Origin of the sequence: Microbispora siamensis, from assembly GCF_016863095.1 — a bacterium.
In the GTDB taxonomy this organism is placed as follows: domain Bacteria; phylum Actinomycetota; class Actinomycetes; order Streptosporangiales; family Streptosporangiaceae; genus Microbispora; species Microbispora siamensis.
Map to the genome: position 1 here is coordinate 1 of NZ_BOOF01000047.1, position 90,034 is coordinate 90,034.

84 protein-coding genes are annotated in these 90,034 nt (G+C 71.0%); 43 read left to right on the top strand and 41 right to left on the bottom strand.

All coding sequences use genetic code 11. The annotated features are described in order from the left end of the window. Positions 1-131 precede the first annotated feature (131 nt). Entirely contained in the window at positions 132-989 is an 858-nt protein-coding gene (locus Msi02_RS33395) for a phosphotransferase family protein (protein ID WP_204051868.1), read from the top strand. A gap of 9 nt (positions 990-998) precedes the next feature. On the opposite strand, the gene Msi02_RS33400 is transcribed toward Msi02_RS33395, so the two are convergent. The 5 genes from Msi02_RS33400 to pstS are packed head-to-tail and all read right to left on the bottom strand — an operon-like array spanning position 999 to position 5,495. Further along, complete coding sequence (locus Msi02_RS33400; protein WP_239108952.1) at positions 999-1,703, bottom strand: response regulator transcription factor; 705 nt, start codon at positions 1,701-1,703, stop codon at positions 999-1,001. A 36-nt stretch (positions 1,704-1,739) separates the two neighbouring features. Further along, entirely contained in the window at positions 1,740-2,516 is a 777-nt protein-coding gene (pstB, locus tag Msi02_RS33405) for a phosphate ABC transporter ATP-binding protein PstB (protein ID WP_079316264.1), read from the bottom strand. A gap of 3 nt (positions 2,517-2,519) precedes the next feature. Next, positions 2,520-3,404, bottom strand: coding sequence for a phosphate ABC transporter permease PstA (gene pstA, locus Msi02_RS33410; protein ID WP_204051869.1), 885 nt, complete (start codon positions 3,402-3,404; stop codon positions 2,520-2,522). Further along, positions 3,401-4,381 carry a phosphate ABC transporter permease subunit PstC gene (pstC, locus tag Msi02_RS33415; RefSeq protein ID WP_079316266.1) on the bottom strand — a complete coding sequence of 327 codons (981 nt, stop codon included), beginning with the start codon at positions 4,379-4,381 and terminating at the stop codon, positions 3,401-3,403. The genes pstA and pstC overlap by 4 nt, the downstream gene beginning before the upstream one ends. A 4-nt stretch (positions 4,382-4,385) precedes the next feature. After that, entirely contained in the window at positions 4,386-5,495 is a 1,110-nt protein-coding gene (pstS, locus tag Msi02_RS33420) for a phosphate ABC transporter substrate-binding protein PstS (RefSeq protein WP_079316267.1), read from the bottom strand. A 163-nt stretch (positions 5,496-5,658) separates the two neighbouring features. On the opposite strand from pstS, the gene Msi02_RS33425 reads away from it, so the two are divergent. Together Msi02_RS33425 and Msi02_RS33430 are read left to right on the top strand one after the other, a co-directional pair. After that, positions 5,659-6,117, top strand: coding sequence for a low molecular weight protein-tyrosine-phosphatase (locus Msi02_RS33425; protein ID WP_079316268.1), 459 nt, complete (start codon positions 5,659-5,661; stop codon positions 6,115-6,117). After that, positions 6,104-6,910, top strand: coding sequence for a fructosamine kinase family protein (locus Msi02_RS33430; RefSeq protein WP_204051870.1), 807 nt, complete (start codon positions 6,104-6,106; stop codon positions 6,908-6,910). Before Msi02_RS33425 ends, Msi02_RS33430 begins: the two co-directional genes overlap by 14 nt. Positions 6,911-6,913: 3 nt before the next feature. On the opposite strand, the gene hisN is transcribed toward Msi02_RS33430, so the two are convergent. After that, a complete protein-coding gene (hisN, locus tag Msi02_RS33435; protein WP_204051871.1) occupies positions 6,914-7,699 on the bottom strand; it encodes a histidinol-phosphatase in 786 nt (261 codons plus the stop codon). An 81-nt stretch (positions 7,700-7,780) separates the two neighbouring features. On the opposite strand from hisN, the gene Msi02_RS33440 reads away from it, so the two are divergent. Then, the gene (locus tag Msi02_RS33440) at positions 7,781-8,224 is read left to right on the top strand and encodes a DUF4442 domain-containing protein (RefSeq protein ID WP_079316271.1); all 444 of its coding nucleotides are present in this window, start codon (positions 7,781-7,783) and stop codon (positions 8,222-8,224) included. Positions 8,225-8,228: 4 nt separating this feature from the next. Here the strand turns inward: Msi02_RS33440 and Msi02_RS33445 are convergent, their stop codons facing one another. Continuing rightward, entirely contained in the window at positions 8,229-9,566 is a 1,338-nt protein-coding gene (locus tag Msi02_RS33445; RefSeq protein ID WP_204051872.1) for an aminotransferase-like domain-containing protein, read from the bottom strand. Positions 9,567-9,716: 150 nt separating this feature from the next. Here Msi02_RS33445 and Msi02_RS33450 point away from each other — a divergent pair, with 150 nt between their 5' ends. Next, a complete protein-coding gene (locus Msi02_RS33450) occupies positions 9,717-10,355 on the top strand; it encodes a LysE family translocator (protein WP_204051873.1) in 639 nt (212 codons plus the stop codon). 26 nt (positions 10,356-10,381) lie between these two features. Here Msi02_RS33450 and rsgA read toward each other — a convergent pair whose 3' ends face one another. Next, a complete protein-coding gene (rsgA, locus tag Msi02_RS33455) occupies positions 10,382-11,410 on the bottom strand; it encodes a ribosome small subunit-dependent GTPase A (protein WP_204051922.1) in 1,029 nt (342 codons plus the stop codon). 40 nt (positions 11,411-11,450) lie between these two features. Then, positions 11,451-12,800, bottom strand: a complete 1,350-nt coding sequence (gene aroA / locus Msi02_RS33460) for a 3-phosphoshikimate 1-carboxyvinyltransferase (RefSeq protein ID WP_204051874.1) — start codon at positions 12,798-12,800, stop codon at positions 11,451-11,453. 80 nt (positions 12,801-12,880) lie between these two features. Here aroA and Msi02_RS33465 point away from each other — a divergent pair, with 80 nt between their 5' ends. Both Msi02_RS33465 and Msi02_RS33470 read left to right on the top strand, forming a co-directional pair. Continuing rightward, the gene (locus Msi02_RS33465; RefSeq protein WP_204051875.1) at positions 12,881-13,642 is read left to right on the top strand and encodes an SOS response-associated peptidase; all 762 of its coding nucleotides are present in this window, start codon (positions 12,881-12,883) and stop codon (positions 13,640-13,642) included. A 142-nt stretch (positions 13,643-13,784) separates the two neighbouring features. Continuing rightward, positions 13,785-14,117, top strand: coding sequence for a TraR/DksA family transcriptional regulator (locus Msi02_RS33470; RefSeq protein WP_142651244.1), 333 nt, complete (start codon positions 13,785-13,787; stop codon positions 14,115-14,117). A gap of 56 nt (positions 14,118-14,173) precedes the next feature. On the opposite strand, the gene Msi02_RS33475 is transcribed toward Msi02_RS33470, so the two are convergent. Then, on the bottom strand, positions 14,174-14,914 hold the full coding sequence (locus Msi02_RS33475; protein WP_079316277.1) for a class I SAM-dependent methyltransferase: 741 nt from the start codon (positions 14,912-14,914) through the stop codon (positions 14,174-14,176). Between the two features lie 250 nt (positions 14,915-15,164). On the opposite strand from Msi02_RS33475, the gene Msi02_RS33480 reads away from it, so the two are divergent. From Msi02_RS33480 to Msi02_RS33515, 8 genes are all read left to right on the top strand, one after another. Further along, on the top strand, positions 15,165-15,806 hold the full coding sequence (locus Msi02_RS33480; RefSeq protein WP_079316278.1) for a sigma-70 family RNA polymerase sigma factor: 642 nt from the start codon (positions 15,165-15,167) through the stop codon (positions 15,804-15,806). Further along, positions 15,803-16,069 (top strand): mycothiol system anti-sigma-R factor, encoded by a 267-nt coding sequence (gene rsrA, locus Msi02_RS33485; protein ID WP_079316279.1) that lies wholly within the window; start codon positions 15,803-15,805, stop codon positions 16,067-16,069. Before Msi02_RS33480 ends, rsrA begins: the two co-directional genes overlap by 4 nt. An 85-nt stretch (positions 16,070-16,154) precedes the next feature. Beyond that, on the top strand, positions 16,155-17,072 hold the full coding sequence (locus tag Msi02_RS33490; RefSeq protein ID WP_204051876.1) for an NAD-dependent epimerase/dehydratase family protein: 918 nt from the start codon (positions 16,155-16,157) through the stop codon (positions 17,070-17,072). A gap of 44 nt (positions 17,073-17,116) precedes the next feature. Next, positions 17,117-18,034, top strand: a complete 918-nt coding sequence (locus Msi02_RS33495; RefSeq protein ID WP_204051877.1) for a hypothetical protein — start codon at positions 17,117-17,119, stop codon at positions 18,032-18,034. Between the two features lie 310 nt (positions 18,035-18,344). Further along, the gene (locus Msi02_RS33500; protein ID WP_204051878.1) at positions 18,345-19,700 is read left to right on the top strand and encodes an HD-GYP domain-containing protein; all 1,356 of its coding nucleotides are present in this window, start codon (positions 18,345-18,347) and stop codon (positions 19,698-19,700) included. Next, the gene (locus Msi02_RS33505; protein ID WP_239108954.1) at positions 19,697-20,986 is read left to right on the top strand and encodes an HD-GYP domain-containing protein; all 1,290 of its coding nucleotides are present in this window, start codon (positions 19,697-19,699) and stop codon (positions 20,984-20,986) included. The genes Msi02_RS33500 and Msi02_RS33505 overlap by 4 nt, the downstream gene beginning before the upstream one ends. Before the next feature lie 133 nt (positions 20,987-21,119). Further along, positions 21,120-22,454, top strand: a complete 1,335-nt coding sequence (locus tag Msi02_RS33510) for an acetyl-CoA carboxylase biotin carboxylase subunit (RefSeq protein ID WP_079316281.1) — start codon at positions 21,120-21,122, stop codon at positions 22,452-22,454. A 30-nt stretch (positions 22,455-22,484) separates the two neighbouring features. Continuing rightward, positions 22,485-22,697, top strand: a complete 213-nt coding sequence (locus Msi02_RS33515) for a biotin/lipoyl-binding carrier protein (protein WP_143737451.1) — start codon at positions 22,485-22,487, stop codon at positions 22,695-22,697. Positions 22,698-22,718: 21 nt separating this feature from the next. Here Msi02_RS33515 and Msi02_RS33520 read toward each other — a convergent pair whose 3' ends face one another. Beyond that, positions 22,719-23,096: a thioesterase family protein gene (locus tag Msi02_RS33520; protein WP_079316282.1), complete on the bottom strand. Its 378-nt coding sequence runs from the start codon at positions 23,094-23,096 to the stop codon at positions 22,719-22,721. Between the two features lie 31 nt (positions 23,097-23,127). On the opposite strand from Msi02_RS33520, the gene bsaP reads away from it, so the two are divergent. After that, positions 23,128-23,427, top strand: a complete 300-nt coding sequence (bsaP, locus tag Msi02_RS44840; protein ID WP_444543495.1) for a biotin synthase auxiliary protein BsaP — start codon at positions 23,128-23,130, stop codon at positions 23,425-23,427. Positions 23,428-23,585: 158 nt separating this feature from the next. Next, positions 23,586-25,328: a serine/threonine-protein kinase gene (locus Msi02_RS33525; RefSeq protein WP_239108955.1), complete on the top strand. Its 1,743-nt coding sequence runs from the start codon at positions 23,586-23,588 to the stop codon at positions 25,326-25,328. Between the two features lie 54 nt (positions 25,329-25,382). Here the strand turns inward: Msi02_RS33525 and Msi02_RS33530 are convergent, their stop codons facing one another. The 5 genes from Msi02_RS33530 to Msi02_RS33550 form a co-directional block, all read right to left on the bottom strand. Further along, positions 25,383-27,029: an acetolactate synthase gene (locus Msi02_RS33530; RefSeq protein WP_204051880.1), complete on the bottom strand. Its 1,647-nt coding sequence runs from the start codon at positions 27,027-27,029 to the stop codon at positions 25,383-25,385. Positions 27,030-27,187: 158 nt separating this feature from the next. After that, entirely contained in the window at positions 27,188-28,186 is a 999-nt protein-coding gene (gene bioB, locus Msi02_RS33535; protein WP_204051881.1) for a biotin synthase BioB, read from the bottom strand. A gap of 34 nt (positions 28,187-28,220) precedes the next feature. Next, positions 28,221-28,943 (bottom strand): dethiobiotin synthase, encoded by a 723-nt coding sequence (gene bioD / locus Msi02_RS33540; RefSeq protein ID WP_204051882.1) that lies wholly within the window; start codon positions 28,941-28,943, stop codon positions 28,221-28,223. Positions 28,944-29,160: 217 nt separating this feature from the next. After that, positions 29,161-29,889, bottom strand: a complete 729-nt coding sequence (locus Msi02_RS33545; protein WP_079316286.1) for a GntR family transcriptional regulator — start codon at positions 29,887-29,889, stop codon at positions 29,161-29,163. Beyond that, positions 29,886-31,073, bottom strand: a complete 1,188-nt coding sequence (locus tag Msi02_RS33550) for an 8-amino-7-oxononanoate synthase (RefSeq protein ID WP_204051883.1) — start codon at positions 31,071-31,073, stop codon at positions 29,886-29,888. Before Msi02_RS33550 ends, Msi02_RS33545 begins: the two co-directional genes overlap by 4 nt. A 68-nt stretch (positions 31,074-31,141) precedes the next feature. Here Msi02_RS33550 and Msi02_RS33555 point away from each other — a divergent pair, with 68 nt between their 5' ends. Beyond that, complete coding sequence (locus Msi02_RS33555; protein ID WP_204051884.1) at positions 31,142-32,605, top strand: sensor histidine kinase; 1,464 nt, start codon at positions 31,142-31,144, stop codon at positions 32,603-32,605. Positions 32,606-32,819: 214 nt separating this feature from the next. Here Msi02_RS33555 and Msi02_RS33560 read toward each other — a convergent pair whose 3' ends face one another. Both Msi02_RS33560 and Msi02_RS33565 read right to left on the bottom strand, forming a co-directional pair. After that, positions 32,820-33,074 (bottom strand): WhiB family transcriptional regulator, encoded by a 255-nt coding sequence (locus Msi02_RS33560; RefSeq protein ID WP_030511444.1) that lies wholly within the window; start codon positions 33,072-33,074, stop codon positions 32,820-32,822. Positions 33,075-33,361: 287 nt separating this feature from the next. Beyond that, positions 33,362-34,354, bottom strand: coding sequence for a diacylglycerol/lipid kinase family protein (locus tag Msi02_RS33565; protein ID WP_204051885.1), 993 nt, complete (start codon positions 34,352-34,354; stop codon positions 33,362-33,364). Between the two features lie 87 nt (positions 34,355-34,441). On the opposite strand from Msi02_RS33565, the gene Msi02_RS33570 reads away from it, so the two are divergent. Continuing rightward, a complete protein-coding gene (locus Msi02_RS33570; protein WP_239108957.1) occupies positions 34,442-34,843 on the top strand; it encodes a hypothetical protein in 402 nt (133 codons plus the stop codon). 130 nt (positions 34,844-34,973) lie between these two features. Here Msi02_RS33570 and Msi02_RS33575 read toward each other — a convergent pair whose 3' ends face one another. The 3 genes from Msi02_RS33575 to sodN form a co-directional block, all read right to left on the bottom strand. Next, positions 34,974-35,774 (bottom strand): RNA polymerase sigma factor SigF, encoded by an 801-nt coding sequence (locus Msi02_RS33575; protein WP_139580371.1) that lies wholly within the window; start codon positions 35,772-35,774, stop codon positions 34,974-34,976. Next, complete coding sequence (locus Msi02_RS33580) at positions 35,774-36,199, bottom strand: ATP-binding protein (RefSeq protein ID WP_079316287.1); 426 nt, start codon at positions 36,197-36,199, stop codon at positions 35,774-35,776. Before Msi02_RS33580 ends, Msi02_RS33575 begins: the two co-directional genes overlap by 1 nt. A gap of 213 nt (positions 36,200-36,412) precedes the next feature. After that, positions 36,413-36,814: a superoxide dismutase, Ni gene (gene sodN / locus Msi02_RS33585; protein ID WP_079316288.1), complete on the bottom strand. Its 402-nt coding sequence runs from the start codon at positions 36,812-36,814 to the stop codon at positions 36,413-36,415. Between the two features lie 84 nt (positions 36,815-36,898). On the opposite strand from sodN, the gene Msi02_RS33590 reads away from it, so the two are divergent. Next, entirely contained in the window at positions 36,899-37,213 is a 315-nt protein-coding gene (locus tag Msi02_RS33590; protein WP_239108958.1) for a S24 family peptidase, read from the top strand. 24 nt (positions 37,214-37,237) lie between these two features. Here the strand turns inward: Msi02_RS33590 and Msi02_RS33595 are convergent, their stop codons facing one another. Further along, a complete protein-coding gene (locus tag Msi02_RS33595; protein ID WP_079316289.1) occupies positions 37,238-37,765 on the bottom strand; it encodes a CGNR zinc finger domain-containing protein in 528 nt (175 codons plus the stop codon). 294 nt (positions 37,766-38,059) lie between these two features. Between Msi02_RS33595 and Msi02_RS33600 the strand changes: the two genes are divergently transcribed. Beyond that, the gene (locus tag Msi02_RS33600; protein WP_239108959.1) at positions 38,060-39,223 is read left to right on the top strand and encodes an NAD(P)-dependent malic enzyme; all 1,164 of its coding nucleotides are present in this window, start codon (positions 38,060-38,062) and stop codon (positions 39,221-39,223) included. Positions 39,224-39,481: 258 nt separating this feature from the next. After that, complete coding sequence (locus Msi02_RS33605) at positions 39,482-40,888, top strand: NsdA family TPR-like regulatory protein (protein ID WP_204051888.1); 1,407 nt, start codon at positions 39,482-39,484, stop codon at positions 40,886-40,888. A 22-nt stretch (positions 40,889-40,910) separates the two neighbouring features. Here the strand turns inward: Msi02_RS33605 and Msi02_RS33610 are convergent, their stop codons facing one another. From Msi02_RS33610 to Msi02_RS33625, 4 genes are all read right to left on the bottom strand, one after another. Then, entirely contained in the window at positions 40,911-42,023 is a 1,113-nt protein-coding gene (locus Msi02_RS33610) for a trypsin-like serine peptidase (RefSeq protein ID WP_239108961.1), read from the bottom strand. A 167-nt stretch (positions 42,024-42,190) separates the two neighbouring features. Beyond that, entirely contained in the window at positions 42,191-42,475 is a 285-nt protein-coding gene (locus Msi02_RS33615) for a hypothetical protein (protein WP_204051889.1), read from the bottom strand. A 65-nt stretch (positions 42,476-42,540) separates the two neighbouring features. Next, entirely contained in the window at positions 42,541-43,722 is a 1,182-nt protein-coding gene (locus tag Msi02_RS33620; RefSeq protein ID WP_204051890.1) for a trypsin-like serine peptidase, read from the bottom strand. Between the two features lie 287 nt (positions 43,723-44,009). Beyond that, positions 44,010-45,137 carry a trypsin-like serine peptidase gene (locus Msi02_RS33625; RefSeq protein WP_204051891.1) on the bottom strand — a complete coding sequence of 376 codons (1,128 nt, stop codon included), beginning with the start codon at positions 45,135-45,137 and terminating at the stop codon, positions 44,010-44,012. A gap of 211 nt (positions 45,138-45,348) precedes the next feature. On the opposite strand from Msi02_RS33625, the gene Msi02_RS33630 reads away from it, so the two are divergent. Then, positions 45,349-45,840: an SSI family serine proteinase inhibitor gene (locus Msi02_RS33630; RefSeq protein WP_204051892.1), complete on the top strand. Its 492-nt coding sequence runs from the start codon at positions 45,349-45,351 to the stop codon at positions 45,838-45,840. 137 nt (positions 45,841-45,977) lie between these two features. On the opposite strand, the gene Msi02_RS33635 is transcribed toward Msi02_RS33630, so the two are convergent. Then, a complete protein-coding gene (locus Msi02_RS33635) occupies positions 45,978-47,156 on the bottom strand; it encodes a trypsin-like serine peptidase (protein ID WP_204051893.1) in 1,179 nt (392 codons plus the stop codon). 347 nt (positions 47,157-47,503) lie between these two features. On the opposite strand from Msi02_RS33635, the gene Msi02_RS33640 reads away from it, so the two are divergent. Continuing rightward, positions 47,504-48,466 carry a zinc-binding dehydrogenase gene (locus Msi02_RS33640; RefSeq protein WP_204051894.1) on the top strand — a complete coding sequence of 321 codons (963 nt, stop codon included), beginning with the start codon at positions 47,504-47,506 and terminating at the stop codon, positions 48,464-48,466. 160 nt (positions 48,467-48,626) lie between these two features. Here Msi02_RS33640 and Msi02_RS33645 read toward each other — a convergent pair whose 3' ends face one another. The 6 genes from Msi02_RS33645 to Msi02_RS33670 all read right to left on the bottom strand — a co-directional run bounded on the left by Msi02_RS33645 (position 48,627) and on the right by Msi02_RS33670 (position 55,734). Continuing rightward, positions 48,627-49,367 carry a helix-turn-helix transcriptional regulator gene (locus tag Msi02_RS33645; RefSeq protein ID WP_204051895.1) on the bottom strand — a complete coding sequence of 247 codons (741 nt, stop codon included), beginning with the start codon at positions 49,365-49,367 and terminating at the stop codon, positions 48,627-48,629. Continuing rightward, positions 49,364-50,182 carry a DUF4097 family beta strand repeat-containing protein gene (locus Msi02_RS33650; RefSeq protein ID WP_204051896.1) on the bottom strand — a complete coding sequence of 273 codons (819 nt, stop codon included), beginning with the start codon at positions 50,180-50,182 and terminating at the stop codon, positions 49,364-49,366. Before Msi02_RS33650 ends, Msi02_RS33645 begins: the two co-directional genes overlap by 4 nt. 187 nt (positions 50,183-50,369) lie before the next feature. Continuing rightward, on the bottom strand, positions 50,370-50,543 hold the full coding sequence (locus Msi02_RS33655; RefSeq protein WP_167530605.1) for a DUF6104 family protein: 174 nt from the start codon (positions 50,541-50,543) through the stop codon (positions 50,370-50,372). 83 nt (positions 50,544-50,626) lie between these two features. Then, positions 50,627-54,310, bottom strand: coding sequence for a multifunctional oxoglutarate decarboxylase/oxoglutarate dehydrogenase thiamine pyrophosphate-binding subunit/dihydrolipoyllysine-residue succinyltransferase subunit (locus tag Msi02_RS33660; protein WP_204051897.1), 3,684 nt, complete (start codon positions 54,308-54,310; stop codon positions 50,627-50,629). A 196-nt stretch (positions 54,311-54,506) separates the two neighbouring features. Further along, entirely contained in the window at positions 54,507-55,148 is a 642-nt protein-coding gene (locus Msi02_RS33665; RefSeq protein WP_239108962.1) for a B3/B4 domain-containing protein, read from the bottom strand. 10 nt (positions 55,149-55,158) lie between these two features. Then, positions 55,159-55,734: a TetR/AcrR family transcriptional regulator gene (locus tag Msi02_RS33670; protein WP_079316302.1), complete on the bottom strand. Its 576-nt coding sequence runs from the start codon at positions 55,732-55,734 to the stop codon at positions 55,159-55,161. A gap of 71 nt (positions 55,735-55,805) precedes the next feature. Here Msi02_RS33670 and Msi02_RS33675 point away from each other — a divergent pair, with 71 nt between their 5' ends. Then, positions 55,806-56,564 carry an SDR family NAD(P)-dependent oxidoreductase gene (locus Msi02_RS33675; RefSeq protein ID WP_079316303.1) on the top strand — a complete coding sequence of 253 codons (759 nt, stop codon included), beginning with the start codon at positions 55,806-55,808 and terminating at the stop codon, positions 56,562-56,564. Positions 56,565-56,646: 82 nt separating this feature from the next. Here Msi02_RS33675 and Msi02_RS33680 read toward each other — a convergent pair whose 3' ends face one another. Then, positions 56,647-59,187, bottom strand: coding sequence for a glycoside hydrolase family 9 protein (locus Msi02_RS33680; RefSeq protein ID WP_239108963.1), 2,541 nt, complete (start codon positions 59,185-59,187; stop codon positions 56,647-56,649). A 199-nt stretch (positions 59,188-59,386) separates the two neighbouring features. On the opposite strand from Msi02_RS33680, the gene Msi02_RS33685 reads away from it, so the two are divergent. From Msi02_RS33685 to Msi02_RS33695, 3 genes are all read left to right on the top strand, one after another. Further along, the gene (locus tag Msi02_RS33685) at positions 59,387-59,968 is read left to right on the top strand and encodes a winged helix-turn-helix domain-containing protein (protein WP_204051900.1); all 582 of its coding nucleotides are present in this window, start codon (positions 59,387-59,389) and stop codon (positions 59,966-59,968) included. Between the two features lie 7 nt (positions 59,969-59,975). Then, entirely contained in the window at positions 59,976-61,295 is a 1,320-nt protein-coding gene (locus Msi02_RS33690; protein WP_204051901.1) for an MFS transporter, read from the top strand. A 61-nt stretch (positions 61,296-61,356) separates the two neighbouring features. Beyond that, on the top strand, positions 61,357-62,421 hold the full coding sequence (locus Msi02_RS33695) for an MBL fold metallo-hydrolase (protein WP_079316307.1): 1,065 nt from the start codon (positions 61,357-61,359) through the stop codon (positions 62,419-62,421). 55 nt (positions 62,422-62,476) lie between these two features. Here the strand turns inward: Msi02_RS33695 and Msi02_RS33700 are convergent, their stop codons facing one another. Continuing rightward, a complete protein-coding gene (locus Msi02_RS33700) occupies positions 62,477-64,000 on the bottom strand; it encodes an FAD-dependent oxidoreductase (RefSeq protein ID WP_204051902.1) in 1,524 nt (507 codons plus the stop codon). A gap of 375 nt (positions 64,001-64,375) precedes the next feature. On the opposite strand from Msi02_RS33700, the gene Msi02_RS33705 reads away from it, so the two are divergent. After that, on the top strand, positions 64,376-64,855 hold the full coding sequence (locus Msi02_RS33705; protein WP_239108964.1) for a MarR family winged helix-turn-helix transcriptional regulator: 480 nt from the start codon (positions 64,376-64,378) through the stop codon (positions 64,853-64,855). A gap of 9 nt (positions 64,856-64,864) precedes the next feature. On the opposite strand, the gene Msi02_RS33710 is transcribed toward Msi02_RS33705, so the two are convergent. The 4 genes from Msi02_RS33710 to Msi02_RS33725 are packed head-to-tail and all read right to left on the bottom strand — an operon-like array spanning position 64,865 to position 69,076. Next, the gene (locus Msi02_RS33710; RefSeq protein WP_204051903.1) at positions 64,865-65,695 is read right to left on the bottom strand and encodes an SDR family NAD(P)-dependent oxidoreductase; all 831 of its coding nucleotides are present in this window, start codon (positions 65,693-65,695) and stop codon (positions 64,865-64,867) included. Next, positions 65,692-66,534 (bottom strand): amidohydrolase family protein, encoded by an 843-nt coding sequence (locus Msi02_RS33715; protein ID WP_204051904.1) that lies wholly within the window; start codon positions 66,532-66,534, stop codon positions 65,692-65,694. Before Msi02_RS33715 ends, Msi02_RS33710 begins: the two co-directional genes overlap by 4 nt. Then, positions 66,531-67,718 (bottom strand): mandelate racemase/muconate lactonizing enzyme family protein, encoded by a 1,188-nt coding sequence (locus tag Msi02_RS33720; protein ID WP_079316310.1) that lies wholly within the window; start codon positions 67,716-67,718, stop codon positions 66,531-66,533. Before Msi02_RS33720 ends, Msi02_RS33715 begins: the two co-directional genes overlap by 4 nt. Then, positions 67,718-69,076 carry an aspartate aminotransferase family protein gene (locus Msi02_RS33725; RefSeq protein WP_204051905.1) on the bottom strand — a complete coding sequence of 453 codons (1,359 nt, stop codon included), beginning with the start codon at positions 69,074-69,076 and terminating at the stop codon, positions 67,718-67,720. Before Msi02_RS33725 ends, Msi02_RS33720 begins: the two co-directional genes overlap by 1 nt. A gap of 189 nt (positions 69,077-69,265) precedes the next feature. Between Msi02_RS33725 and Msi02_RS33730 the strand changes: the two genes are divergently transcribed. The 12 genes from Msi02_RS33730 to Msi02_RS33785 all read left to right on the top strand — a co-directional run bounded on the left by Msi02_RS33730 (position 69,266) and on the right by Msi02_RS33785 (position 83,811). After that, the gene (locus tag Msi02_RS33730) at positions 69,266-70,075 is read left to right on the top strand and encodes an IclR family transcriptional regulator (protein ID WP_204051906.1); all 810 of its coding nucleotides are present in this window, start codon (positions 69,266-69,268) and stop codon (positions 70,073-70,075) included. A 218-nt stretch (positions 70,076-70,293) separates the two neighbouring features. Further along, on the top strand, positions 70,294-72,435 hold the full coding sequence (locus tag Msi02_RS33735) for a putative phage tail protein (protein WP_204051907.1): 2,142 nt from the start codon (positions 70,294-70,296) through the stop codon (positions 72,433-72,435). A gap of 11 nt (positions 72,436-72,446) precedes the next feature. Next, a complete protein-coding gene (locus tag Msi02_RS33740; protein WP_204051908.1) occupies positions 72,447-74,567 on the top strand; it encodes a putative phage tail protein in 2,121 nt (706 codons plus the stop codon). A gap of 35 nt (positions 74,568-74,602) precedes the next feature. Continuing rightward, entirely contained in the window at positions 74,603-75,856 is a 1,254-nt protein-coding gene (locus Msi02_RS33745; protein ID WP_204051909.1) for a Gfo/Idh/MocA family protein, read from the top strand. A gap of 32 nt (positions 75,857-75,888) precedes the next feature. Further along, complete coding sequence (locus Msi02_RS33750) at positions 75,889-77,121, top strand: ABC transporter substrate-binding protein (protein ID WP_204051910.1); 1,233 nt, start codon at positions 75,889-75,891, stop codon at positions 77,119-77,121. A 78-nt stretch (positions 77,122-77,199) separates the two neighbouring features. After that, positions 77,200-78,096, top strand: a complete 897-nt coding sequence (locus Msi02_RS33755; RefSeq protein WP_204051911.1) for a carbohydrate ABC transporter permease — start codon at positions 77,200-77,202, stop codon at positions 78,094-78,096. Then, positions 78,093-78,929, top strand: a complete 837-nt coding sequence (locus Msi02_RS33760) for a carbohydrate ABC transporter permease (RefSeq protein ID WP_204051912.1) — start codon at positions 78,093-78,095, stop codon at positions 78,927-78,929. Before Msi02_RS33755 ends, Msi02_RS33760 begins: the two co-directional genes overlap by 4 nt. Before the next feature lie 3 nt (positions 78,930-78,932). Beyond that, on the top strand, positions 78,933-79,952 hold the full coding sequence (locus Msi02_RS33765; protein ID WP_204051913.1) for an NAD-dependent epimerase/dehydratase family protein: 1,020 nt from the start codon (positions 78,933-78,935) through the stop codon (positions 79,950-79,952). Beyond that, positions 79,952-80,944, top strand: coding sequence for a dihydrodipicolinate synthase family protein (locus Msi02_RS33770; RefSeq protein WP_204051914.1), 993 nt, complete (start codon positions 79,952-79,954; stop codon positions 80,942-80,944). Before Msi02_RS33765 ends, Msi02_RS33770 begins: the two co-directional genes overlap by 1 nt. After that, a complete protein-coding gene (locus Msi02_RS33775; RefSeq protein WP_204051915.1) occupies positions 80,928-81,905 on the top strand; it encodes a hydroxyacid dehydrogenase in 978 nt (325 codons plus the stop codon). The genes Msi02_RS33770 and Msi02_RS33775 overlap by 17 nt, the downstream gene beginning before the upstream one ends. Further along, the gene (locus Msi02_RS33780; RefSeq protein WP_204051916.1) at positions 81,902-82,837 is read left to right on the top strand and encodes a GNAT family N-acetyltransferase; all 936 of its coding nucleotides are present in this window, start codon (positions 81,902-81,904) and stop codon (positions 82,835-82,837) included. The genes Msi02_RS33775 and Msi02_RS33780 overlap by 4 nt, the downstream gene beginning before the upstream one ends. Positions 82,838-82,902: 65 nt before the next feature. Beyond that, complete coding sequence (locus Msi02_RS33785; RefSeq protein WP_204051917.1) at positions 82,903-83,811, top strand: SDR family oxidoreductase; 909 nt, start codon at positions 82,903-82,905, stop codon at positions 83,809-83,811. 28 nt (positions 83,812-83,839) lie between these two features. On the opposite strand, the gene Msi02_RS33790 is transcribed toward Msi02_RS33785, so the two are convergent. Both Msi02_RS33790 and Msi02_RS33795 read right to left on the bottom strand, forming a co-directional pair. Continuing rightward, on the bottom strand, positions 83,840-86,245 hold the full coding sequence (locus Msi02_RS33790) for a glycoside hydrolase family 65 protein (protein ID WP_204051918.1): 2,406 nt from the start codon (positions 86,243-86,245) through the stop codon (positions 83,840-83,842). Further along, positions 86,242-86,985, bottom strand: a complete 744-nt coding sequence (locus Msi02_RS33795; protein ID WP_204051919.1) for a beta-phosphoglucomutase family hydrolase — start codon at positions 86,983-86,985, stop codon at positions 86,242-86,244. The genes Msi02_RS33790 and Msi02_RS33795 overlap by 4 nt, the downstream gene beginning before the upstream one ends. Before the next feature lie 175 nt (positions 86,986-87,160). Between Msi02_RS33795 and Msi02_RS33800 the strand changes: the two genes are divergently transcribed. Both Msi02_RS33800 and Msi02_RS33805 read left to right on the top strand, forming a co-directional pair. Then, a complete protein-coding gene (locus Msi02_RS33800; RefSeq protein ID WP_193208654.1) occupies positions 87,161-88,348 on the top strand; it encodes an ROK family transcriptional regulator in 1,188 nt (395 codons plus the stop codon). Positions 88,349-88,394: 46 nt separating this feature from the next. Then, complete coding sequence (locus Msi02_RS33805) at positions 88,395-89,942, top strand: sugar ABC transporter ATP-binding protein (protein WP_239108965.1); 1,548 nt, start codon at positions 88,395-88,397, stop codon at positions 89,940-89,942. Positions 89,943-90,034 lie beyond the last annotated feature (92 nt).

Sequence of the window (90,034 nt, forward strand, 5' to 3'; positions counted from 1 at the left end):
AAGCCACGTCCCACCCCAAGCCACGTCCCACCCCAAGCCACGTCCCACCCCACCGACCAGGGCCCCACCGCACCGCCCCCCGACCGCACCAAGACCCCACCGCACCCGGACGAATGGCTAGGGTTACGGAGGTGACCGAGCGAATCATCCGTTTGCTGGCCCGCCACCTGCCCGGCTACGCGGTCAGAACCGTCGAACGGCTGGGCGAGGGACAGGACAACGCGGCGTACGAGGTCAACGGTGAGCTCGTCGTACGGCAGAGCAAGATCGGCGATTCGGCTGTCCGCGCCGAAGCGGTGAGGAGAGAGGCGGGGTTGCTCGCCGCGGTGAGCGAGTTGTCGCCGCTACCGGTGCCGCAGCCCATCCTCGTGGACGAGGAGGCGGGTGTCCTCGCCTACCGGAAGCTGCCCGGCCGTCCGCTGAACCTGCACCCCGTCAGCGAGCCCGCGCGCTTGGCGGCTCCCCTGGGCGGTTTCCTCAGCCGGGTCCACGCGGCGCCGGTGGAGCGGATGGAGGCGTTCGTGCCGCGGGACGCCTATCCGATGACCGAGCTCCTGGAGGAGGCCGAAGGGAACTACCGGGACATCGTGGACAACGTGCCGCCGGCCGCCCGGCGGCTGGTCGAGGACTTTCTCGGCACCGCGGCGCCCGCCGAGCCCGGCGTGCTGACGTTCTGCCACAACGACCTGGGCAGCGAGCACCTACTGGTGGACGTCGAGGCGAGCGCCGTCACGGGGGTCATCGACTGGACGGACGCGGCCATCGCCGATCCCGCGTACGACCTGGCGCTCGTCTACCGGGACCTCGGACCCGAGGTCTACGAGCGGACGCTGGCGCACTACCAGGGCCGCCACGACGACGCCGGCCACGAGCGGGCGGTCTTCTACGCGCGGTGCGCGCTGCTGGAGGACGTCGCGTACGGCCTGCAGACAGGCTCCCGGGCGTACGCGGACGCCGGTCTGGCGCACCTCGGCCACACCTTCTCCTGAACACCGCGGTCAGCCGCTGACCAACCGGTAACCGACTCCTCGGACGGTCTGGATCATCCTGTCCTCCACGTCGCCCAGCCGTGCGCGCAGGCGCTTGACGTGGACGGCGATGGTGTTGGTCGACATCCCGTCGGTCGAGTGCCAGACGTTGCGCATGATCTGCTCGCGGGTGACCGTTCTGTCCGCGTTGCGCATCAGGTAGTGCAGCAGCTCGAACTCGCGCAGCGGCAGGTGCACGACACGCCCGCCGACCTTCACCTGGTACGCCGTCACGTCGAGCTCCACGTCGCCGATCGTCAGCACGGTCCTGCGGCCGTCCTGCCGGCGGAAGGCCGCCTGCACGAGGGGGAGTAGCTCGGGCACTCGATACGGCCTGGCCACGCAGGCCGTCGCGCCCGCCTCCAGAGCCTTGAGCGCCTGCTCGGCGTCGCTCCCGAAGTCGATGCCGAGCAGGACGGGCACGGTTCGCATGAGCCGTACGGCGCGGACGAAGTCGACGGGGCCGACGATGGGAAGGGAGGCGCAGATCAGCACGGCGTCGGGCCGGAGCGCCCCGGCCTGCAGCAGCGCCTGGGCGCCGTCCGGTACGCCGGTCACGTCGACGCCCTCGGCCTGCATGGCCGCCGAGAGCTGCCGCACCAGACCCGCGTCCGGATCGGCCACCAGGAGCATGGGCGCCGTCCGAGTGTCCCCCTCCACTGCGGGTGCCGTCACCCAGGTCCCTCCAATGCTGTCAGCCGGAAGCGGTCGTCAGCCGAAGCGGCCCGTGATGTAGTCCTCGGTCGCCTTCTCGGCCGGATTGGTGAAGATCTTCGAGGTCTCGTCCATCTCGACGAGCTTGCCGGGCTGGCCCTGCGCGGCGAGGTTGAAGAACGCGGTCTTGTCGCTGACCCGGGCGGCCTGCTGCATGTTGTGGGTCACGATCACGATCGTGTAGTCCTGCTTGAGCTGCGAGATCAGGTCCTCGATCGCCAGCGTCGAGATGGGGTCGAGCGCCGAGCACGGCTCGTCCATGAGCAACACCTGCGGGCGTACGGCGATCGCGCGGGCGATGCACAGGCGCTGCTGCTGACCGCCGGACAGGCCCGCGCCCGGCTTGTTGAGCCGGTCCTTGACCTCGTTCCAGAGGTTGGCGCCCTTGAGCGACTCCTCGACGATGCCGTCCAGTTCGGACCGGGAGTGACGGCCGTTGAGCCGCAGGCCCGCGGCCACGTTGTCGAAGATGGACATCGTGGGGAAGGGGTTCGGCCGCTGGAACACCATGCCGATGGTCCGGCGGACCGACACCGGGTCGACGTCCGCGCCGTACAGGTCCTGGTCCTCCAAGCGGACCTTGCCCTCGACCCGGGCGCCGGGGATGACCTCGTGCATCCGGTTGAGGGTCCGCAGGAACGTGGACTTCCCGCAGCCCGAGGGGCCGATGAAGGCCGTCACCGACCGCGGCTCGATCGTCATCGAGATGCCCTCGATGGCCTTGTGCGAGCCGTAGTAGGCGTCGAGGCCCGCGACCTCGATCTGCTTGGCCATTCCTTACCTCCTCCTCGCGGGCGAACGCCACCAGGTGATGAGGCGTGCGACCAGGTTGAGCAGCATGACGATCAGGATCAGCGTGAGCGCGCCGGTCCAGGCGCGGTTGATCGCGGTGTCCGTGGGACGGCCGGCCTGATCGAAGACGTACAGCGGAAGCCCCATCTGAGGCCCGTTGAACGGGTCGTTGTTGATGGAGTCGGTGATGAAGACGGTCAGCAGCAGCGGCGCGGTCTCACCGGCGACGCGGGCGACGGCCAGCATGACGCCGGTCACGATCCCGGTGAAGGCCGTGGGCAGCACGACCTTGACGATGGTGCGCCACTTGGGCACGCCCAGCGCGTACGACGCCTCGCGCAGCTCCCGGGGGACCAGGCGGAGCATCTCCTCTGCGGACCTGACCACGACCGGCATCATCAGGATCGACAGGGCGAGCGCGCCGGCGAAGCCGGAGAACGGCATGCCGAGCACGAGGATCCAGAAGGCCAGGACGAAGAGCCCGGAAACCACGGAAGGGACGCCGGTCATGACGTCCACGAAGAAGCTGATTATGCGCGATAGCCGCCCGCCTTCGCCGTACTCGACGAGGTAGACGGCGGTGAGCAGGCCGATCGGGACCGCGATGAGCGAGGCGAGCAGGACCTGTTCGAGTGTCCCGATGATGGCGTGGTAGGCGCCGCCGCCGGCGTCGCGCGCTCCGATGTTGCGCATGGAGTGGGTGAGGAACTCCATGTCGAGGCGGCCGATGCCGTTCTTGACGACGAGCCACAGCACCGACAACAGCGGGATGACCGCGAGCGCGAACGCCAGGTAGACGAGCACCTGGACGAGGCGGTCCTTCGCCCTCCGGGCGGCGGAGATGGGCTGGATTCCGGTCTGTACGGTCACGCTGCGGCCCTCGCGTACTCCTTGCGGCGGGCGATGACGAAGCGGGCGGCCATGTTCACCAGCAGGGTGATGAGGAACAGGACGAGACCCGAGGCGATCAGCGCGCCGCGGCCCACCTCGGTCGCCTCGCCGAAGCCGTTGGCGATGTTGGCGGCGATGCTGTTGCCGTACGGGCCGAGGATCTGGAACGAGATCTTGAACGTCGCCGGGAAGATGAGCGCGACCGCGATGGTCTCGCCCATGGCGCGGCCGAGGCCGAGCATGGCGGCACTGATGACGCCGGGCCGGCCGAACGGCAGGACGGACATCCTGATCATCTCCCAGCGCGTCGCGCCGAGCGCCAGCGCGGCCTCTTCCTGCATCTTGGGGGCCTGCAGGAAGACCTCGCGGGAGATCGCGGCGATGATGGGGAGGATCATGATCGCGAGCACGAGCGACGCGGTGAGCATGCTCTTGCCGACCACGGTGTCGCCGCCGAACAGCGGGATCCAGCCGAGGTAGTCGTTGAGGAACTTCGACGGGCCGAGCATGAACGGCACGAGGAAGGTGACGCCCCACAGGCCGTACACCACGCTGGGGACCGCCGCGAGGAGGTCCACCACGTAGCCCAGGACGGACGCGAGCCGCCGGGGCGCGTAGTGCGAGATGAACAACGCGACCCCGACCGCCACCGGGGTGGCGATGACCAGCGCGAGCAGCGAGCTCAGCACGGTGCCGAAGGCGAGCGCCCCGATGCCGAAGACGGGCTCGGTGGCGTTCGGCTGCCAGGTCAGCTCGGTTAGGAAGTGGGACGTGTTCGCCTGGAGGGCGGGGACGGCCTTGACGACCAGGAACACCCCGATCGCGGCCATGATCGCCAGAAGGACGATACCGGCCCCGGTCGAGGCGAAGCGGAACGGGCCGTCGCCGCGGCTGCGCCGGAAGGCGGACCGGCGCATGGCCGGCCCGCTCTCCCTGGTTCTGGTTGACGTCGCCATCTGGTTAGGAGATCGCCTCGACCGCGGTGCGGACCTTGGTGAGCAGGCTCGACGGCAGCGGCGCGTAGCCGAGGCCGGTCAGCGCCTGCTGGCCCTCGTCACTGGAGGTGTAGGTCAGGAACGACTTGACGAGCTTCGCGTCGTCCGCCGACAGGCCCTTCTCACAGGTGATCTCGTACGTCACGAGCACGATCGGGTAGGCGCCCGCGGCCTTGGTGGCGTAGTCGATCGAGAGCTTGAGGTCGTTGCCGGTGCCCGCGATCTCCGCGGCCTCGACGGTCTTGGCGGCGCTCTCCGGGGTGAGCTCCACGAACTCGCCGGAGCCGTTGGCGACCTTGGCCTTCTGCAGCTGCGAGTTCTCGGCGAAGGAGAGCTCGACGTAGCTGATCGCGCCCTCGGTGCTCTTGATGCTGGACGCGATGCCGTCCGAGCCCTTCGCGCCCTGGCCCTGCGCCTCGGCCGGCCAGGCCTTGGCCGGCTCGTACGGCCAGTCGGCCGTGGCCTTGAGGAACTTGGTGAAGTTGTCGCTGGTGCCCGACTCGTCCGAGCGGTGGAACGCCTGGATCGCGGTCGAGGGCAGCTTCGCGTCGGGGTTGTCCGCCTTGATGGCCGGGTCGTCCCACTTGGTGATCTTGCTGTTGAAGATGCCGCCGATGGTCTTCGGCGAGAGCTGGAGTCCGTCCACACCCGGCAGGTTGTAGACGACGGCCACCGGGCCGGTCACCATCGGCAGGTTGATCGCCTTGCCGGTCTTGCACCGGGCGTCGGCCTGGGCGGGCTCGCCCTTGTCGTCCTTCAGGGCCGAGTCGGAGCCGGCGAAGGCCACCGTGCCCTGGATGAACGCCTGGACACCGGCGCCGGAGCCGCTCGGGTTGTAGTTGATGCTGACGCCGGGGTTCGACGACTGGAAGTTCTTCTTCCACTCCGCGATGGCGTTCGCCTGGGCCGAGGAGCCGGCGGCGTTGATGGTGCCCTTCAGGGTGTCGTCGCCCTGCGCGGGAGCGGCGGCGCTGGAGGTGCCCCCCGCGGTGCCAGTGTTGTCATCGGTCCCGCATGCGGCGAGCGAGAGCACGCCGACGATAGTGGCGGCTGCGAGCCGGCCTGCATACTTCACGGTTGTTCCTCCCCTTGTCTCTCAACATCAGGGACGGTAGGGAGCCAAGGTGACCTAAAACCTTGGTAAAGGTGAACGGGTAATGAACGCCCCCAGTCGCTCTTGTGCGACCCCGGAAGAGATAACGAGCAGGTCACGGGCGTTATGGGAGAGGATTGAGTTCATGAAGCGTGTATGTCTGGTCTGCATGGGGAACATCTGCCGCTCGCCGATGGCCGAGGTCGTGCTCCGCCGTACGCTGGCCGAACGCGGGCTCGACGTGGAGGTGGACAGCGCCGGCACCGGCGGCTGGCACGCGGGTGAGCCGATGGACGAGCGGGCCCTGGCCACGCTGGCCGAGCACGGCTACGACGGCTCGTCCCACCGGGCCCGCCAGTTCGACCGGGCATGGTTCGCCGAGCGTGACCTCGTCCTCGTGATGGACCAGGACAACCTGCGCGCCGTACGGCGGATCGCCCCGCCGGACGCGGACGTCCGGCTGCTGCGGTCGTTCGACCCCGCGGCCCCCGAGGGCGCCGAGGTGCCCGATCCCTACTACGGGGGACGCGAGGGGTTCGTCGAGGTGCTGCGCATGGTCGAGGCCGCTTGTGAGGGGGTGGCGAAGTACCTTGAGGATCACTAGGAACCTCGGCGGCGGTCACGCCTGGACGCTGCACGAGGGTGTGCTCGACGACGGCCGCAGGGTGTTCGTCAAGAAGAGCGCGGACGCGTCCGCCGTCCTCGGCAGCGAGGCGGCGGGGCTGCGCTGGCTGGCCGAGCCGGGAGCGGTCGCCGTCCCCGAGGTGATCGCCGCGGACGGCGGCACGCTGGTGCTCGAGTGGGTCGACACCGCCCCCGCGACGGCCGGGGCCGCCGAGCGGTTCGGGCGTGAGCTGGCCGCCCTGCACGCCGCCGGGGCCGCGGACTTCGGCGCCCCCTGGCCCGGCTACATCGCCGAGCTTCCGATGGGCAACGAGCCCGCGCCGGACTGGCCGTCGTTCTACGTGTCCCGCCGGGTGCTCCCGTTCGTACGGCTCGCGCGCGACCGCGGCGCGCTGTCGGCCGCGGACGTGGAGCTGGTCGAGGAGGCGTGCGACCGGGTGGCGGAGGTCGCAGGGCCGGCCGAGCCGCCGAGCCGGATCCACGGCGACCTGTGGAGCGGGAACCTGCTGTGGTCGGCGGCCGGGGTCGTGCTGGTCGATCCGGCCGCCCACGGCGGCCACAGGGAGACCGACCTCGCGATGCTGGCGCTGTTCGGGGCGCCGCACCTCAACACGATCCTCGCCGCCTACCGCGAGGCGGCGCCCCTCGCGGACGGCTGGCGTGAGCGCGTGCCGCTGCACCAGCTCCACCCGCTCGCCGTCCACGTCTGCCTGTTCGGCGAGGCGTACCGCGGCAGCCTCCTCACCGCCGCGGGCGACGTGCTGGCGTTGTAGGGCTCAGCGGGGGGACAGGCGCTTGAGGACCTCGTCGTGGAGCAGGCCGTTGGTGCAGACGAGGTTGCTGCCGTCGAGGGGCGGGGTGCCGTCGAGCGAGGTGCAGGAGCCGCCGGCCTCCTCGACGATGATCGTGAGCGCGGCCATGTCCCAGGGGGACAGCTCGGGCTCGGCGGAGATGTCCACCGCGCCCTCGGCCACCATCATGTGCGACCAGAAGTCGCCGTAGCCGCGGGTGCGCCAGCACTCCCTCGTGAGGTCGAGGAACGGGTCGAGCCGCCCGGCCTTCTCCCATTCCTCCAGGTCGGAGAAGGAGAAGGAGGCGTCGTCGAGGCGGCCGACCGAGGACACCTCGCAGCGCGTGGCCTTGCTCAGGCTCCGCCCGGTCCACGCGCCGCTCTCCTTGGCGGCCCACCAGCGGCGGCCGAGCGCCGGGGCCGAGACCACGCCCACGACGACCTTGCCGTGCTCCATCAGCGCGATCAGCGTGGCCCACACGGGCACTCCGCGTACGTAGTTCTTGGTGCCGTCGATCGGGTCGACGATCCAGGAGCGCATGCCGTACCCGGTCATGCCGAACTCCTCGCCCACGACGGCGTCGCGGGGCCGGGCACGGCGCAGCGTGCCGCGGATCGCCTCCTCCACGGCCCGGTCGGCGTCGCTGACCGGGGTGAGGTCGGGCTTGGTGTCGACCTTGAGGTCCACGGCCTTGAAACGGCGCATCGTGATGTCGTCGGCGGCGTCCGCCAGCAGATGCGCGAGATGCAGGTCGTCGCGGTACTCCGTCACGTGCCCAACGTATCGTGCCGCGACCTGCTCACAGCAGAGGAAGGATCGCTCCAAACCGTACCAGCCGGTAACATCCCGGCCATGGACATCGGCGCCTTCATGCTCGACAGCGTCCCGTTCGCGCGGCTGCTCGGCATCACGTTCGACTCGATCGGCAGCGGTGAGGCGGTCGCCCGCCTGGCCGACCGGGGAGACCTGCACAACCACGTGGGCGGCCCGCACGCGGGCGCCCTGTTCACGCTGGCCGAGACCGCCTCGGGCGCGGCCATGCTGTCGGCCTTCGGTGACCAGCTGTCCCGGGCCGTGCCGCTGGCGACCGAGGCGAAGATCGGCTACCGCAAGCTCGCCATGGGCGAGGTCACGGCCGCCGCCACCCTCAGGGCCGAGCGGGAGGCGGTCGTCGCCCGGCTGGACGCGGGGGAGCGGCCCGAGTTCGAGGTCGCCGTCGAGATCCGCAACGCCGAGGACGTCGTCGTCTCGGAGATGACCGTCTCCTGGACCCTGCGCCCCAACCGCAAGGCCTGACCGCTCACTCGGCCAGCAGGTCGTCCGGTGAGGAACGGGCGAGACCGGCGAGGGTGGACAGGGCGCGTGCCAGCGTCTCGGCCGGTGGTGAGGCCAGGCCGAGGCGGACGGCGTTCGGTGTGCGGTTGTCGCCGACGGCGAAGGCCGCCGCCGGAGTGACGGCGATGCCGTGCCGCGCGGCGGCGGCCACGAACGTGTCGGCCCGCCACGGCGGCGGAAGCTCCCACCAGCAGTAGTAGGACCGCGGGTCGGCGCGGACGGCGAACTCGCCCAGGTGCCGCGTCGCGATCTCCTGCCGGGCCTCGGCGTCCCGCCGCTTGCCCCGGCTCAGCGAGTCCACGACGCCGTCGCCGGCCAGCCGGGCCGCCGCCTCCAGCGCGAACCGCGGCGGCGCGGAGCCCCCCGCGTGCAGCGCCGCGGTCACGTTGGGGACGACGGCCTCGGGCACGACGGCGAATCCGACGGTCAGCCCGGGCGCGAGCCGCTTGGAGAGGCTGTCGACGAGGATCGTGCGCTCGGGCGCCACGGCGGCGAGCGGGGGCGGCTCGTCCCGGAGGAACGACCAGATGCCGTCCTCGATCGCGGGCAGGTCCAGCCGCGCGAGCACGGCCGCGAGCTCGGCGCGGCGCTCGACCGGCATGGTGAGCGACAACGGGTTGTGCAGCGTCGGCTGGAGGTAGACCGCTCTCAGCGGAGCCTTGCGGGCGGCGCTCTCCACCGCCTCGGGCACCAGGCCGGCCTCGTCGACAGGCAGGGGCACGAGGGTGACCCCGAGCCGGGTGGCGATCGTCTTCACGACGGGGTAGGTGAGCTCCTCGACGCCCAGCCGCGCGCCCGGCGGGACGAGCGCGGCGATGACGGCCGCGATCGCCTGGCGTCCGTTGCCGGCGAAGAGCACCCGTGCCGGGTCGGGTCGCCAGCCGGCGCGGGCGAGCAGGTCCGCGACGGCCTCGCGGGCGAGGGGAGTGCCCGCCGCGCCCACCGGCCGCATGGACGCCTCCAGCACGTCGGGGCGCAGCAGCCGCCTGAGGCCGTCCCCGAGCAGGCGGGCCTGATCGGGGATGACGGGATAGTTGAGTTCGAGGTCGACCCGGGTGCCGCTGGGCTCGGCCAGGGCGGTTCCGGGACGCCGGGCGGAGGCGCGTACGAAGGTGCCGCGGCCGACCTCGCCGACCGTAAGGCCACGGCGGGTCAGCTCCGCATAGACGCGCGCGGCGGTGGAGCCGGCGATGCCGCGCCGCCGGGCGAAGTCGCGCTGAGGAGGCAACCGGTCTCCCGGCCTGAGCCGCCCGGCCGCGATGTCCGCGGCCACCTCGTCGGCCAGTTCCCGATAGCTCTCCACCGCCGCCTCCTCTCCGCGTCAGGGTGAACGCATCCAAACACACTATTGCTCCGAGAGCAATATTTAATATTGCATTCTTTATGAGTGGTGAAATAGCCTGAGGAAGCCGTCCGGACCGGCACTGATGACCAGCGAAGAAAGGGCGGCGTCATGGTCGAACCGAAGGCGGTGCTGGGTGTCGTGTCCGTGGCGCTCGGAATGGTGCTTTCTCCGGGCCCGAACATGATGTATCTCGTGTCGCGGAGCGTCAGCCAGGGACGCCGGGCCGGGGTGATCTCGTTGAGCGGAGTCGTCGCGGGATTCCTCGTCTATCTGACGGCGGCGAATCTCGGCCTGGCGGCGCTGTTCGCCGCGGTTCCGCAGGTTCTCACCGCGATACGGCTGGCTGGGGCGGGTTACCTGATATGGCTCGCCTGGAAGACGATCAGGCCCGGCGGCGTTTCGGTGTTCGCCGTGCGGGACGTGCCGGACGACCCGCCGTCCCGGCTTTTCGCCATGGGACTGATGACGAACCTGCTCAATCCGAAGATCGCTATTCTGTATGTCTCCGTCATTCCGCAGTTCGTCGATATCGGGGCGGGGAACGTGCTTGCTCAGGGCGTCGTTCTCGGTCTTTTCCAGATCGCGGTGGCCTCGACCGTGAATCTGTCGATCGTGCTCGCCGCCGGAAGTGTCGCGGGCTTCCTGACGCACCGGCCGGCGTGGCTGCGAGCCCAGCGGATCGCCATGGGGAGCATACTCGGAGCGCTCGCCGTAATGCTCGCTCTCACCCGGAGCGCGTCGTTCTAGTCGTCGTCGTTCTAGTCCGCGTCGTTCTAGTCGTCGTCGGCGGAGCCCTCACGGCTGGCGAGCAGGCGGCGCAGGGACTCCAGGCGCGCGGGATCGGCGTGACCCTCCGCGACGTAGCGGTCGAGGGCGCAGTCGTCGCCGAGGTGGGTGCAGCCCTTGGGACAGTCGGCCGTGGCGTCCACCAGGTCGGGGAAGGCGGCGAGCACGGTCTCCACCGAGATGTGGGCGAGCCCGAAGCTGCGTACGCCGGGGGTGTCGATGATCCAGCCGCCTTCCGGCAGTTCCAGGGCGACCGCGGAGGTGGAGGTGTGCCTGCCCCGGCCGGTGACGGCGTTCACGTGGGACACGGCCCTGCGGGCGTGCGGCACCAGCGCGTTGACCATGGTCGACTTGCCGACCCCGGAGTGGCCGACCAGCACGCTGATGCGGTCCGCGAGCGCCTCGCCCAGGTCGTCGAGCGGGCCGCCCTTGCGCACGACGACGTACGGCACGCCGAGGGGCTCGTACAGCGCCACGAGGTCGTCGGCGGGGGCCAGGTCGGCCTTGGTGAGGCACAGCAGCGGCTCGATGTCGGCGTCGTAGGCCGCGACGAGCATCCGGTCGATCATCCGGGGGCGCGGCGGGGGATCGGCGAGCGCGGTGACGATGACCAGTTGGTCGGCGTTGGCGACGATGGGACGCTCGATGTCGTCCACGTCGTCGGCGCTGCGGCGCAGCATCGAGGTGCGCTCCTCCACGCGGACGATGCGCGCCAGCGTGTCGGGCTGCCCGGTCACGTCGCCCACCAGCGCCACACGGTCGCCCACGACGATGCCCTTGCGGCCGAGCTCACGGGCCTTCATCGCGACGACGAGCGTCCGCTCGCCCCGCCGCTTCTTCGGTGTCGTGGAGCGGGGGACGCCCTCGCCCACGAGGCAGGTGTAGCGCCCGCGGTCGACGGCCACCACGAAGCCCTCGACGGCCTCGCTGTGGGCAGGCCGGATCCGGGTCCGAGGCCGTGAGCCCTTGCCCGGCCTGACCCTGACGTCGTCCTCGTCGTACTGCCGCTTTCTCAGCGCCCGCGCCCCGTTCGCCCGGCGGGTACCAGCCCGCCGCTCATCCCTCGCCGCCCAGCATCGCGGCCCACATGCGCGGGAACTCGGGCAGCGTCTTGGCGGTCGTCGCGATGTCCTCGACCTCGACACCCGGCACGGCCAGGCCGATGACCGCGCCCGCCGTGGCCATGCGGTGGTCGGCGTACGAGTGGAAGACGCCGCCGGTCAGCGGCCGGGGGTGGATCTCCAGGCCGTCGTCGGTCTCCCTGGCGTCGCCGCCCAGCCGGTTGATCTCCGTGGCGAGGGCGGTGATCCGGTCGGTCTCGTGCCCCCGGATGTGCGCGACGCCCCGGATCCGGGACGGCCCGTCGGCCAGCGCGGCCAGCGCGGCGATCGTGGGGGTGAGCTCGCTGACGTCGTGCAGGTCGGCGTCGATGCCCCGCACCCTGCCTTCGCCGGTCACCCGCAGGCCCTCCGGCACCCGCTCGACCCGCGCGCCCATCTCGGCGAGCAGCCCGCGAAGCTCGTCGCCGCCCTGCGTCGTCTCCTCCGGCCAGTCCGGCACCACGACGGAGCCCCCGGTGACCAGAGCCGCCGCGAGGAAGGGGGCGGCGTTGGACAGGTCGGGCTCGACCGTGACGTCCCTGGCCCGGATCGGGCCGGGCTGCACCCGCCACACGTCGCGCTCGGAGTCGTCCACCTCGACCCCCGCCTGGCGCAGCATCTGCACGGTCATCTCGATGTGCGGCATCGACGGGACGGGCGGGCCGCTGTGCCGCACCGTCACGCCCTTCTCGAAGCGCGCGGCGGCCAGCAGCAGGCCCGAGACCATCTGTGAGGAGACCGACGCGTCGAGGGTGACCTCGCCGCCCGGGATCGGCCCCCGGATCGTGAACGGCAGCGTGTCGTTGTCCACCGACGCGCCGAGCGCGCGCAGCGCGCCCAGGATGGGGCCCATCGGCCGCTTGCGCGCGTGCGCGTCGCCGTCGAAGAAGACCGGTCCGTCGGCCAGCGCGGCGACCGGCGGCACGAACCGCATGACGGTCCCGGCCAGGCCGACGTCGATCGACACCCCGCCGCGTACGGGATGAGGGGTCACCGACCAGTCCACGCTGTCGGCGCTCTCGTTGGACGGCGTCATCTCGGCGCCGAGCGAGCGCAGCGCCGCCGCCATCAGGTCGGCGTCGCGGCTGCGCAGCGCGAGCCGTACGGTGCCGGGGGCGTCGGCCAGCGCGGCGAGCAGCAGCGCGCGGTTGGTCACCGACTTCGAGCCGGGCAGGCGGACCGTCGCACGAACCGGCTCGGCGGCCACCGGGGCGGGCCAGAGCGGCGCGGCGGCGTTCTTCTCGACGCCGTTCTGGTCGATGGCGTGCGGCACGGCGCCGCCGGACGCGGACTGCGGAGTGGCCATGCCGCAAGCTTAGTGCGCGCACGCTCGTCCGCACCGTCGCGAGAGCGCGTGCGGCCCGCGGGAGTGGCAGTCTTGGTGTCATGTGCGGGAGGTACGCGTCTGCGCGCAAGAAGCAGGAGTTGCTGGAGGAGTTCCAGGTCGAGGTGGACGGGGTGCCCGACCAGGTGCCCGGCGGCGAGCTCCGGCCCGACTACAACGTCGCGCCCACCAAGAACGTCTACGCGGTCATGAGCCGGGTGCCGAAGGACGACGGCGGCGAGAGCGCGGGCGACGAGCCCGTCAGGCAGCTCCGGGTGGTCCGGTGGGGGCTCGTGCCGAGCTGGGCCAAGGACCCGTCGGTGGGCTCGCGGATGATCAACGCCAGGGTGGAGACCGTGGCGGAGAAGCCGTCCTATCGCAGGGCGCTGAAGTCCCGGCGCTGCCTGATCCCGGCGGACGGCTACTACGAGTGGATGCCGCTGGAGGGCAAGAAGAAGCAGCCCTTCTTCATCCACCCCGCCGACGGCGGCGTGCTCGCGATGGCCGGCCTGTACGAGTTCTGGAAGGACCCCACCCGCCCCGACGACGACCCGCTGAAGTGGCTGTGCACCTGCACGGTGATCACCACCACGGCGACGGACAAGCTGGGCCGCATCCACGACCGGATGCCGATGATGGTCGAGCGCGACCGCTGGACGGAGTGGCTCGACCCGCGCGTGACCGACCCCACGGGCCTGCTCGTCCCGGCCGGTCCGGACCGGCTGGAGGCGTACGCCGTGTCGGACGCCGTCAACAGCGTCCGCCACAACGGCCCGGAGCTGATCGAGCCCCTGGAGGGCGACGACGTGCCGCGTCTGTTCTGACTCGCGGTGAGGGTGTAGGCGGCGCGTGAAGTGGGCATCCGTTCGAGAAAGCGGTCGCACGGAAAGTGACCGGCCGCTGACCGACCAGGAGGACCGGGGGCTCCTGGACGGGTGACTCCCCCACTCCCGGAGGTGCGGATCCGTGGACGTCGCGACCGCGCGTATGCGCCTGGAAAGCATGCTCGCCGAACTCGACCGGTCGATCAGCGTGCTGCGTGGGGATCCGGCCGCCGGGCACGACAGGTCCCTCGCCGACGCGGGAGCCGACCTCACCGACGCCGACCGGACCCGGGCCATGCTCGACGCCGCGTCCCGGCAGCGTACGGCCGTGCTGGCCGCGCTGCGGCGGCTGGACGACGGCGGTTACGGCCGCTGCGTCGACTGCGGCACGCTCGTGCCGGAGGGCAGGCTGGAGGCCCGCCCCGAGGCGGCCCGCTGCGTGCAGTGCCAGTCGCGGGCCGAGCGCCGCCGCTGAGGACCCGTTTCAAGAGCCTGTCCGAGCGCCCGTCCGTGCGGCGTCCGGGAGAGCGTTCACAACGGCTTGCGCGCGCTGGCCACCAGGTGGATGCCGACGGTGTCGTCGCCGTCGGCCTGGGTTTCCAGCTCGGTGCGGACCAGCCAGGACAGCGACTTGCTCTCCGAGCTCAGCACGTGGTCGACGGTGGAGGGGGACAGCACCGTGCGCGGGCGCACCCACTCCACCTCCAGGCCGGCGCCGGTGATCAGCTCACGGATCTGCTGGCTGGTGAAGCAGCGGGTGATGCTGCCGTCGGGCCAGGGGATGAGCATGACCTCGCCCGTCTGGCACAGGTGCGCCCAGTAGTTCTGCTCGGCCAGGATCGCCATCCCGAGCACCAGCGAGTCGACGCACAGCAGCGCGCGCCCGCCGGGCCGCAGCACCCTGGCCACGTCCTCGATGACCGACTCCGCCATGATCTCGACCGACAGCACGCGCTCCTCGGCGATCACGCCGTCCACGCAGCCGTCGGGCAGGAAGCCGAGGTTGTCGGCGCGCACCTTCTGTATGCGGTCGGAGGCGTCGCGCAACCACGGTTCCGCCGGCCTGCGGAAGTCCATGACCTCGATCACCCGGTGACCGGCGCGCGCCGCCTGGGCCGGCCACCGCCCCCGTCCGCCGGACAGGTCCAGCAGGAGGGAGGGGCGGCCGGGCAGCCACTGGCGCAACTGTTCGGCGACGACCGCGTGATAGAAGGTCCAGTACGGCCCGAGTGTGCCCGAGCCGTTGAGTTCGTTGGCCGGTATAGGCAGCACGAGCGACTCCTGGACTCTTGGCTGCCCCGCGCATGGGCGTGCGGCAGCGAAACACGGTTTCCGGGCTACCAAGCCGGTGCTTACTTTTTTCCCCGCACCGGGTCGTTCGTCACCTCAATCTGCACCGGGAACAGACTCTACGCCCGCCCTGTTGCAGTTGGGCATGAAGACGTTGGTGCTGCCAGAAGGCCTCGACGGGCTGGACGTTGCCGGGCCGGTATCCTCGGCTGGGTACGAAGTCCTTAAGGGGGTGGGTCCGGTCTCCAAGACAGCCGAGGAGACTCTGGAGCAGCGCAGCGAGCGGTTCGAGCGCGACGTCATGCCGTTTCTCGACCAACTGTACTCGGCCGCGCTCCGGATGACCCGAAACGCAGCGGATGCGGAGGATCTCCTGCAGGAGACCTTCGCCAAGGCTTTCGCCTCCTTCCACCAGTTCCAGGAGGGGACGAACCTCAAGGCCTGGCTCTACCGCATCCTCACCAACACGTTCATCAACAGCTACCGGAAGAAGCAACGGGAGCCCAAGCAGGCGGGCACCGAGGAGATCGAGGACTGGCAGCTCGCGCGGGCGGAGTCGCACACGTCCAGCGGTCTGAAGTCGGCCGAGATCGAGGCGCTCGAGCACCTTCCCGACAGCGACGTGAAGGACGCTCTCGCCGCGCTCCCCGAGGAGTTCCGCATCGCCGTCTATCTGGCGGACGTGGAGGGCTTCCCGTACAAGGAGATCGCCGACATCATGGGCACGCCCATCGGGACCGTGATGTCGCGCCTCCACCGCGGCCGCCGGCAGCTGCGCAACCAGCTCGAGGACTACGCGCGCGAGCGAGGTCTCGTGCGGTCGGACTCCCGTGGCGCGGGTCTCGGCGGAACGCTTGGCGAGGAGGAGCGATGAGCTGCGGGAAACACCACGACACCCCGTGTAGCGAGGTGCTCGACCGGGTGTACACCTACCTGGACGGCGAGCTGGACAGCGACCGCATCGCCGAGATCAGGAAGCACCTCGACGAGTGCGGCCCGTGCCTGGAGGAGTACGGCCTCGAGGAGGCCGTCAAGCGGCTCGTGGCCAAACACTGCGGGTGCGACCCCGTCCCGCAGGATCTGCGCAGCAAGGTGCTCACCCGGATCGAGCAGGTACGCGCCGAGATGGCGGAGTAGCCCCCGGTCCACGGAAGGCGTGATCCGTCCGAGCCGGGGCAATGCTCGTTAGGATCTTCCGTTACAGGCCGGGAAGGGCGGGGACATGCGGGCACTGGTCACGGGCGGGGCGGGGTTCATCGGGTCCACCCTCGTCGATCGGCTGTTGGCGGACGGTCACGAGGTCGCGGTGGTGGACGACCTGTCGTCCGGCCACGCGCGCAACCCCGACGCCCCCCTGCACGTCATGGACGTGCGCGACCCCGCGCTCGCGGAGCTCGCCGAGCGCTGGCGGCCGGAGGTCGTCTGTCACCTCGCCGCGCAGATCAGCGTGCGCAGGAGCGTGGCCGACCCGGTGACCGACGCCAGGATCAACGTCGAGGGCACGGTGAACGTCCTGGAGGCCGCCCGGCGCGCCGGGGCCCGCAAGGTCGTCTACGCGTCCTCCGTCGCCGTCTACGGCAGGCCGGCCGTGATCCCGGTCCCGGGCGACGCCCCCACCGATCCCCGCTCGCCGTACGCCGCCTCCAAGCTCGGCGGCGAGCTGTACCTGGCCACCTACCGGGCGCTGCATGGGCTCGAATACACCACGCTCGTGCTGTCGAACGTCTACGGGCCGCGTCAGTCGCCCGAGGGCGAGGCCGGGGTGGTCGCCATCTTCACCGACGCCCTGCTGGCGGGAAAGCCCACGGTCGTGTACGGCGACGGCTCCCAGACGCGCGACTACGTCTTCGTGGAGGACGTGGTGGACGGCTTCGCCCGCGCCTGCGGGCCGCACGGCGACGGCCGCCGAATCAACCTCGGCACCGGCGTCCAGACCACCGACCGTGAGCTGCACAGCCTGGTCGCCGCGGCGGCCGGAGCACCCGACGAGCCGCGCTTCGAGCCCTCTCGGATGGGCGACCTCCCCGCGATGGCCGTCGACCCCGCTCCGGCGTACGAGGTCCTCGGCTGGCGTCCCCGGCACGACCTGTCCACCGGCCTCAAGGCCACCGTCGAATGGGCCCGCCAGGCGCTCGCCTGATCGGGAGCGAACCGGACGGCCGGGGTGGACGTCTCAGCGGTGTGATGCGTTTGCGCCGGACCTCCGTCCTCATCGCAGTCGTCGCCGTGTGCGCGGGAGCCGTACTGGCCGCGTGCGCTCCGGATCCGAGGGCGGTGCCGGACGCGTGCCCGCAGCGTTGGGGCGGCGACGGCATCGGTGGGTGGGTGCCGGCCGCGGCGGACGTGGACGGCGCGGACGAGTCGCTGGTGCCCGGCTCGCCGGTCCGGGCGCTGCTCTGCGCCTATCCCGGCACCAACACCGATCCGGGCGGCGAAGGGCTGGGCGGCTCGCGGACGCTGACGGACCAGGCGGCGGCGATGGCCCGCGACCTCGCGTACCTGCCGGTGAGCACCGAAGACGTCGAGGGGCCCTGTACGGCGGTGGGCGGGCCCATGACGAACTACCTGGTCCGGTTCGCGTACGGCGACGGCTCGGCGCTGTGGGTGGGCAGCGCGGAGGAGGTGAACTCCTGCGTCGCGACGACGAACGGCACGGTCCGGACCCGCTCGTACGTCGGGGAGGCCCTGACCACCGCCTATCGGGAGGGGACGTGGCGGCTTCCGCGACCGGAGGACCCCTGCCGGGCCGCCCACGACCGCCGGGGCCAGCAGGACAGCATGGTCCCGGGGGATCCGCGGTGGGTCCTGGTGTGCAGCGGCGGCAACGAGAAGTGGCCGCCCCGGCGCGAGCACGGCGCGGCGGCGGCGCGGGGACTCGCGGCGGCGCTCAACGACCTGGACACCGTGCCGAGCGATCGCACGTGCCGTGGGAGAGGCGCATCGGCGGTGCGCGACGACTACCGGCTGGTCTTCGGGTACGCCGAGGGGCCGCCCGCGGGCGTGCACATCCTGTACGGCTGCACGCCGAGCGTCGACAACGGGATGCTCCAGGCCGACGCGGACGACGACGTCCGTCGGCTGATGGCCGGGCTCGCCCCGTGAAAAGGCACCGACATACCGGTGCAATTGCACGCGGTGTGATGGCTTGGTTACGGTTTGGCTGCGATGGTCGCGACATCCCGGACCGGCCATCGGCCCTTCTGTAGCCTGAGTGCGACATCGACGTGGAGGCGGCGCAATGCTTGGGAAGACCGTCGTCAGGCTGATAGTGGCGCTGGCGCTGCTCACTCCGGTGGTGGCTCTGGCCGGTCTCGCGGCCGGCACCCCGGGGATCTCCTGGACGTAGTCACTGCCCGTGGGCCGGTCCGGCAGGGCCGGCCCACGGGTCCGATCCGCATTCAAGGTGGCCGCCATGCGGGAACTTCCGTGGCCCGCCAGGGTCTACTTCGTCGCGCTCGTCGGAACCGCCGGTCTCGTGATCATGCGCGGTCTCCTCGCGCATCACGGGCTCGCGGCGGAGGACTGGTCGGCGCTTCTGGTCCTCGCGCTGCTCTTCCTGCTCTGCGAGTCGGTGCCGACGTTGCTCAACGTGCCGCACGTCGCGGTGTCGGTGAGCTTCTCCGCGGCGCTGGCCGCCGTGGTGCTCGTCGGCCCGGAGGGCGCGGCCCTGGTCGGGCTGGCCGCGGTCGTGAGCGTGCGCCCCGGCCTGCCGATGGTGAAACGGCTGTTCAACGGCGCGCAGTACGCCCTGTGCGGGTATGCCGCCGGATGGGCCTACGAGAGCGCGGGAGGGCGGGCCCACCTACCCGAGCCGGCCGACTTCCCGGGCATCCTGGTGCCGTACGCCGCGGCGACGGGGGTCTTCGTGGCCGTCAACTTCGCGCTGACCGCGGTCATCCTGCGCCTGGCGTCCGCGGTGCACAAAGACCAGGTCTCGCTCCGCGCGATGGTGCAGTTCCTGAGCTCCTACGTCGGCTTCGCCACCTTCGGCCTGCTGATCGCGGCCCTGTGGTCGACGGTGCAGTCGATCTCGGCCGTGCTCGTGCTGCTGCCGCTGTTCGTGGCCCGGTGGGCGCTGGGGCACTACCACGCCGAGCAACGGGCGTACGACGCGACCATCGCGGCGCTGTGCCAGGCGGTGGAGACGAAGGACTACTACACGCGCGGTCACTGCACGCGGGTCTCCGCGGCCTCCTCCATGATCGGTGAGGAGATCGGGATGGGCACCGAGCGGCTGCGCGCGATCCGGTACGCGGGCATGCTCCACGACGTGGGCAAACTCGGCGTGCCGACCAAGGTGCTGCAGAAGGACGGCCGTCTGACCGAGGAGGAGTACGCCGCGATCCAGCTCCACCCGATGCGCGGGCTGGAGATCGTGCGGGGCATCGACTTCCTCGACGAGGCGTTCGCCGGGATCATGCACCACCACGAACGACATGACGGAAAGGGCTACCCGATGGGCCTGGCCGGGTCGGAGATCCCCGAGTTCGCCCGGATCATCGCGGTGGCCGACGCGTTCGACTCCATGACCTCCGACCGCTCCTACCGCAAGGCCAAGTCGATCGAGTTCGCGGTCGGCGAGCTGCGCAAGAACGCGGGAACCCAGTTCGACCCCGACATGGTGTGCGCGTTCGTCAAGGCGCTCGACCGGCACGGCTGGGACCTGGCTCAGCCGGTGCCCGTCCCGCCCGACGACGCCGCCGTGGAGACCACGGTGAAGGACCACGACGACCCGACGACGCCCATCCAGGTGGTGTCGGAGCGGTGAGGGAGCGTCGGCTGACGGCCAGGCCGGTGGGGCTCGACTCGGGCCAGCTCCTGCTCATCTGCGCCGCCGGGATGCTGACCGTGGCGGGGATCGCCCACACCGCGGCGGAGGGCCTGACCGATCCGCGGGTCGCCATCGGGTTCGGCGCGCTCATCGCCGCCGGGGAGCTCGCCCGGCTCACGATGCCCGGCAACCGCGAGGTCGCCCCGATCTCCACCGCCGCCTCCCTCGGGTACGCCCTGCTGCTCGACGTGGGCGGACGGCCGGCGCATCATTCGGCCCTGCAGGTCGTGGCGGTGATGTCGGTCGGCATGATCGCGGGCGGGCTGCCGCACCTGGCGGTCGGCCGGCCGCCGCGTCTCGACGCGATGGCCCGGCGGCTGCTCGCCGGGTCGCTGCTCGCCTTCGCCTACCGGCCGCTCACCGGCCCGCTCGGGAAGCTCGCGGGGGACACGGCCGACCGGCACGGCAACTGGTGGCCGGCGCTCGGCGTGATGGCGGTGCTCGTCACGGTCATGCTCGCGGCCGACGTGGTGATCGCGGCCATGCTCCGGGCCGACCAGGTCAGGACCGCGTTCGTCGTCGCCGTACGGGACGAGATCAGGATGGCCGCGCCGCTCGGCGCCGCCGTCGCGGCGTCGGGCATCCTGCTCGCGCTCGCCTCGCACAGCATGGACATGACCGCGCTGCCCGCGTTCGCCGCGCCGCTGCTCGTCACGCAGGTGGCGTTCCGCAAGTACGCCGGCATCCGGGCGACCTACCTGCAGACCGTGCGGGCGCTGAGCCGGGTCACCGAGGTCGGCGGGTACGTCGAGCCGGGCCATTCGCGCCGCGTCAGCCAGCTGTCGGTCGCCATCGGCCGTGAGCTGGGCATGGCGGAGCCGCAACTGCTGGAGCTGGAGTACGCCGCGCTCATGCACGACATCGGCCAGCTCTCGCTGCGCGATCCGATCCCCGGCGGTGCGACCGTGCTGGCCGACCCCGAGCAGGCGCGGCGGATCGCCGAGCTGGGCGCCGAGGTGATCAGGAAGACCGGCGTGCTCCACGGCGTCGCGGAGATCGTCCGGCGGCAGTGCGACACGCTCGGCGAGTCGCCGCCGATGGCCAGCCGCATCATCAAGGCCGCCAACGCGTACGACGACCTCGTGGGCGGATCGACCGACAGGGACCGGGCGGCGGCGGCCCTGGAGCGGCTGCGCCTCGACGGCGGGTCGGCCTACGACCCCGGAGTGGTGGAGGCGATGGCGCGCGTCGTCGACCGACTTGTGCTCGTAACGCGCTTGTAGCAGACGTAGCATCGGAACGCCTCCAACGCCACGCCGGGCCCATTGTTGTTGTAGCGACCCTACAGATTCGGCCCCCGCGTTCAGTCGGAACGGTCGGGGGGACGGAGCGGGGGATCATCCTAGAGTTGGCTGCGTGTTCGACTCAGTTCTCGTCGCCAATCGTGGTGAAATCGCCCGCCGGATCATCCGTACGGTGCGGGGCATGGGGCTGCGCGCGGTCGCGGTCCACTCCGAGGCGGACGCCGATCTGCCGTTCGTGCGTGAGGCCGACGACGCCGTGCTCCTCGGCCCCGCGAATCCGGCCCAGAGCTATCTCGACATCGACAAGGTCCTCCAGGCCGCCCGTACGACGGGAGCGCGGGCGGTCCACCCCGGATACGGGTTCCTCGCGGAGAACGCCGCGTTCGCCCGTGCGGTGATCGACGCCGGCCTCGTCTGGATCGGCCCGGATCCCAAGGCCATCGAGCAGATGGGCGACAAGATCAACGCCCGCAACCTGATGGAGGCCGCGGGTGTGCCGGTCGCCGCCGGGACCAGGGAGCCGGTGTCCGACCTCGCGCAGGCCGAGCGGGCCGCCGCGGAGATCGGGTACCCGGTGATGGTGAAGGCGGCCGCCGGGGGCGGCGGGATCGGCATGGGCGTGGCGCGCGACGACGAGTCGCTGGCCAAGGCCTTCGAGCAGGCCTGCCGGGCGGCCGCCCGCTTCGGCGGCGAGCCCGCCATCCTGCTGGAGCGCTACATCGAGCGGGCCAGGCACGTCGAGGTGCAGATCCTCGGCCTCGCCGACGGCACCGTGGTCGCCCTGGGCGAGCGGGACTGCTCGGTCCAGCGGCGCCACCAGAAGGTCGTGGAGGAGAGCCCGTCCCCCGGAGTGACCCCGGAGCTGCGCGAGCGGATGCTGGCGGCGGCCGTACGGGCGGGGGAGGCCGTGTCGTATCGCGGCGCGGGCACGGTGGAGTGCCTGGTGGACGCGGACGCCCAGGACTTCGTCTTCCTGGAGATGAACACCCGCCTCCAGGTGGAGCACCCCGTCACCGAACTGGTCACCGGCCTCGACCTGGTGGAGCACCAGATCCGGGTCGCGGCCGGTGAGACCTACTCCGTCGAGCCGCGGGTGAGCGGCCACGCCATCGAGTTCCGCGTCTACGCCGAGGACCCCCGCAGGTTCCTGCCCGGCCCTGGCAAGATCGGTGTATGGGAGGAACCGGCGGGCGAGGGGGTGCGCATCGATTCGGGATACGCGGCGGGCAACACCGTCACGCCGTTCTACGATCCGCTGATGGCCAAGCTCTGCGTCGCCGGCGCCACCCGTGAGGAGGCGCTGGAGCGGGGCCGGGAGGCCGTCGCCGCGTTCCGGATCGAGGGCCCGAAGCACAACCTGCCGTTCTGCGCCGAGTTGCTCGACCACCCCGAGTTCGTGAGCGGGGACTACGACACCGGGCTGGTCTCCCGGATGAGAAAAGCTTGATCTGCTGGATTATTTGAGGGGAGTTCCCGCGTGGCCGAGGTGCGCGCCGAGATGGTGGCGAACGTCTGGAAGATCGTTGTGAGCGAGGGCGAGGTCGTCGAGGAGGGCGACACCCTTGTGATCCTGGAGTCGATGAAGATGGAGATCCCCGTTCTCGCCGAGGACGCCGGGACCGTCTCGAAGCTCCAGGTGAAGGAGGGCGACGTCGTCCAGGAGGGGGACGTCATCGCCGTCATCGAGTAACGAGTAGAGCGGGCCGGAGGTTCACAGACGGGAGAGGAACCGTTCCCGGTCGACCACGACCCGCTCGATCGTGCCCGTGGCGACCAGGGCGCCGGTCTTGTCGACGGCCCTGACGGAGAAGACGAGCCGCCTGCCGTCCACCTCCGTGAGCTCGACGCCGATCTCGACGTGCATCCCGACCGGGCTGGGCAGACGGTGCTCGATCAGCACCCTGGTCCCCACGGTGGTCTGCCCCGGCTCCAGGTGATGCTGGACGGCCTTGACCGTGGCTCCCTCGGCGAAGGACAGCAGCCGCGGCGTGCCCAGCACCGGCACGTCGCCGCTGCCGACCCGGATCGCCGTGTCCTCGCGCTCCACCATGATGAGGACTTCGGCGCGCAGACCTGGAGCAACACTCATGCGAGCCAGCCTATTGGGTCGCCATTCCCGGATGCCCGTGGAGATTGCCAGGCAACTAAAAGGGGCCGTGAAGCGTCTTAATCGGCAGCGGGGACTCCATGATGCTTTCCGGGCGGCGGAGGCGGGGCAGCGGTTAGGGTGGTGCACTGTGGACCTCTACTGCGATCACTGCGGCCGTCCGGCCGGAAATGGTGATCACGCGGCCTGCCTGGCCGCCAGGGCGATGGAGCCACCGCGTTACTGCCCGCACTGCCGCCGCCGCATGGTCGTCCAGATCACGCCCAGGAACTGGACGGCACGGTGCTCGGTGCACGGTAGTACGGGCGGGTAACAGGTAGGCTCGACTTCCGACCCCCGAGCCTGGATCCCTTACGCATACAGGGTTCCGTGAACTTGTCGTTATCTACCCGCGACACGAACCTGCTTTGTTGGACACCTTCGGGGGTCGATTGACTTAGGGGGTACGGGGCGCAAATGGTGGCCCAAGGCATGACCCTGGCTGGGCGTTACCGGTTGGACGCCCGGCTCGGCGCCGGGGGCATGGGCGAGGTATGGCGCGGCGAGGACACCGTCCTCGCGCGCACCGTCGCCGTCAAGGTGCTTCTCCCCGGTCGTCTCGACGACCCCGGATTCGCCGTGCGCTTCCAGGGGGAGGCCCGGGCGATGGCGACCGTCAACCACCCCGGCGTCGTCGACGTCTACGACTACGGAGTCACCGAGGTCCCCGGTGACGGCTCCACCGCATACCTGGTCATGCGGTTCGTCGACGGCGAGCCCCTCGACCGCCTGCTGACCCGCCTCGGCCGCATCGGCGCCGAGCCCGCGATGGAGCTCATCGCCCAGGCCGCCTCCGCCCTCCAGGCCGTGCACGAGCGGGGGATCGTGCACCGGGACGTCAAACCGGGCAACCTGCTGGTGCGTTCCGACGGCACGCTCGTGCTGACCGACTTCGGGATCGCCCGCGCCGACCAGGGCAGCCGCCTCACGGACGCCGGAATGGTGCTCGGCACCGCGGCCTACTGCGCGCCGGAGCAGGCCGAGGGCGCTCCGGTCACACCCGCCGTCGACATCTACGCGCTGGGCGTGGTGGCGTACGAGTGCCTGGCCGGGCAGCGTCCCTTCGACGGCGACTCGCCGGTGACGATCGCGCTCAAGCACATCCGCGAGGAGCCGCCACCGCTGCCGCCGGACGTGCCGCCCGCCGTCCGGGCCATCGTCGAACGCGCCATGTCGAAGGACCCGGCGCGCCGCTGGCCGTCCGCCGCCGCGATGAGCCAGGCCGCCCGGCAGTCGGTGCTGGCCCCTGGTGTCGGAATGCCCAGCACCGTGGTGCCGGACGCCTCGCCCGTGTACGGCCCGGAGGGCCTGGCGGGAGCAGGGTACGGCCCGCAGGGCCTGACCGGAGGGGGATACGGCCCGCAGGGCGTCACCGCGGCCCCGCCCGCCACGGGCATGGGGACCCCGCCTCCGCCCACGGGCCCGCTCACCCAGGCAGGCCCCTACCCGGGTGGGCCGGAGGCCGTCCCGGCCACCGGCGCCACCTACCGCGTCACCCGAGAGTCCTGGAACGACGCCCCGGCCGTGCCGCCGGCGACCGTCGCCTCCCCACAGCAGGGCTCCCGTACGGCGCGGCGCGCGGCCCAGCGGTCCAGGAGAGGCCGGGGGATGCCGGTCGCGGCCGGAGTGGCGGGGTTCGCCGTCGTCGGCGGCCTGGCCGTCCTCGGCATCAACATGGCCTCGGCCGGGTCCACGACCCCCGAGCCGCCCGCTTCGTCCCTGAACATCATCAATCCGTCGCCCAGTCCGTCGCCTGAGCGGCCCACCAAACGGCCCTCCACGAGGCCCTCCCAGGAGGTGCCGGTGTCGCGGCCGAGCCCGACCAGGAAGAAGCCGAGCCCCACGCCGAGTCCGACCCCCAGCCCGTCGCCGAGCCGCACCGCCTCGCCGACGCCCTCGCCGAGCTCGACCGAGGGCATGATCAAGGTGCCCCAGCTCAAGAACCTGCCTGAGAGCTCCGCGCTGGCGCGGCTCAACATGCTGGGGCTCACTCCGAAACCGCTGTACGAGGGCGAGGGAGACTGCAAGGGGTCGGTCGTCAGCCAGAAGCCGGCGGCGAACACGCTCGTGAAGGAGGGCACGACGGTCACGTTCACCGTGAAGAAGGAGTGCCCGACTCCCTCGCCAAGCCCGTCGCCCAGCCCGGCCGCGAGCCGCTCTCCCGCGGCGTCCTGACGCCTGCCGGCCAGGAGCCCCGCGCGACGGACGTACGCGGGGCTCCGCCGGCGGTCACACTCCGGTCGTGTTGCGCGGGTAGGCGATCGCCGGGTCGGTGGCGATGTTCACCAGGTAGGGCACGCCGGAGTCGAAGGCGCGGCGCAGCGCCGGGCCGATCTCCGCCGGCGACGTGACGAGCTCCCCGCCGCCGCCGAGCGCCGTGACGACCTGGTCGTAGCGGCACTGCGGCTGGAGCTCGGCCGCCACGTCGTAGCCGTACAGCATCTGCATGGGGTGCTTCTCCAGGCCCCACATGCCGTTGTTGCCGCAGATCATGACGACCGGCAGGCGGTGGCGGACCAGCGTGTCGACGTCCATCAGCGAAAAGCCCGCCGCGCCGTCGCCGAGCAGCAGCACGACCTGCGACGACGGCCTCGCCAGACGTGCGGCGATGGAGTAGCCGAGCCCGGTGCCGAGACAGCCGTACGGGCCGGGGTCGAGCCAGTTGCCCGGCCGGCGCGGCTCGACGTACTTGCCGGCGTAGGAGACGAAGTCGCCGCCGTCGCCGATGACGACCGCGTCGTCGGCGAGCACCTTGTTCAGCTCGCCGTAGATGCGCATCGGGTGGATCGGGTCGGCGTCCGACTCCAGCAGGGCCGCGTCCCCGGCGGTCGCCGCCGCCGCGGCCTCGCTCAGCCTGCTCACCCACGGCTCGTACGCCTTGGGGTTCACCCCGGCGGTCCCGCAGGCCGCGGACAGTCCCCAGAAGACGACCGACAAGTCGCCGGCGGCCGAGCCGGACAGGCCGGTGTGCGTGGCGAGCTGGGAGGGCGCGTCGGCGATGTGGACGACCCTGGCGAGCGGTGCGCCCTCCTTGCCGCCGAACCAGCCGTACGCGAGGCGGAAGTCGAGCGGCGTGCCGACCACGATGACGAGGTCGGCCTGGCCGAAGGCGACGCTCCGGGCGCGGGTGACCAGCAGTTCGTGCCCGGCCGGCAGGATCCCCCGGCCCTGGCCGTTGGGGACGACGGGCAAGCGCCACTCCTCGGCGAAGTCCCGCGCGGCCTCCTCGGCGCGCTCCATCCACACGTCCGAGCCGAGCACCAGCACCGGGCGCTCGGCCTCGGCGAGCAGTCCCGCGATGCCGGCGAGCGCCTCGGGGTCGGGCTCAAGCGGCGACGGGGTCAGCGTCTCCGAGACGTACTCGGGCGACGGGGAGAACAGGTCGTCCATGTGGACGTCCAGGAACACCGGGCCGCGATGCGGGGCCAGGGCGGTCCGGAAGGCCATCTCGACGTCCTGCCCGATGGAGTCCGCGCCCGATCCCGTGAAGGCGAGCTTGGTGATGGGCTCGAACAGCGGCGGATGGTCCATCTCCTGCAGGGCCCCGGAGCCCCAGCGTGAGCGCGGGGCGCGTCCGCCGAGTACGACGACCGGGGAGCCGTTGAAATGGGCGGTGGCGACCCCCGAGACGCCGTTGGTGACACCGGGGCCGGCCGTGAGCACGGCGAGGCCGGGCTTGCGGGTCAGCCGGGCCGTCGCCTCGGCCGCGAACACCGCGCTCTGCTCGTGGCGCACGTCCAGGATGCGCATGTTCTGGTGGACGGCCCCGTCGTACAAGGGGAAGACGTGCCCACCGGACAGCGTGAACATCGTGTCCACGCCGTAGGCCTGGGAGACGGCGACGGCGATGTCGCCTGCGTGTTTGGGGGACTCCATAGAGTGAAACCTACCAGTCGGTCACTTACCGGAACAGATGGGCGGCCAATGCCCTCCAGCCACAGGAGAACGTCGGTCACCCCCGCTGATGCCCGGTGTCGTCGCGGCTACTCCGCCCCCGCAGGCTGGGATTCCAGCCGATCGTCCTTCCCGAGCCCTCAGAGGGTCTGGGAGAGCGCCTTGACGGGCATCTTGAGGTCGGCGAGCAGCTCCAGGTCGCGCTCGGGGGCGCGGCCCAGCGTGGTCAGGTAGTTGCCGACGATGATCGCGTTGATACCGCCGAGCATGCCGTCCCTCGTGCCGAGGTCGCCCAGGGTCAGCTCGCGGCCCCCGGCGTACCGCAGGATCGTGCGCGGCAGGGCGAGGCGGAACGTGCCGATCGTCTTCAGCGCCTCGGTGCCCGAGACGAGGGGCTGGTCCGCGAACGGCGTGCCAGGGCGGGGGTTGAGGAAGTTGAGCGGCACCTCGTCCGGCTCCAGCTCGCCGAGCTGGGCGGCGAACTCGGCCCGCTGCTCCAGCGTCTCTCCCATGCCGACGATGCCACCGCAGCACAGCTCCATGCCCGCCTCCCGGACCATGAGGCAGGTGTCCCAGCGCTCCTCCCAGGTGTGGGTGGTGACCACGCGGGGGAAGTGCGACCGGGCGGTCTCCAGGTTGTGGTTGTAGCGGTGGACCCCCATATCGGCCAGTTCGTCCACCTGCGCCTGGGTGAGCATGCCGAGCGAGCAGGCCACGTTGATGTCGACCGCGTCCCGGATCGCCTTGACACCCTCGCGGACCTGGTCCATCAGCCGCCGATCGGGTCCGCGTACGGCCGCGACGATGCAGAACTCCGTCGCCCCGGTCGCGGCCGTCTCGACGGCCGCCCGGACGAGCGAGGGGATGTCGAGCCAGGCCGCGCGCACCGGGGAGGAGAACTGGCCGGACTGCGAGCAGAAGTGGCAGTCCTCCGGGCAGCCGCCGGTCTTGAGCGAGACGATGCCCTCCACCTCGACCTCGGGACCGCACCACTTCATCCGCACCTCGTGCGCCAGGGCGAGCAGGTCGGGCAGGCGCTCGTCCGGCAGCGTCAGGCACTCCAGCGCCTGAGCCGCGTCGAGGCCCCTGCCCTCGTCCAGAACCCGCACGCGGGCGATCTCCAGGATGTCGGTCTTCACGCGGCACTCCCGTCGGTCCTCGGCGGCACTCCTGTCACAGGGGCAGCTTAAGGGTCGAGCGGAATCCGGCCGGGTCGAACATGCCGCCGAGCGCGGGACTCAGTCCGGCGCGGGCGGCGCGGGCGAACGCCTCCCGGCCGAGCGCGCCCGCGCCCTCCGGCAGCGCGCCCGACAGCGGCCGGGCGGCGAGCATCTCCAGGTCGGCGACGTTCGACCGCTCGGCGAGCCCCGGATCGGCCGGCCAGGACCCGATCACCACGCCCGCCAGGTCGAGGCCCCGGCCCGCCATGGCCTCGAGCGTCAGCGCCGTGTGGTTGAGCGTGCCCAGCGCCGCGCGCGCCACCACGAGGACAGGGGCGTGCAGCCGCCGCGCCAGGTCCGCGAGCGTGCCGCCCTCCTCGTCGTAGCGGACCAGCAGGCCCCCGGCGCCCTCGACGAGCACCAGCCGGTGCGACTCGGCCAGCTCCTCGATCCGGGCCGCCGCCGACGCGAGCGACAGCGGCGGCAGGCCCGAGATCCGGGCCGCCGCGGCGGGGGAGAGCGGGTCGGGATAGCGCGCCATCTCGAAGGTCGTCGTCACCCCCGACAGGCGAATCACCTCGTCGAGGTCCCCGGGCTCCCCGGCCGCCACCCCGGTCTGCGCCGGCTTCACCACCGCGACCGTCGCGCCCCGCTCTCTGGCCAGCACGGCGAGCGCGGCCGTCACCACCGTCTTGCCGACCCCGGTGTCCGTCCCGGTCACAACGAGAATGCTCACTGTGTTTCCCGCTTCGCTCATCGGGGCGCTTACATCCGCCATCTTCCCTCGTCGCGCTCTGGTCGCTTCGCTCCCGCGCGCTCCTCAGTCCAGATTGGCGGCGCGCCCCTCGGCTCGCTCGGTGTTTCCCGCTTCGCTCTGTGTTTTCCGCTTCGCTGCGGGGCGCTTATATCCGCCATGTCGTGCCGGAGGCGCGCCCCTCGGCTCGCTCGGTGTTTCAGGGGCGGCGGAGGCGGGTGACGAACTTGTAGCGGTCGCCGCGGTAGAGCGACTGGGCGTACTCGACGGGGTTGCCGTCGGCGTCAAAGGCGTGCCGGGTCAGCAGCAGCATGGGCAGGCCGACGTCCACTCCCAGCACCTGCGCGTCGTACGGCGTGGCGAGCACGGTCTCGATGACCTCCTCGGCGTCGGTCAGCCGCACGTTGTAGGCGTTGTGCAGGGTCTCGTACAACGAGGAGTGCACCTCCAGCTCGCGCCGCAGGCGGGGGAACCGGCGGGCGGACAGGTGCGTGGTGTCGATGGACATCGGCTCGCCGTTGGCCAGGCGCAGGCGGTGGATCCGCAGGACCCGGCCGCCGGGGTTGATGGCCAGCCGCCGTCCGAGCGCCTCGTCGGCGGTGATGTAGCTGATGTCGAGGATCTTGGTGTCCGGCTCCAGGCCGACCGTGCGCAGGTCACCCGTGTAGGAGGTGAGCTGGAGGACCTGGGCGACCTTGGGCTGGGCGACGAACGTGCCCTTGCCCTGGATGCGCAGCAGCCTCCCCTCGACCACGAGCTCCGACAGCGCCTGCCGGACCGTCGTCCGGGAGGTCTCGAAGCGCACCGCCAGAGTGCGCTCGGGCGGGAGCGCGCTGCCCGCGGGCAGGCTCTTGGTGAGCTCCAGAAGGCTGCGCTTCACGTCGTAGTACTTCGGAACCCGGGGAGAGTCCTCGCTGTGCTCCGTCACCTGTCCACCCTCAACTCGGCCACATCGCCCAACTCAGGCAACATCGTCAACTCGGCCACAGCGGTGAGCGCACCCCGGACCACCGCGAGATCATCGGACCTCAGATCGGCCCTCGCGGTCAACCGCAGACAGGACCGGCCCCGAGGTACCGATGGTGGGCGGAAGCATCCCACGCGGACCCCGAGTTCCGCACACAGGGTTCCCGCTGACAGGGCGAGCCTGGGCGAGCCGAGCACGACCGGCACCACGGCGGCCGCCGGCTCGGTCGTCTCCAGGCCGAGCTCGCGGGCCAGCGCGGCCAGCTCCCGGGCCCGCCGCCGGGCGCGTCCGGGCAGGTCAGCGGTGCTTTCCAGGATATCGAGGGCGGCCATGGCGGCACCGGCGCAGGCCGGTGCGAGGCCGGTGTCGAAGATGAACGACCGTCCGGTGTCCACGAGCGTGCCGATCACCTCGGGGGCACCGAGGACGGCGCCGCCCTGGGAGCCCAGGGACTTCGACAACGTGACGGTTCTCACAATGTCGGCACACCCGGCGAGGCCCGCCGCGTGCACCGCGCCCCTGCCGTGGTCGCCCACCACGCCGAGCGCGTGGGCCTCGTCCACCACCAGCAGCGCGCCGTGCCGTACGGCCGCCTCGTGCAGGGCGCGCAGCGGCGCGAGGTCGCCGTCGACGGAGAAGACGGCGTCGGTGACGACGAGGGCGTGCTCCTCGGCACGCTCGGCCAGGGCCTTGTCCACCGCCTCCGCGTCCCCGTGCGGGGTGACCACGATCCGCGACCGCGACAGCCGGCAGGCGTCCACGATCGAGGCGTGGTTGCCGGCGTCCGAGACGACCAGGCCGCCCCGCCCGAGGGCGGCGACCGCGGCGAGGTTGGCGAGGTAGCCCGAGGAGAACACCAGGGCCCGGGCCGCCCCGGTGAACGCGGCGAGCCGGTCCTCCAGCTCTGCGTGGAGCCGGGTGGAGCCGGTGACCAGACGTGAGCCCGTCGAGCCCGCGCCCCACTCCCGGGTGGCCCGTACGGCCGCCTCGACGAGCCGCTCGTCCCGGGAGAGCCCTAGGTAGTCGTTGGAGGCCAGGTCGAGCAGGCCGTCGTGGTCGGGCGTACGCGGGCGCAGGGTGCGGCGCAGGCCCGCCGCCTCCCGCTCGGCGGCGGCCGCGCGCAGTCTGTCCAACGGCCCTGTCATGAGGTGCATCTTGCCAGGTGGCGATGGTCGATTCGCTTTCGACCCGGACGGCGGCGCATCATGCACTCGTGCCGACTCTCAGCGACCTGGTGTCGCGCCACACCGCACTCGATTCCGCCGGCGTCGACTGGATCCACTCGCTGGTCTCGGACTGGCAACTGCTCGCCGACCTGTCGTTCGCCGACCTCATCCTGTGGGTTCCCGACCAGGGCGGCACGAGGTGGGTGGCGGTGGCCCAGATGCGGCCCACGACCGGTCCCACCGTCTACCACGACGACGTCGTGGGCATGTCCATCGCCATCGGGGAGCGGCCGCTGATCGACGTGGCCTGGGCCGAGCACCGGATCTGCCGGGAGGGCGACCCCGACTGGTCCAGCGGTGTGCCGGTGCGCGAGGAGACGATCCCGGTGCGGCGCGGCAAGGACGGCCCGATCATCGGGGTCATCCAACGCTCGACCAACCTGTCGTCGGCGCGCACTCCGTCCCGCCTGGAGCTGACCTACCTGCAGAGCGCGTCCGATCTGGCGCAGATGGTGGCCGAGGGCAGGTTCCCCTTTGCGGAGGAGGAGCCGATCCTGGTCAGGTCGCCCCGGGTGGGCGACGGCCTGCTCCGACTGGATAAGGCAGGCCGGGTCACCTACGCCTCGCCCAACGCGCTGTCGGCCTACCGCAGGCTCGGTTTGCACGCCGACCTCGTGGGGGCGGACCTGGGGAAGACGACCGCCGACCTGTGCTACTCCGACGAGCCGATCAACGAGGACCTGATGCTCGTCGCCAGCGGGCGGGCCCCCCGGGAGACCGAGGTGGAGAACGGCGGCACGGTCGTGCAGCTACGGGCGATCCCGCTGATCGTCGGTGGCGGCCGCATCGGGGCGCTGGTGCTGATCCGCGACGTGACCGAGCTGCGGCGGCGCGAGCGGGAGCTGCTCACCAAGGACGCGACGATCCGCGAGATCCATCACCGGGTCAAGAACAACCTGCAGACCGTGGCTGCGCTGCTGCGGCTCCAGGCGCGCCGGCTGAACAACCCGGAGGGCCAGGAGGCGCTGAACGAGGCCGTACGGCGGGTCGGCTCGATCGCGATCGTCCACGAGATCCTCGCGCAGATGCCGGAGGAGATGGTCGAGTTCGACGACATCGCCGACCGGGTCATCGCGATGACGGCCGAGGTGGCGCTCGCGCAGGTGGCGATCAAGCGGGTCGGCAGCTTCGGCGTGCTGCCCGCCGCGGTCGCGACCCCCATCGCCATGGTGCTCACCGAGTTGCTGCAGAACGCGGTCGAGCACGGGTTCGCCCACTCCTCCGGGAACGTCCAGGTCGTCGTCTCCAGGGACGCCGACCGGCTGGAGTTCACGGTGGCCGACGACGGCAAGGGCCTGCCCGAGGACTTCGACCTGGACGCGACCGGGAGCCTCGGGCTCCAGATCGTCCGTACGCTGGTCGTGGGCGAGCTGTCGGGCCGCCTGGGTGTGGCCGGGAGAGAGGGCGGGGGCACCGAGGTCAGTCTCAGCATTCCGGTGCAGTCGGCCTGATCTCCCGCGGGGCCTCCGGATCGCGCTGGGCCCACAGGGGGTCCCGCTGTGCGAGACCCGTGTGGGGGATGCCATAGTGGACGCGATGCGTTGGTGGACAGACGGCCCTATGGGCGGGAGGCGACGCGGCCGTCCCGGCCGGGCTTCGATGCCCCGCGACTCGGTGAATGCCATGGCAGGCATTCACCGAAGGCGTTCGCGTGCGGCGGGGGAGTCAGACGGCGGCGCGGGCGCGGGCGCGAGCCGTACGGCGCTTGAGGGCGCGACGCTCATCCTCGCTGAGCCCGCCCCAGACTCCGGCGTCCTGACCCGACTCGAGGGCCCACTTGAGACAGGACTCGGCGACCGTGCATCGCCGGCATACCTGCTTGGCCTCTTCGATCTGCATGAGCGCCGGACCAGTGTTCCCGATCGGGAAGAACAGTTCGGGGTCCACGTCACGGCAGGCAGCGCGGTGGCGCCAGTCCATGCGTTCCACTCCTTCGTAAAGTGGAGCCTCCGTGGCTCCTCTGGCCGTCAACTTTGTGAACTCTTTCACTAGCTGCTGCGAACGATCACCCGGATCCAGGGTGGGGGGCCGGGCTCGTCCGCGTGATCGCCGGGGCTCCTCACGGAGGCGGTGGTCTCCGTAAAGGTCCTACGTTCCGACGTCGTAGTTCAGCTTTTCAGCCGTACCAACACCACACAAGAGGTTTGGGACAAGGTTTTGCCCGTCGTGGCTGTCGGATGCGTCACACTATGACTACATGTAACGGGCTAGACGAGGACTTGTAACGCGTCCGGGATAGCGCGGAAGATCACCCACTCGTGTTCTCCCAGGTAGTCGCCGTCGAGCTGGAAGGCGACCGGGCGGGAGGCGTGGAGGGTGAACTCGGCCTCGTCATGGATCTGAACGAGGTGTTTACCGCGTGGCAATCCCCGGTGTTCGCCGATGATCTGCCGCGCGAGCGCGAGCACGGTCGGCAGGCTCATGTTCCGGAGCCCGAGCATGTCGAGCCCCGTCTCGAAACCGGCCCACGGCGTCGGGTTGATCGGACGTGTGCCGGCGTACGTCCACGGCGACGTGTTCGACACGATCGCCATGAAGATCCCATCCTCTGTCGGCCGGCCGGGACGCGTCAGCCGGATCGCCGGCCGCCGGCGGTCCGTCACGAAGAAGTGGCGGACCGTCGTGTTCACGTAGAGAGCGGGCAGCGCGCGATGCCCCGCGCTCCGCAGGCCCTCCACGGCTCGGACGACCTCGGCGTCGTATCCCAGCCCAGCGCAAAATGTGAAATATCTGGACCTTTGCTGGTCAGGTGGCGCATCTGCCCCCGGGTCCGGACCTGAAACCTCGTCATGCCAAATTGCCTGTCCCAAACCGATGGTCCGGCGGCGCCCTTCGCGTAGCGCCTCCAGCACGGCGCCGGTCGCCTCGACCGGGTTGTTGGGCAGCCCGAGGGCGCGGGCGAAGACGTTGGCGCTGCCCCCGGGGATCACGATGAGCGCGGGCCGCTCGCTCGCGCCGCCGTCGGGCCGGGCGTCCAGGAGTCCGTTGACGGTCTCGTTGATCGTGCCGTCGCCGCCGAGGACCGCCACGGCGTCGAAGCCCTTGGCGTGCGCGGTCGCCGCGAGCGCGGTCGCGTGGCCGCGGTAGGCCGTCTCCTCGACCGACAGGTCGACGGCGGCGCCGAGCGCCCGGATCAGCACGTCCCGGGTACGCCGGTGCGTCGAGGTCGCCTTGGGATTGACGAGGAGGAGTGCCCGCATGCCTGAAGGTTAACGAACGGTTTACCGCTCGTGCCTGGTGACGCCCTCCCGATGAGGCGCACATGTCTGCGGGTAGGGTTGGGCGGTGTGATCAGCAGTTCCGTCGGCCGCCCCGGCACCCTGACCGTGGCCGCCGCCGTCCTGGCCGCGGAGGGCCTGCTCGCCCTCGCCTTGGGCGGTTATGTCGGCGTCGAGACCGTGATCGGCAAACCCACCGACCTGGTCACCAGCATCGCGGTGGCCGGATTCGGCGTGCTCGGCGGCGCCCTGCTGCTCTGGGTGGGCTGGGGCGTGTGGCAGGTGCTGCGATGGAGCCGCGGCCCGGCCGTGGTGACGCAGATATTCGCGCTTCCGGTGGCGATCAGCCTCATCCAGTCGGCGCAGTACGCGTTCGGTATCCCGCTCATCGCCGCGGCTGCGGTCGCCCTGGTCGCGCTGCTCGCGCCGGCCTCCACCCACGCCCTCATGGGCGAGGACGGCGCGCGCTGAGCAGACCGGCACCAGGGCGGACACCGAGCGGACGCAGGGCAGGCACCGGCTGCTGACCGGGCGCCGCCGGGGGGAGCGCGGCGTCGCGGTCGTCCTTCTCTGATCGTCCCGGGCGGCCCGGGCCGGACGATCAGTCCTCGGCGGTGAGGCCCTCGCGGAGCTGGGCCAGGGTCCGGGCGAGCAGCCGGGACACGTGCATCTGCGAGATCCCCAGCTCGGTCGCGATCTGCGACTGCGTCATGTTGCCGAAGAAACGCAGCAGCAGGATCCGCTTCTCACGCGGCGGCAGGCGCTCCAGCAGCGGCTTGAGCGACTCGCGGTATTCCACGCCCTCCAGCGACTCGTCCACGATGCCGAGCGAGTCGGACACGGCGGGAGCGTCGTCGTCGCCGGAGTCCGGCGCGTCGAGCGACACGGTGGAGTAGGCGTTCGCCGACTCCAGGCCCTCCAGGACCTCCTCCTCGCTCATGCCCAGGTGGGCGGCGAGCTCGGCGACCGTGGGCGCCCGGCTCTCCCGCTGCGACAGCTCGCTTATCGCCTTGGTGAGCGAGAGCTTCAGCTCCTGCAGCCGGCGCGGCACCCGGACCGCCCAGCCCTTGTCGCGGAAGTGCCGCTTGATCTCGCCGACGATGGTCGGGGTGGCGTACGTGGAGAACTCCACGCCGCGTGCCAGGTCGAACCGGTCGATCGACTTGATCAGGCCGATCGTGGCGACCTGCGTGAGGTCGTCGAGCCACTCGCCCCGGTTGCGGAAGCGGCGGGCCAGGTACTCCACCAGCGGCAGGTGGAGCTCGACCAGCTCGTCGCGGATGCGCTGGCGCCTCGGGTCGTCCGGCGGAAGCTCCGACAGCTCGGCGAAGAGTGTGCGCGCGCGTACGCGGTCCGGCACCGCCGAGTCGCCGGAGGTCATCGCACTCGTCCTTTCCGTCATCACGACGGCCTCGCCGTGCTCCGGCGCTTACGCAGCACGATCGCCAGATGGTCGGCGTGGTCGGAGATGGCGTCCACGTCGTCGGCCAGCGCGGTCAGCACCATCCAGGCGAAGTCCTCCCGGTTGGGCGAGCTGACTCCGAGGGTGTTGACCTCGACGCGAACCGTCATCTCCTGGCCCGTGAGTTCGAACTCCGCGAGGAGGTCAGTCCCGGGCACGGCGTGCCGCAGCAACATGGCGCACGCCTCGTCGACGGCGATGCGCAGGTCCTCGATCTGGTCGAGGGTGAAGTCGAGCCGTGCGGCGAGCCCGGCGGTTGCCGTGCGCAGCACGGACAGGTAGGCGCTCACGGCGGGCAGCCGGACACTCACAGCATCGCGAATCCCGGTCAGATCCACCGCAGGCGTCTCGGTTTCCTCGGTCACGTTCCTCCTCGCCCCTTCAGCCGGCTGAGTGCCGCTGACTGCAACCTACCGCCACTCGCGCGGTGCTGCCCTGGCTGGACGCGCTGATTGTGGCGTTCCTTGGAGGTAACTGCACGTAAATTCCGTACAACCGAATATGGAGTTTGTATGGGCCTTGGGATGATCTGGCCCCGCGCGGCCGTGGAGGCCGTGCGGGGCCCGAGATCCCGGGGCTCAGGCGGCCTTGGTCTCCCAGAAGATCTTGGCGATCTCGTCGATCTTCGCGAGGAGGTCGTCGGCCAGGGCGGGGTCGACGGTGCCCTTGGCACCGGCGGCGCCGGCGAGCTTCGTGGCGTCCCAGAAGAGCTGGTGAAGCTGGGGGTACTGCTCCAGGTGCGGGGGCTTGAAGTAGTCGGTCCACAGCACCCACAGGTGATGCTTGACCAGCTCGGCCCGCTGTTCCTTGATGAGCAGCGCCCGGGTCCTGAAGACCGGGTCGTCGTTGTCGGCGTACTTCTTAATGATCGCCTTCACCGACTCGGCCTCGATGCGGGCCTGCGCCGGGTCGTAGACCCCGCACGGCAGGTCGCAGTGGGCGGACGCCTCGTGCCGGGGTCGCAGCAGTCGTGCGAGCATCGGAATCCTTCCTTAGGAATGCTGGTGACAGCACTGTTCCAGGACCGACCTTACTCGTCTCGAAATCACTGTGCGGAGGGGGATGTGCTCACCGCCGTGTGTGTCTCCGGCGACTCGATGCTGCCCGCGTTGCGGCCGGGAGACTGGCTGCTGGTACGGCTCGGCGCCCCCGTCCGCCCCGGCGACGTGGTGGTCGCGAGGCGGCCGCACGGGCTGATCGTCAAGCGGGCCTTCCGGCTCACCGGCGACGGCTGGTGGCTGGAGAGCGACAACCAGTCGGCCCCCGGGCGCCGCGACAGCTGGGACTTCGGCGCCGTGCCGGAGGAGGACGTCGTCGGGAGGGTCGTGCTGCGTTACTGGCCCCGGCCCACGCTGCGTTTCCCCGCGCCGGCCGCCTGACCGCACCCTTCCGGGCGGCCCGGGTCAGGCGCCCCGCTTGCGCGCCCGGTAGGCGGCCACGTTCGCCCGGCTGGCGCACCGCTCGGAGCAGTAGCGGCGCGACCGGTTGGAGGAGGTGTCGAGGTAGGCGTTGCGGCACGGCGTCGCCTGGCAGGTGCCGAGCCGGTCCACGCCGAGCCGGGTCACGACGCTGGCCAGGCCCATGACCGACCCGACCGCGAGGGCGTCGGCGACCCGGCCGCCCTCGGTCAGGTGCAGGTGCCAGGGCTGGCCGTCGTGCCCCGAGATCTGCGGATGCACGGGGTGGCGGACCAGCAGCCCGTTGAGCCGCTCGACCACGTCCACGTCGTCGCCCGCGGCGGCGGACGCGAAGACCTCCGCGAGCTCGTCGCGCAGCTCGCACAGCGCGTCGATGTCACGCCGGGTGAGGCGGGCGGCCGCCTCCGTACGGCCCGTCTCCTCAAGCAGGGCGCGCAGGGAGAAGGGGTTTTTGAGTTCGTCGCCCATGTTGACCAGCTGAACGGCCAGCTCGGCGTAAGACGTCAAGTCCACTGGGGCGCCCAAGTACGTAAGAGATCACTGGCAATGCCGAGTATTACACGCCCGATGGCCTGGGGGAACACCTGATCGTGCAACGATATGTGACCCGATCGGGCAGGGGCGGTTGTCACTTCGTGTGGCACAATCAGGGAACGGGTGACCCCCGTACCCCCCTCAAGAGACGACCGTCAACGACGACGGCCCCCGGCGGCTACCGAAGCCAGGGCTCTCGTTCTCTTGACGGCGTCTACCGAAGGAACTCGTCCTTTCGACACTGGGGTCGCTGTGACCGTTACACCTGTTTCCTTGGAATCTCTCGACCTGGATCCCGCTTTCGCGCTGCACCGCGGCGGCAAGCTGGAGGTCCGCTCCACCGTCCCGGTCCGCGACGCCGACGACCTGTCGCTCGCGTACACGCCGGGGGTCGCCCGCGTCTGCACCGCCATCGCCGACAACCCGGACCTGGTCAACGACTACACCTGGGTCTCCAACGTCGTGGCCGTGGTCTCCGACGGCACCGCCGTCCTGGGGCTCGGCGACATCGGGCCGGCCGCGGCCATGCCCGTGATGGAGGGCAAGGCCCTGCTGTTCAAGCAGTTCGCCGACGTCGACGCCGTGCCGATCTGCATCGACTGCACCGACGTGGACGCGATCGTCGAGACCGTGGTCAGGCTCGCGCCGTCGTTCGGCGGCATCAACCTGGAGGACATCAGCGCCCCCCGCTGCTTCGAGGTGGAGGAGCGCCTGCGCGCGCTTCTCGACATCCCCGTCTTCCACGACGACCAGCACGGCACGGCGATCGTGGTCCTCGCCGCGCTGCGCAACGCGGCCCGCCTCACCGGGCGATCCCTCGGTGACCTGCGCGCGGTGGTGGCCGGCGCCGGCGCCTCCGGGGTCGCGGTCTCGCGGATCCTGCTGAACGCCGGCATCGGCGACATCGCGGTCTCCGACTCGAAGGGCGTCATCCACGGCGGCCGCGAGGACCTGAACCCGGTCAAGCGGGCGCTGGCCCGCGACACCAACAGGGCCGGCCTGTCCGGGTCGACCGAGCAGGCGCTCGCCGGCGCCGACGTGTTCGTCGGCCTGTCCGGGTCGACGGTCTCCGAGCAGGCCATCGCGGCGATGGCGGCGGACTCGATCGTGTTCGCGCTGTCCAACCCCAACCCGGAGGTGGACCCCGCGGTGGCGGGCCGGCACGCCCGGGTGGTGGCCACCGGCCGGTCCGACTACCCCAACCAGATCAACAACGTGCTGGCCTTCCCCGGGGTCTTCCGCGGCGCGCTCGACGTCCGTGCCACGACGATCACGGAGAACATGAAGGTGGCGGCCGCGGACGCGCTGGCGGCCGTGGTCGGGGACGACGTCGCGGAGAACTACGTCATCCCCTCGCCGTTCGACGCCCGGGTCGCCCCCGCGGTGATCGCCGCCGTCGCCCGGCAGGCCCGGGAGGACGGTGTCGCCCGCAAGTAGCCGCCCTCCGGCAGGCACGGACGTAGCAGGCACGGACGTAGCAGGCACGGACGTAGCAGGCACGGACGTAGTAGGCACGGACCCGGAAGGGCCGCGCACCGCGTGACGAGCGCGGTACGCGGCCCTTCGTCTTTCCTTGTCGGTCTCCTTGCCGGTGCCGTCAAACATTTGGGAATCCCTTTAGGTCCTCACGGTTAGTGCTATAAAGAAAGCTCTCCGTAACCAACTCGGCTATTGCCTGTCCCCGGTTGGAGAGCGATGCGACGTGACCCCAACCGCCTGCTCCAGCAGCACCTCACCGAAGCCGGACTGTCCCGCAAGGGCCTGGCCCGCCGGCTCAACGGTCTCGGCTCGGCCCGGGGGCTGCTGGGAATGCGGTACGACCACGGTTCCGTGCTGCGCTGGATCGGCGGCCGCCGCCCGCGCGAACCGGTTCCCGGCCTGCTCGCCGAGATCTTCTCGCTGCGGTTGGGGCGGCAGGTGTCCAGGGAGGACATCGGCATGCCGCGCGGAACGGTCCCTGCCGACCTGGGACAGGAGTTCCCCCATTCGTGGGAGGAGGGTGTGGCAAGCGTGACAGCACTGTGGAGGGCCGACGTCGAGCGGCGCAGGTTCCTGCTCGACTCCACCTTCGCCCTGGGAGCGGGTTCGGCGGGCATCGTCCGCTGGCTGGCGGCCCCCGACGGGGAGCGGCTCTCCGCGAACGGGCCGCGCCGGGTCGGGCCCTCCGACGTGGCCGCGATACGCGAGGTCACCCGGTCGTTCGGGGAGCTGGACAACCGGTTCGGCGGCGGCAGCATCCGCGGCCCGGTCGTGCGCTACCTGCACACCGCCGTGACGCCGCTGCTGCGCGAGGGCGCGTACGGCGAGGCCACCGGGCGCTCCCTGGCGACCGCGGCGGCCGAGCTGACCCGGCTGGCGGGATGGATGGCCTACGACCTGGAGCAGCACGGGCTGGCCCAGCGCTACCTGATCCAGGCGCTCGGTCTGGCGCGCGGCGCGGGCGACCACGCCCTGTGCGGCGAGATCCTGGCCGGGATGAGCCACCAGGCCGTCTACATCGGGCATCCCCGGCACGGGCTGGAGCTGGCCAGGGCGGCCGTCGCGGCGGCCCGGCGCTCGGGAGTCGGCACGTTGCTGGCCGAGGCCCGGGTGCTGGAGGCGCACGCCCTGGCCCTGCTCGGGGAGCGCACGGCGTGCGGCGGCGCGCTGCACGAGGCGGAGGTCGCCTTCGACCGGCGCAAGCCCCAGAACGAGCCCGGCTGGATCGGCTACTTCGACGAGGCCTACCTGGCCGCGAAGTCGGCCCACTGCCTGCGCGACCTCGGCGACGGGGCGCGGGCCGTACGGCAGGCCCGGCGCTCGCTGGTGATGGACGGGCGTTATGTGCGCGGCAAGATGTTCAATCTCTCGCTGCTCGCCACGGCGCTCATCCAGGAGGGCGAACTGGAGGAGGCGTGCCAGGCGGCGTCGTCGGCCCTCGATCTGGCCGAGAACATCCAGTCGGCGCGCACCCGGACGTACGTGGCGGACATGTGCCGCCGGTTCGCGCCGTACGCCGCGGAACCGCGGGTGGCGGAGCTGCTGGAGCGCGGCCGGGGCCGCGCGGGGGACAGGGAAGGCGTGGGCAGGCAGAGCGTGAGCAGGGAGGCGGTCGGCGTCTGAGCGGACGCCGGGACGCCGACCGTCAGCCCGCGCGCCGGGCCGCGTTGTAGACCTGGAACAGTTCTCCGTCGAAGTAGGGCGACAGGCCGGTCCCCGGGCCGGAGAGGCCGATCGTCAGGCCGTTCAGGTATCCCAGACCACGTACGCCGCGGTAGGCGGCCAGCCACGGCGACCCGGAGGCGGCGGTGAAGGCCGAGCGGACGGCGACCAGTTCGTTCGCCCTCCTGGACAGGTCCTGGGCCAGGAAGGGCTTGCCGTACGCACGGGTGAGCCGGGTGCGCCCGTTCGCGGGGCCCTCGGCGGTCCCCATCGGATAGCCGAAGATCGCGAGCGGGCGGTCGACCGGCAGGTTGTAGGCGAGGCCCTGTCCGCCGACCTTGTCGCCGAGACGCCCCGCGGAAAGCAGCCTGAGGCCGGTGTAGCCGGTGGCCGTGCGGTACTTCGGCCCGGCGGAGAACGCCGCGTACTGCGCCGCGTCCCGCAGCGTGACGTGCCTGGGCAGCACGCCGGTGTGGACGCTGACGAACGCGTAGTCGCGGTCCAGGTCGCCATACCTGGTGAAGTCGCTGTGGGCGAAGGCACGGTCGCCGGCATAGACGCCCCAGGGCGTGCCGCCGCCGGCGTATCCCGGAATGAAGATCCAGTATCGGTAGGGCGTCGCGGTGAACTCTCCCGTCGCGGGCCTTGTCGCGTACACGCAGTGCCCGGCCGTCGCCACGAGATCGCGGTGGTCGGACTGCACGGACGTGCCCACGCACCAGTGGGGGCGGCCGTCAGAGCCGACGAAGAAGACCTTGCCCGTCGTCCTCGGCAGGTTGACGTTCTTCGACGAGCCGGCGGCGCGTCTGACTCCGGCCGACGCGGGCACCACGCCCCGTACGCCGCCGGGAGCGCCGCCCTCGGCCGTGACGGGAGTGGCGTCGATCCCGGCCGGCGCGGAGGCGGGTGTCGCCGCCGCGAGGGGGCGTCCGCCGTCCCTGAGCCAGTAGGCGATCACGGAGGCCACCTTCGCGCCGGAGACGAGGGGCGTCGTCACGGTGATCTCGTAGGCGTGAGCGGGCACCGCCGTCCCGCCGACGAGCAACGCGGCCGTCGCCGCCGCACCCCACAGCGGGGGGAGGAGGATGCGCTTCAACCGGATCTCCTTGCTGTGGAACGTCTCCCGCGCCCCACACGTGAATGGGCTGCCAGGAACATACAGCGATGGGGATCAAGTCGGGAAAACAACGCGGACGTCGCCTGGTTCTCCCCGGGACGCCGAAGTGCCCCGCCGCGGCGCGGCGGGGCACTTCCTGGGGGTGCTCAGGCCTGTGCGGTGAGACCCGGGGCCTCCTGGGCGAAGGTGATGAGGATGTCCCGGCCGTTGGCGTAGCTGACCACCGGCCGCCGCAGCGTCTCACCCACCCTGCGGGCGACCGTCTGCCACAGATCCACCATTTCCGGGCTGTCGGCGGTGATCCTGAACCGCCCTCGCGTGAGGAGGTGTTCGGTGACGAGCTGCGAGAAGGTGATCTCGCTACGCGCCCTTTCCTCCGTGGTCAGGGGGGTGCGCCGGAGGGCGGGCTGCGTGCCGGAAGGGTGGGTCATCGCTCATCTCCTCGTGATCGCCGTCCACTCAGCATGCCACTCGCGGACCGGCGCCGAGGTGCCCGTCAGGCGATGGAGCCGGACCAGTTGTTGGCGGCGGCCTTGTAGACGCCGTAGGTCTCGCCGTCGAAGTACGGGGAGACACTGGTGTCGATCCGCTGGTTGCCGTCGGTGTCGGAGACGCCGCTGGTCACGCCGTTGAGGTAGCCGAGCCGCTTGGCGCTGCTGTACCTCAGCAGCCACGACGAGCCCGAGGAGCCCTCACCGGTGAAGGACGACTTGACGCCCACGAGCTCCTCGCCCTTGACCGAGGGGGCCTTGGCGGCGAAGGTCTTGCCGTACGACCACTTGAGGGTCTGGCCGGTGAAGGCGTGGTTGCCGTCCGGGTGCGACCCGCTCGGGTAGCCGAACACGTAGACCGAGCTGCCGACCTTCTGGTTGTAGGCCAGGCCCTGCCCGCCGACGTTGCTCTCGAGCCGGCCGACGTCGGTGAACTTGACGACGTAGTACTTGCCGCCCGTGCTCCTGCGGATGAAGCGGTCGTAGCTGAGGTAGGTCTTCCTGTCGACCTGCTTCCAGTTCCACTCGGCGACGTTGCGCAGGTCGCCGCCGCGCCCCGCCTTGATGCCGTTGTAGACGGTCACGAAGGCGTAGTCGCGGTCGCCGTCCTCGTAGACGTCGAAGTCGTAGTGGGTGTAGGCCGTCTTGCCGACGTAGATGCCCCACGGCGCCTTGCCCTGGTAGTAGCCGGGGATGAAGACCCAGCGGTCCATGGTGGCCCGGTTCGACTTGGTGTCGTAGACGCAGTGCCCGGCTGTGGCGACCAGGTTGCCGTACTTCGACTGGACGGAGGTCGCGCTGCACCAGTGCGGCCGGTGGTCGGCCCCGCGGAAGAAGACCTTGCCGGTGGTGCGCGGCAGGTTCACGTTCTTCAGGGTGCCGCCGGACTTCCCGCCGCCGGTGGCCGGGACGGTGCCGGGCTTGCTGTCGGCGGACGGCCCGCCGGTCGAGATGTGCTTGGCGCTGACCTGGCTCTCGTACCCGTACGGGGTGGCGTTGACCAGGTTGCTGGCCTTCTGGTTGAGCCAGTAGGCGATGACGTTCTTCGCGGCGAGGCCGCTGCCGGCCAGCGTGTCGTGGGCCGTGTCACCGGCGGCCTGAGCCGGGACCGCCATCGTGGTCCCGACGAGGGCGGCGACGGCCACGCCCCCGATGGGGAGGATCAGGCGCTTGACTCGCGTGTTCATGAATCTCCAGGTGCTGTCGTGGCACGCCACATGCGTCCCACCCGTCAGTAAAGGGCTAGTAAAGACAGTACCTCTCGCTTTTATCCGTGTTTTACGTGCTTTCAGGCCCGTCGCTCACGTTACTTTTCCGTGATCCTCAACAGTGCTTGTCAAGATCGAGGGCGCACCGGAAGATCAGTGCAGGTCCTCTCGGACGCCTTCCGTGTCAAATCGAGCACTGGGTGCAGCCGGGGCGGGGATGGCGATGTGACGTAAATCACATTGGGGGCTCGCCGGGTGGGGAGCGATCAGCCCGTGCGCTGCTTGCTCGCCTGGGTGTACACCCGCTGCGTCAACTGGTTGAAGTAGGGCGTGGAGACGGCGTCGAGACGCCCGCCGCCGCTGAGGTTCCAGGTCAGGCTGGTGATCCCGGTGAGGTAGCCGGTCCGCGTGGCGGCGTTGTAGCCGATCACCCACGGGCCGCCGCTCGCGCCGGCGGTGAACGGGCAGCCCGGCAGCCGCACCCCGTGTTCGAGCTGCCAGGTCGGCGCGCTGACGAACTTCTTCTCGGTGGTGCCCTCGCAGGACTTCACCGTCTGACCGGTGTACGGGCGGCTGCCGTCGGGGTTGGCCCCCGCGGGGTAGCCGAAGACGTAGGTCGGTCGTCCGAGCGGCTTGCCGGAGGCGAAGCGGAAGGCGCCGGCCTTGTCCTCCAGGCGGCCCACGTCGACGGAGCGGTACTTGAGCCTGCCGTTCTCCACGTACGGCTGCCAGGAGAAGCCGCGGTGCACGGTCACGAAGGCGTAGTCGCGGTCGAAGTCGCCCTGGCCGGCGAAGTCCTCCTGCATGTAGAGCGTGTGGCCGACGAAGATGCCGGAGGGGGCCACGCCGTCGTGGTAGCCGGGGATGAAGACCCAGTTCTCCACCGGCTTGTCCTGCGACAGCGCGTACGCGCAGTGCCCGGCGGTGGCGACGAGGTTGTGGTGGGAGGAGTGCACCGCGGAGGCGGAGCACCAGTACTCCTTGTCGCCGACCTTGAAGAACACCTTGCCCACCATCGGCGGGGAGGCCACGGGCGGGGGTGTCGCGGCGCGCGGCGCCCCGGTGCGCGGCTTCGTGTCCCCCGGGCCCACCTCCGCCGCGGAGGTCGTGCTCCTGGTCGAAGGCGACGGCTTCGTGCTCGGCACGTAGCTGCTCGCCTGCTTGAGCCGTTCCGGGCTCCAGTACTCCGCCACCCGCTGCTCGTCCGCCTGGCTGGGGGCGAGGGGGAAGGCGCTGACCCCGTTCTTGTCGACGCCGGTCACGGCGGAGACCGTCGTCGTGGCCGGGCGGGACGCGACGGTCGCCGGAACGGCCGGTCCCTGACTCCCCAGCACGGCGACCACACTCGCGGCAGCGGCGACGCCACCGACGGCGAGTGTCAGCTTCCTGGTCACCGTGAGCCTCTCAGGGCGGAGATATGGACTGTAAGGGGTGATTTTTCCAGATCCATACGGTTGTGGCACACCTTCTTGTCCAGCTCGTTATGAATCGAGCGGAACCGATGTGGTCTGTGGTACGTGAAGTTTCCGCTGGGGTCCGGAGTGGACGCTTGCTCTGCGGGTCTCCCGTGAGAACGCTGGTCACCAGCGGAAACGGGGGGATCGCATGAAACCGCTGCTTGTCCTACTGGCCGGTGCGGCGCTGGCCGCCGGCCCCTCTGCCCAGGCGTGGGCCCAACCGGGTGCCTCCGGTGACGCCGGGACGAACGTCCCGGCACGGGCGGACACCTTGCCGGCTCCGCCGCCGCCCGAGGTCGCCCTGCGGGCGTCCCGCCCGCCCGCCTCCCAGGTGCGAGCGGTGATCCTGACCGTCGCGAACGGCGAGCAGGCGGAGCCGACGGCGCGGTCGGTCTTCCTGAACTGCGCTCCGGTCGGCGGCTCGCACCCTTCGCCGGAGAAGGCGTGCGCGTGGCTGAACAGGACGGGCGTCGACCCGGGCGCTCTTCGGGTGAACGCGACCGAGCCCTGCACGATGATCTACGCACCTGTCACGGTCACCGCCAGCGGCATCTGGGACGGGAAGTACTTCCAGTTCCGGCGCACCTTCGGCAACGACTGTGAGAAGCGGTCGGCCGCTGGGGCGCTGTTCGACTTCTGACAGGGACAGTCGACCGCACGCGGCGTACAGGGAACGTAAAGGTGCGCCGAGTAGCTGTGACACCAGGGGCCCGGCGGGACGTCCGCCGGGCCCCCTGCTGACCGAATGGCCGTGCGGTCAGGTCCGCGCCGCCACTTTCACTGTGTCCACCGGTTGGCGGCCACCTTGTAGACGTCGTAGGTCTCGCCGTTGAAGTACGGCGAGGAGATCCGGTCGTACCGGTCGTTGCCGTCGCTGTCCCACGCCACGCTGCTGATGCCGTTCAGGTAGCCCGTGCGGGTCGCGCTCTTGTAGCCCGTCAGCCAGGGGCCGCCGCTGGCGCCGGAGGTCATGCCGCAGGGGATCCCGAGGTGCTCCTGAATGTTGTACTTCGGCACGGCCGGCATCGGAGCCGTCCGGCCGTAGCACCACTTCATGGTCCGCCCCGTGAAGGGGCGGTCGCCGTCGGGGTGCGGCCCGGCGGGATAGCCGAACGCGAACACCTTGACCTTGGTGCTGCGGTTCCAGGTGAAGCCCTGGCCGCCCACGTTGTCGCCGAGACGGCCCGCCGGGGTGCGTACGTAGTGGGTGACGTCCCCGTCCTTCTTGGGTGTGAGCGTGAATCCCGACGACACGTTCACGAACGCGTAGTCGTAGTCGTAGTCCTCCCTGACCACGAAATCGTCGTGCGTCTGGAACCACTTCGCCGGGTAGATGCCGTACGGCGCCTTTCCCTCCCATGCCTGGTCCCCGTCCCAGTAGGACGGGATGAACACCCAGTTGTCGTAGAACTGGTCGGTCACCGGGTCGTAGACGCAGTGCCCGGCCGTCGCGACGACGTTGCGGTAGTGGCCCTGTACGGAGGTGCCGGAGCAGTATTTCCAGCTCTTCGGGTCCAGGGGGTTCCTGCCCGGCAGGGTGAAGAACACGCGGCCGACGGTGCGGGGCAGGTTGACCTGCCTGCTGATCTTGCCGGAACCGCCGGCCCCGCTCGTGGCGGCGCCGGCCGGCGGGACCGTGCCCGCCTTGCCGTCCGGGGTGGCGTCGCCGGCCCTGCCGAAGCCCTTGACGGAGTTGCCGAGTTCCTCGGTGTAGTCCTTGGCCGCCCGCAACCGCTGCGGCGACCAGAAGGCGGCCGCCTCGGCGGGCGTCTGGGGCGCGGCCTTGGTGGTCACGTCGCCCGGGGCGGCCAGTGCCGCCGTTGCCGCCGCGATCGCCGCGGTCGTGCCGGTCGCGGCCGTGGAGGCCGAGGAGGTGGCGGGGGTGGCGCCGACCACGCCGGCCGCGAGGAGCGCGCCGGTGAGGGGAACGGCCAGACGCCGTGCTCGGGGGATCATGGAGCTCCTTTCCCTGGGACGGTGAGGGTGCGTCCCATTCCTCAGGAAAACGCTCCGAGATTAATGACCGGATCTTGCGAAATGTCGTGGATATAACCAGAACAATCGGCACTTTGCCCTATCTGTTATCCATAGCGGTTGGTTATGGCTGCCGTAGTGCCAGGTCGTGGCGCTGTGTCGATGGGGAGTCGCCTCGCGGCGTCATCGGGTTTACGGCCATTCTTGACGGGTCTTGTTTGATTTCCGCCGCTCTGTTCCCACTGATATCCCTGAGTATCAAAGACGCCGGCGGCGAGCCGTGCGGGGGTCGTCCGGAGCCGGCGCGACGGCCGGAGTAATGTTCTGGCATGTTCGCCGTCATCGCCACACAGACCGATCCGGACGACCCGATCAAGGGCCTGACGCTCGGGGAGCACCCCGAGCCCGCCGTACCGGAGGGATGGACGACCGTCACGGTCCGGGCCGCCGCGCTCAACCACCACGACCTGTGGACCCTCAAGGGCGTGGGGATCAGCCAGGACCGGCTGCCGATCGTGCTCGGCTGCGACGCGGCGGGGGTGGACGAGGACGGCAACGAGGTCATCGTCCACTCCGTCATCGGCACGCCGGTCGACGGCGACGAGACCCTCGACCCGGCGCGTTCGCTGCTGTCGGAGAAGTACGACGGGACGTTCGCGGAGAAGGTCGCCGTGCCCCGCCGCAACCTGGTGCCCAAGCCCGCGGCGATCTCCTTCGAGGAGGCCGCCTGCCTGCCCACGGCCTGGCTGACCGCCTACCGCATGATCTTCGACAAGGCCGGGCTGGAGCCGGGCTCGACCATCCTGGTCCAGGGCGCCGGTGGCGGCGTGGCGACCGCGCTCATCGCGCTCGGCCGGGCCGGCGGCTTCCGGGTCTGGGCGACCAGCCGCTCCCAGGACAAGCGGGAACGGGCCCTCGCGCTCGGCGCCGACCGGGTCTTCGAGACGGGCGCGCGGCTGCCCGAGCGGGTGGACGCCGTCATGGAGACGGTCGGCGAGGCGACCTGGAAGCACTCGCTCAGCTCCCTGCGCCCGGGTGGCCGGATCGTCACCTGCGGGGCGACGAGCGGCATGGTCGCCCCGACGCAGCTCGCGCAGGTCTACTTCCTGCAGAAGTCGATCATCGGATCCACCATGGGGACGCGCGAGCAGCTCGCGCGGCTCGCGGTGTTCCTGGAGCAGACCGGTGTCCGGCCGGCGATCGACCGGGTGCTGCCCCTGGCGGAGGCGGAGGAGGGCTTCGCCGCCATGCACCGCGGCGAGGTCTTCGGCAAGGTGGTCTTCACGCTCTGACGGCCGCCCGCGCGGGCCGGGCGGCGCTCTCGTCGCCGCCCTCCCGCTGCCGGTCACGCTGGGCGCCGTGAGGCGGCACTGGAGCGCGGCGGAGTCCGGTTTCAGTGGCCGGTTCAGTGTCCGGTTTCAGCGGCCGGTTTCAGCGGCCGGTTTCACGGCTTCAGGAACGCAGCGCCCGGCGGATGCGCTCGGCGGCCTCGTCGAGGGCGGCCCGGCACTCGGCCAGGGCCCGCTCGTCGGGCACGCCCGCGGCGGAGGACCGGTGGACGTCGGCGACGAAGTCGGCCAGCATCCGGCTGAGCGCGACGTCGTGGCCGCCCTGCCGGCCGCCGCCGAACCCCCAGGACTCCTCCCAGATGCGGCGCCACTCGTGCTGCCAGCGCTCGCCCTCCTCCTGCCATTGGCGCTTGTGGCGGCGCCACTCCTCCTTCTGCCTGCGCCACTCCTCCCTGGCCTGGTCACGCTGCCGCCGCCACTCCTCCTTCTGCTCACGCCGGAGGTCGCGGTTGTCGTGGCCGATGTCCCTGGCCATCTGGGTGAGCTCCTCGCGCAGCGAACGCACGGTCTGCCGTACGTCCTCCTTCACCTCGCGCGCGATGTCCTGGACCGAGGCGGTGATCTCCTGCTCCAGGTCGGCGAGCTCGTCCATCCGGTCGTTCAGCTCGGCCCGTCCCTTGTCGGTCAGCGTGAAGACCTTCTTGCCGTTCACGACCTCGTGGGTGACGAGGCCCTCGTCCTCCAGCCGGGCCAGCCGGGGATAGATCGTGCCGGGGGAGGGGGAGTAGACGCCGAGGAAACGGTCCTGCAGGAGCCGGATGACCTCGTAGCCGTGCCGCGGGCTCTCCTCCAGGAGCTTCAGCAGGTACAGCCGCAACCGGCCGTGCCCGAACACCGGACTCATGCTCTCTCCTCTTCTCGCCTCGCGGGGTGGCCGCTGAGCAGGGTGACGGCGCCGGACACCGTGGTCGCCGAGAGGGACGCCATGCCGCCGCCCAACCGGCCGCTGAGCGAACGGGCCCCCGGGGCCGAGGTGGCGTACAACTCGGGGAAGGCCGACTCGATCCTGCCTGAGGTCGAGCGGATGGACACGTCGGTGTCCACGTCGTGCGGCAGCCGTACGACGATCGCGCCCGACATGCTGTGCAGCGTGACGTGACCGGTGGGCGCCAGTTCGAGGTCGGCGGTGACGCGCCCGGACACCGTGTTCGCGCGCAGCCGCCGCGGCCGGCCCGCGGCCACCGTGAGGTCGCCGGAGACGCTGGAGAAGGACAGGTCGCCGGCCAGCCCCCGGCTCTCCACCGAGCCCGAGACCGTCTCGGCCTGCACCTCGCCGCTGACGCCGTCGAGGACGATCTCCCCCGACACGCTCTTCACGCCGGTGATCCCCTCCACGCCCGCTACGACGGCGGAGGCGGAGACGACCCCGGCCTGGACGGGACACGTCTTCGGCACGGTCAGCGTCAGTGTGGTCCTACGGGGTCCCGAGCGTAACCAGCCCAGGATCCCGTCCCACGTCAGGTCCTTGTACGCGACCGTCAGGCGGCCGTCGTCGTCGTGGGTCACCACCAGCGGCGAGCCGTCCACCTCCGTCACTTCGAGGGTCGGCGGGCCGTCACTGGCCAGCACGGCCAGCCGACCGGCTACGACGCGCACGTTGAGCGCGGCGACCTCTTCGAACGTGAGCCGTCCGGGAGAGTCGATCGTCCATTGGGGCACCGCTCAGGCCCTTCCACGCGAAGTCCTGCGTCCGCGCGGGCGGCACCCGCGCGAACGAACCATCCACAAACAAGATATATCTCGTTTGCGCGAAGTCAAGATGTATCGCGTTTGTCCCGGAGTCCGACTCTCGCTCCGAACCGCTCTCGCCGGCCGTCGTCGCGGTCGTTTCCGCCGACCGTCCTCGTCAGTCGTCCTCGTCGAGGCGGGCGAGCCAGGTGGCCAGCCGCTCGACGGGCACCTCGAACTCGGGGTTGAGGTCCACGAACTCGCGCAGCCGCTCCGCGAGCCAGCCCACGCTGACCTCCTCCTCGCCGCGGCGCTCGACGAGCTCCTCGATCCCCCTGTCGGTGAAGTACATACCTCGCTCCAGTGAATGACCTGATCATGGAGAAAGGTCCCCCACGAGCGTGGGGGACCTCCTCAGTGGTGCGGAATCCTCGTTCAGCCGAAGATCTCGTCCAGGATCGCGTGCAGTTCCTCGTCGTGCTTGGCGTGGGAGCCGACGGCCGGCGAGGAGTTCGGCGTACGCGAGACCCGGCGGAAGGTGCGGCCCCCGAGCAGGTCGGGCTTCTCCACCATCTTCAGGCTGAGGTAGGGCCACGGGCCCATGTTCACGGGCTCGTCCTGCGCCCAGAGCAGCTCCGCGTCCGCGCCGTAGCGGGCCAGCTCGGCCTTGAGCGGGTTCTCCGGGAATGGGTAGATGCGCTCCAGGCGCACCAGCGCCACGTCGTTCTTGCCGCTCTTCTCGCGCCGCGCGAGCAGGTCGTAGTAGATCCTGCCGGAGCAGACCACGATCTTGCGGACCGCCGACGGGTCCACCGTCGCGTCGCCGATGACCGGGCGGAAGGCGCCGGAGGTGAACTCCGAGGTGGCCGAGGCCGCCGCCTTGAGCCGCAGCAGCGACTTGGGCGTGAAGATGACGAGGGGCTTGCGCCGCTCCGACAGCACCTGCCAGCGCAGCAGGTGGAAGTAGTTCGCCGGGGTGCTCGGCTGTGCCACCGTCATGTTGTCCTGCGCGCACAGCTGCAGGTAGCGCTCGATCCGGCCGGAGGAGTGGTCGGGTCCCTGGCCCTCGTAGCCGTGCGGCAGCAGCAGCACGACCGAGGAGCGCTGACCCCACTTCTGCTCGCCCGACGAGATGAACTCGTCGATGATCGACTGGGCGCCGTTGGCGAAGTCGCCGAACTGCGCCTCCCAGGCGACCAGGGCGTCCGGGCGGACCACGCTGTAGCCGTACTCGAAGCCCATCGCGGCGAACTCGCTGAGCAGCGAGTCGTACACGTAGAACTTCGTGGTGCCGTGGTTGAACGTCTTCAGCGGGGTGTGCTCCTCGCCGGTGACCCGGTCGACCAGCACGGCGTGACGCTGGCCGAAGGTGCCGCGGCGGGAGTCCTGACCCACCAGGCGGACCGGGTGGTCGTCGATGAGCAGCGAGCCGAACGCGAGCAGCTCGCCGGTCGCCCAGTCGATCGCGTCCTCGGAGACCATCGCGCCGCGGCGCTGGATCACCGGGGCGAGACGCGGGTGGACGGTGAAGCCCTCGGGCAGGTTGAGCTGGGTCTCGATGACCCGCTTGACGACCTCCTCCGAGATCGCCGTCTTGGTGTCCTCGTGCGACCACGGGATCAGCTCGTCGGGCTCCGGAACCCGGACCGCGCCGGGCGCCGGCGGCCGCTTGGCGGCCTCGCGGGTCTCGGTGAAGGCCCGCTCAAGCTGCTCCTGGTAGTCGCGCAGGGCCTGCTCGGCCTCCTCGACCGTGATGTCCCCGCGGCCGATGAGGGCCTCGGTGTACAGCTTGCGGGTCGAGCGCTTGGCGTCGATGAGGTCGTACATCAGCGGCTGCGTGAACGCCGGGTTGTCGCCCTCGTTGTGACCGCGCCGCCGGTAGCAGACCATGTCGATGACGACGTCCTTGCGGAACGTCTGGCGGTACTCGTAGGCGAGCCGGCCGACCCGCACGACCGCCTCGGGGTCGTCGCCGTTCACGTGGAAGATCGGCGCCTGGATCATGCGCGCGACGTCGGTGGCGTAGACACTCGACCGCGAGGAGGCGGGGGAGGTGGTGAAGCCGACCTGGTTGTTCACCACGATGTGGACGGTGCCGCCGGTGCGGTAGCCGCGCAGCTGGGACAGGTGCAGGGTCTCGGCGACCACGCCCTGGCCGGCGAACGCCGCGTCGCCGTGGACGAGCACGGGCAGGACGGTGAAGCCCTCCTCGCCGCGCTCCAGCAGGTCCTGCTTGGCCCGGACCACGCCCTCCAGGACGGGGTCGACGGCCTCCAGGTGGGAGGGGTTCGCCACCACCGACGTGCTGATCTTGTTGCCGTCGGGCGCCACGAAGTCGCCGCTCGCACCGAGGTGGTACTTCACGTCGCCGGAGCCGTGCGCGCTGCGGGGGTCGATGTTGCCCTCGAACTCGCCGAAGATCTGGGCGTACGACTTGCCCACGATGTTGGCGAGCACGTTGAGCCGGCCGCGGTGGGCCATGCCGATGACGACCTCGTCCAGGCGCTCTGCCGCCGCGGAGCTGATCACCGAGTCGAGCAGCGGGATCAGCGACTCGCCGCCCTCGAGCGAGAACCGCTTCTGGCCGACGTACTTGGTCTGCAGGAAGGTCTCGAACGCCTCGGCGGTGTTGAGCCTGCGGAGGATGTTCAGCTGCTCCTCGCGGCTGGGCTTGGAGTGCGGCCGCTCCACCCGCGCCTGGATCCAGGCCCGCTCCTCGGGGTTCTGGATGTGCATGTACTCGATGCCGATCGTGCGGCAGTACGAGTCGCGCAGCACGCCGAGGATGTCGCGCAGCTTCATCAGCGGCTTGCCGCCGAAGCCGCCCGTCGGGAACTCGCGCTCCAGGTCCCACAGCGTCAGGCCGTGCGACTGGATGTCGAGGTCCGGGTGCTTGCGCTGGCGGTACTCCAGCGGGTCGGTGTCGGCCATGAGGTGGCCGCGGACCCGGTAGGCGTGGATGAGCTCCAGCACGCGCGCGGACTTGGCCACGTCGTCGTCGTGGGTGGCCGAGATGTCCTTGACCCAGCGGACCGGCTCGTAGGGGATGCGCAGCGACTCGAAGATCTCGTCGTAGAAGTCGTCGGCGCCGAGCAGGAGCTGGTGGATGCGGCGCAGGAAGTCGCCCGACTGGGCGCCCTGGATGATCCGGTGGTCATAGGTGGAGGTGAGCGTCATCACCTTGCTGATGGCCAGGCGGGACAGCGTCTCCTCCGAGGCGCCCTGGTATTCCGCCGGGTACTCCATCGCGCCGACGCCGATGATCGTGCCCTGGCCGGGCATGAGGCGCGGCACCGAGTGGACCGTGCCGATCGTGCCCGGGTTCGTGAGGGAGATCGTGGTGCCCTGGAAGTCCTCCACGCCGAGCTTGCCCGCGCGGGCCTTGCGCACGATCTCCTCGTACGCCACCCAGAACTGGCGGAAGTCCATGCTCTCGGCCTGCTTGATCGAGGGCACCAGCAGCTGGCGGGTGCCGTCGCTCTTCTGCACGTCGATCGCGAGGCCGAGCCCGACGTGCTCCGGCTTGACGAGGACCGGCTTGCCGTCCACCTCGCCGTACGAGTAGTTCATCTCAGGCATGGACTTGAGCGCCTGGACGATCGCGTAGCCGATGACGTGGGTGAAGGAGATCTTGCCGCCGCGGCCGCGGGACAGGTGGTTGTTGATGACGATGCGGTTGTCGATCAGCAACTTCGCGGGGACCGCGCGGACGCTCGTGGCCGTGGGAACGACCAGCGAGGCCTCCATGTTGGCGGCCGTGCGGGCGGCGGCGCCGCGCAGCTTCTCCTCGACCGCTCCGGCCGGGGCCGGAGCCTGCTGCTTGGCGGGCGCCTTGGCCTCGGGCTTCGCCTGCGGCGTGGGCTTCGGGGGCGCCGTCTGCGGGGCCGGGCTCACCGGAGCGGGAGCCTCGGGCGCGGCCGTCGCGGTCGCGCCGTTCGCGGCGCCGGCGGCCTTGGACGGAGCGGGCTTGGCCGTCCCGTTGTAGTCAGCGAAGAAGTGCCACCAGGCCTGGTCAACAGACTCGGGATCTTCGAGATACTTCTGGTACAACTCGTCGACAAGCCACTCATTTTGTCCAAAGCTTGCCAGCGGGTTTGTCCGCGACGACTCAGACGACACGGCGGAAATCGCCCTCTTCCGCAGATCGGCGTTGATGTTTGGTGAACCTGTCCAAGGCTACTCGCCTCGCACACCGACGTGCGCCCCGGCGGGTCGCAGGTCCCGGCCCATCCTCCCAGGATCGATAAAACAGGTCACGCGCGGATAGCCCGTCTGGGTGGTGAGGTGTCCCTTACCCTCTGGTCACAACGACTGGTCAGCCGATGAGCCGCGACTCGATCCGGATATTGGGAGCTATATCGGACAGCATACCCGCGAGGTCGTCGCCCGCGGCACGCAACGCGTCCAAAGAGAGCGGTTCGAGGCGCTCCAGCAGGAAGAGCGCGTCCACCGTCTCCTCGGTGATCCTCGTCCTGACGCACTGCCGCCAGTTCCACCGCCGGCAGGTGACGCCGGCGTCGTCGCGCCACACCACCTCGCCGATCTCCGGATCGCCCAGCGCCTCCTCCGAGGGCTCGTCGCCCGCGGCCCGCACCAGCCGGGCGGTGCCCCGGTAGCGGCGCAGGTCCTCGCCGCCGATCGGCAGGCCGTGCCGTACGGACACGGTGTTGTAGGCGTCCACCACCAGGTTGATCTCGGGAAGCGGCATCCGGCGGACCAGCGCGTCGACCGACGGCCGGGTGCGCTGCGGCTTGGCGCCGAAGGCGCGGTAGGCCGCCCGCCAGGCCTCGATCCTCTCGTCGTCGAGCGGCACGGCGTGGGCCGCCGCCTCGGCGAGCCAGGCCCGCGAACGGTCGTCGGACGGCCCGTTGCGGAGGCCGTACGCGCAGATCACCAGGACGGCGAAGTCCGGACGCAGCGCCGTGACGGCGTCGTCCACCCAGATGTCGTCGATCACGCCCGACAGCCTACGGCCACGCCCGCATGGCGAGCGTCGCCATCGCGTCGAGGTCGGCCCGGGTCGCGCCATCCCTGGCCTGGGTGGACATGCCCTGGATGACGGCGGCGAAGAACGTCGCGAGCGCGGCGGCGTCGGTCTCCGGCGGGAGAAGGCCGGCCTCGGCGTCCCGCTCGATCCGGCGGCGGATCGCCGCCTTGCCCGCCTCGCGGTGCCCGCGCAACTCCTCGATCACGGCGGCGTCGCTCGTGTTCACCCCCGCCGTGATGATCATGCAGCCGGGTGGGTGCGCCGGGTCGGTGTAGACCTCCGCCGCCTCGCGGAGCAGGCGCTCGACGGCCGCCCGCGCGGTCGGCTCCCCGGCCAGGGCGCGGGAGGTGAACGCGCCGTGGGTCTCCTGGTAGCGGCGCACGGCCTCGCCGAACAGCCGGTGCTTGTCCCCGAAGGCGGCGTAGAGGCTGGGCGGGTTGATCCCCATCGCCGCGGTCAGCCCGGCGACCGAGGTCGCCTCGTAGCCGTGCCGCCAGAACTCCTCCAGCGCCCGCTCCAGCGCGACGTCCCGGTCGAACGCCCTGTTCCTTCCCATGCCCCGATTTTATAGCGATCGCTACACGTCGTGTTATTGTGTAGCGGCCACTACAAAAAAGAAGGACGGATATGACTGGGTTGAGCGGTAAGACGGCGCTGGTGACGGGTGCGAGCAGGGGGATCGGGCGTGGGATCGCCGAACGGCTGGCGGCCGACGGGGCGCTGGTGGCGGTGAACTACGCCAGGGACGAGGTGGCGGCCAAGGACACGGTGGCGGCGATCGAGGCCCGGGGCGGCCGGGCCTTCGCCGTACGGGCCGAGCTGGGCGCGCCGGGCGACGTGGACGAGCTGTTCGCCGGGCTGGACCGGGAGCTGGGGCCGCAGGCGCCGATCGACATCCTCGTCAACAACACGGGGATCACCGTGCGGGGAACGATCGAGGAGGTGACGCCGGAGCTCTACGACAAGGGGTTCGCCGTCAACACGCGAGCGGCGTTCTTCGTCACACAGCGGGCGCTGCCGCGCATCCCCGACGGCGGGCGGATCGTGACGGTCACCTCGGGAGTGACCAGGATCGCGTTCCCCGAGGCGATCGCGTACGCGATGACCAAGGGCGCGCTGGAGACCTTCACGCTCGCGCTGGCCAAGCACCTCGGACCACGGGGGATCACGGTCAACAACGTGGCGCCGGGGATCATCGACACCGACACGAACGCGGACTGGCTGCGCGGCGACGAGGCGGCCTGGGCGGCGTCGGCCGGCCGGGCGGCGCTGGGCCGGGTGGGCACGCCGGAGGATGTGGCCGGAGTGGTCGCGTACCTCGCCTCCGACGACGCCCGCTGGGTCACCGGCACCACGCTCGACGCCACCGGCGGCAGCGACCTGTGAACCGTCGTCCCGACGACATGGAACCGGCCGCCGCCCCTGCTGGGGCGGCGGCCGGGGTCTTTCCGATCCGGTGCGGATCGGGTCAGGCGCAGGCGGCGCCGTTCAGCGTGAACAGGTCGGGCGTCGGGTTGGCCCCCGGCGCGCCCTGGCCGTTGAAGCCGAAGGTGACCGACTGGCCCGGCTTGATGATCTTGTTCCATGCCTCGTTCGCGGCGGTCACGGTGGCCGCCTGCTGGGAGAAGTCGGCGCTCCAGCTGTTGGCGACCTTCTGGCCCCCCAGGAACGACCACTTCAGCGACCAGCCGTCGATAGCCTTCGTGCCGGTGTTCTTGAGGGTGATCTGGGTGGTGAAGCCCGTCGGCCACGTGCCGTGCGTGGTGTAGGTGACCTTGCACGCGGCCGGGGCCTTGACCGTGCCGTCACCCTGGTCGGCGATGAACGCCGACACCCACGACAACGCGGAGTTCCAGTTGATGGCCTCCTCGTTCGTGGCGTAGGAGTTGATGTCGTCGATGTAGCAGAACTGCGGCTTGCAGCCCTTCAGCTTCGCCTGGGCCACCGGGTCCTGGAGGCCGGAGTTCGCGCCGCCCGCGAGCGTGCCGTGCGGCGGGTTCGGCAGCGAGGTGTCCAGCTGGTGGGCGTACCAGCGGCTGTGCTCGTTCTTCGACGCCACCTCGCCGTAGCCCGTCACGTACGACTGGTTGAGGGCGTTGCGGCCCAGCAGGTAGTCGATGGCCTCGATGGCGGCGTCACGGTACTTCACCGTGCCGGTGATGTCGTAGGCCGCGCCGAGTACGACCGTGTTGTTGAGAATCGCGCTGTTGGAGCCCCAGAAGTAGTCGCCCGGATCGAACGGCAGGCCGTACGGGTGGTCCTTCACGATGCCGAGGTAGCGCTCCGCGCCGTCGACGACCGACTGGCGCACCTGGTCCCGGCCGGGCAGGTCGTTCGGCACGGTCGCGAGGTCGAGGCGGCCGAGCGCGGCCACGTGACCCCAGTCGAAGGCGCCGCTCTTGCTCCACAGGTCCGCGGTGTGGTGCGGCGAGGCGAGGACGAAGTCCTTGTACTCCTTGTCACCCGTGGTGATGTAGAGCTCGGCCGCCGCCCAGTAGAACTCGTCGCTGACGTCGGCGTCGTCGTAGGTGCCACCGCCGGTGCCGTCGGAGGGGGAGGCGAGCACGTTCGGGTTCGCCTTGGCCGCCGCCCACGCCTTCTTCGCCGCCGCCAGGTTCTTGGCGGCGAACGCCGCGTCGTACGGCGCGAAGATCCGGGCCGCCTGGGCGGCCGTCGCGGCGAGGTTGAGCGTGGCGGCCGTGGAGACGGGGTGCAGTTCGCGCTTCTGCGCGTCCTGGTGCGGCAGCAGCGGCAGGCCGGTCCAGTTCTGGTCGTGGATCTTGTGGTGGACCATGCCGTCGGACCGCTGCATCTTCAGCAGGAACTCCTGCTCCCAGCGGGCCTCGTCGAGCACGTCGGGAACGGCGTCGCCGCTCTCGGGGATGTTCAGGCTGCCGATCGGCTTGGCGGTCGCGGCGTTCTTGGTGCGCTCGAACTCGCTCATGAGCTGGGCGACCGAGATGCCGCCGTTGACGACGTACTTGCCGTGGTCGCCCGCGTCGTACCAGCCGCCGGACACGTCGAGGGAGTAGTCGCAGACGCCAGGCTGGCACGGGACGTTCGTGTCGCCCTGGTTGGGGGCGACGCCCACGTGACCGGCGGGCCTGCCGTAGCCGGGACGCAGGGCGTCGTCGATCGCGATGCCGCTGCGCTGGGTGTAGTAGAACTTCAGCGCGTCGAGCTTGAGGTCGGCGTACGCGTCGGGCTTGATGTCGAACGGCCGGCTGGTCTCGCCGTCGGCGGTCAGCGTGTAACCGGTCCCGGCCTTCGCGTACGAACCGAAGTCGATCGAGTGGACGTTCTGCCCGGAGCTGGCGTCGACGCCGCGCGGGGTGGTCGTGCCCTGCGCGACGACGGTTCCGGCGGAGTTCTTGAGCTGCCACGGCAGCGCTTCGGTCGCGTCGGTGACCAGGGTGGCGTTCTTGGGGCCCTTGGGCAGGTAGGCCACCTGGTTCACGCGGACCCGGGGGCCGGTGTCGGGCGTGTAGACGTCCGGCGGCGCCCCGCCCTTGAGCGAGACGTTGTCCACGCAGAACCGCCACGCCGTCGCGCTGCCGCCGAGCTGGAAGACGACCTGCGCGTTGGGCAGGTCGACCGGCGAGGTGAACGTGTAGCTGTAGGTGTTGCCCGAGACGCTCAGCTCGGGAGCGGCCGACACGTACTGCGTGTAGGGGTCGGTCGGGAGCTGGACGTACGCCCTGGCGACCTTCCCGGGGTTCGCGGTGGCGAAGAAACTGAACGCGTAGGTCTCGTCCTTCACCAGCGGGATGTCGTTGACGCCGATGATCGCGTCCCAGGGGTTGGTCGTTCCCGCGGGGACGTCGGAGCAGAGCCGGCCGTCGGACAGCTCGAAGTTCAGGTTCGCGGTGTGCCACCACGGGTCGGTGGTGGTGTCGAACGTGCCGTTGGGGATCTGTTCCGGGCCCTCGTCCGCCGTGGCGGGAGGTGCGCCGGTCAGGCACGCCGTGGCCAGTGCCGCCACGGCGAGGATGCCGATTCGTCTGAGCACAGTCGTCCTCGGGGGGATGTAGAAGTGGGAGCGCTCCCAAGCAGTAAGGAATCGCATGTTTCCTGTGGGTTTCCGCAGGCGTCAACGAGCCGGACGGTGAGACGCGCCTGACCGGCCATTGGGGGCGTGCGGGGCTGAAACTTTCATTTCGGCAAAGAGATTTTTGCAAAGCTGTCTTTGCGATGTTAGCGTCCGGCGTATGGATCACGAGGTCTTCCACGTCCACGATCCCCGCACTCTGAAGGCGGTCGCCCACCCCCTGCGGGTGCTGCTGCTGGGGGAGCTGCGCACCAACGGCCCGGCGACCGCGACCGAGCTGGCCGGGCGCCTCGGCGAGAGTTCCGGCTCCACCAGCTATCACCTGCGTCAGCTCGCCAGATACGGGTTCGTGGAGCAGGACCCCGACCGGCGCGATCGGCGTGAGCGCAGGTGGCGGGCGATCCACCGATTCACCTCCTGGAGCGACGTGGAGATGGCCGCGACCGCCGAGGGCAGGGAGGCCGCGGCGTTCCTGCGGCGGCGCCAGCTCGAGAAGCTCACCGCCGACGTCGAGAACTTCGAGCGCGAGCGCGACCTGTGGAGCGAGGCATGGGTCGAGGCCGCCGGCATGTCCGACGTGGTGGTGCGGCTGTCGCCGGCGACGGTGGCGTCCCTCTACGAGCGGGTGTCGGCCATGCTCCTGGAGGCCGCCGAGCGGGATCGGGACGACCCGGACGCGCGTCCGGTCGCGGTCCTGCTTGCGGCCCATCCGCGCCGGGACCCGGCGGCCGGTCATGAGTGAGCCGGTCGTGGGTGAGCCGGTCGCCGGCGAGCCCGAGCGATCGCTCGCCGGGACCCCGCGGCCGGGCATGCGTGAGCACGGGCGCTACGCCGCCATCGAGTTCCTCACCTGGCTGCCGACAGGCCTGATGCTGGCGCCGATGGTGCTGCTGATGTCCGCCAGGGGGCTGGACATCGCCGAGGTCGGCCTGGTCGGCGGGGCCTACTCGGTCACGATCGTCGTGCTCGAACTGCCGACGGGCGGACTCGCCGACGTCCTCGGGAGACGCCCGGTGCTCGCCGCGTCAGCCGTCGTCAGCGTGGCCGGGCTGGTCGTGATGGCCCTGGCGCACTCGGTGTGGCCGTTCCTGGTCGCGTCCGTGCTCAAGGGCGTCGCGCGTGCGCTGTCCAGCGGGCCGGCCCAGGCGTGGTACGTCGACACCCTGCACGCCCGGTATGGCCCGGCCGCCGACCTGAAGCCCGGGCTGGCGGCCGGAAACGTCGCGGGCTCGGCCGCCCTGGCGCTCGGCACGCTCGCCGGCGGCCTGCTCCCGCTGGCCGTACGCCGGGACCCGCTGGCCGCGCCGGTCTGGGCGGGTGCGGGGGCCGCGATCGTCCTCCTGGTGGCCGTGCTCGTGCTCATGCGCGAGCCGAGCCGTACGGGGAGGGGGCCCGGCCGGGCGGCGGCACGGGTGGCCGAGGTGATCCGCGACGTGCCGGTGACGATCGTCGCCGGGATCCGGCTCGGCCTGGCCGACCGTGCCCTCGGACGGTTGCTGCTGCTGGCCGCCGGGGCCGGCGTCATGCTGAACAGCATCGAGATGCTGACCCCCGGACGCCTCGCCGCCCTGACCGGAGGATCCGAGACGGGCGGCGCGACCTACGCCTTCGTGACCTTCGCCGGCTTCGCCGCCAACGCGCTCGGCAGTTCCCTCGCGCCGCCGGTCGCCCGGCTCGTCCGCGGCTCGGTCCGCGCGGCCGCCTCGGCCACGGTCGTCACGGGGGCGGCGGTCGTCGCGCTGGCCGCCTCGACGGTCCTGCGGGGCGCGGCCGGGGTCGTCGCGACCGCGGCGGCCTACGTGCTGCTGTTCACCGCGCTCGCGGTCGCCTCCCTGCTCAGGTCCGAACTGCTGCACCAGCGGGTCGCCGCCGATCGCCGGGCCACCGTGATGTCGGTGGACTCCCTGCAGCTCCAGTTCGGCGGCATGCTCTCCTCGCTCTGCCTGGTGCCGCTGGCGGGGATCGCCGGCGTCGGCCCCGCCTGGGCGCTCACCGCCGCGGTCGTCCTCGCCTCCGCCCTCCTGTACGTACGCCTCCCCGCCGGTCCCGCTCTGAGGTACCCCCGGTAGAACCAGATTCGGTAAGGCGGCACAATCGAGCGGGCAGGGCTGCGAAAGGGGCGGGGAGCCGATGAGCAAGGTGATCGTGACCGCGGCGAACGAGGCGCAGCGTGCCGCGTGGCTGGGCGGGGGACTGCCCGAGGTCGAGCGGGTGCGGCCGGGGCTGTGGTCGATTCCCGTCCCGATCCCGATCAACCCGCTGCGCTACGTCCTGGTCTACGCCCTGGAGGTGCCGGACGGGGTTGTGATCATCGACGCCGGATGGAACACCGAGGAGGCGTACGACGCGCTCGTCGCGGGGCTCGCCACGGCCGGATACGAGATCACCGACGTGAAGGCCGTGCTGGTCACGCACATCCATCCGGACCACTACGGCCTGGCCGGGCGGATCCGGGAGGTCTCCGGCGCCTGGATCGGGCTGCATCCGGCCGACGCGCGCATCGTGCACGACCGCTACGACGAGTCGGCCATCGAGTCGCTCGTGCAGCGGGAGCGCTCCCTGCTGGTCAGGTGCGGGGTGCCGGAGATGACGGCTCAGGAGCTCGCCGGGGCGTCGGTCATGCTGCGCCAGTTCGTCACGATGGCGACGCCCGACCGGCTCATCGAGGACGGCGACCGGCTCGACCTGCCCGGCTGGGACCTGCGGGCGATGTGGACCCCCGGCCACTCGCCAGGTCACCTGTGCTTCGTGGAGCCGGAGCGCAGGCTGCTGTTCTCCGGCGACCACGTGCTCGCCCGGATCACGTCGATGGTCGCCGTGCACCCGCAGTCGGCGGCCAACCCGCTCGCCGACTACCTCGACGCGCTGCGGGCGGTGGGCAAGCTCGACGTCGAGGAGGTGCTGCCCGCGCACGAGTACCGCTTCTTGGAGCTGGAGAAGCGGGTGGACTACGTGATCGGGCACCACGAGGAGCGGCTGGCGGAGGTGCGGCGAGTCGTGGCGGAGGGCGACGGCTCCACCTGCTGGGACATCGCCACCCGGCTCACCTGGTCGCGCAGCTGGGAGGAGATCCCGGCGCACATGCGGCGGGCGGCCAACAACGAGACGCTCGCCCACCTGGTGTGGCTGGAGCAGCGGGACATGGTCACCCGCGTGCCGGGCGAGCCCGACCTCTGGTACGCGCCGTCCGCCTGACGCGGCCGCGCGGGGCCACTGGCCACCGCGCGGTCCGGCCTCATCGCGACGCTCCTCACGCGGCGGGGATCACCTCCTGCCGCGGGCTCGCGGATGCGCTGATGTTCAGGTGGGTTTCGAGGTAGGCGTCGATGACGTTCAGGTCGGCGGTCACGGCGGCGACGTAGCCGTCGGGGCGTACCAGGACCCACTGCCCGGGGGTGAGTCCGTAACCGTCGCGCACGTGCCCGCCGGTGTCGACGATGTCACCGCGTTCGCCGATGGTGTGCACGTGCACGTCACGCCGGGCGGCGGGGGCGTCGCCGGCGGGCACGTCGTAGCCGATCAGCGTCCAGTGGGTGCCCTTGAACAGGGAGAACAGCCTGGTGGGCACGCCGCTGGCACCGGTGACGGGCGCGTCGGGTGCGCGGTCGCCGGCGAGCACGCCGGTGGTGCGCTGGGGGCCGACGAGGGTGAGCGGCGAGTCGGGGTAGCCGAGGTCGAGCTGGCTGACTGCCCGGTTACGGCTCATATCGCGGTTCTTGGCCGCCTCCAGCAGCCGCTTCGACAGGCCGAGCACGGCCTCCGCGACCGGGCGGCGCTCCCTCTCGTACGACGTCAGCAGCAGGTCCGGGGCGCCGCCGAGCACGGCGGCGAGCTTCCAGCCGAGGTTGTAGGCGTCCTGCACGCTGGTGTTCAGTCCCTGCCCACCGGTCGGCGGGTGGACGTGTGCCGCGTCTCCGGTCAGGAACACGCGTCCGACCTGGTAGGTCTCGGCCAGGCGGGCGTTCATCTCGAACACCGAGGCCCACGAGACCGACTGGATCAGCACGTCGTCGCGGCCGGTGCGCTCGCGTAACAGCGCCGTCAGGCCCTGCGCGGACAGATCGACGTCCACGCCGAAAGGGACCGGTCCCATGAGCTGGAACATCTCGGTGCCGTAGAGCGGGCACAGCATGATCTGGTCCGCGGCTCCCCGGCCCCAGCGGTGCCATACCTCGAACGAGACCCCCTCGACGATGACGTCGGCGACCACGGCACGTACCCCGAGGGTCTCACCGTCGAAGGCCACGCCCAGGGCCTTGCGCACGAAACTCGACCCGCCGTCGGCGCCCACGAGGTAGCGCGCGCGCACCGTGCGCGCACCGTCAGGGGTGACGATGCGGGCGCTCACCCCGTCCTCGTCCTGGTCGAAGCCGACGAGTTCGTGGTCGTAGTGCGGGGCGTGGCCGAGCTCGGCCAGCCGCTCGCGCAGCCTGCGCTCGGTGAGGAACTGCGGGACCAGCAGCGCGATGTGGTAAGGCTCGTCCGGTGTCGGGCCGGGCATGTCGATCACGTTGGTGTCGACCGGGCCGTCGTCGGTGTAGGAGCGCTGGGGCGGATACTCGCCACCGGAAGCGATGATCTTGTCGATCACTCCGAGGTCCTCGAACACCTCCTGGGTGCGCGACTGGATGCCCTTGCCGCGTGACCCGACGAACGGGTGCGCGGCCTTGTCGATCAACAGGAAGCTCACGCCCCGGCGGGCCAGCTCGATCGCGAGGGTCTCCCCGGCCGCCCCTGATCCGCAGATGATCACCTCGACATCGGTCTCGGTCATGTTCCGCTCCTCTCCGAAAATTATGTGTAAAACGCACTCATCTTAGGAAGGGGTTCGGGTGATCGTCAATCGTGATCGCTTCGCCCTGTGAGGATCAGCGGCATGAGCAGTGAAGACGCCGATCGAAACCTTGCCGCTCTGATGGAAGATGAGTGCTGGATGCACGGATTCGACAGAAGGTGTGCGGGATCGCACGGTTGCCGCGAGACCGGCTCCGTGGCGCTCCGTGAGGACCAGGCGCCCACGCGTTCCGGACGGCGGGCTCCGTCACCGCCGAGCGAGCCCGCCTCTCCGTCGTCGGCGGCGCCGCGGGCGAACCTCCTAGAATTGCCCGTTGGATGAAGGCCCGATATCAGGAGGGACGGTGGGGCGGCCTTGAGCACACGGCGACGCCAGACCACGTTGCGCCGTCTCCACGGGGCCATCATCGATCTGGTCGTGCTGATGAACCTGCCCAGCCGCGACGATGTTCTGTTGGCCGAAGCCGGCGTCTCCCTCGACCGCGCCCTGTTCCCCCTGCTCGTGGGCGTCGAGCGATTCGGGCCGATCGGTGTGGGCGAACTGGCCGAGCGAGCCGGACGCGACTACACCACCATCAGCCGCCAGGTCGCGAAACTCGCCGCCCTCGGACTCGTCGAACGACGCCCCAGCCCTGCCGACGCCCGGGTGAAAGAGGCCATCATCACCGCCGAGGGCCGCCGCGTCACCGACGCTCTCGACGCCGCCCGCCAACGCCTGGCCGGTCCCGTACTCGCGCAATGGAGCGACCATGACCTCATGGAGCTCGAACGCCTCATGCGCCGCTACGTCGACGACATGTTCGCCGCGGCGGCGAAGGCCACCGACGGCGACTGACGAGCCGCCCTACCGCGGCTGATCCAGACCCGAGCGGTACGGCGGCATGAACCGATGGCGGGGCATCTGGTCGGCCAGCACGCCGCCATCGACCACGAGGGTGGCGCCGGTGACGTACCGGGCGGCGTCGGACGCGAGGTAGACGACGGCCCCGGTGACGTCGTCGGGCGTGCCGTACCCACCTCTGAGGGGGATCCGCTCCGCCCAGGCCGCCTCGAACGCCTGGTGCTCCAGGGGGAACGCGTCGTCGATCGGCGTGGCGATCATGCCGGGCGCGACGGCGTTGACGGTGATGCCGTGCGGGCCGAGCTCCGCCGCGAGCGACTTGGTGATCAGTTCGACCGCGCCCTTGGACGCGTTGTAGTGGGCCAGCCCGGCCTCGGCCATCAGGCCGTTCTTCGACGAGACGTTCACGATCCTGCCGGTCCTCCCCGCGGCGATCATGTGCTCGGCGATCCGCTGGGACAGGAAGAACACGGCGTCGACGTTGACCGCCATGATCTCGCGCCAGGCCTCGACCGTGATCTCGTTGAAGTGCTCGAGCCTGGCGATCCCGGCGTTGTTGACCAGGATGTCCACCGGGCGCTCGGCCCAGAGGCGGTCGGCGAGGCCGGCGAGACCGGCCGTGTCGGCGAGGTCGAACTCGACCGTACGGCAGGCCCTGCCGTACGCCGCGACGAGCCGGACGGTCTCGTCCAGCGGCGGCCCGCCCGGCCTGTCGATCGCCACGACGTCCGCGCCGGCCTCGGCGAGACCGGCGGCGAACGCCTGGCCGAGACCGCGCGCGGCGCCGGTGACGACGGCTGTCCGTCCTGTCAGGTCGAACCTTCCCCCGTTCATGCCAGTCCCAGCAGCGGGAGGGCGTCGCGGTGGATGAGGTTCTCGATCTCGTCGCGGTCGAGCGGGGGCAGACCGGGGATGCCCGCCACGGCCCCGACCGCCCGCAGGCCGTCGATCGAGGCGTCGACGGTGGTGAACGGGTAGTCGCTGCCGAACAGCAGCTTGTGCCACACCCCGTAGTCCTGCACGAGCCTGAGGCTGTGCCAGAGCTGGAACGGGCGGTAGTGGAGCGCGGAGACGTCGGCGTAGACGTGCCGGTGCTTGCGGATCACCGCGATGCACTCGCCCTCGAACGGGTGGCCGAGATGCGCCAGGACCATGCGCAGCTCGGGGTGGCGGATCGCGACCTCGTCCAGGTGGACGGGGAGCGCCCACTTCAGCGGGGCCTTGGACACGAACGTCGTGCCGGTGTGCACCAGCAGGGGCAGCCCGTGCCGCTCGGCGTAGGCGAACAGGTCGTCGTACTCCGGGGCGGCGGGGTCGAATCCCGCGTACATCGGCATGAGCTTGATCCCGCGCAGGCCCAGGTCCTGGTGGCCGCGCACCAGCTCGTCCCGCCAGCCGGGCTGGGTGGGATCGAGCGACAGGTAGCCGATCAGCCTGTCGGGGTGCGCGGCCACATAGCCGGCCACGTCCGCGTCGTCCACCCACAGGCCCGACCTGCGCGCCTTGCCGCCCACCACGATCGTCCGGGTGCCGTCGGGGGCGGAGGCCGCGTAGTCGGCCCACCGCACGGTGAGGTCGACGTGACCCCCGTGCGCTCGGGCCGACTCGGCGGCGAAGGGGTCCCCGACGTCGTCCGGGCAGGTGAACAGGTGTGAGTGGACGTCCACGATCATGTGCGGTTCCGCTTCTCCCAGCCTTCGGCGAACATGTTCCAGAACCGGTGGCTCGGCGGGTGCTCCTCGAAGACCTCGTCGGCCAGCTCGATTCCCAGTCCTGGCTTATCAGGTATCCCGATATATCCGGATTCGATGGGCAGGGCGCCGCGGACCGCCTCGAAGACGTACGGCTCCAGCAGGCCGTCGAAGGTCTCCAGGATCGTGAAGTTCGGCATGCCGAGCACGGCGTGCACCGACGCGGTCGTGCACAGCGGCGAGTTCGAGTTGTGCGGCGCCACGGTCATCGAGTGGAGGTCGGCCAGCGCGGCGAGCTTGCGCACCTCGGTGAACCCGCCCGCCATGGACAGGTCCGGCTGGATGATGTCCACCGCGTCGGTGGCGAACAGCCGCGCGTACTCGTACCGGTTGTGGAAGTGCTCCCCGCCCGAGATCGGGAAGGCCGCCCGCTGACGCAGCTCGGCGTACCGCTCGATGTGGGTCCACGGCAGCGGCTCCTCGAACCAGCCGATGTCGTACGGCTCCAGCTCCCGCACCAGCCGGGCGGCGGTGTGGAAGGCGAACCGGGCGTGCCCCTCGACGAACAGGTCCACGTCCGGGCCGGCGGCCTCCCGTACGGCGGCGACGATGTCGAGCGAGAGCCGCAGCTCGGCGCGGGACAGCTCGCCGAGGCCGGCGCCGAACGGGTCGAACTTCAGCGCGGTGTAGCCCTTGGCGACCGTCTCCTTGGCCCGCTGCGCGAACGCGCCGGGCTCGCGGTCTCCGGTGTACCACCCGTTGGCGTAGACCCTGACCCGGTCGCGGCAGGCGCCGCCGGTGAGCCGGTAGACGGGCACGCCGAGCGCCTTGCCCATCAGGTCGTGCAGCGCCTGGTCCACGCCCGACACCACGATGCCGCCGACGTCTCCGCCGCGCAGGAAGTCGCCCTGGTAGAGCCGGAGCCAGATCTCCTCCACGTCGAACGGGTCGGCGCCCAGCAGGTGCCGCTGCGCCATCGCCTCGGTCAGCAGGCAGGTCTCCCGCGCCCGGTAGGGATGGGTGATCTCGCCGACGCCCGACAGGCCCGCGTCGGTGTGGATCCGGACGTAGCTGAAGTCGCGCCAGGCCGTGCCCAGGGTGAGGGTCTCGACGCGGCTGATCCGCCCGGCGGGGCCCGCCGGACGGGTGGTGTTCACGGTCAGCATCAGCGGGCTCCTCCCATGGTGGAGGCGGTGCTCAGGTCGCCGGGCGCGCCGCCGTCGGCGAGCTGGGCGCGGACGGCCGCCTCGGTGGTCTCGATCAGCCGGTCCACGTCCGCGTCGGTGTGCGCGTACGACAGGTGGCTGCGCTTGAGGTTGAGCGGCAGCTCGAAGACGCCCTGGTCGACCATGCGGCGACGGTATCCGACGAACATGCCGGTGTCGTTGGCGAGGAGGTCGTCGTACGTCTTCGGCAGCCGGTCCATGAAGTAGGTGACGAACACCGAGCCGTACCCGGTGACGACGGCGGGCACGCCGAGAGAGGCGAGCACCGGGGGAAGCTCGGCGCGCACCCGGTCGCCCAGCCGGAACACGTGCTCGTGCACCGGCTCCTCGCGCAGCTTGCGCAGCGTGGCGAGCGCCGCCGCGACCACCGCCGGGTGGCCGTTGTAGGTGCCGGCGAAGAACACGGGGGCGCCGGGGCGCGAGCTGAACAGGTCCATGAGGTCGGCGCGGCCTCCGAGCGCGCCGACGGGATAGCCGTTCGCGATGGCCTTGCCCATCGTCGTCAGGTCGGGGGTCACGCCGGCGATCTCCTGCCAGCCGCCCAGGCCGTGCCGTACGCCGGTGATCACCTCGTCGAAGACCAGCACGCTGCCGTGCCGGGTGCACTCCTCCCGGAGCGTACGCAGGAACTCCGCGTCGGGGAGCAGGCAGCCGACGTTGTGCGGCACGGGTTCGACGATCACGGCCGCGATGTCGTCGCCGTGGTCGGCGAACGCGGCGCGCACTCCGTCCGGGTCGTTGAACCGCAGGACGAGCGTGGCGTCGAGGACCTCGGGCAGGATGCCGGTGGAGATCGGGTCCCTGCGGCCGACGCGGTCGGGCGCGGAGATCACGTTCATGCTCACGGCGTCGTGCCAGCCGTGGTAGCAGCCCTGGAACTTCACCACCAGCCGGCGTCCGGTGGCGGCCCGCGCGACCCGCAGGGCATGGAAGGTCGCCTCGGAACCGGTGCTGGTCAGGAGCACGCGCTCCATGCTGGGAACCAGCTCCGCGAGCGTCTCGGCCAGTTCGATCTCGCCCTCGGTGACGCCGACGCCGCACAGGTCCAGGGTGCGTCCCGCCTCCGCCACGGCCGCGGCGACGTCCGGGTCGTTGTGGCCGAGCAGGGGCGGGCCGAAGGCCGCGTGGTAGTCGGTGTACTGCCGCCCGCCCGCGTCCCAGAACGTCGCGCCCTGGGCCCGGGCGATCACCAGGTCGGCGAGTCCCGGAACGTTCCGCTGTCCGCTGTTGACCCCGCCGGGGATGACCTGGCGAGCCCGTTCGGGCAGGGAGATGGACGGGGCCGGTTGCTGATTCACATGGTCTCCTTGGCCGCCGCACCGGGACCAGCCCCGTTCCGGTGTGACGCGAGTGTTTCCGCCGCAGATCGATTGTTACGAACACTATTCGGTGGAACCGAACAGGTAGCGGCATCTTATGGAGGCGTCCATGCCAGGTCAATGCCGTACGGGGGAGATGTGGTGAAAAATGCGCTACAGTGTTCGGCTATGACGAACAGTTCGGCGAATGGCGAGGTGGAGAACTCCCGCTACTGGATCCGCAGCGTCGCCCGGGCGGCCGAGGTCCTCGAGGCCCTGGCCGGCGGCCCCCCGGGGGAGGGCCTGAGCGTGACCGAGGTGGCGGCGGCGTGCGGCCTGTCGAAGAGCTCGGCCTTCGCCACCCTCTACACACTCCAGCGGTTCGGCCTGGCCGCCGACGACGGCGAGGGCATGAACCGGCGCTACCGGCTGGGGATGGCGCTCGCCCGGCTCGGGGACAGAGCGCGCGACCAGTTGTCCCTGCGGGACGTCGCCCGTCCCATTCTGGTGGAGCTGACCCGGACGACGGGCATGAATTCCCGGCTCGCGATCCCGGAGAGCGACCAGGCCGTGGTGATCGACCAGGTGAGCAACGGCGAGCGCATCCAGGTGGACCTGCGGATGGGCGTGCGGGAGCTGCCCCACTGCACCGGCCTCGGCAAGGCGCTGCTCGCCGAGATGGAGGATCGGCAGGTCGAGGCCCTGATCGAGAGGGTCGGGCTGCCCCGCCGCACGGCGCACACGATCACCGACCTCGACCGGCTGCTGGCGCACCTGCGCGACATCCGCGAGACGGGCTACGCGCTCGACGACGAGGAGGATGCGGAAGGGGTGTTCTGCGTCGGCAGCGCTCTGCGCGACCATTCCGGGACGTGCGCCGGGGCCATCAGCATCACGGGTCTGAAGCCGGCTCTGCCCACGTGGCGCTACCAGGAGCTGGGACGGCAGGTGCGGGACGCGGCCCGGCGCATTTCGTCGGAACTCGGCTACCGGCCTTGATTTACTGGCCGAAACCTGCTTAAGGTTTGCGCCACATCGGGCGAACAACTGGCCCCCGCGACGTCACAGCCCCTGACCGCGGACGGTTTCGGCCAGCAGCTCCGCCGCCTGCACGCCTCACGCGTGTCCGCCCGGCCTTCATTCACCCCCTGCCGTGCCGCGTCTCGCCGCCCGGCCGAAGGTTGAGGCATCTTGTGAAATACCCCCAGAAATCCCCTGTGGCCCGCCGTGCTCTGCTGACGGCGGGTGGTGTCGGTGGGCTGGCTCTGCTGGTTCCCGGTACGGCTCACGCCGGGCCGGCGGCGGAGCTGAAGAACGCGGTGTACGCGGTGGCGACGGTGGCCGAGCTGCTGTCGCTGGACGGCAGGAAGATCCCGGACGGGACGCTGGTGCAGGTCGCGGGTTACAAGGCGGCCGGTGACGGCGGCGGCATGCTGGTGCGCTGGGACGCGGACTCGACCGCGACCGCCAACGGCGGCACGATCCTCGGTGGGCCGGGCGCGGGCCGGTGGGTGCAGGTCCACGACGGCGTGGGCGACTTCCGCAGGTTCGGGGTGTTCGGCGACGACGCGCCGGCGGACGCCGCGCTGGACGCGATGGTGAACGATCCGTCCATCCATCGGATCGAGGCCCACACCGACCTGCTGTTCGTCAAGCGCCATAAGTACACCCGCTCGAACCTGGAGTTCGACTTCGGCGGCCACACCGTCCGCACCGACGGCATCGAGAAGAACACGCACGACAACCCGTTCGGCGCCGTGATGTTCTTCCGTGGGGAGGTCACCGGCACGGTCGTCGAGCACACCCTGAGCGCCCCGATGCCCGACCTGGCCGACGTCTTCGAGGTCGGCGACTCGTCGAAGTTCAAGGTCGGCCAGTGGTGGACGGCGGTGGTGAACAACCTCTCCGGCCGCGACGAGCGGGAACTGCAGAAGATGGTGCAGGTCACCGAGATCGTGGACGGGTCCCGCATCCGGGTGAACTACCAGAACGGCTGGGACCTCGACAAGGGCCGCGTGATCACCTGGACCAGGGTGAAGCCGGTCGAGCGGGTCCATGTCAGGAACATGGTCTTCGTCGGCGCCCCGCCGTACGACGGGCCGAAGAACGGGGAGTTGCCCGACGACCGGGAGTACACCGGCTCGCATCCGGTGGCCTACGAGTACGCCGCCTGGTGCGACGTCTCGGGCATCGACGCCTCCCTCACCTGGTGGCCGGTAGTCATGCGCCGCTGGTGCACCTACTTCCGCACCGAGAGCTGCACGCTGAAGAACCCGCCGACGGTCTTCTACGGCGGCGCGGGTTACCTCACCCAGCAGATCTACTGCCTGTACGGCCACGTGGTGGACTGCCACACCTCCAACGCCCGCCACCTCAACGACCTGACCGCGTCGGCCTACTGCGTGGTGGAGAACTGTCACGGAGACGGCGACGACGCGGGCGGCAACCCGTTCACCACCCACGGGCAGTACGAGCACGACCTGGTGTTCACCGGCAACTCCGGCCTGATGGACATCGCCAACTCGGGCGCGCAGTGGGGGATCAGCGCGAAGCGGATCACCGTACGCCGGCACGTCTGCTCCTGGTTCACGGCCAACACCAAGATCACCGATCTGACGCTGGAGGACGTCAAGGTGATCCCGCGCTCCACCTTCGACCCCGGCGGCACGCTGACGGTCAACGCCGACGGCGTCCAGATGCGCGGCTGCTCGGCCAGGACGTTCGCCGTCGCGCAGCGCTCCGCGCGGTCCGGCAGGCCCAACGTCATCGAGGACTGCAGCTTCGACCTTCCCGAGGGGCAGGTCGTCGTCCAGACGCCGGTGACCAACCCCGTCCACTTCGTCCGGTGTGTCTTCACAGGCGTGAACGGCGCGGTCATGCGCGGGTCCGGTCCCATCCACCTCACCGACACCGTCATCAGGGGGACGGCCGGCGCGGCGCCGCTGCTGATCGGAGCCGCCGAGGTCGTCGTGTCCGGCGGGCGGCTGACCGACAGCGGCATCCGCCTGTCCGCGGTCCGCGAGCAACGGATCTCGATCGGCGGGGGCGCCGTGGTCGAGGGGACCAACAGCGAGAAGGCGCTGCTGTCCCGCGCCGACGGCGCACCGGTGCGGTGGGAGCTGGGCGACTACGTCAGCTCGACCGGCGACGGCGGCACCGCGCACGTCGCGATCACGAGCGGCGTCAACCGCTACTCCGCCGTCGGGGCGCGGTTCCGCGGCGGCGCGATCACGCTCGCGGACGCCGCCTTCGGCGGCGACTCCCACCTCCTGCACACGGGCTGCGCCGAAGAGGGCGTCACCCGTACGGTCCCGGCGGCGGGGCCCCGAGTCATCACCACCGGCAACCTGGCCGTCTGAGGAGTCCCGAAATGAGTTCATCCATGAGGTCCCGCCGTGCCCTGCTGACGGCGGGTGGTGTCGGTGGGCTGGCTCTGCTGGTTCCCGGTACGGCTCACGCCGGGCCGGCGGCGGAGCTGAAGAACGCGGTGTACGCGGTGGCGACGGTGGCCGAGCTGCTGTCGCTGGACGGCAGGAAGATCCCGGACGGGACGCTGGTGCAGGTCGCGGGTTACAAGGCGGCCGGTGACGGCGGCGGCATGCTGGTGCGCTGGGACGCGGACTCGACCGCGACCGCCAACGGCGGCACGATCCTCGGTGGGCCGGGCGCGGGCCGGTGGGTGCAGGTCCACGACGGCGTGGGCGACTTCCGCAGGTTCGGGGTGTTCGGCGACGACGCGCCGGCGGACGCCGCGCTGGACGCGATGGTGAACGATCCGTCCATCCACCGGATCGAGGCCCACACCGACCTGCTGTTCGTCAAGCGACACAAGTACACCCGCTCGAACCTGGAGTTCGACTTCGGCGGCCACACCGTCCGCACCGACGGCATCGAGAAGGCCGGATACGACGACCCCTTCGCGGCCGTGCTCTTCTTCCGGGGCAAGGTGACCGACACGGTGGTGACCGCGCCGCTCACCGCCGACATGCCGGAGCTGTCGGACGTCTTCGAGGTCGGCGACTCGTCGAAGTTCCAGGTCGGCCAGTGGTGGTCGGCCGAGGTGAGCAAGGGCGCCGGGCAGTGGGAACGCGAGCTGCAGAAGCTCGTGCAGGTCACCCAGATCGTGGACGGCTCCCACATCCGGGTGAACTACCTCAACGGCTGGACGCTGAAGGCCGGGCGGTCGATCACCTGGACGAGGATCGAGCCGGTCGAGCGCGTGCACGTCAGGAACATGGTGTTCACCGGCGCGGGCGCGGACCAGTACACCGGCTCGCACCCGGTCGCCTACGAGTACGCCGTCTGGTGCGACGTGTCCGGCATCGACGCCACCGGCACGTTCTGGCCGGTCGTCATGCGCCGCTGGTGCACCTACTTCCAGACGCGCTCCTGCTCGCTGAAGAACCCCACGTCCGTCACCTGGGGCGGCGCGGGCTACCTCACCCAGCAGATCTACTGCCTGTACGGCCACGTGGCCGACTGCCACACCTCCAACGCCCGGCACCTCAACGACTGGACCGCCTCGGCGTACGGGCTGGTGGAGAACTGCCACGGCGACGGGGACGACCAGGGGCCGTTCGTCACCCACGGCCAGTACGAGCACGACCTCGTCTACACCGGCAACTCCGGTCTGATGACGTTCGCCAACTCCGGCGCGGCGTGGGGCTCGGCGGCCAAGCGGATCACCGTACGCCGGCACGTCTGCTCGTGGTTCGTCGCCCGGGTGAAGGTCACCGATCTGACGCTGGAGGACATGCGGGTAATCGGGAAGCCGTCGCTCGCGGGCTCCGGGATGATCTGGGTCAACGCCGACGGCGTCCAGATGCGGGGCTGCTCCGCGACCGACCAGCTGATCATCTCCCAGTCGTCCGCCCTGTCGGCCCGGCCGAACATCATCGAGGGCTGCGACTTCACCCTCGCCGCCGGTTCGGAGATCGTGCAGTCCTCGGTCACCTCGCCCGTGCACATCGTGCGGTCGGTGCTGTCGAACCTGGACGGCAACGCCTGCAACGGCACGGGAGAGCTGCACCTGGTCGACAGCACCCTGCTCGGCAAGGAGGGCGGCCGGCCGCTGCCCGTCGCCGCCTCACTCGTACGGATCCAGGGCGGGCGGCTGTCGGGCACCGGCATCCGGCTGTCGGGCAAGAAGGACCAGCGGATCCACGTGGGCGGCGGCGCGGTGGTCGAGGGGACGAACGGCGCGAAGGCGCTGCTGTCCCGCGCGGACGCGGGCGGGACCGTCCAGTGGGAACTGCGCGACTACCGGAGCACGACGAACGACGCGGGCACGGCCCACGTCGCGGTCGAGACCGGGAAGAACGTGTACTCGGCGGTCGGCGCCCGCCTGTCGGGCGGGAAGGTCACGCTCGCCGGGGCCGCCTTCGGCGACGGCTCGCTGCTCCAGCACACCTCCTGCGTCGAGGAGGGCGTCTCCCGGACGGCGCCGCCGGACGGCCCCCGGGTTCAGACCACCGGAAACCTCGTTCTCTAACCTTCTTACTCCCAAACCATCACAGAGGAGTGCAAATGGAACGCCGGGTCGCATTGGCCCTCGCCGGCGCCGGAAGCCGGGGCCAGACCTACGCCTCGTGGGTGGCGCGCAACCCGGACCGCGCGCGGCTCGTCGCCGTGGCCGACCCGGACCCCCACCGGCGCGGCCTCGTCGCGGCCGGGCACCCCGGGGTGGCGGAGTACGCGACCTGGCAGGACATGCTGGCCGCGGACGTGCCGGCCGACGCGGTGATCGTGGCGACCCAGGACAGGGACCACGTCGACCCGGCCGTCGCGTTCGCCCAGGCCGGGCGCGACCTGCTGCTGGAGAAGCCGCTCGCGCCCACGGAAGAGGAATGCAGGCGGATCGTCTCCGCGGTCACCGAGGCCGGCGTACGGCTGGCGGTCTGCCACGTGCTGCGCTACACGCCGTACACCGACCTGGTGATGGAGGTGGTGCGCTCCGGCGTGCTGGGCGAGATCATGAGCGTCCAGCACCTGGAACCGGTGGGCTGGTGGCACGCGGCCCACTCCTACGTACGCGGGCCGTGGCGGAGCGAGAAGCTGGCCAGCCCGATGCTGCTCGCCAAGTCCTGCCACGACCTCGACTGGCTGGCGTACGTGACCGGGCGCAGGATCGCCCGGGTGGCGAGCTTCGGCGACCTCGGCCACTTCCGGCCCGACAAGCGCCCCGCGGGCGCCGCGGACCGCTGCCTGGACTGCGCGATCGAGCCCGAGTGCCCCTATTCGGCGCCCAAGCTCTACTACCCCGCGCTGCGGGAGCGCGGGGCCGTCTGGCCCGTCAGCGTGATCACCGACGCGACGGACGAGGCGGGCGTCACCGAGGCGCTGCGCACCGGCCCGTACGGCAGGTGCGTCTACGCCTGCGACAACGACGTCGTGGACCACCAGGTGCTGGCCCTGGAGTTCGAGGGCGGCGCCACCGGGACGTTCACGATGACCGCCTTCACCGAGCAGACCCACCGGCAGACCCGGATCTTCGGCAGCCACGGGCAGCTCGTCGGAGACGGCGAGCGGGTGACGGTCCTGGACTTCCGCACCGGCAGGACCGAGACCACCGAGGCCGGCCCCGTCGGCGGCGCCAACGCCGGCGAGGGCCACGGCGGCGGGGACGACGGCGTGATGGACGCCTTCGTGCGCGCCGTGGCCGTCGGCGACGACGCCCTGATCCGATCCGGCCCGGCCGAGTCGCTCGCCTCCCATCTCGCGGTCTTCGCCGCCGAGCGCGCCCGGCACTCCGGCACCGTCGTCGACGTGCCGGAACAGTGAACTTCCCCGATCCCCCAGAGAGGACCTTCCCCATGCGACTTCGCATGCTCGCGCCGGTCGTGGTGGCGGCGCTCGCCGCCGCGGCCACCGCCTGTGGCTCCGGCTCCGACGCCGAGTCCGGCAAGCAGACCGTGACCATGTGGGTGTACCCGATCATCCCGGACGAGGCCAAGCACAAGGCCTTCTGGGACGGACAGATCGCCGCGTTCACCAAGGACAATCCGAACATCGACGTCAAGGTCGAGATCTACCCCTGGGCCAAGCGCGAGGAGTCGCTCACCACGGCGATCGCCGGCAACAAGGGGCCCGACCTCGTCTACCTGATCCCCGACCAGATCCCGAAGTTCGCCAAGGCCATCCAGCCGGTCGACTCCTATCTGTCGGACACGGCCAAGGCGGACTACCGCGACAACGTCAAGCAGGCCGTCACCCTCGACGGGAAGCTGATGGGCGCCCCGATCCTGATGGGCGCGAACCCGCTGATGTGCAACCGGAAGGTGCTCGACGCGGCCGGGGTCGAGGCTCCCAAGACCTGGGACGACGTGCTCGCGATCGCGCCGAAGCTCAAGGAGAAGGGCTTCGACGTCACCAACTACTACGCCGACCCCGGCGCCACGCTGAACCAGTCGTTCTACCCCCTGCTGTGGGAGGCCGGCGGCAGCGTGTTCACGCCCGACGGCGCCAAGGTGGCCTTCGACGGGCCCGAGGGCCTCAAGGCGCTGACCTTCCTCAAGACGCTGGCCGACAAGGGCTACGTCGAGAAGGACCTGCTCACCGGCATCCCCGCGTTCGAGCAGACGCACCTGGCGCAGAACAAGACGGCCTGCACCTGGCAGCAGGTGCCCGCGGACGTCGAGTCGTTCTGGGGTGCGGAGAACATCAAGATCTACCCGCCGCTGAGCGACGCCAAGCAGGTCGGCTACGGCTCCATCGGCGCGCTGTCGATGCTCAAGGGTTCCAAGGCCAAGGACGCCGCCGGCAAGTGGCTGGCCTTCGCCTCCGGCGCCGCCGTCACCAAGGCGTACGACACCGCCTCGGGCTTCTTCTCCCCGCAGAAGTCGACCGGCGCCCTCTACACGGACGGGCCGAACGCCGAGATGGAGAAGACGCTCGACCTGATGCAGGGCGCGCCGCTGCACGACAAGGCGCGCGACGTCATGGGCGTGCTCGCGCCGGAGATCCAGGCCGCGCTGATCGGCCAGAAGAGCCCGCAGCAGGCTCTCACCGACGCCGCCACCGCGGCCAACGCCCTCATCGGCCAATAAGACCGGCGTCCCCGGCCGCCCCGAGCAGGGACGGCCGGGACGGCGCGACAAGCTTCGAGACACCTGTGAGGTAAACCCGTGACGGTCACCGCGGAGGCGCGTCCGCGCCGAGTGACGGCCCGGCGCAGGTCGGCGGGCGCCCGGTACGAGGCCCGCTGGGGCCTGGCGTTCGTCCTGCCGTGCTTCCTGTTGTTCCTGGCCTTCCGGTTCGGCCCGGCCGTCGTGGGGACCTTACTCGGCTTCTTCGAGTACACGGTCGGCGACAGCCCGACGTTCGTCGGCCTGGACAACTTCCAGCGGATGCTGCACGATCCGCTCTTCTGGCAGGCGCTCAAGGTGACCGTGATCTACACGGTGCTCTACCTGCCGCTGTCCGTCGGCGTGTCGGTGGGCCTGGCGCTGCTCGTGCGCCGTTCGTTCCGCGGGGTCCGGCTGTTCCGGTCGATCTTCTTCCTGCCGGTCATCACCAGCCTCGTCCTGGCGGCGACCATCTTCACCTGGCTGTTCTCCTCGTCGGGGCCGCTCGGCGAGCTGATCGGCGACTCCTGGCTGGCCTCGCCGGTGCTCGTCATCCCCGCCCTGGTGATCGTGTCGGTCTGGTCCCGTTTCGGGTACGGCATGCTGATCGTCCTGGCCCGGCTCCAGGACCTGCCGCGCGAGCTGGAGGAGGCGGCGCTCAGCGACGGCGCGGGCCCGTGGCAGCGTTTCCGCTACGTGGTCCTGCCGCAGCTGCGGTCCGCGATCTTCTTCCTGGCCGTGATCGAGACCACGAACTCCTTCCAGGTCTTCGACCTCGTCTACGTCATGACGAGCGGCGGTCCGGGCCGCTCCAGCTACACCCTGGTCATGGACCTCTACGACCAGGGCTTCAAGTACTTCGACCTCGGCTACGCCAGCGCCCTCGGCGTCGCCCTGTTCGTGCTCACTCTGTTCGTCGCGCTGATCCAGCGGCTGCTCATCGGGAGGGCCAAGTGACCGCATACCGAGCGCTGGAGCCGGGACGCGCCGGCCGGGCCGTACGGATCGTGCTCCTGAGCATCGCCTCGATCGTCACGATCTTCCCGTTCTACGCGATGGTCGTGCTCAGCCTGAAGCCGGTGGCGGCGGTCGAGTTCCCCGGCAGCCTGCTGCCCTGGCCGCTGGCCACCGGGGCGTACGAGCGGGTGCTCGGCGGCGGCGACCTGCCGCTGTGGACGCTGAACACGCTGATCTACTCGGTGGTCAGCGTCGTGCTCGTGCTGCTGCTCGCCTCGCTCGCCGGATACGCCTTCGCCAAGAAGCGCTTCCCCGGCAAGGAGACCATGTTCTGGTCGTTCCTCGCGATGGTGATGGTGCCCTACCACGTGACGCTGATCCCGCTGTTCGTCCTGGTGGCCAACGCGGGCGGGGTGGACACCTTCTGGGGGCTCATCGTGCCGACCCTCGCCAACGCGCAGGCGGTCTTCCTGATGCGGCAGTTCATCGGCGCGCTGCCCGACGAACTGTTCGAGGCGGCGCGGCTGGACGGCGCCTCGGAGTTGACGATCTTCGTCAGGATCGTGCTGCCCCTGTGCAAGCCGATCCTCGCCACGCTCGGCCTTTTCGTCTTCCTGTGGCACTGGAACGACTTCCTCTGGCCGCTGATCGTCGGGCAGAGCACCGGCATGCGCACGCTGACGGTCGGCATCGCGTCGCTGCAGGAGCAGAACGTGCCGCTCAACGTCGTGCTCGCGGGCGCGACCGTGGCCTTCGTGCCGATCTTCGCCGCCTACCTCGTGGGACAGCGCTACCTCACCGAGGGCGTCACCATGTCTGGAATCAAGGGATAAATGATGTTCGACTCTGAATCCGCGCTGGAAGACCGGCTGACGACGCCGTCACCCGCCCTCGTCGCCTCCCTGGCCTCGGGTGCCGGCGACCTGGTCGTGCTCGGCGCGGGCGGCAAGATGGGTCCCACGCTGTGCCGCCTGGCCCGCCGGGGCCTCGACGAGGCCGGCCGTATGGGTGACGCGGTGTGGGCGGTCTCCCGCTGGTCCGACCCCGCCGCGGCCCGCGACCTGGAGCGGCACGGGGTGCGGACGGTGACGTTCGACCTGATGGGGAACGCGGACCTGGGTGCGCTGCCGGACGCCCGCGACGTGGTGTTCATGGTGGGGGCGAAGTTCGGCACCGCCGCCGCTCCCTACCTCGCCTGGGTGGTCAACGCCGCGCTGCCCGCGCGCGTCGCGGAGCGGTACGCCGGCGCGCGGATCGCCGCGTTCTCCACAGGGAACGTCTACCCGCTCACCGGCCTGGAGACCGGCGGCTGCGCCGAGACCGATGCGACCGGGCCGGTCGGGGAGTACGCGATGAGCTGCCTCGGCCGGGAGCGGGTGTTCGAGCACGCGGCGCAGCGCGGCACGCCGGTGAGCCTGCTGCGCCTGAACTACGCCGTGGACCTGCGCTATGGCGTGCTCGCCGACATCGGTCAGACGGTGCTGTCGGGGTCGCCGGTGGACGTCACCACCGGTCACGTCAACGTCGTGTGGCAGGGCTACGCGAACGAGGTCGCGCTGCGCTCCCTGGAGCACGCGTCGTCCGATGCCTTCGTGCTCAACCTCACCGGTCCCGAGACCGCGTCGGTCCGGCGGATCGCGTCCCGCTTCGCCGAGCGGTTCGGCGTCGCCGCCGAGTTCACCGGCGCCGAGGCCCGTACGGCCCTGCTCAGCGACGCCACGCGCTGCCACGCGCTGTTCGGCTACCCCGATGTCCCCCTGGGCACGCTGATCGACTGGCAGGCCGACTGGCTGCGGCGGGGACTGCCCGTCTCGGGCAAGCCCACCAAGTTCGCCGTGCGCGACGGGAGGTTCTGATGTCCCTCGCACCGCTGCTCGACGGGGCGGCCATCCCCGCCCACCCGCTCGCCCTCACCGCGGCCCGCACGCTCGACGAGCGCCGCCAGCGGGCCCTCACCCGCTACTACCTCGCGGCGGGCGCCGGCGGGATCGCCGTCGGCGTGCACACCACCCAGTTCGCGATCCGGGAGGCCGGGCTGCTGCGGCCGGTGCTGGAACTGGCCGCGGAGACCGTCGCCGCGAGCGACAGGGCAGGGGACGTCGTGACGATCGCGGGCGCCTGCGGTCCCGTCGCGCAGGCGGTCGCGGAGGCGGAGCTCGCGGCGGGCCTCGGGTACGACGCGGTGCTGCTGTCGCCGGTCGTCCCCGGCGCCACCGAGGCCGACCTGCTGGAGCGGGCGCGCGCGGTGGGCGAGGTGCTGCCGGTGATCGGGTTCTACCTGCAACGGGCCATCGGCGGCCCGGAGCTGTCCCGGGGCTTCTGGCGGGCGCTCGCCGACCAGCCGTCCACCGTCGCCATCAAGGTCGCGCCGTTCGACCGGTATCGCACGCTGGAGGTCGCGCACGGCGTCGCCGCCTCCGGCCGGAGCGAGGAGGTGGCGCTCTACACCGGCAACGACGACCACATCATCGGCGACCTGCTCGCCACGCTGCCCGGCGGGCTGCGGTTCCGCGGCGGCCTGCTCGGCCAGTGGGCGGTCTGGACCCGGGCCGCCGTGGCGATGGTCGAGCAGGTGTCCCGGGACCCCGCAGGACTGGCCGGGAAGGCGCAGCAGCTCACCGACGCCAACGCGGCGGTGTTCGACGCCGCGCACGGCTTCGCCGGATGCATCGCGGGTGTGCACGAGGTGCTCAGGCGGCAGGGCCTGCTCGCCGGAGTCTGGTGCCTCGACCCGGACGAGGGCCTGTCGCCCGGCCAGGCCGAGGAGCTGACCCGGGTGACGGCCGCCTACCCCTGGCTCGTGGACGACGACTTCGTGGCGGAGCACCTCGATGCCTGGCTCGCCTGACGCGCGCACGCTGGTCTGCGTGCCGCCGGACCTGCGCGCCCGGCTGTTCGGGCGGGAGCTCGGCGAGGCCCGCCTGCTCGACGACCCGGCCGACCGGGCCGGCCTGGCCGAGGCGCTTCCCGGCACGGAGATCCTGGTCACGGGCTGGGGAATGCCGGTCCTCGACGCGGCCCTGCTGGACCTCGCGCCGAGCCTGCGGCTGGTCGCCCACATCGGCGCCAGCGTCAAGTTCTTCGTCACCGGCGAGGTGTTCGCGCGGGGGATCAGGGTGACCCAGGCGGGGCAGGCGATGGCCCGCCCGGTCGCCGAGGTGGCGCTCGCCTTCACCCTGTCCCTCCTGCACCGCATCCACCGTTTCGACCACGCGCTCCACAGCGACGCCGACTGGCACACGGCGGAGCAGGCGCCGCCGCGGCACGAGATCCTGGGATGCCGCGTCGGGGTCGTCGGCGCCTCCCGCACCGGCCGGGCGTACCTCGATCTGGTGCGCGCCCTCGGTGCGGAGACGGTGGTGAGCGATCCCTACTTCGCGGGGGAGCCCGGCGTGCCCGCCGTGCCGCTGGACGAACTGCTGGCCACGAGCAGGATCGTGGCCCTGCACGCGCCGGTGCTGCCGGAGACCAGGCACCTGCTCGGCGCGCGCGAGCTGGCGCTCATGCCCGACGGCGCGGGGCTGGTGAACACGGCCAGATCGTGGCTGGTGGACGAGGAGGCGCTCCTGGCGGAGCTGCGCACCGGGCGGATCGACGCCGCGATCGACGTCTTCGACGCCGAGCCGCTGCCCGCGGACCACGGATTCAGGAGCCTGCCGAACGTCCTGCTCACGCCGCACCAGGCGGCCGGGACGGTCGAGGCGCGGCGGCGCCAGGGCGCGCTCGTGCTGGACGAGATCCGGCGCCACCGCGCGGGGCTCGCGCTGCGTCACGAGGTGACTCCCGAGATGCTGGAGCGGATGGGTTGACCGAGTTCAGGACCGTGCGCGCGGACGAGGTGACCTCCCTGTACGCGCTGTGGGCGGGGGCCTTCACCGCGTCCCACATCGTGCCGCTGTACGAGCAGGACGAGGGGCGCCTCGGCCGCACCCTCGTGGCCGCGGACGCCACCGGCGTCCTGGCCGTGGTGTACTGGCTGCCCCGCGACGTGCGCGACGCTCACGGCGGCGTCCGGCGGGTGGGCTGCGTGTCCAGCGTCGCGACGAGGCCGGACGCCCGGGGCAGGGGACTGGTCAGGCGGTTGCTCGCGATGGCGGCCGACGCGATGACGGCGGCCGGGTGCGCGTGGTCGCTGCTGTTCACCGGCACGCCGGGCGTCTACTCCGGTTCCGGCTGGCGGGTGTTCGACCGGCCGCGGGTGGACGGCCGCTTCGCCGCCGCCGGGACTCTCGACGACGCCGGGACTCTCGACGCAGGCTGGACCGCCGGACCGGCCGGGCTGGGCGACTGGACCGTGCTCGCCGCGCTGCATGACCGGCACGACGACCGGCGCCCGCTCACCACCGTGCGTTCCGCCCGGGACTGGTCCGGCCGCGTCCCGGTCTGGTACGGCCCGCCGCACGAGATCCTGCTGGTCCGTGAGCACGGCACCCCCATGGCGTACGCGGTGGTGGACTGGAGTGCCGGGGACGTGGTCGAGGTGGCGCTCGCGGACGGCCGGGCGGCCGCGCCCCTGCTGCGTGCCGTGGCCGCCGAGGCCCGTGCGCGCGGTGTGCGGTCGGGATGCTTGCGCGCGCCGCTCGACCCTCCGATCCGGTCCGCCCTGCCCCTCCTCTTCGAGGAATGGGAGCGCCGGGACGAGCAGACCGGCATGGCCAGGCCGCTGCTGCTGGAGGAGGCCGAGGTCAGGGCCGTCGTCGAGCATCCGCTCGCCGTGCACTGGACGGCCGACTACTTCTGACCATCACCGCCGCCGAAGGCTAAAGTGCCACCAGAACCTTGTTCTCTTTCTGGAAGGGTGGCGCCATGCCTGTTGGTGAGGATTCCGAGCTGAGGTTCGACGGGAGGGTGGCGATCGTCACCGGAGCCGGGCACGGGCTCGGCCGGTCGCACGCGCTGCTGCTCGGCCGGCGCGGGGCGAAGGTCGTCGTCAACGACCTCGGCGGCGCCCTCGACGGCTCCGGCGCGTCCTCGGGCCCGGCGGCGGAGGTCGCCGAGCTGATCGTGAAGAACGGCGGAGAGGCGGTGGCCAGCACCGACAACGTCGCCACGCCGGAGGGCGCGGAGGCGATCGTGCGGACCGCGCTCGACGCGTTCGGCCGCGTGGACGTGGTCGTCAACAACGCCGGCATCCTGCGCGACCGCTCGTTCGGGAAGATGACGGTCGAGGAGTTCGACGCCGTGATCGCCGTGCACGTGCGCGGCTCGTTCCTGGTCAGCCGGGCGGCGTTCCCGCACATGAAGGAGCAGGCGTACGGGCGGATCGTGAACACCTCCTCGCCCGCCGGGCTGTTCGGCAACTTCGGCCAGGCCAACTACTCGACGGCCAAGATGGGCCTGGTGGGCCTGACCAAGACGCTCGGCATCGAGGGCGCGCGGGCGAACATCAAGGCCAACGCGATCGCCCCCGTGGCGTGGACGCGGATGACCGAGACGTTGCTGCCCGCGGAGTTCGAGAGCAAGTTCACCCCCGAGCGGGTCAGCCCGCTGGTGGCGTACCTGGCCCACGAGAGCTGCGAGACCAGCGGCGAGGTGTTCTCGGTCGGGGCCGGCCGGATCGCCCGGGTGTTCGTGGCAGAGGGGCCGGGCTGGCGTACCGACGACCTCACCGTCGAGGCGATCCGCGACAACTGGGAGACCGTCATGGCCGAGCAGCCCTATCTCCCCACGAAGCTGGGCGAGCAGGCCGGCGCCTCCCTGCAGGCGATGCTCTGACCTGCCCCCGCCGCGCCCGGCCGGGCCGTCAGAGCTCCTCGGCCGGCTCCGGCGGGCCGATGAGGTCGAGGGACAGGTCCCCGGGCCGCCGGGGCGCGGGCGCGCGGCCGGGCGGCTGCCTGACCCGCAGGCCGGGGAAGGGCGGCGGCGCGTTGCGCCGGGCCTGCGGCTGCGCGCCGAGCGTGAACTCCTCGCCGTGGTGCGACAGCGTGAGGGGCGGGCCGTGCAGGAGCCGGTACGTCGTGCCGTCCGGGGTGACGTCGACCCGCAGCAGGCGGCCCCGGTAGCGCACGCGGAAGGTGAGCCGGGTGATGCCCGAGGGCAGGCGGGGGGCGAAGCAGACCCGCCCCTCGCGTGCCCGCATGCCGCCGAACCCGCCCACCAGCGCGATCCACGCCCCGGCCAGCGAGGCCATATGAACGCCGTCGCGGGTGTTGTGCTCGAGGTCGCGCAGGTCCATCAGCGCGGCCTCGCCCAGATAGGCGTAGGCGAGGTCGAGCTGTCCCACCTCGGCGGCGAGCACGGCCTGCGTGCAGGACGACAGCGAGGAGTCCCGCACGGTCAGCGCCTCGTAGTAGGCGAAGTTGCGCGCCTTCTGCTCGAGGGTGAACGCCTCGCCGCACAGGTGCATGGCCAGCACGAGGTCGGCCTGCTTGACGACCTGCTTGCGGTAGAGGTCGAAGTAGGGGAAGTGGAGCAGCAGCGGATACTGCTCGGGTGCGGTGCCCGCGAAGTCCCACACCGCGTGCCCGGTGAACCCCTCGCTCTGCTCGTGGACCCCCAGCCGCTCGTCGTACGGCAGGTAGGTGGCGGCGGCGCAGTCGCGCCACATGGCGGCCTCCTCCAGCGTGACCCCCAACTGCTCGGCCCGGTCGCGGTGGCGTACGGCCGCCTCGGCGGCGGCCCGCAGGTTCCGCTGGGCCATGAGGTTGGTGTAGACGTTGTTGTCCGCGATGGCGCTGTACTCGTCCGGGCCGGTCATGCCGTCGAGGCGGTAACGGCCCTCGGCGTCGTGGTGGCCGAGCGCGCACCACAGCCGGGCGGTCGCGACGAGCAGCGGCAGGCCGATGTCCCGCTCGAAGTCGGTGTCCTCGGTCGCGTCGACGTACCGCGTGACCGCGGCGGCGATGTCGGCGTTGACGTGGAAGGCCGCCGTGCCCGCAGGCCAGTATCCCGAGCACTCCTCGCCGTTGATCGTCCGCCAGGGGAAGGCGGCCCCGCCGGCAAGCCCGAGCTGCTCGGCCCGCGCCTGGGCGAGGGGCAGGATCGAGGCGCGCCACGTCAGGGCGTCGGCGGCGGCCCTGGGGTAGGTGTAGGTGGCCACCGGCAGCACGAAGCTCTCGGTGTCCCAGAACGCGTGCCCGTCGTAGCCCGAGCCGGTCAGCCCCTTGCCCGGGATGGGCCGCCGCTCCAGCCGGGCGCCCGCCTGGAGCAGGTGGAACAGCCCGAAGCGTACGGCCTGCTGCACCTCGGCGTCGCCCTCGACCTCGACGTCCGCGCCCGCCCAGAAGTCGTCGAGGAAGGCGCGCTGCTCGGCGCACAGGCCGTCCCAGCCGGTGAGCCGGGCCGCCGCCAGCGCCGCCACGACCTGGTCGTGCATCGCGGGCCTGGACCGCTTGGCCGACCAGCCGTAGGCGAAGAACTTGTCAAGCCGCAGCCGCTCGCCCGGCACGAGCCGGGTGGCGATCGTGACCCGGCTGACGTTGCCGCCGCCGTCGCACTCGGCCCGGGTGCCGTCCGGGCCGTCGATCTCGTGGCGCATCCCCGCCGCGACCCGCAGCCGGCTGGCCCTGGTGGAGTGGACCATGACGCACACGTTGTTGCGCGCGGCGACGTTCTCCTCCAGGACCAGCGGCGCCTCCAGCGCGGCGGCGGCGCGGGGGTCGGCGGTCGGCGGCGGCACGGTCTCGTTGGCCACCAGTTCCGACTGGACGACGACGTTGAGCGGCTGGTCCACCGGCTCCACCTCGTAGCGGACCGCTGCCACGGCCCGGTGGGTGAACGACACGAGCCGGGTCGAGGTGACGCGCACCTGGGCCCCGGTCGGCGAGCTCCAGCAGGCCTTCCGGGTGAGCGTCCCCGCCCGCAGGTCGAGGACCCGCTCGTGTGAGTGCAGCGTGCCGTAGCGGACGTCGAACGGCTCGTCGTCCACGAGCAGGCGGATCAGCTTGCCGTTGGTGACGTTGACGACCGTCTGCCCGGACTCGGGGTAGCCGTAGCCCGCCTCGGCGTACGGCAGCGGGCGCAGCTCGTAGAAGGAGTTGAGGTAGGTGCCCGGCAGGCCGTACGGCTCGCCCTCGTCGAGGTTGCCGCGCAGCCCGATGTGCCCGTTGGACAGCGCGAACACCGACTCGGTCTGGGCGAGCACGTCGGTGTGCAGGTGGCACTCCCGCACCGACCACGGCTCGACGATGAAGGCGGGATGCTTGATCATTTGTCGTCCAGCAGTTCGGAGAGGTCCGTCACCACCACGTCGGCGCCGTTGTCCCGCAGGGCTTCGGCCTGGTGCCCGCGGTCCACGCCCACCACGACGGCGAAGCCGCCCGCGCGCCCGGCGGCGACCCCCGCCAGCGCGTCCTCGAACACCGCGGCCTCGGCCGGTGCGAGCCCGAGCGCCTCGGCGGCGGCGAGGAACATGTCGGGGGCGGGCTTGCCCGCCAGCCCGCGTTCCCTGGCCACCTCGCCGTCGATCCGCGCGTCGAACACGTCGTCGAGCCCGGCCGCGGCGAGCACGCGCGCGGTGTTGGCGCTGCTGGAGACCACCGCGCGGCGCAGTCCCGCGTCGTGGGCGGCGCGCAGGTAGCGCACCGAGCCCTCGAAGACCTCCACGCCCTGCCGGTCGAGGATCCCTTGGACCAGTTCGTTCTTGCGGTTGCTCAGGCCGTTGACCGTGGGCATGCCCGGCGGGTCGTCCGGCTTGCCCTCGGGCAGGTCGATGCCCCTGGCCCGCAGGAACCCCCGGGTGCCGTCCAGGCGCTTCTTGCCGTCGACGTACCGCTCGTAGTCGCCGGTCTCGTCGAAGGGCACGAACGGCGTGCCGGTCGCGACCGCCCGCTCGCGCAGGTACTCGTCGAACATCTCCTTCCACGCCGCGGCGTGGATCCGGGCCGTGCGCGTGAGCACCCCGTCCATGTCGAACAGGCAGCCGCGCACCCCGTCAGGCAAACCCAGCATGTCAGGCAACCCCCAGCGTGCGCCTTCCAACCATCCTCTCTGCTCTCCTACCCCGCACGCAGGAGGCTACTTTTGCTGATTTCAGCGAAAGGTTGCATCACATCGATAAAAGGTCTTCCCCAATCAGCAGAAAAGAGGTACGTTTCCAGCCAATCACCGGGACGCGGAGGCGTACGTGAAGAGGACGACCATCAGGCCGGAGAACGTCCACCAGGCCGCGCTCCTGCGGTTGCTGAGGGACGGCGGGCGTTCCCGTGCCGAACTCGGCGACGTGGTGGACCTGTCACGGTCGAAGCTCAACGTCGAGCTGGACCGGTTGCTCGAGCTGGGGCTCGCCGAGCCCGACGGACTGGCCGCCTCGCGCGGCGGCCGGCGCTCGGGACGCGTACGGCTGGCCCGTGACATCCGCTTCGGCGGGATCGACATCGGCGCCACCTCGATCGACGTCGCGGTCACCGACGGCGAGCTCAACGTGCTCGGTCACCTGAGCGAGCCCTGCGACATCAAGGAGGGGCCCGCCGTCGTGCTCGACCGGGCCATCGAACTGCTCGGCAAGCTGAGCAGGGACGGGCTGTTCACCGACCTGAGCGGCGCCGGCATCGGCGTCCCCGGGCCGGTGAGCTTCGCCGAAGGCGTTCCGGTGGTGCCGCCGATCATGCCGGGCTGGGACCGTTACCCGGTCAGGGAGACGGTCGGGCAGGCGCTGTGCTGTCCCACGGTGGTCGACAACGACGTCAACATCATGGCGCTCGGGGAACTGCACGCCGGTGTCGCGCGGCACGTCGAGGACTTCCTGCTCGTCAAGATCGGCACCGGTATCGGCTGCGGCATCGTGGTGGACAGCAAGATCTACCGCGGGGTGTCGGGCAGCGCCGGCGACATCGGCCACATCCGGGTGGACGACCTCGGGCCGGTCTGCTCCTGCGGCAACTCGGGCTGTCTGGAGGCGTACTTCGGCGGCGCCGCGCTGGCGCGGGAGGCCGTCGCGGTGGCCCGCTCGGGCGGCTCGCCGTACCTGGCCGAACGGCTCGCGGTCGCGGGCACGCTGACGGCCGAGGACGTCGCCGCCGCGGCGGCGCAGGGCGACGCGGGCGCGATCGGGCTGATCCGCGACGGCGGGCGCCGGGTGGGCCAGGTGCTGGCGAGCCTGGTCAGCTTCTTCAACCCCGGCCTCGTGATCATCGCGGGCGGCGTGGCCAAGCTCGGCCACGTGCTGCTCGCGGAGATCAGAAGCGTCGTCTACCGCAGGTCGCTGCCGCTCGCCACCGGAAACCTGCCGATCGTGCTGTCCGAACTCGGCGATACCGCGGGTGTCATCGGCGCCACCCGCCTCATCAGCGACCACGTCTACTCCGCCAACTGATCATCGTTGGGAGACCCCCATGGGAGACGAACACCCCCTGCTTCAAATGAGGGGGATCGTCAAGCAGTTCCCCGGCGTACGCGCGCTGGACGGCGTGGACCTTGAGGTCAGAGCCGGAGAAGTGCACTGCCTGCTCGGCCAGAACGGCGCCGGAAAGTCCACGCTCATCAAGATCCTGTCCGGTGCCCACGAGCCCGACGAGGGCGAGGTGCTGCTCGACGGCTCGCCCGTACGGCTGGCACCGCCGACCGCGGCCATGGGCCACGGAATCGCCACCATCTATCAGGAGCTCGACCTGGTCGACGGGTTGAGCGTCACAGAGAACATCTTCCTCGGCCACGAGATGGCGACCTTCGGGTTCTCCCGCAGGGCCGAGGCCGACCGGGCGACGTCCGAGCTGCTCAAGCGGCTGGGGCACGGTGAGATCCGCCCCCGCACCGAGGTGGGCCGGCTGTCCCCGGCGCACAAGCAGATCGTCAGCATGGCCAGGGCGCTGTCGCACTCGGCCCGGCTGATCATCATGGACGAGCCGTCGGCCGCGCTGGCCCACGACGAGGTCGAGAACCTCTTCCGGGTGATCCGCGACCTCACCTCCCAGGGTGTTGCGGTGATCTACATCTCCCACCGCCTGGAGGAGATCCGCGAGATCGGTGACCGCGTCACGGTGCTGAAGGACGGCCGTACGGTCGCGGTGGGGCTGGCGGCCAAGGACACGCCGACCTCGCAGATCGTGGCGCTGATGACCGGCCGCAACGTCGAGTACGTCTTCCCGCCCCGGCCGGGCAGGGACGCCCACGAGGGGCGGCCCGAGGTGCTGCGGGTGGAGAACCTGACGCTGCCCGGCCGGTTCGCCGACGTGTCGTTCAGCATCAGGGCCGGGGAGATCGTCGGCCTGGCCGGTCTGGTCGGCTCGGGCCGCAGCGAGATCATCGAGGCGATCTACGGCGCACGGCGGGCGAGCGGCCGGGTCGTGCTCGACGGGCAGACGGTACGGCCGGGCAGCACGACCCGCGCGGTGCGGATGGGCATGGGCCTGGCGCCCGAGGAGCGCAAGGCGCAGGCGTTGCTGCTGGACCACCCCGTCGCGCAGAACATCACGCTGGCGAGCCTGAGCCGCTACACCAAGCCGCGGTGGCTGGGCTGGCTCGACCGCAGGACCGAGTTCGCCGAGGCCAAACGGCTGTCGGAGGCGCTGGACATCCGTCCGCCCGATCCGCGCCGGCCGATCAGGACGTTGTCGGGCGGCAACCAGCAGAAGGCGGTGCTGGGGCGCTGGCTGGCCGAGGACCGCAAGCTGCTGCTACTGGACGAGCCCACGCGTGGTGTGGACGTCGGAGCCCGGGCCGAGCTGTACGCGCTGGTGCGCAAGCTGGCCGACGACGGCATCGGCGTGCTGCTGGTGTCCAGCGAGGTGCCCGAGGTGCTCGGCCTGGCCGACCGTGTGCTGGTCATCCGCGAGGGCCGGATCGTCCACGAGGCGCCGGCCGAGGACCTGGACGAGCACCGCGTGCTCGACCTGGTGATGGTCTCCGCGGAGGAGACGTCCGGGTCCGACGAAGCAAATCCCCCCTCCGAAGGAGCGTTCCATGACTGAGGTCGATCAGGCCGCGCCGGCCGGTCCCCGCGTGAAGGCGGCGGGCCCGGGCGGTCGCCTCGGCCGGCTGGGTGAGGTCCGGCATCTGGGTC

What these genes read in the sequence shown, in the direction of transcription:
- sodN (WP_079316288.1), bottom strand. Translation starts at nt 36,814, where the DNA reads ATGCTCGCACGACTGCTGCGACCCCGGCACGAGGCGTCCGCCCACTGC.
- Msi02_RS33525 (WP_239108955.1), top strand. Translation starts at nt 23,586, where the DNA reads ATGACCCTGGCTGGGCGTTACCGGTTGGACGCCCGGCTCGGCGCCGGG.
- Msi02_RS33440 (WP_079316271.1), top strand. Translation starts at nt 7,781, where the DNA reads ATGGACATCGGCGCCTTCATGCTCGACAGCGTCCCGTTCGCGCGGCTG.
- Msi02_RS33745 (WP_204051909.1), top strand. Translation starts at nt 74,603, where the DNA reads ATGGAACGCCGGGTCGCATTGGCCCTCGCCGGCGCCGGAAGCCGGGGC.
- aroA (WP_204051874.1), bottom strand. Translation starts at nt 12,800, where the DNA reads ATGGCCACTCCGCAGTCCGCGTCCGGCGGCGCCGTGCCGCACGCCATC.
- Msi02_RS33770 (WP_204051914.1), top strand. Translation starts at nt 79,952, where the DNA reads ATGTCCCTCGCACCGCTGCTCGACGGGGCGGCCATCCCCGCCCACCCG.
- Msi02_RS33740 (WP_204051908.1), top strand. Translation starts at nt 72,447, where the DNA reads ATGAGTTCATCCATGAGGTCCCGCCGTGCCCTGCTGACGGCGGGTGGT.
- bsaP (WP_444543495.1), top strand. Translation starts at nt 23,128, where the DNA reads ATGCCCGTGGAGATTGCCAGGCAACTAAAAGGGGCCGTGAAGCGTCTT.
- Msi02_RS33715 (WP_204051904.1), bottom strand. Translation starts at nt 66,534, where the DNA reads ATGATCGTGGACGTCCACTCACACCTGTTCACCTGCCCGGACGACGTC.
- Msi02_RS33695 (WP_079316307.1), top strand. Translation starts at nt 61,357, where the DNA reads ATGAGCAAGGTGATCGTGACCGCGGCGAACGAGGCGCAGCGTGCCGCG.
- Msi02_RS33640 (WP_204051894.1), top strand. Translation starts at nt 47,504, where the DNA reads ATGTTCGCCGTCATCGCCACACAGACCGATCCGGACGACCCGATCAAG.
- Msi02_RS33495 (WP_204051877.1), top strand. Translation starts at nt 17,117, where the DNA reads ATGCGTTTGCGCCGGACCTCCGTCCTCATCGCAGTCGTCGCCGTGTGC.
- Msi02_RS33620 (WP_204051890.1), bottom strand. Translation starts at nt 43,722, where the DNA reads ATGAACACGCGAGTCAAGCGCCTGATCCTCCCCATCGGGGGCGTGGCC.
- Msi02_RS33765 (WP_204051913.1), top strand. Translation starts at nt 78,933, where the DNA reads ATGTTCGACTCTGAATCCGCGCTGGAAGACCGGCTGACGACGCCGTCA.
- Msi02_RS33790 (WP_204051918.1), bottom strand. Translation starts at nt 86,245, where the DNA reads ATGATCAAGCATCCCGCCTTCATCGTCGAGCCGTGGTCGGTGCGGGAG.
- Msi02_RS33655 (WP_167530605.1), bottom strand. Translation starts at nt 50,543, where the DNA reads ATGTACTTCACCGACAGGGGGATCGAGGAGCTCGTCGAGCGCCGCGGC.
- Msi02_RS33630 (WP_204051892.1), top strand. Translation starts at nt 45,349, where the DNA reads ATGAAACCGCTGCTTGTCCTACTGGCCGGTGCGGCGCTGGCCGCCGGC.
- Msi02_RS33465 (WP_204051875.1), top strand. Translation starts at nt 12,881, where the DNA reads ATGTGCGGGAGGTACGCGTCTGCGCGCAAGAAGCAGGAGTTGCTGGAG.
- pstC (WP_079316266.1), bottom strand. Translation starts at nt 4,381, where the DNA reads ATGGCGACGTCAACCAGAACCAGGGAGAGCGGGCCGGCCATGCGCCGG.
- Msi02_RS33675 (WP_079316303.1), top strand. Translation starts at nt 55,806, where the DNA reads ATGACTGGGTTGAGCGGTAAGACGGCGCTGGTGACGGGTGCGAGCAGG.
- Msi02_RS33605 (WP_204051888.1), top strand. Translation starts at nt 39,482, where the DNA reads ATGCGACGTGACCCCAACCGCCTGCTCCAGCAGCACCTCACCGAAGCC.
- Msi02_RS33795 (WP_204051919.1), bottom strand. Translation starts at nt 86,985, where the DNA reads ATGCTGGGTTTGCCTGACGGGGTGCGCGGCTGCCTGTTCGACATGGAC.
- Msi02_RS33775 (WP_204051915.1), top strand. Translation starts at nt 80,928, where the DNA reads ATGCCTGGCTCGCCTGACGCGCGCACGCTGGTCTGCGTGCCGCCGGAC.
- Msi02_RS33530 (WP_204051880.1), bottom strand. Translation starts at nt 27,029, where the DNA reads ATGGAGTCCCCCAAACACGCAGGCGACATCGCCGTCGCCGTCTCCCAG.
- rsrA (WP_079316279.1), top strand. Translation starts at nt 15,803, where the DNA reads ATGAGCTGCGGGAAACACCACGACACCCCGTGTAGCGAGGTGCTCGAC.
- Msi02_RS33635 (WP_204051893.1), bottom strand. Translation starts at nt 47,156, where the DNA reads ATGATCCCCCGAGCACGGCGTCTGGCCGTTCCCCTCACCGGCGCGCTC.
- Msi02_RS33645 (WP_204051895.1), bottom strand. Translation starts at nt 49,367, where the DNA reads ATGAGTCCGGTGTTCGGGCACGGCCGGTTGCGGCTGTACCTGCTGAAG.
- Msi02_RS33425 (WP_079316268.1), top strand. Translation starts at nt 5,659, where the DNA reads ATGAAGCGTGTATGTCTGGTCTGCATGGGGAACATCTGCCGCTCGCCG.
- Msi02_RS33500 (WP_204051878.1), top strand. Translation starts at nt 18,345, where the DNA reads ATGCGGGAACTTCCGTGGCCCGCCAGGGTCTACTTCGTCGCGCTCGTC.
- Msi02_RS33670 (WP_079316302.1), bottom strand. Translation starts at nt 55,734, where the DNA reads ATGGGAAGGAACAGGGCGTTCGACCGGGACGTCGCGCTGGAGCGGGCG.
- pstB (WP_079316264.1), bottom strand. Translation starts at nt 2,516, where the DNA reads ATGGCCAAGCAGATCGAGGTCGCGGGCCTCGACGCCTACTACGGCTCG.
- Msi02_RS33550 (WP_204051883.1), bottom strand. Translation starts at nt 31,073, where the DNA reads ATGACAGGGCCGTTGGACAGACTGCGCGCGGCCGCCGCCGAGCGGGAG.
- Msi02_RS33520 (WP_079316282.1), bottom strand. Translation starts at nt 23,096, where the DNA reads ATGAGTGTTGCTCCAGGTCTGCGCGCCGAAGTCCTCATCATGGTGGAG.
- Msi02_RS33730 (WP_204051906.1), top strand. Translation starts at nt 69,266, where the DNA reads ATGACGAACAGTTCGGCGAATGGCGAGGTGGAGAACTCCCGCTACTGG.
- Msi02_RS33805 (WP_239108965.1), top strand. Translation starts at nt 88,395, where the DNA reads ATGAGGGGGATCGTCAAGCAGTTCCCCGGCGTACGCGCGCTGGACGGC.
- Msi02_RS33565 (WP_204051885.1), bottom strand. Translation starts at nt 34,354, where the DNA reads ATGCGGGCACTCCTCCTCGTCAATCCCAAGGCGACCTCGACGCACCGG.
- Msi02_RS33700 (WP_204051902.1), bottom strand. Translation starts at nt 64,000, where the DNA reads ATGACCGAGACCGATGTCGAGGTGATCATCTGCGGATCAGGGGCGGCC.
- Msi02_RS33615 (WP_204051889.1), bottom strand. Translation starts at nt 42,475, where the DNA reads ATGACCCACCCTTCCGGCACGCAGCCCGCCCTCCGGCGCACCCCCCTG.
- Msi02_RS33685 (WP_204051900.1), top strand. Translation starts at nt 59,387, where the DNA reads ATGGATCACGAGGTCTTCCACGTCCACGATCCCCGCACTCTGAAGGCG.
- Msi02_RS33750 (WP_204051910.1), top strand. Translation starts at nt 75,889, where the DNA reads ATGCGACTTCGCATGCTCGCGCCGGTCGTGGTGGCGGCGCTCGCCGCC.
- Msi02_RS33560 (WP_030511444.1), bottom strand. Translation starts at nt 33,074, where the DNA reads ATGGACTGGCGCCACCGCGCTGCCTGCCGTGACGTGGACCCCGAACTG.
- Msi02_RS33710 (WP_204051903.1), bottom strand. Translation starts at nt 65,695, where the DNA reads ATGAACGGGGGAAGGTTCGACCTGACAGGACGGACAGCCGTCGTCACC.
- Msi02_RS33575 (WP_139580371.1), bottom strand. Translation starts at nt 35,774, where the DNA reads ATGACGGAAAGGACGAGTGCGATGACCTCCGGCGACTCGGCGGTGCCG.
- Msi02_RS33490 (WP_204051876.1), top strand. Translation starts at nt 16,155, where the DNA reads ATGCGGGCACTGGTCACGGGCGGGGCGGGGTTCATCGGGTCCACCCTC.
- Msi02_RS33450 (WP_204051873.1), top strand. Translation starts at nt 9,717, where the DNA reads ATGGTCGAACCGAAGGCGGTGCTGGGTGTCGTGTCCGTGGCGCTCGGA.
- Msi02_RS33785 (WP_204051917.1), top strand. Translation starts at nt 82,903, where the DNA reads ATGCCTGTTGGTGAGGATTCCGAGCTGAGGTTCGACGGGAGGGTGGCG.
- Msi02_RS33720 (WP_079316310.1), bottom strand. Translation starts at nt 67,718, where the DNA reads ATGCTGACCGTGAACACCACCCGTCCGGCGGGCCCCGCCGGGCGGATC.